This window comes from Marivita sp. S2033 (genome assembly GCF_046592965.1).
Taxonomy (GTDB): domain Bacteria; phylum Pseudomonadota; class Alphaproteobacteria; order Rhodobacterales; family Rhodobacteraceae; genus Marivita.
On record NZ_JBISBV010000003.1, the window covers coordinates 221867 to 335021 of the forward strand.

At 60.8% G+C, this 113155-nt stretch carries 109 protein-coding genes and 4 tRNA genes (2 of these 113 cut by a window edge); 58 read left to right on the forward strand and 55 right to left on the reverse strand.

The annotated features are described in order from the left end of the window. The 9 genes in view from ACGKZZ_RS07830 to gluQRS are tightly spaced (at most 59 nt apart) and all read left to right on the forward strand, a layout consistent with a single transcriptional unit that may run on beyond the window. On the forward strand, positions 1–102 hold the final stretch of the coding sequence (locus ACGKZZ_RS07830) for a DMT family transporter (protein ID WP_411222958.1). It extends 810 nt beyond the left edge of the window; the window shows 102 of its 912 coding nt (coding positions 811–912); its start codon lies off the left edge, out of view; its stop codon occupies positions 100–102. A 59-nt stretch (positions 103–161) separates the two neighbouring features. Then, a complete protein-coding gene (locus ACGKZZ_RS07835) occupies positions 162–1028 on the forward strand; it encodes an ATPase (protein WP_411222959.1) in 867 nt (288 codons plus the stop codon). A 4-nt stretch (positions 1029–1032) separates the two neighbouring features. Beyond that, on the forward strand, positions 1033–1977 hold the full coding sequence (metA, locus tag ACGKZZ_RS07840) for a homoserine O-succinyltransferase (RefSeq protein ID WP_411222960.1): 945 nt from the start codon (positions 1033–1035) through the stop codon (positions 1975–1977). 9 nt (positions 1978–1986) lie between these two features. Further along, positions 1987–2940: an alpha/beta fold hydrolase gene (locus ACGKZZ_RS07845; protein ID WP_411222961.1), complete on the forward strand. Its 954-nt coding sequence runs from the start codon at positions 1987–1989 to the stop codon at positions 2938–2940. Positions 2941–2995: 55 nt separating this feature from the next. Continuing rightward, positions 2996–3865 carry a polyphosphate kinase 2 gene (gene ppk2, locus ACGKZZ_RS07850; RefSeq protein WP_411222963.1) on the forward strand — a complete coding sequence of 290 codons (870 nt, stop codon included), beginning with the start codon at positions 2996–2998 and terminating at the stop codon, positions 3863–3865. After that, entirely contained in the window at positions 3858–4475 is a 618-nt protein-coding gene (locus ACGKZZ_RS07855; RefSeq protein WP_411222964.1) for a TetR/AcrR family transcriptional regulator, read from the forward strand. Before ppk2 ends, ACGKZZ_RS07855 begins: the two co-directional genes overlap by 8 nt. A gap of 37 nt (positions 4476–4512) precedes the next feature. Continuing rightward, entirely contained in the window at positions 4513–5865 is a 1353-nt protein-coding gene (trmFO, locus tag ACGKZZ_RS07860) for a methylenetetrahydrofolate--tRNA-(uracil(54)-C(5))-methyltransferase (FADH(2)-oxidizing) TrmFO (protein ID WP_411222965.1), read from the forward strand. Next, positions 5862–6077 (forward strand): hypothetical protein, encoded by a 216-nt coding sequence (locus ACGKZZ_RS07865; RefSeq protein ID WP_411222967.1) that lies wholly within the window; start codon positions 5862–5864, stop codon positions 6075–6077. Before trmFO ends, ACGKZZ_RS07865 begins: the two co-directional genes overlap by 4 nt. Before the next feature lie 14 nt (positions 6078–6091). Continuing rightward, positions 6092–6937 carry a tRNA glutamyl-Q(34) synthetase GluQRS gene (gene gluQRS, locus ACGKZZ_RS07870; RefSeq protein WP_411223155.1) on the forward strand — a complete coding sequence of 282 codons (846 nt, stop codon included), beginning with the start codon at positions 6092–6094 and terminating at the stop codon, positions 6935–6937. 39 nt (positions 6938–6976) lie between these two features. Here gluQRS and hisI read toward each other — a convergent pair whose 3' ends face one another. Then, the gene (gene hisI, locus ACGKZZ_RS07875) at positions 6977–7339 is read right to left on the reverse strand and encodes a phosphoribosyl-AMP cyclohydrolase (RefSeq protein WP_411222969.1); all 363 of its coding nucleotides are present in this window, start codon (positions 7337–7339) and stop codon (positions 6977–6979) included. A 68-nt stretch (positions 7340–7407) separates the two neighbouring features. Here hisI and ACGKZZ_RS07880 point away from each other — a divergent pair, with 68 nt between their 5' ends. Continuing rightward, on the forward strand, positions 7408–7860 hold the full coding sequence (locus ACGKZZ_RS07880; protein ID WP_411222970.1) for an iron-sulfur cluster assembly scaffold protein: 453 nt from the start codon (positions 7408–7410) through the stop codon (positions 7858–7860). 184 nt (positions 7861–8044) lie between these two features. Here ACGKZZ_RS07880 and ACGKZZ_RS07885 read toward each other — a convergent pair whose 3' ends face one another. The 5 genes from ACGKZZ_RS07885 to ACGKZZ_RS07905 all read right to left on the reverse strand — a co-directional run bounded on the left by ACGKZZ_RS07885 (position 8045) and on the right by ACGKZZ_RS07905 (position 13756). Beyond that, positions 8045–8179 (reverse strand): hypothetical protein, encoded by a 135-nt coding sequence (locus tag ACGKZZ_RS07885; protein WP_411222972.1) that lies wholly within the window; start codon positions 8177–8179, stop codon positions 8045–8047. A gap of 86 nt (positions 8180–8265) precedes the next feature. Further along, a complete protein-coding gene (recG, locus tag ACGKZZ_RS07890; RefSeq protein WP_411222973.1) occupies positions 8266–10359 on the reverse strand; it encodes an ATP-dependent DNA helicase RecG in 2094 nt (697 codons plus the stop codon). After that, the gene (gene ligA / locus ACGKZZ_RS07895; RefSeq protein ID WP_411222974.1) at positions 10356–12479 is read right to left on the reverse strand and encodes an NAD-dependent DNA ligase LigA; all 2124 of its coding nucleotides are present in this window, start codon (positions 12477–12479) and stop codon (positions 10356–10358) included. The genes recG and ligA overlap by 4 nt, the downstream gene beginning before the upstream one ends. 178 nt (positions 12480–12657) lie before the next feature. Further along, positions 12658–13368 carry a response regulator transcription factor CtrA gene (gene ctrA, locus ACGKZZ_RS07900; RefSeq protein WP_411222975.1) on the reverse strand — a complete coding sequence of 237 codons (711 nt, stop codon included), beginning with the start codon at positions 13366–13368 and terminating at the stop codon, positions 12658–12660. Positions 13369–13483: 115 nt separating this feature from the next. Continuing rightward, complete coding sequence (locus ACGKZZ_RS07905; protein ID WP_411222976.1) at positions 13484–13756, reverse strand: DUF1153 domain-containing protein; 273 nt, start codon at positions 13754–13756, stop codon at positions 13484–13486. 139 nt (positions 13757–13895) lie between these two features. Here ACGKZZ_RS07905 and mnmA point away from each other — a divergent pair, with 139 nt between their 5' ends. Further along, entirely contained in the window at positions 13896–15038 is a 1143-nt protein-coding gene (gene mnmA / locus ACGKZZ_RS07910; RefSeq protein WP_411222977.1) for a tRNA 2-thiouridine(34) synthase MnmA, read from the forward strand. A 103-nt stretch (positions 15039–15141) separates the two neighbouring features. After that, a complete protein-coding gene (locus ACGKZZ_RS07915) occupies positions 15142–16926 on the forward strand; it encodes a glycosyltransferase (RefSeq protein ID WP_411222978.1) in 1785 nt (594 codons plus the stop codon). A gap of 10 nt (positions 16927–16936) precedes the next feature. Here ACGKZZ_RS07915 and ACGKZZ_RS07920 read toward each other — a convergent pair whose 3' ends face one another. Genes ACGKZZ_RS07920 through ACGKZZ_RS07930 form a run of 3 tightly spaced genes read right to left on the reverse strand, consistent with a single transcriptional unit; the run spans position 16937 to position 18935 of the window. After that, positions 16937–17602: an alpha/beta hydrolase gene (locus ACGKZZ_RS07920; protein ID WP_411222980.1), complete on the reverse strand. Its 666-nt coding sequence runs from the start codon at positions 17600–17602 to the stop codon at positions 16937–16939. Beyond that, a complete protein-coding gene (locus ACGKZZ_RS07925) occupies positions 17599–18246 on the reverse strand; it encodes a DNA-3-methyladenine glycosylase family protein (RefSeq protein WP_411222981.1) in 648 nt (215 codons plus the stop codon). Before ACGKZZ_RS07925 ends, ACGKZZ_RS07920 begins: the two co-directional genes overlap by 4 nt. Next, entirely contained in the window at positions 18213–18935 is a 723-nt protein-coding gene (locus tag ACGKZZ_RS07930; protein ID WP_411222982.1) for a precorrin-6A/cobalt-precorrin-6A reductase, read from the reverse strand. The genes ACGKZZ_RS07925 and ACGKZZ_RS07930 overlap by 34 nt, the downstream gene beginning before the upstream one ends. An 88-nt stretch (positions 18936–19023) precedes the next feature. Here ACGKZZ_RS07930 and ACGKZZ_RS07935 point away from each other — a divergent pair, with 88 nt between their 5' ends. Then, positions 19024–20262 (forward strand): MFS transporter, encoded by a 1239-nt coding sequence (locus ACGKZZ_RS07935; RefSeq protein WP_411222983.1) that lies wholly within the window; start codon positions 19024–19026, stop codon positions 20260–20262. A gap of 73 nt (positions 20263–20335) precedes the next feature. Further along, a complete protein-coding gene (locus ACGKZZ_RS07940) occupies positions 20336–20614 on the forward strand; it encodes a hypothetical protein (protein ID WP_411222984.1) in 279 nt (92 codons plus the stop codon). 6 nt (positions 20615–20620) lie between these two features. On the opposite strand, the gene ACGKZZ_RS07945 is transcribed toward ACGKZZ_RS07940, so the two are convergent. From ACGKZZ_RS07945 to ACGKZZ_RS07960, 4 genes are all read right to left on the reverse strand, one after another. Further along, positions 20621–21397 (reverse strand): squalene/phytoene synthase family protein, encoded by a 777-nt coding sequence (locus ACGKZZ_RS07945; RefSeq protein WP_411222985.1) that lies wholly within the window; start codon positions 21395–21397, stop codon positions 20621–20623. After that, on the reverse strand, positions 21394–23010 hold the full coding sequence (cimA, locus tag ACGKZZ_RS07950) for a citramalate synthase (RefSeq protein ID WP_411222986.1): 1617 nt from the start codon (positions 23008–23010) through the stop codon (positions 21394–21396). Before cimA ends, ACGKZZ_RS07945 begins: the two co-directional genes overlap by 4 nt. A gap of 130 nt (positions 23011–23140) precedes the next feature. Beyond that, on the reverse strand, positions 23141–24586 hold the full coding sequence (cysS, locus tag ACGKZZ_RS07955) for a cysteine--tRNA ligase (protein WP_411222988.1): 1446 nt from the start codon (positions 24584–24586) through the stop codon (positions 23141–23143). Between the two features lie 156 nt (positions 24587–24742). Then, positions 24743–25645: a cation diffusion facilitator family transporter gene (locus tag ACGKZZ_RS07960; protein WP_411222989.1), complete on the reverse strand. Its 903-nt coding sequence runs from the start codon at positions 25643–25645 to the stop codon at positions 24743–24745. 171 nt (positions 25646–25816) lie between these two features. On the opposite strand from ACGKZZ_RS07960, the gene ACGKZZ_RS07965 reads away from it, so the two are divergent. Beyond that, entirely contained in the window at positions 25817–26998 is a 1182-nt protein-coding gene (locus ACGKZZ_RS07965; protein WP_411222990.1) for a pyridoxal phosphate-dependent aminotransferase, read from the forward strand. A 68-nt stretch (positions 26999–27066) separates the two neighbouring features. On the opposite strand, the gene ndk is transcribed toward ACGKZZ_RS07965, so the two are convergent. Further along, a complete protein-coding gene (gene ndk / locus ACGKZZ_RS07970) occupies positions 27067–27489 on the reverse strand; it encodes a nucleoside-diphosphate kinase (protein ID WP_411222991.1) in 423 nt (140 codons plus the stop codon). A 168-nt stretch (positions 27490–27657) separates the two neighbouring features. On the opposite strand from ndk, the gene ACGKZZ_RS07975 reads away from it, so the two are divergent. The 4 genes from ACGKZZ_RS07975 (at position 27658) to ACGKZZ_RS07990 (ending at position 31738) form a co-directional block, all read left to right on the forward strand. After that, a complete protein-coding gene (locus ACGKZZ_RS07975; protein WP_411222992.1) occupies positions 27658–29511 on the forward strand; it encodes an ABC-F family ATP-binding cassette domain-containing protein in 1854 nt (617 codons plus the stop codon). Between the two features lie 44 nt (positions 29512–29555). After that, positions 29556–30179: a MarC family protein gene (locus ACGKZZ_RS07980; RefSeq protein ID WP_411223156.1), complete on the forward strand. Its 624-nt coding sequence runs from the start codon at positions 29556–29558 to the stop codon at positions 30177–30179. 71 nt (positions 30180–30250) lie between these two features. Continuing rightward, a complete protein-coding gene (locus ACGKZZ_RS07985) occupies positions 30251–30832 on the forward strand; it encodes a TIGR02281 family clan AA aspartic protease (protein ID WP_411222993.1) in 582 nt (193 codons plus the stop codon). Positions 30833–30931: 99 nt separating this feature from the next. Continuing rightward, positions 30932–31738, forward strand: a complete 807-nt coding sequence (locus ACGKZZ_RS07990) for an arginyltransferase (protein WP_411222994.1) — start codon at positions 30932–30934, stop codon at positions 31736–31738. A gap of 14 nt (positions 31739–31752) precedes the next feature. On the opposite strand, the gene ACGKZZ_RS07995 is transcribed toward ACGKZZ_RS07990, so the two are convergent. Continuing rightward, positions 31753–32214: an MgtC/SapB family protein gene (locus ACGKZZ_RS07995; protein ID WP_411222995.1), complete on the reverse strand. Its 462-nt coding sequence runs from the start codon at positions 32212–32214 to the stop codon at positions 31753–31755. 311 nt (positions 32215–32525) lie between these two features. Here ACGKZZ_RS07995 and ACGKZZ_RS08000 point away from each other — a divergent pair, with 311 nt between their 5' ends. From ACGKZZ_RS08000 to ilvN, 3 genes are all read left to right on the forward strand, one after another. Then, positions 32526–33683: a cytochrome P450 gene (locus tag ACGKZZ_RS08000; RefSeq protein ID WP_411222996.1), complete on the forward strand. Its 1158-nt coding sequence runs from the start codon at positions 32526–32528 to the stop codon at positions 33681–33683. Between the two features lie 337 nt (positions 33684–34020). Next, positions 34021–35775 (forward strand): acetolactate synthase 3 large subunit, encoded by a 1755-nt coding sequence (locus ACGKZZ_RS08005; protein WP_411222997.1) that lies wholly within the window; start codon positions 34021–34023, stop codon positions 35773–35775. Between the two features lie 83 nt (positions 35776–35858). Continuing rightward, on the forward strand, positions 35859–36419 hold the full coding sequence (gene ilvN / locus ACGKZZ_RS08010; protein WP_411222998.1) for an acetolactate synthase small subunit: 561 nt from the start codon (positions 35859–35861) through the stop codon (positions 36417–36419). Positions 36420–36464: 45 nt separating this feature from the next. Here the strand turns inward: ilvN and ACGKZZ_RS08015 are convergent, their stop codons facing one another. Beyond that, the gene (locus tag ACGKZZ_RS08015; protein WP_411222999.1) at positions 36465–36830 is read right to left on the reverse strand and encodes a hypothetical protein; all 366 of its coding nucleotides are present in this window, start codon (positions 36828–36830) and stop codon (positions 36465–36467) included. 287 nt (positions 36831–37117) lie between these two features. Here ACGKZZ_RS08015 and ACGKZZ_RS08020 point away from each other — a divergent pair, with 287 nt between their 5' ends. Next, positions 37118–37912 carry a helix-turn-helix domain-containing protein gene (locus ACGKZZ_RS08020; protein ID WP_411223000.1) on the forward strand — a complete coding sequence of 265 codons (795 nt, stop codon included), beginning with the start codon at positions 37118–37120 and terminating at the stop codon, positions 37910–37912. Here the strand turns inward: ACGKZZ_RS08020 and ACGKZZ_RS08025 are convergent. The 5 genes from ACGKZZ_RS08025 to ACGKZZ_RS08045 all read right to left on the reverse strand — a co-directional run bounded on the left by ACGKZZ_RS08025 (position 37905) and on the right by ACGKZZ_RS08045 (position 45247). Beyond that, positions 37905–38708, reverse strand: a complete 804-nt coding sequence (locus tag ACGKZZ_RS08025) for a DUF2189 domain-containing protein (RefSeq protein WP_411223002.1) — start codon at positions 38706–38708, stop codon at positions 37905–37907. The two genes, ACGKZZ_RS08020 and ACGKZZ_RS08025, sit on opposite strands and share 8 nt — an antisense overlap. A gap of 133 nt (positions 38709–38841) precedes the next feature. Beyond that, positions 38842–39966: a peptide chain release factor 2 gene (gene prfB / locus ACGKZZ_RS08030; RefSeq protein ID WP_411223003.1), complete on the reverse strand. Its 1125-nt coding sequence runs from the start codon at positions 39964–39966 to the stop codon at positions 38842–38844. 101 nt (positions 39967–40067) lie between these two features. Then, positions 40068–42620, reverse strand: coding sequence for a penicillin-binding protein 1A (locus ACGKZZ_RS08035; protein ID WP_411223004.1), 2553 nt, complete (start codon positions 42618–42620; stop codon positions 40068–40070). Between the two features lie 121 nt (positions 42621–42741). After that, entirely contained in the window at positions 42742–43959 is a 1218-nt protein-coding gene (locus ACGKZZ_RS08040) for an N-acetylmuramoyl-L-alanine amidase (protein ID WP_411223005.1), read from the reverse strand. A 133-nt stretch (positions 43960–44092) separates the two neighbouring features. After that, positions 44093–45247: a pyridoxal phosphate-dependent aminotransferase gene (locus ACGKZZ_RS08045; RefSeq protein WP_411223157.1), complete on the reverse strand. Its 1155-nt coding sequence runs from the start codon at positions 45245–45247 to the stop codon at positions 44093–44095. 57 nt (positions 45248–45304) lie between these two features. Here ACGKZZ_RS08045 and ACGKZZ_RS08050 point away from each other — a divergent pair, with 57 nt between their 5' ends. Beyond that, positions 45305–46642 (forward strand): M48 family metalloprotease, encoded by a 1338-nt coding sequence (locus ACGKZZ_RS08050; protein WP_411223006.1) that lies wholly within the window; start codon positions 45305–45307, stop codon positions 46640–46642. 21 nt (positions 46643–46663) lie between these two features. Then, on the forward strand, positions 46664–47422 hold the full coding sequence (locus ACGKZZ_RS08055) for a DsbA family protein (RefSeq protein ID WP_411223007.1): 759 nt from the start codon (positions 46664–46666) through the stop codon (positions 47420–47422). Between the two features lie 18 nt (positions 47423–47440). Here the strand turns inward: ACGKZZ_RS08055 and ispG are convergent, their stop codons facing one another. From ispG to hemA, 3 genes are all read right to left on the reverse strand, one after another. Continuing rightward, the gene (gene ispG, locus ACGKZZ_RS08060) at positions 47441–48568 is read right to left on the reverse strand and encodes a flavodoxin-dependent (E)-4-hydroxy-3-methylbut-2-enyl-diphosphate synthase (RefSeq protein WP_411223008.1); all 1128 of its coding nucleotides are present in this window, start codon (positions 48566–48568) and stop codon (positions 47441–47443) included. A 94-nt stretch (positions 48569–48662) separates the two neighbouring features. After that, positions 48663–50270, reverse strand: a complete 1608-nt coding sequence (locus ACGKZZ_RS08065) for a helix-turn-helix domain-containing protein (RefSeq protein WP_411223009.1) — start codon at positions 50268–50270, stop codon at positions 48663–48665. Between the two features lie 127 nt (positions 50271–50397). Then, on the reverse strand, positions 50398–51621 hold the full coding sequence (hemA, locus tag ACGKZZ_RS08070) for a 5-aminolevulinate synthase (RefSeq protein ID WP_411223010.1): 1224 nt from the start codon (positions 51619–51621) through the stop codon (positions 50398–50400). A 287-nt stretch (positions 51622–51908) separates the two neighbouring features. Here hemA and ACGKZZ_RS08075 point away from each other — a divergent pair, with 287 nt between their 5' ends. Together ACGKZZ_RS08075 and ACGKZZ_RS08080 are read left to right on the forward strand one after the other, a co-directional pair. After that, entirely contained in the window at positions 51909–53285 is a 1377-nt protein-coding gene (locus ACGKZZ_RS08075) for a dipeptidase (protein WP_411223011.1), read from the forward strand. 101 nt (positions 53286–53386) lie between these two features. Continuing rightward, on the forward strand, positions 53387–53953 hold the full coding sequence (locus ACGKZZ_RS08080; protein WP_411223012.1) for a hypothetical protein: 567 nt from the start codon (positions 53387–53389) through the stop codon (positions 53951–53953). Between the two features lie 174 nt (positions 53954–54127). On the opposite strand, the gene ACGKZZ_RS08085 is transcribed toward ACGKZZ_RS08080, so the two are convergent. Both ACGKZZ_RS08085 and ACGKZZ_RS08090 read right to left on the reverse strand, forming a co-directional pair. After that, positions 54128–54204: transfer RNA gene (locus tag ACGKZZ_RS08085), tRNA-Asp, on the reverse strand. A gap of 29 nt (positions 54205–54233) precedes the next feature. Then, positions 54234–54310: transfer RNA gene (locus tag ACGKZZ_RS08090), tRNA-Asp, on the reverse strand. Between the two features lie 623 nt (positions 54311–54933). On the opposite strand from ACGKZZ_RS08090, the gene ACGKZZ_RS08095 reads away from it, so the two are divergent. Next, complete coding sequence (locus ACGKZZ_RS08095) at positions 54934–55587, forward strand: LytTR family DNA-binding domain-containing protein (RefSeq protein ID WP_411223013.1); 654 nt, start codon at positions 54934–54936, stop codon at positions 55585–55587. A gap of 21 nt (positions 55588–55608) precedes the next feature. On the opposite strand, the gene ACGKZZ_RS08100 is transcribed toward ACGKZZ_RS08095, so the two are convergent. The 4 genes from ACGKZZ_RS08100 to ACGKZZ_RS08115 form a co-directional block, all read right to left on the reverse strand. Further along, entirely contained in the window at positions 55609–56688 is a 1080-nt protein-coding gene (locus tag ACGKZZ_RS08100; RefSeq protein WP_411223014.1) for a quaternary amine ABC transporter ATP-binding protein, read from the reverse strand. 11 nt (positions 56689–56699) lie between these two features. Further along, positions 56700–57737 (reverse strand): ABC transporter permease, encoded by a 1038-nt coding sequence (locus ACGKZZ_RS08105; RefSeq protein WP_411223016.1) that lies wholly within the window; start codon positions 57735–57737, stop codon positions 56700–56702. 124 nt (positions 57738–57861) lie between these two features. Continuing rightward, positions 57862–58257 (reverse strand): glycine betaine ABC transporter substrate-binding protein, encoded by a 396-nt coding sequence (locus ACGKZZ_RS08110; protein ID WP_411223017.1) that lies wholly within the window; start codon positions 58255–58257, stop codon positions 57862–57864. An 89-nt stretch (positions 58258–58346) separates the two neighbouring features. Continuing rightward, positions 58347–59318: an ABC transporter substrate-binding protein gene (locus tag ACGKZZ_RS08115; RefSeq protein WP_411223018.1), complete on the reverse strand. Its 972-nt coding sequence runs from the start codon at positions 59316–59318 to the stop codon at positions 58347–58349. A gap of 428 nt (positions 59319–59746) precedes the next feature. On the opposite strand from ACGKZZ_RS08115, the gene ACGKZZ_RS08120 reads away from it, so the two are divergent. From ACGKZZ_RS08120 to ACGKZZ_RS08160, 9 genes are all read left to right on the forward strand, one after another. After that, complete coding sequence (locus ACGKZZ_RS08120) at positions 59747–61354, forward strand: DUF4214 domain-containing protein (RefSeq protein WP_411223019.1); 1608 nt, start codon at positions 59747–59749, stop codon at positions 61352–61354. A gap of 250 nt (positions 61355–61604) precedes the next feature. Next, on the forward strand, positions 61605–62159 hold the full coding sequence (locus ACGKZZ_RS08125; protein WP_411223020.1) for a rhomboid family intramembrane serine protease: 555 nt from the start codon (positions 61605–61607) through the stop codon (positions 62157–62159). Positions 62160–62241: 82 nt separating this feature from the next. Next, positions 62242–63282 carry an LLM class flavin-dependent oxidoreductase gene (locus tag ACGKZZ_RS08130; RefSeq protein WP_411223021.1) on the forward strand — a complete coding sequence of 347 codons (1041 nt, stop codon included), beginning with the start codon at positions 62242–62244 and terminating at the stop codon, positions 63280–63282. A 155-nt stretch (positions 63283–63437) separates the two neighbouring features. Then, entirely contained in the window at positions 63438–63614 is a 177-nt protein-coding gene (locus ACGKZZ_RS08135; RefSeq protein ID WP_411223022.1) for a hypothetical protein, read from the forward strand. Next, positions 63611–63775, forward strand: coding sequence for a hemin uptake protein HemP (gene hemP / locus ACGKZZ_RS08140; RefSeq protein ID WP_411223023.1), 165 nt, complete (start codon positions 63611–63613; stop codon positions 63773–63775). The genes ACGKZZ_RS08135 and hemP overlap by 4 nt, the downstream gene beginning before the upstream one ends. A 157-nt stretch (positions 63776–63932) precedes the next feature. After that, the gene (locus ACGKZZ_RS08145) at positions 63933–65195 is read left to right on the forward strand and encodes an imelysin family protein (protein WP_411223024.1); all 1263 of its coding nucleotides are present in this window, start codon (positions 63933–63935) and stop codon (positions 65193–65195) included. Positions 65196–65293: 98 nt separating this feature from the next. Continuing rightward, complete coding sequence (locus tag ACGKZZ_RS08150) at positions 65294–66844, forward strand: di-heme oxidoredictase family protein (protein ID WP_411223025.1); 1551 nt, start codon at positions 65294–65296, stop codon at positions 66842–66844. After that, positions 66841–67848 carry an imelysin family protein gene (locus ACGKZZ_RS08155; RefSeq protein ID WP_411223026.1) on the forward strand — a complete coding sequence of 336 codons (1008 nt, stop codon included), beginning with the start codon at positions 66841–66843 and terminating at the stop codon, positions 67846–67848. The genes ACGKZZ_RS08150 and ACGKZZ_RS08155 overlap by 4 nt, the downstream gene beginning before the upstream one ends. Before the next feature lies 1 nt (position 67849). Further along, positions 67850–68932 carry a DUF1513 domain-containing protein gene (locus tag ACGKZZ_RS08160; protein WP_411223027.1) on the forward strand — a complete coding sequence of 361 codons (1083 nt, stop codon included), beginning with the start codon at positions 67850–67852 and terminating at the stop codon, positions 68930–68932. Positions 68933–69020: 88 nt separating this feature from the next. Here ACGKZZ_RS08160 and ACGKZZ_RS08165 read toward each other — a convergent pair. From ACGKZZ_RS08165 to tgt, 8 genes are all read right to left on the reverse strand, one after another. After that, positions 69021–69096, reverse strand: a tRNA-Val gene (locus ACGKZZ_RS08165). Between the two features lie 118 nt (positions 69097–69214). Then, positions 69215–69289 (reverse strand) — tRNA-Val (locus ACGKZZ_RS08170). Positions 69290–69308: 19 nt separating this feature from the next. Beyond that, positions 69309–69710: an HU family DNA-binding protein gene (locus tag ACGKZZ_RS08175; protein ID WP_411223028.1), complete on the reverse strand. Its 402-nt coding sequence runs from the start codon at positions 69708–69710 to the stop codon at positions 69309–69311. Between the two features lie 135 nt (positions 69711–69845). Beyond that, positions 69846–70649, reverse strand: coding sequence for a MauE/DoxX family redox-associated membrane protein (locus ACGKZZ_RS08180; protein WP_411223029.1), 804 nt, complete (start codon positions 70647–70649; stop codon positions 69846–69848). Continuing rightward, complete coding sequence (locus tag ACGKZZ_RS08185) at positions 70646–71188, reverse strand: DUF305 domain-containing protein (protein WP_411223030.1); 543 nt, start codon at positions 71186–71188, stop codon at positions 70646–70648. Before ACGKZZ_RS08185 ends, ACGKZZ_RS08180 begins: the two co-directional genes overlap by 4 nt. A gap of 127 nt (positions 71189–71315) precedes the next feature. Beyond that, a complete protein-coding gene (lon, locus tag ACGKZZ_RS08190) occupies positions 71316–73724 on the reverse strand; it encodes an endopeptidase La (protein ID WP_411223031.1) in 2409 nt (802 codons plus the stop codon). Between the two features lie 278 nt (positions 73725–74002). Then, positions 74003–75115: a PRC-barrel domain-containing protein gene (locus ACGKZZ_RS08195; protein WP_411223032.1), complete on the reverse strand. Its 1113-nt coding sequence runs from the start codon at positions 75113–75115 to the stop codon at positions 74003–74005. 117 nt (positions 75116–75232) lie between these two features. Next, positions 75233–76348, reverse strand: a complete 1116-nt coding sequence (gene tgt, locus ACGKZZ_RS08200) for a tRNA guanosine(34) transglycosylase Tgt (RefSeq protein ID WP_411223033.1) — start codon at positions 76346–76348, stop codon at positions 75233–75235. A gap of 97 nt (positions 76349–76445) precedes the next feature. Between tgt and ACGKZZ_RS08205 the strand changes: the two genes are divergently transcribed. From ACGKZZ_RS08205 to ACGKZZ_RS08215, 3 genes are read left to right on the forward strand one after another with little or no spacing between them, the layout of a single operon-like run. Beyond that, positions 76446–76808, forward strand: a complete 363-nt coding sequence (locus ACGKZZ_RS08205; protein WP_411223158.1) for an SUF system Fe-S cluster assembly protein — start codon at positions 76446–76448, stop codon at positions 76806–76808. Between the two features lie 3 nt (positions 76809–76811). Further along, positions 76812–77132: a TfoX/Sxy family protein gene (locus ACGKZZ_RS08210; RefSeq protein WP_411223034.1), complete on the forward strand. Its 321-nt coding sequence runs from the start codon at positions 76812–76814 to the stop codon at positions 77130–77132. 55 nt (positions 77133–77187) lie between these two features. Next, positions 77188–77586, forward strand: a complete 399-nt coding sequence (locus tag ACGKZZ_RS08215; protein WP_411223035.1) for a HesB/IscA family protein — start codon at positions 77188–77190, stop codon at positions 77584–77586. An 8-nt stretch (positions 77587–77594) separates the two neighbouring features. Here ACGKZZ_RS08215 and ACGKZZ_RS08220 read toward each other — a convergent pair whose 3' ends face one another. Continuing rightward, entirely contained in the window at positions 77595–78506 is a 912-nt protein-coding gene (locus tag ACGKZZ_RS08220; protein ID WP_411223036.1) for an isopenicillin N synthase family dioxygenase, read from the reverse strand. Positions 78507–78629: 123 nt separating this feature from the next. Here ACGKZZ_RS08220 and tpiA point away from each other — a divergent pair, with 123 nt between their 5' ends. Further along, positions 78630–79370, forward strand: a complete 741-nt coding sequence (gene tpiA, locus ACGKZZ_RS08225; protein WP_411223037.1) for a triose-phosphate isomerase — start codon at positions 78630–78632, stop codon at positions 79368–79370. 80 nt (positions 79371–79450) lie between these two features. On the opposite strand, the gene ACGKZZ_RS08230 is transcribed toward tpiA, so the two are convergent. The 5 genes from ACGKZZ_RS08230 to ACGKZZ_RS08250 form a co-directional block, all read right to left on the reverse strand. Continuing rightward, positions 79451–80827, reverse strand: a complete 1377-nt coding sequence (locus ACGKZZ_RS08230) for a TRAP transporter large permease (RefSeq protein WP_411223039.1) — start codon at positions 80825–80827, stop codon at positions 79451–79453. Between the two features lie 4 nt (positions 80828–80831). After that, a complete protein-coding gene (locus ACGKZZ_RS08235; protein ID WP_411223040.1) occupies positions 80832–81521 on the reverse strand; it encodes a TRAP transporter small permease in 690 nt (229 codons plus the stop codon). A gap of 76 nt (positions 81522–81597) precedes the next feature. Further along, a complete protein-coding gene (locus tag ACGKZZ_RS08240) occupies positions 81598–82602 on the reverse strand; it encodes a DctP family TRAP transporter solute-binding subunit (protein WP_411223041.1) in 1005 nt (334 codons plus the stop codon). A gap of 283 nt (positions 82603–82885) precedes the next feature. Beyond that, a complete protein-coding gene (locus ACGKZZ_RS08245) occupies positions 82886–84109 on the reverse strand; it encodes a sigma-54-dependent transcriptional regulator (RefSeq protein WP_411223042.1) in 1224 nt (407 codons plus the stop codon). Further along, positions 84106–85854 (reverse strand): ATP-binding protein, encoded by a 1749-nt coding sequence (locus ACGKZZ_RS08250; protein WP_411223043.1) that lies wholly within the window; start codon positions 85852–85854, stop codon positions 84106–84108. The genes ACGKZZ_RS08245 and ACGKZZ_RS08250 overlap by 4 nt, the downstream gene beginning before the upstream one ends. Before the next feature lie 59 nt (positions 85855–85913). Here ACGKZZ_RS08250 and ACGKZZ_RS08255 point away from each other — a divergent pair, with 59 nt between their 5' ends. Further along, on the forward strand, positions 85914–87092 hold the full coding sequence (locus tag ACGKZZ_RS08255; RefSeq protein WP_411223044.1) for a cytochrome P450: 1179 nt from the start codon (positions 85914–85916) through the stop codon (positions 87090–87092). Positions 87093–87167: 75 nt separating this feature from the next. Here ACGKZZ_RS08255 and ACGKZZ_RS08260 read toward each other — a convergent pair whose 3' ends face one another. Further along, a complete protein-coding gene (locus tag ACGKZZ_RS08260) occupies positions 87168–87623 on the reverse strand; it encodes an Lrp/AsnC family transcriptional regulator (protein ID WP_411223045.1) in 456 nt (151 codons plus the stop codon). A gap of 202 nt (positions 87624–87825) precedes the next feature. On the opposite strand from ACGKZZ_RS08260, the gene ACGKZZ_RS08265 reads away from it, so the two are divergent. The 5 genes from ACGKZZ_RS08265 to ACGKZZ_RS08285 all read left to right on the forward strand — a co-directional run bounded on the left by ACGKZZ_RS08265 (position 87826) and on the right by ACGKZZ_RS08285 (position 91933). Next, positions 87826–88128: a DUF2849 domain-containing protein gene (locus ACGKZZ_RS08265; RefSeq protein ID WP_411223159.1), complete on the forward strand. Its 303-nt coding sequence runs from the start codon at positions 87826–87828 to the stop codon at positions 88126–88128. Next, positions 88128–89804, forward strand: coding sequence for a nitrite/sulfite reductase (locus tag ACGKZZ_RS08270; RefSeq protein WP_411223046.1), 1677 nt, complete (start codon positions 88128–88130; stop codon positions 89802–89804). Before ACGKZZ_RS08265 ends, ACGKZZ_RS08270 begins: the two co-directional genes overlap by 1 nt. Continuing rightward, the gene (locus ACGKZZ_RS08275; RefSeq protein WP_411223047.1) at positions 89804–90580 is read left to right on the forward strand and encodes a phosphoadenylyl-sulfate reductase; all 777 of its coding nucleotides are present in this window, start codon (positions 89804–89806) and stop codon (positions 90578–90580) included. The genes ACGKZZ_RS08270 and ACGKZZ_RS08275 overlap by 1 nt, the downstream gene beginning before the upstream one ends. Continuing rightward, positions 90577–90975: a DUF934 domain-containing protein gene (locus ACGKZZ_RS08280; RefSeq protein ID WP_411223048.1), complete on the forward strand. Its 399-nt coding sequence runs from the start codon at positions 90577–90579 to the stop codon at positions 90973–90975. The genes ACGKZZ_RS08275 and ACGKZZ_RS08280 overlap by 4 nt, the downstream gene beginning before the upstream one ends. Positions 90976–91072: 97 nt before the next feature. After that, the gene (locus tag ACGKZZ_RS08285; protein ID WP_411223049.1) at positions 91073–91933 is read left to right on the forward strand and encodes a ferredoxin--NADP reductase; all 861 of its coding nucleotides are present in this window, start codon (positions 91073–91075) and stop codon (positions 91931–91933) included. Positions 91934–92023: 90 nt separating this feature from the next. Here the strand turns inward: ACGKZZ_RS08285 and ACGKZZ_RS08290 are convergent, their stop codons facing one another. Next, positions 92024–92758: a hypothetical protein gene (locus ACGKZZ_RS08290; RefSeq protein ID WP_411223050.1), complete on the reverse strand. Its 735-nt coding sequence runs from the start codon at positions 92756–92758 to the stop codon at positions 92024–92026. Between the two features lie 205 nt (positions 92759–92963). Here ACGKZZ_RS08290 and infC point away from each other — a divergent pair, with 205 nt between their 5' ends. Next, positions 92964–93509 carry a translation initiation factor IF-3 gene (infC, locus tag ACGKZZ_RS08295; protein WP_411223161.1) on the forward strand — a complete coding sequence of 182 codons (546 nt, stop codon included), beginning with the start codon at positions 92964–92966 and terminating at the stop codon, positions 93507–93509. Positions 93510–93559: 50 nt separating this feature from the next. On the opposite strand, the gene ACGKZZ_RS08300 is transcribed toward infC, so the two are convergent. The 4 genes from ACGKZZ_RS08300 to dksA all read right to left on the reverse strand — a co-directional run bounded on the left by ACGKZZ_RS08300 (position 93560) and on the right by dksA (position 97255). Beyond that, complete coding sequence (locus ACGKZZ_RS08300) at positions 93560–94561, reverse strand: molybdopterin-binding protein (RefSeq protein WP_411223051.1); 1002 nt, start codon at positions 94559–94561, stop codon at positions 93560–93562. Next, complete coding sequence (locus ACGKZZ_RS08305) at positions 94558–95526, reverse strand: XdhC family protein (RefSeq protein WP_411223052.1); 969 nt, start codon at positions 95524–95526, stop codon at positions 94558–94560. Before ACGKZZ_RS08305 ends, ACGKZZ_RS08300 begins: the two co-directional genes overlap by 4 nt. A 56-nt stretch (positions 95527–95582) precedes the next feature. Further along, positions 95583–96758 (reverse strand): FAD-dependent oxidoreductase, encoded by a 1176-nt coding sequence (locus tag ACGKZZ_RS08310; protein WP_411223053.1) that lies wholly within the window; start codon positions 96756–96758, stop codon positions 95583–95585. Between the two features lie 74 nt (positions 96759–96832). After that, complete coding sequence (gene dksA / locus ACGKZZ_RS08315; RefSeq protein ID WP_411223054.1) at positions 96833–97255, reverse strand: RNA polymerase-binding protein DksA; 423 nt, start codon at positions 97253–97255, stop codon at positions 96833–96835. A gap of 165 nt (positions 97256–97420) precedes the next feature. Between dksA and ACGKZZ_RS08320 the strand changes: the two genes are divergently transcribed. Then, a complete protein-coding gene (locus tag ACGKZZ_RS08320; protein WP_411223055.1) occupies positions 97421–98263 on the forward strand; it encodes an AAA family ATPase in 843 nt (280 codons plus the stop codon). Between the two features lie 92 nt (positions 98264–98355). Here the strand turns inward: ACGKZZ_RS08320 and ACGKZZ_RS08325 are convergent, their stop codons facing one another. Further along, positions 98356–99468: a class I SAM-dependent RNA methyltransferase gene (locus ACGKZZ_RS08325; RefSeq protein ID WP_411223056.1), complete on the reverse strand. Its 1113-nt coding sequence runs from the start codon at positions 99466–99468 to the stop codon at positions 98356–98358. A 403-nt stretch (positions 99469–99871) separates the two neighbouring features. Here ACGKZZ_RS08325 and ACGKZZ_RS08330 point away from each other — a divergent pair, with 403 nt between their 5' ends. From ACGKZZ_RS08330 to ACGKZZ_RS08350, 5 genes are all read left to right on the forward strand, one after another. Further along, positions 99872–101242 carry a DUF2927 domain-containing protein gene (locus tag ACGKZZ_RS08330; RefSeq protein WP_411223162.1) on the forward strand — a complete coding sequence of 457 codons (1371 nt, stop codon included), beginning with the start codon at positions 99872–99874 and terminating at the stop codon, positions 101240–101242. Between the two features lie 41 nt (positions 101243–101283). Beyond that, a complete protein-coding gene (locus tag ACGKZZ_RS08335) occupies positions 101284–101406 on the forward strand; it encodes an apolipoprotein acyltransferase (RefSeq protein WP_411223057.1) in 123 nt (40 codons plus the stop codon). Between the two features lie 41 nt (positions 101407–101447). Further along, positions 101448–102632, forward strand: a complete 1185-nt coding sequence (locus tag ACGKZZ_RS08340; RefSeq protein ID WP_411223058.1) for a vWA domain-containing protein — start codon at positions 101448–101450, stop codon at positions 102630–102632. Between the two features lie 130 nt (positions 102633–102762). Then, positions 102763–103194, forward strand: coding sequence for an OsmC family protein (locus tag ACGKZZ_RS08345; protein WP_411223059.1), 432 nt, complete (start codon positions 102763–102765; stop codon positions 103192–103194). Positions 103195–103266: 72 nt separating this feature from the next. Further along, positions 103267–103965, forward strand: a complete 699-nt coding sequence (locus tag ACGKZZ_RS08350) for a M48 family metalloprotease (protein WP_411223060.1) — start codon at positions 103267–103269, stop codon at positions 103963–103965. 48 nt (positions 103966–104013) lie between these two features. Here the strand turns inward: ACGKZZ_RS08350 and ACGKZZ_RS08355 are convergent, their stop codons facing one another. Both ACGKZZ_RS08355 and ACGKZZ_RS08360 read right to left on the reverse strand, forming a co-directional pair. Then, on the reverse strand, positions 104014–105156 hold the full coding sequence (locus ACGKZZ_RS08355; protein WP_411223061.1) for a hypothetical protein: 1143 nt from the start codon (positions 105154–105156) through the stop codon (positions 104014–104016). A gap of 2 nt (positions 105157–105158) precedes the next feature. Further along, the gene (locus ACGKZZ_RS08360; protein ID WP_411223062.1) at positions 105159–105938 is read right to left on the reverse strand and encodes an SDR family oxidoreductase; all 780 of its coding nucleotides are present in this window, start codon (positions 105936–105938) and stop codon (positions 105159–105161) included. Between the two features lie 141 nt (positions 105939–106079). Here ACGKZZ_RS08360 and ACGKZZ_RS08365 point away from each other — a divergent pair, with 141 nt between their 5' ends. The 4 genes from ACGKZZ_RS08365 (at position 106080) to ACGKZZ_RS08380 (ending at position 111768) form a co-directional block, all read left to right on the forward strand. After that, positions 106080–106544: a hypothetical protein gene (locus ACGKZZ_RS08365; protein ID WP_411223063.1), complete on the forward strand. Its 465-nt coding sequence runs from the start codon at positions 106080–106082 to the stop codon at positions 106542–106544. Positions 106545–106592: 48 nt separating this feature from the next. Further along, a complete protein-coding gene (locus ACGKZZ_RS08370; RefSeq protein WP_411223064.1) occupies positions 106593–108200 on the forward strand; it encodes a peptide chain release factor 3 in 1608 nt (535 codons plus the stop codon). A gap of 73 nt (positions 108201–108273) precedes the next feature. After that, the gene (locus ACGKZZ_RS08375) at positions 108274–110019 is read left to right on the forward strand and encodes a glycosyltransferase family 2 protein (protein WP_411223065.1); all 1746 of its coding nucleotides are present in this window, start codon (positions 108274–108276) and stop codon (positions 110017–110019) included. A gap of 222 nt (positions 110020–110241) precedes the next feature. Then, positions 110242–111768 carry a DEAD/DEAH box helicase gene (locus ACGKZZ_RS08380; RefSeq protein ID WP_411223066.1) on the forward strand — a complete coding sequence of 509 codons (1527 nt, stop codon included), beginning with the start codon at positions 110242–110244 and terminating at the stop codon, positions 111766–111768. A 122-nt stretch (positions 111769–111890) separates the two neighbouring features. Here ACGKZZ_RS08380 and gph read toward each other — a convergent pair whose 3' ends face one another. Next, entirely contained in the window at positions 111891–112547 is a 657-nt protein-coding gene (gene gph / locus ACGKZZ_RS08385) for a phosphoglycolate phosphatase (RefSeq protein ID WP_411223068.1), read from the reverse strand. Next, on the reverse strand, positions 112544–113155 hold the 3' end of the coding sequence (locus ACGKZZ_RS08390; protein WP_411223070.1) for a ribonuclease J. The gene runs 1056 nt beyond the window's last position; only the last 612 of its 1668 coding nucleotides appear in the window; its start codon lies beyond the right edge, outside the window; it ends in the stop codon at positions 112544–112546. The genes gph and ACGKZZ_RS08390 overlap by 4 nt, the downstream gene beginning before the upstream one ends.

Here is a 113155-nt window from a genome sequence, read left to right on the forward strand (position 1 = left end):
GAGACGCTACATCCCGGTGAATACCTTGGCTTTGCCCTGCTGGCCCTTGGGCTCAGCATCATTGACGGGCGTTTGTGGCGGCGCGCGGCGACAACCGTTTGACGCCCCCGCGCCGCGCCGCTACTTCCAGACGGCACGCAATACGGGCACAGGGCAGCGGAATGATCTATACGTCGGCACAGGATTGGCACGATGCGCCACACAAGCGTGTGGTGCTGTTCGCGATGTCGGGTTTGGGCAAGACCCACCTGTCCACGATGCTGCGCGATACCGGACACTGGTTTCACTACTCGATAGATTACCGCATCGGCACCCGCTACATGGGCGAATACATCGCCGACAACGCCAAGCGCGAGGCGATGAAGGTGCCGTTCCTGCGCGATCTTCTGATGTCGGATTCCATTTACATCGGCTCGAACCTGACATTCGACAATCTGGCTCCGGTGGCGGCCTATCTTGGCAAACCGGGAGATCCGGACAAGGGCGGTGTTCCGATCGACGAGTATCGCAAGCGGCAGGATCAATTCCGGCGCGCCGAGATGGCCGCATTGCTTGATACCGGGTATTTCATCGACCGCGCGATGGATCTTTACGGTTATCCCCATTTCGTGTGCGATACCGGCGGCTCGATTTGCGAATGGGTCGATCCCGGCGATCCCGAGGATCCCATCCTCACCGAGTTGTCGAAACATGCACTGCTGGTCTGGATCAGGGGCGACGAGGCCCATACCCAGGAACTCATCCGCAGGTTTGACAAAGCCCCCAAGCCAATGGCCTATCAGCCCGAATTCCTACAGGCGGCTTGGGCGAAATACCTATGCGAAAACAGCGTGCAAGAGCATGATGTTGATCCTGACACCTTTATCCGCTGGACCTATGCTCAGGCCTTGGCCCACCGACAGCCGCGCTATGCGGACATGGCCGCGAAATGGGGCGTCAGCATCGACGCAAGTGCCTTGGCCGATGCGCCCACACCCCAGACATTCGACGCGCTGATAGCCGACGCGCTCGATCAGAAGAACCGGTAGCACCATGCCCATCAAACTGCCCAACAACCTGCCCGCCTATGACGTGCTCAAGCGCGAAGGTGTGATGGTGATCCCCGACGAGCTGGCCAGCCAACAGGACATCCGGCCGTTGCGCATCGCGCTGCTCAACCTGATGCCGAAAAAGATCCAGACCGAGAACCAGTTTGCCCGCCTGATCGGTGCCACGCCCTTGCAGATCGAATTCAGCCTGATCCGCATGTCCGAACACCAGACCCGCAACACCGCCGCCGAACACATGGAGAGCTTTTACCGCCCGTTCAGCGAGGTGGCCGACAGTGACGAAAAGTTCGACGGCCTGATCATCACCGGCGCTCCGATCGAGCATTTGCCTTTCGATAAGGTGACTTACTGGGACGAGCTCGTCCAGGTGATGAACTGGACCCAGACCCACGTTCATTCCACATTCGGCGTGTGCTGGGGCGGCATGGCGATGATCAACCATTTCCACGGCATTCCCAAGATTGACCTGCCGCAAAAGGCGTTTGGCTGCATCCGCCACCAGAACCTGGCCCCGGCGTCGCGCTACCTGCGCGGATTTTCCGACGACATGGTGATCCCGGTCAGCCGCTGGACCGAATTGCGCCGCGACGACATCATCGCGGCGGGCCTTCCCATCCTGATCGACAGCAAGGAAACCGGCCCGTGTCTGGTCGAGGATCCGGCGCACCGCGCGCTTTATGTGTTCAACCATTTCGAATACGACAGCGGCACGCTCAAGGACGAATATGACCGCGACGTTGCCAGCGGCACACCGATCAACGTGCCGGCGAATTACTACCCCGACAACGATCCCAGCCGACCGCCGCAAAACCGGTGGCGCGGCCATGCGCATCTGCTCTATGGAAATTGGGTGTCCGAGATCTACCTCACGACTCCGTTCGACATCGAGATGATCGGCGCGTCCAGCACGGACTTGCGCAACAAATAGGAGGCGGAATTGGGGTTACGACGTTGGGGAATCCTGTTGGGGTGCGCGGCCGTATTGGCCGTGACGACCGCCTGCACCGCAAGCTACCGCGAGGACCGGGCCGAGGAACGCTTTCCCCCCGAGGGCCGGTTTCTGGATGTCAACGGCATCCAGGTGCATTATGTGACCAAGGGGCAAGGCCCGGACATCGTGCTCATTCACGGTGCCAGCGGCAATCTGCGCGATTTCACCTTTTCGCTGGTCGACAAACTGGCCGGCCACTACCGCGTGACCGCCTTCGACCGCCCCGGTCTGGGCTATACCGACCGGATCAATCCCGACGGCACCACGATCATCCAACAGGCCAATCTTCTGGCGGATGCAGCGGATCGGCTTGGTCTGTCAAAGCCCGTGGTTCTGGGCCATTCCTATGGCGGCGCGGTGGCGCTCGCGTGGGCCGTGGAGCGGCGCAACGAACTCTCGGCACTGGTGCTCCTTGCCGCTGCATCGAACCCGTGGGACAGCGATCTGAGCCTGTTTTACAAAGTCACGTCAAGCGACCTCGGCGCGGCGACGGTCGTTCCGGCCATCACGGCTTTGACCCCCAACGCGATCGTGCAAGAGGCCATCGACGGCGTGTTTGCTCCGCAAGAGCCGCCCGCAGGTTACGATGACCACATCGGCGCGCCCCTGACGCTGCGCCGCGAGTCGATGCGGGCCAACGCCATGCAGCGTGCCAATCTGCTGGGTGAAATCACCGACCTTTATACGCAATACGGCAAGATCGACGTTCCGACCGAGATCGTCCACGGCGATGCAGACACCACGGTCGGGCTGTCGATCCACTCGATTCCGCTCTCCAGACAGATCAAGGGCGCAAACCTCACGGTCCTTGAAGGGGTCGGGCACATGCCGCATCATGTTGCCGAACCGCAAGTGATCGACGCCATCGACCGTGCGGCACGACGCGCGGGTTTGCGTTAACCACGGTAACATCCCATATTCATTGGAAACATGCCGCTCGCAGAAAGGGCCGTGAATGGACCTTCCCTTTGATGGCGCAATCAGCGCCTTTTTCGAAAACGACGCCCCAGACGAGATTGTCAACGCGATCAAGCGGGCGGAAAAAGTCGACATCATCAACCCCGATCATCCCTATTCGGAGCGGATGCCGCGCAAGGCGTACCAAAAGGATCTCGACGCGTTGCAGATCGAACTGGTCAAGATGAAGGCGTGGGCGCGCGACACCGGCTTACGCGTCGCCATCGTGTTCGAGGGCCGCGACGCGGCCGGAAAAGGCGGCACAATCAAGCGCTTTCGCGAGAACCTTAATCCTCGGGGTGCAAATGTTGTTGCCCTGCCCAAGCCCTCGGAAACCGAAAAGTCCCAATGGTACTTCCAGCGCTATATCGACCACCTGCCCGCCGCCGGCGAAATCACCTTCTTTGACCGCAGTTGGTACAACCGCGCGGTGGTCGAGCATGTGTTCGGGTTCTGCACGCCAGCTGAGCGTCAGTTGTTTTTCAAACAGGTGCCGGAAGTGGAAAAGATGCTGGTCGATGACGGCATTCGCCTGTTCAAGATCTGGCTCAATGTCGGTCGGGCCGAACAGTTGCGCCGCTTTCTGGCGCGGGAACGCGACCCGCTCAAGCAGTGGAAACTGAGCTGGATCGACGTTGAAGGGCTGAAGCGCTGGGATGCCTATAGCGCGGCGATTGAGGAAACCTTCGAGCGCACGCACACCAGCCACGCGCCCTGGACCGTCATCCGCTCGGATGACAAGCGGCGCGCGCGCATCAATGCCATTCGCAGCGTGTTGACCCAGCTCGACTATAGCCGGAAGGCTCCGAAGGCTGTTGGCACCATTGACGACTCCATTTGCGGCGGACCGGACATCTGGGATGACTAAACGCGGCTATCATCACGGAAATCTGCGACAGGCATTGATCGACGCGGCGCTCGAGCTGATCACCGAAAAGGGGCCCACGGGTTTCACGCTGTCGGAAGCGGCCAAGAAGGCAGGCGTTACCCCGGCGGCCGTTTACCGCCATTTCGAGGGCCGCGAAGACCTGATTGCCGAAGCCGCGCGTCAGGGTTACGAGATCTTTGCCGACGTGATGCAATACGCCTATGACAGCGGCCAACCCTCGGCGCTGGCGGCATTCGAGGCCACGGGCCGTGCCTATCTGGCCTTTGCACGCAAATATCCCGGCCATTACATCGCGATGTTCGAAAGCGGTATCTCGGTCAATCGCACGCCGGAACTGGCGGTTGTGTCCACCCGTGCGCGCGACGTGCTGGAAAAGGCCGCCGCCGATCTGTCCCAGCACATTCCGAAAGACAAACGCCCGCCCGCGTCGATGTTCTCGGCCCATATTTGGGCGATGAGCCACGGCGTCGTGGAGTTGTTCGCCCGCAACTCCCCGGGAACAGCCACGCCATTCCCGCCAGAAGACCTTCTGGAAACCGGCATCGGCGTCTACCTGCGCGGATTGGGTTTGATCGCGCCCGATCAGTAGGGTGACAAAGCCCGCGCGAGCGCCTACATCCCTGCGCATGACACAAGAACTTCATATCGTCGGCGGCGGAATGGCCGGATCCGAAGCAGCCTGGCAGGCGGCCAATCAGGGCATCCGCGTGGTGATCCACGAGATGCGGCCCAAGGTGGAAACCTTTGCGCACAAGACCGGCGATCTGGGCGAGATGGTGTGTTCCAACTCGTTCCGCTCTGACGATGACGAGCAGAACGCCGTCGGGTTGCTGCACTGGGAAATGCGCAGCGCCAACGGTCTGGTGATCGACACCGCCCATCGCCATCGCCTACCCGCGGGCGGTGCCTTGGCGGTGGATCGCGATGCGTTCTCGGTCGAGATCACGCGGCGTTTGCACGCCCATCCCAACATTCGCGTCAGCCACGAGGAAATCACCGACCTGCCCGAGAGCGGCCACTGGATCATCGCCACCGGCCCGCTCACCAGCGCCGCCTTGGGGCAAGCGATTCAGCGCGAAACCGGCACCGACCGGCTGGCTTTCTTCGACGCCATCGCGCCTATCGTCTATGCCGAGTCCATCGACATGAGCAAAGCGTGGCTGCAATCGCGTTATGACAAGGGCGAGACCGAGGAAGAGCGCCGCGCCTATATCAACTGCCCGATGGACAAGGCGCAATATGACGCCTTCATCGACGCGTTGCTGGCGGCCGAAAAAACCGAATTCCACGACGGTGAAACGGCGAGATATTTCGACGGCTGCCTGCCCATCGAAGTCATGTCCGAACGCGGCCGGGAGACATTGCGCCACGGACCGATGAAGCCGGTGGGCCTGACCAATCCGCACGCGCCCGACGTTAAACCGTGGGCGGTGGTGCAACTGCGCCGCGACAACGCTTTGGGCACGCTCTACAACATCGTCGGCTTTCAAACCAAGATGAAGTACGGCGCGCAAACCTCTGTTTTCAGGATGATCCCCGGTTTGGAAAATGCCAGTTTCGCGCGCCTCGGCGGCATCCACCGCAACACGTTCCTCAATTCACCCACCTTGCTTGACGATCAGATGCGCCTGCGCTCGCGCCCTAATATCCGTTTTGCGGGACAGGTCACCGGGGTCGAAGGCTATGTCGAATCCGCAGCGATGGGTCTTCTGGCGGGCCGCATGGCGGCAGCAGAGTTGACCGGTCAACCGATCCCGACAGTGCCACAAGACAGCGCGCATGGGGCGTTGATCCATCACATCACCGGCGGCGCTGACGCGAAAACGTTTCAGCCGATGAACGTCAATTTCGGGCTGTTTCGCCCCGTTGATGGCCTCAAAGGCGGGCGTCGCGGGCGCCGGGATCGCTACAAGGCCTACACCGATCGTGCCAAAGACGCATGGAACGCTTGGCTCGCTGCGCAAGTTGAACCCGCATGAACTACGTTCTCGCCCTCATCCTGCCGCCTTTGTCGATCTTGCTGACGGGCCGTCCTTTCACGGCGATATTCGTCTTCCTGATCTGGATTCCGGCGATTTTGTTCACTGGCGGATTGACCCATCCCATGTTCGTCCTATTGGCTTGGATTCTGATCTATCAATCCAACGAAGACCGCCGGATGCGCAAATACGGCCGTGCCGATGACGACTGACGAGGGTGCCTGATTTGGCCTTCGTCACCCGCTTTGCCCCAAGCCCGACGGGACAGCTTCACCTTGGTCACGCCTATTCTGCACTGTTGGCATTTGACATGGCGCGCGCGGCGGATGGCCGATTTCTCCTGCGGATCGAAGACACCGACACCGCCCGCAGTCACGAAGTGTTCGAAACGCAAATCTATGACGATCTGGCTTGGCTGGGCCTGACATGGGAAACGCCGGTGCTGCGCCAATCGCAAAACACCGCCGCCTACGACGCTGCTATCGACACGCTGGCCGCGAAGGATCTGCTCTATCCTTGCTCTTGCACGCGCGCCGACATCCGGCGTGCGGCCTCCGCCCCGCAAGAAGGCGCGCCTTTACTTGGGCCGGACGGGCTGATCTATCCGGGAACCTGCCGACATCGCCCGTGGAGCGCGCGCACCGATAACGACGCCGTGCGCCTCGACATGGGAAAAGCGCTCGATTTGATCCCGGAGCTGCCGCAATACACAGAGACCGGCGTTCACCCCGCAATCGAGTTAACGCGCGCGCATTTCGAGGACGGGATCGGAGATATCGTCCTTGCCCGCCGCGACACCAGCACCGCCGCCTATCACCTCAGCGTCGTGGTCGATGACGCCGCGCAAGGTATCACCCATGTGATCCGCGGCGAAGACCTCGCCACGGCGACGCCGATTCACGTGCTGCTTCAAACCCTCCTGGGCCTTCCGACGCCGATCTATCACCATCATAAACTGATCCGTGACGAGGCTGGCAAGCGTCTCGCCAAACGCGACGATGCCCGCGCCATCGCAGCCTATCGCGCCGAAGGCGCGACGCCTCGGGACATCAGACAATTGGTCGGCCTGTAACGCGGCTCACATTTTCTTCTCTTCGGAAATACTCAAATCCTACCCCGCCAGCGGTGCCATGATCTCAACTTCCGCGCCGTCCCGGACTTCGGTGTAAAAGCAGGACTGTCGGTTGGTGTGACAGGCAGGGCCGATTTGTCGCACGATCACCAGCAGACAATCGCGATCACAATCTATGCGAAACGACACCAATTCCTGCGTGTGTCCCGAACTTTCGCCTTTCACCCAAAACGCCTGCCGTGACCGCGACCAGTAGGTCACGCGCCCTGTTTCCAGTGTTTTGACAATGGATTGCGCGTTCATCCACGCCATCATCAGAACGTCGCCGGAACTCTCGTCCTGCGCAATTGCCGGAATCAAGCCGCGATCATCATAGAGCAAACTCGTGACATCAAATGTCATATGGAAAAACCTTTTTGCATCCGCCGTCCGGATCCCTATTTATGAGGTGCACTGCGAAAGGGAAAGCCATGCCCGGCGACACCGACCTGATCAAACTTTACTCGGCGCGGATTCTTGAATTGGCGGCGGATATCCCGCTTCACCAGCGACTTGACGCGCCGGGCTACAGCGTGAAAAAGCGCTCGCCGCTCTGTGGCTCGACGGTGACGGTCGATGTCGCGATGAAGGATGGCAAGGTCAGTGCGTTCGGACAAGACGTCAAAGCCTGCGCTTTAGGTCAGGCGTCGGCTTCGGTCGTGGGTGGCGCGATTGTCGGCTGCACGCCGGACCAGATCATGCAAGCACGCGATGAACTACGCGCGATGCTCAAGGATGACGGCCCGGTTCCTGCGGCGCCGTTTGACGGGTTGGAAGTCTTGCGCCCGGCCGTCGCCTACAAGAACCGCCACGCGTCAATCCTGCTGACGCTCGACGCGGCGTCCGAAGCGGTCACCCATCTCGCACAGACGCAGACCGCCTGAATTCGACACTATTATCAAAAAAAACCGCCGCACTTCAGAACCTGAAGGCGGCGGCAAAGTGACGTGTTCGTTTCAGGGCCGTCAACGCTCGGAAGGCAGGCACCTTCGTTGGGACAGTTGCATCAGTTGGGACAGGATGCAGAGCGTTCGGGCAAAAAACACGCAGGCAGAAAAGGTAACAAAGTCAGACAAGCACCGGCAGATGAAGCGCCGCGACCAGCAACACGACCAATGACATGGCACCAAGCGCGTCTTGAAGAAGCGCCGTATCGGTGCGTTCCTTGGCTGTTGAAAGCGAGGTTTTGATCCGCTGCATCATCGTGTCGTCCTCCTTGTTGCCACTTTGTTCTCACATCCTTAACGTTCTGTAAAGAACTTTATGAGAACATTTGAGAACAAAACTGGTTAACCGACGGATATCAGCTGAATCGCCTGTTCCTGCCGCATGAGGTAAAGCAGCACGCGCGCGGCGTCTCCGCGAGCGGATTTCAATGTCGGATCGTCGTTCAGCAACTTGCGCGCATCGTCCTGCGCGATCTGCATAAGCCCGGCCTGTCGCTCCAGATCGGCGATGCGAAACCGTGGCAAACCGGATTGCGCCGTGCCCAGCACATCGCCCGCGCCGCGCATTTCAAGGTCAACTTCGGAGATGCGAAATCCGTCATCGGTTTCGCGCAACGTGGTCAGACGTTTCAATCCGCTTTCGTTCAGCGGCGGTTGGTAGAGCAACAGACAGGTCGACGCCTCCGATCCCCGCCCGACGCGTCCTCGCAACTGGTGCAACTGCGCCAATCCGAACGTCTCGGCGCGCTCGATCACCATGATCGACGCGTTCGGCACGTTCACCCCCACCTCGATCACCGTTGTGGCGACCAGAACGCCGGTGTCGCCAGCCACGAACCGCGCCATCGCCGCGTCTTTTTCGGCATGGGGCATCTGTCCGTGCACCAGCCCGACCACCCCCTCTCCCAACGCCGCGCGCAGCCGCTTGAACCGGTCTTCTGCCGCCGTGAGATCGAGCACTTCGCTTTCCTCGACCAAGGGGCAGACCCAATAGGCCTGCCGCCCCTCGGCGACCGCCTGGCGCAACCGGTCGATCACGCTATCCATCTGTTCGTTCGACAGAAGCGCGGTTTTGACAGGCGTGCGTCCGGGGGGTTTCTCGTCAAGCACCGACACATCCATGTCGCCATATTGCGCCAGGGCAAGAGAGCGTGGAATCGGCGTTGCCGTCATGACCAGCACATCAACCGCCTGGCCTTTACGCCCCAGTTCCAGCCGCTGACGCACGCCAAAGCGGTGTTGCTCGTCGATGATTGCCAGACGCAGGTCGTGAAAGGCGACGTCTTTCTGAAACACCGCATGCGTGCCGACGAGAATGTGAATGTCTCCGCGCGCCAACGCGTCCAGCTTGGCCCTGCGCTCGCTCCCCTTGTCTCGCCCGGTGAGGAGTTCCAGAACGACGCCCGCGTCCTCGGCCAGAGGCTGCAATCCCTCAAGATGCTGGCGCGCCAGAATTTCGGTCGGAGCCATCATCACGCCCTGCCCTCCAGCCTCGACCACGCAGAGCAGCGCCATGAAAGCGACAAGCGTCTTTCCCGATCCCACATCGCCCTGAAGCAGTCGGTTCATGCGCAGCGGCGCGGCAAGATCGTCTGTTATTTCGTCGATGGTCCGCATTTGGGCGTTGGTGGGTTTATAGGGCAGCGCCGCCAGAACCTTGCGCCGCAAGCGACCATCGCCCGATGTGGCAAAGCCCCGCTTTGCACGCTTTTTCGTGCGCGCCATCGCCAGTGTCAGTTGATGCGCGAACAGTTCGTCATAGGCCAATCGCCGCCGGGCCGGACTGTCGAGCGACATTTCACCCGTTCCTTTCGGTGCGTGCGCGTGCATCATCGCGTCATGCCAAGTCGGCCAGTTTTCCCGCGTAACCAACGCCGGATCGGCCCACTCGGCCAGTTCGGGCGCACGCGACAGCGCGTCCTGTACAGCCTTGGTGATCGCCTTTTGCGTCAAACCGGCGGTCAGCGGATAGACCGGCTCGAACGCGGGCAATGTGTCGGCGTCTTCGGGAAGCAGGACATGGTCGGGATGAACCATCTGCGCCATGCCATCGAAAAACTCGACCCGACCGGACACGACCCGGCGGCTCCCGAACGGAAGCAGCCGGGCGACATAATCACCCCGCGCGTGGAAGAACACGATCTGGAACGCGGTTTTCGCATCCTCGACCGTGACCCGATATGCCCCCGTCTTGCTGCGCGCGGGGCGGTGCTGTCCGATCTCGACCTCGACTGTCAGGGTTGCGGGCAAGTCGGCGCCCTGAACCGAGTCGCGCGGACGGCGATCGATGACAGATTGCGGCAAGGTGTACAGCAGATCGCGCGGTGCCTCGATTGCCATGTGATTGAGGGTGAGCGCAGTTTTCGGACCAACCCCGTGCAAGCCATCGAGCGCCGCGAACAGCGGGAACAGGATTTCCGGTCGGCCGCTGCTCATGCGCCCTCGATCAGATCGAACCAGCCGTCCTCATCGATGATCTCGATCCCCAGATCGCGGGCCTTGGTTTCCTTGGACCCGGCACCGGGCCCGGCGACCAGAAGATCGGTTCTCGAAGACACCGATCCCGAAACTTTCGCACCCAACCGCTCGGCACGCGCCTTGGCCTCGGCGCGGGTCATGCGCTCAAGCGAGCCTGTGAACACGACGGTTTTGCCCGCCACCGGGCTGCCATCGGTTTGCGGGCGTTCGGCGTCTTGCACGTCCAGATGCGAAACCAGCCGATCAATCGATGCCCGTTCCGCCTCTTGCGCAAAGCTTGATACCAGCGACGTGGCCACCACCGACCCAATACCGTCGATCCCGATCAAGCTGTCCCATGCGTCACTTTCAGGATCGTGGGCGGCATCCACTGCCGTCACAAAGGCGTCCCACGTGCCATAGGAGCGGGCCAGAAGCTTGGCGACAACCTCTCCGACATGGCGAATGCCCAGTGAAAAGATCAGTCGCTCGAGTGGGATACCCCGCTTTTCGTCGATCGCATCAAACAGGTTTTGCGCCGATTTCTCGCCCCATCCTTCGCGGTTCCTGAGCTGCTTCACGCCGCTGCCGTAGCGGTCTTTCAACGTGAAGATGTCGGCGGGTTCGGTGATCCAGCCATCGCTGTAAAACTGTTCCACCTGCTTTGCACCCAGCCCTTCGATGTCGAATGCCGCGCGCGAGACGAAATGCTTGAGCTTTTCCACCGCCTGCGCCGGACAGATCAGACCGCCGCTGCATCGGCGCACCGCGTCTCCGGCTTCGCGTATGGCCTCGGACCCGCATTCCGGGCATTCATGCGGAAACGCGTAAGGCGTGGCCGATGCGGGGCGTTTGGACAGATCGACATCGGCGATTTTCGGGATCACATCTCCAGCACGGTAGACCTGCACCCAGTCGCCGACGCGAATGTCCTTGCCGTCTCGGATCGGTGCGCCGTTGGCGTCCCGACCCGCGATATAATCCTCGTTGTGCAGGGTTGCATTCGACACGACGACACCGCCCACCGTCACCGGAGTCAGTCGCGCCACAGGGCTGAGGGCGCCGGTGCGACCGACCTGAATGTCGATCGCCTCAAGCCAGGTCCACGCCAGTTCGGCAGGAAACTTGTGCGCAATCGCCCAGCGGGGCGTGGTCGAGCGGAACCCGAGGCGGGCCTGATAGGCGAGATCGTCAACCTTGTAGACCACCCCGTCGATATCATAGCCGAGCGTCGCGCGCTGTTCTTCGATCTTGCGATAATGGAACAGCATGTCTTCCGGCGTGTCGCACCGTTGCGTCAGTGGATTGGTCTGGAGTCCAAGCGCCGTCAAACGGTCAATCGCGCCGCTCTGGGTTTCGGCCAAGGGAGCGCTGAGCGCGCCCCAGGAATAGGCGAAGAACTTGAGCGGGCGGTCCTTTGTGATGTTGGGGTCCAGTTGGCGCAGCGATCCGGCGGCGGCGTTGCGCGGATTTGCGAAGGGTTTGCCACCGCGCGCGCCTTGTCTGGCGTTCAGATCCGCGAAATCGGCGTGGTTCATGTAAACCTCGCCGCGCACCTCGATCACGTCTGGCGCATTCTTGAGCTCGATCGGCAGATCCGTGATCGTGCGCGCATTGGCGGTGACATTTTCACCCACCGCGCCGTCGCCCCGCGTTGCGGCCTGAACGAGCGTTCCGTTTTCGTAGCGCAGCGACAGCGACAATCCGTCGATCTTGGGTTCGGCCGTATAGGCCAGCGGATCGTCGTCCGAGAGCCCCAGATAGCGCCGGACGCTTTGATCGAAACTGAGGATGTCTTGGTCATCGAACGCATTGTTCAGCGACATCATTCTTATTTCGTGGCGAACCTTTGCGAACCCTTCCGCTGGCGTCGCACCGACGCGCTCGCTTGGGCTGTCGTCCCGTTTGAGGCCAGGGAAGCGCGATTCGATTTCGGCATTGCGTCGTTTCAGGCGGTCGTATTCGGCATCCGTCAGGTCAGGCGCATCGTCTCGATGATAGGCGGTATTGGCGGCATCCAGAATCAGCGCCAGTCGCTCCAGTTCCTTGCGCGCATCGTCTTCCGACAAGGCTTCAACTGCCATCTCCTGCTGCGCCATGTGCGTCCCTTCGCCAATCCTTGAACTTGAGTGATAGGCGCGAGGTTGCGGTTGGTCCAGATTCGAAACGTGTCCGACCGGCATGAAATTCCGTGATCAGGGACTGGATTCGCCCGCTGTGCTGGCGGGCGAATTCCGCATCGCGTCTCCAGAGCCGGTGTGTGACAACAATGGCGGCTCAGGCGCTGACGGCGAAGGCTTCGACATCCGAGATGTCGGGGTCGCGCAACACATAGCCCCGGCCCCAAACGGTTTCGATATGACTTCCGTTGCCCGTCGCCTCGGCCAGTTTCTTGCGCAGCTTGCAAATGAACACGTCGATGATCTTCAACTCAGGCTCGTCCATGCCGCCGTAAAGATGGTTCAGGAACATCTCCTTGGTCAACGTGGTGCCCTTGCGCAGGCTCAGAAGTTCAAGCATCTGATATTCCTTGCCGGTCAGATGCACCGTCGTCCCCTCAACCTGAACGGTCTTGGCATCGAGGTTCACCTCGACCTTTCCGGTTCGGATCACCGATTGGGAATGTCCTTTGGAGCGCCGGATGATCGCATGAATCCTCGCGATCAGTTCCTCGCGGTGGAACGGTTTGGTGAGATAGTCATCGGCGCCAAACCCGAAGCCCTTGATCTTGTCTTCGCTGGCATCATTGCCCGACAGGATCAGGATCGGCGTTTCGATCCGCGCCAGGCGCAATTGCCGCAGCACATCAAGCCCGTTCATGTCAGGAAGGTTCAGATCAAGAAGGATCAAATCGTAATCATAAAGCTTGGCCAGGTCGATGCCTTCCTCCCCCAGATCGGTGGAATAGACGTTGAGGTTGGCGTTACCCAACATCAGTTCGATACTCTTAGAAGTTGTTGGGTCGTCTTCGACCAAAAGCACACGCATCAGGTTTCTCCGCTAGTCGGCGTCCGGCAAAACCGACACTGACGAATAAAGGTTAACGTGACGTTAGCATGACTCCCTCTGGTTGCACAATCTTGGGTTGTATTCGATATCGGGTTTACCGATACCGTTGCACACATGTCGCTTTCAGGCCGTCACGCCCGTGTCGTCCGGCAGCGTCAATCCAGCCATCGAGCTCTTCTTCGCTCAGATCATAGCGATCGAGCGCTTCGGTCTTTGAGATCAATTCGTGCACGACTGCATCGACAATCACGGCCTTGCGCGATGCCACCCAGCGATAGGTGTTGGGCGGCGGCAGATCCGCACGTGTCAGAATCTTGCCGTTCGCCAACGTCACCGTTCGCGGCCCACTTGTCTTTTTCAGGTACATCCCAAGCCCTTTCGCCAAACCAATCATGCGGTGCCTGCGACATTTGCGGGCTGCGCCTTAATGCGACGTGAAGCGAAGGGTTGAGAGTATGTTGGATTTACCTATATTTCGCGCAATCACCCGAATTGCGGAGACTCACATGGCCCTTGATGCGCCAACGCTCAATTCGCTTGGCTTTGCCAAGGCACCGTCGGACACCCGCGTCGTCGTGGCGATGTCGGGTGGCGTGGACAGTTCCGTTGTGGCCGCGCAGCTTGCAGAAGAAGGCTATGATGTTGTTGGCGTGACGCTCCAGCTTTACGATCACGGCGCGGCGCTGGCCAAGAAAGGTGCGTGCTGCGCCGGGCTCGATATCCACGATGCGCGCCGTGTGGCCGAAGATATGGGCTTTCCGCATTACGTTCTCGATTATGAGAACATTTTTAAGGATGCGGTGATCGACGAGTTCGCCGACAGCTATCTGGGCGGCGCGACTCCGGTGCCCTGCATCCGCTGCAACGAGCGGGTGAAGTTCAAGGATCTGCTGGAAACGGCGCGCGATCTCGAGGCCGATTGCATGGCGACCGGTCATTACATCCAGCGCAAGATGGGTGCGCATGGCCCCGAGCTGCACAGCGCAGAGGATGCCAACCGCGATCAGAGCTACTTCCTGTTCTCGACCACCCCCGAGCAGCTCGACTATCTGCGCTTTCCGCTTGGCCATCTGCCGTCCAAGGATGCAACCCGCGCTTTGGCAGCGCGCTATGGGCTGCAAGTGGCGGACAAGCCGGACAGCCAGGACATCTGCTTTGTGCCGAACGGCAACTACGCGGCCGTGATCGAGAAACTGCGACCCGGTGCTGCCGAGCCGGGCGAGATCGTGCACGCCGACGGGCGCGTTCTGGGGCAGCACAATGGCGTCATTCACTACACGATCGGTCAACGGCGCGGTCTCGGGATCGGCGGGCTGAGCGATCCGCTTTATGTCGTCAAGCTCGATGTGGACGCAAAGCAGGTGATCGTCGGTCCGAAAGACATGCTGTCGACCCGCGTCATTCCGGTGCGCGAGATCAATTGGCTGGGTGACGAAGCGTTCACCTCGCAGCCCGAATGGCACGTCTCGGTCAAGGTTCGCTCCACCCGTCCGCCGCGCGACGCGATCATCCGCCCCATTTCGGCCACCGAAGCCGAGGTCGAGCTGCTGACACCGGAGGAAGGCGTGTCACCCGGCCAGGCCTGTGTGTTTTATCAAACGGAAGGCAGCCGCATCCTTGGCGGTGGCTGGATCTGGCGCGGACAGTAGACGCCATCGGTGGTGAACCGCCGATATCGCGTCGCCGATTGAGTCTCACTGCGCCACGGTCCACATTGATGCAAATGTGACCGGCCAAGGATTCCGCGCTGCCATGCAAGACCGTATCCCGACACGGATCGTCTGCATCGTGCCCCGCCTGGGTGCGAGCGTTGGCGGCGGAAAAATGAACGCCATTTTCCGCCGCATGAACCTGCTGAGCGAGCGCGAGAACACACAGGTCATCCTTTTGAACCTGCATCACGGCGTGAAGCAGAAAATCGCCTTTTCCGACCTTGCAGCGCGGGGCGTGTTCGATCCGCGGGTCACGCATCTGTCCTTGCACGAATTTTGCGCCCCGTCTGGTACCGCCGATCCACCGGCGCTTCCGGATTGGGACGACCGCAAGACGACTCACAGGGCCAAGACGCGCGTGTCGTATTATTCGCAAGGCGCGCTGGTCATGCGAGACACGGTGGATTCGACATCGGCGGGAGATCTGACGATCCGGCACATCCTGACCGATCCGGACCGCGATGTGCGGCTGAAGTATCTCGACTCCGTTCTGGTTGAGGCACTCGCCCGGTTCGGTGACGGGATCGTGGAAAAAACGCTCTACGCGCAAGGGCGGCCGGTCTGCACCACCCGGCAAGAGCACAAGGCGTTTCTCTACGCCGACTGCGCGCTGACAGGCCAGCGCTACCGCGATGAGAAAAACCATCAGAAAGCGCTGGTGGCAAATCTGTTTCCCGATAACTGCATCGTGTTCGTCGACGGGATCACCAGTGCTTATCTCTCGCGTCATATCCCGGCTCAGAAGGTGCTGTTTCTCCACGCCGATCACCGCGCGCCGGATGGCAGCGTCGTGCCGCGTTCGCGATCCCTGATCGAAACGTTTGACGGCGATGCCATCATCACCGCGACCCATGTGCACAAGGCCCGCCTTGAGGCTGACACACGCCACACCGCACCGATCCGTGTCATTCCGCACTACGCGGATTCCGCCGCGCCGAGCGACGGCCCGCGTGCCCATATCTGCACCGTGTCGCGGCTGGAATTGCAGGGCAAACCGATCCACCACTGCATTGAAGCCTTCGCCCGGATCATGCACCTGATACCTGGATGCGATTATCTGATCTACGGCTCGGGGCTTGGCCAGGCACGCCTGGAACAACTGGTTGCACATCTGAACTGCGCGGACCGCGTTTTTCTGATGGGTCACACATCGAACGCGGCGGCGGTCTTCAACGCATCGCTCTTGTCGCTTGCTCCTACGATGACCGAGGGGTTCGGCTTGGCCTTGCTTGAATCTCTGGCGCACGGGTGTCCGGTGATCAGTTACGATGTGGATTACGGCCCACGCGAATTGGTGCAGCCCGGTCACAACGGCGAATTGGTGCGTCCGGGCGATATCGACGCCATCGCGCAGGCCATTCTGAAGGTACACGCGCAGCGCGACCGTTATGCGGCAGGATGCGCCGAGACTGCGCAGCGCTATTCGTTTGACGTCTACAGCCGGAATTATCACCACCTGATCGACGATCTGACGGGGCAGGGTTTTGCCTTTGACATCGCCGCACCCGATTTGCGCGCCGAAGTTGCGGCCGCGCTTGAGACTGCGCCCCAAGCGCACAAGCCGCGCCTTCTGGATCTTTATATCGACCTAAGCGCACAACGCCGCGATCTTGACGGCATGTATCGCGGGTTCCAGCAAAAAGCGACGTTGCTCCCGCAGATGCAGCGCCCGTTGCTGCGCTGTATCTGGCTCAGCCGACGGTTGGGGCGCGTCGAGGAATGCAGAGAGCATCTTGACCGGTTCGCACAACGATTTCCTGTCAACCACACCCAGTTCGTCACCCGCCATCCCGAGTTTCTGGAGTTTACCGAAGCGGGGGTCTAAGGGGTCGCGCTTACAGGCTGCATTTGTCGCGCATGAACGCCAACGCGACCGACAGGCCATCGGGTGCGATGCCGTGTCCGGTGCCCTTCATGATATGGGCAAACACATCCTGCCATCCCGCATTTTGCAGCGCATCCGCCGCCTCTGGCAGCGATTGTGGCGGGACCACATCGTCCTGATCGCCATGCACCAGCAGGATCGGCATCCGGCTCACCACTTCGTCGGCCAGAAGTTCAGGCGCCAGCAAGCGCCCCGAAAAGGCGACGATGCCCGCCACCGGGTCTTCGCGGCGCGGGGCGACGTGCAGCGCCATCATCGTGCCCTGGCTAAAGCCGAACAACACGACCTGTTCCGGCAACAGATCCTCGTCCACCATGAGCGCATCCAGAAACGCGTTCAGATCATCGACCGCGCGCGCCATTCCGGCCATCGCTTCCTCTTCCGAGGAATTGTCGATCCACGGGATCGGAAACCACTGGAAGCCGAACGGCGCACCGGCGCAGGCTTCGGGCGCATCGGGAGCCACAAACAGCGTGTCGGGCAGATGCTCGGCCAGCGGGTCAGCCAGCCCCAGAAGATCCGCGCCATTGGCGCCATAGCCATGCAGGAACACCACCGCCGAGCGGGTCTCTCCCGACAATGCGTCCTTGCGTCCGGCGCTCAAAACCCGTGTCATGCGATCCCCTCTCGATCTTTTGCAACGTGGTAGTAGGCCCAGAGCGCGCGGGCCGCAACCGATCTCCACGGACTCCACGCCTCAGCCATCTGGCGCAGCGCTTTCTCCTTTGGGCGTTCGGGCAGATCGAACAACAAGCGCGCGCTTTCCTGCAACGCCAGATCGCCGGGCGCGAACACGTCTGCCCGGCCGAGCGAAAACATCGCGTAGATTTCGGCCGTCCAGACGCCGATGCCGGTCACCGCCGTCAATGTCGTGACCACCGCGTCATCCGGCGCAGCGCGCAAGGCGTCATAGTCGATGCCGGCCTCTGCCAAAGCGCAGGCATAGCGGGCCTTCTGACGGCTCAGACCCAACGCCTTCAACCCGTCTTGATCCAAGGCCAACACAGCATCCGGCGTCACGGCAGCCGCCTTTTCCAGCCGCGCCCAGATCGCACGCGCCGACGCGACGCTGACCTGCTGGCTGACAATCGCGCTCAAAAGCTGTGCAAACCCGTCCGGCCGCCGCCGTAGCGGCAGGTTGCCAGTGTGCGACAGAGCGTCCGCAAAGCGCGGTTCGGTTCGCGCCAGCCACGCCGCCCCTTCCGCCACGCACGCCTCGGTTTCGATCAGGCGTCCCACCACGTCCGTGCCTCCAACCATGTTATCGCTTCATCGACATCGCAGACCACCGGCCCGAGATCTACCCTCGGACGCGCCACCATCACGACCGGCAGCGCCAAGGCTCGCGCAGCGGCGACCTTGGGCCATCCGCCCGGCCCTCCTGCATTGCGCGTCAGCACCGTGTCGATCCGGAACCTGCGCATCAGTGCGATCTCCGATGCAATGGTGAAGGGCGCTGTGCCAGTCAGATAGCGCCCATGACGCAAGGGGAACGTCGTGTGACGCTCGCTCAGTTGCCGCACGAAGACGTGGGCCTGTCTGAGCGCGCGCATCTCCGTCAACGCGGCGCGCCCCAGCGTCACCAACACCCGCGCCCCATGCGGAACACGCGCAGCCGCCGAGTCAACGTTTCTGGCGGGAATCCACAGGTCGCGCCGCCCGGCCCGCCATTCGGGACGGCGGATCGTGACGCTGGGCAAATTTATCGAGCGGGCCAGAACCGCGCCCTTGCTGAGTGTTTCGGCATCGCAAGGGTGCGGTGCGATAACCAGCGCCGAGGCTCCGTGTATCCAGTTCTGCAACTCGGTCTCCGTTGACGCGACCTGCCCGGTCACCCGGTCGCGCGCCGGCCTCCAGACGCGGGCGCGCGATCCCAACCGCTGCGCCAGCGCGCGCGCTTCGGCAGAGCCGCCGATGATCGCAACCTGTCCCGTTTCAAGATCCCGCATGTCCGACCTGTACAAAGTCGCGAGGCAAACCGCCACAGATATGCGGCCACTCTTGCAGTGAGGCGTATTAGATCCTACCGCTGACCGCATGAGCGATATTGACCATGCCCCCCCGGATCACGCCAGCCAGGACGCGCGTGCCAAGCGCAACGTGTTCGTGCTGGTCTGCGCGCAAGCCATTCTGGGTGCGCAGATGCCGATGCTGTTCACGGTGGGCGGTTTGGCGGGGCAATCGCTTGCCTCCAACATCTGTTTCGCCACGTTACCGATATCGCTGATCGTGCTCGGCTCGATGCTCACTGCGTCGCCTCTTGCCACGTTCATGCAAAGATATGGCCGCCGCGCCGGGTTTACGTTAGGCGCAATCGGTGGCGCGTTGGGCGGCGCAATCGGCGCGTACGGGCTTTATGTCGCGTCCTTTCCGATCTTCCTGCTGGGCAGCTTTCTGACCGGTATGTACATGTCCGCGCAGGGCTTTTACCGCTTTGCCGCTGCCGACACGGCCACCGATGCCTTTCGCCCCAAGGCAATCTCCTATGTCATGGCAGGCGGGCTGGCATCGGCGATCATTGGCCCGCAATTGGTCAAGGCGACGGCGGATGCCTATGTCGTGCCGTTCTTTGGCACCTACATTGCGGTGATCGTGCTCAATATCGTGGGCTCAACGATGTTCTGGTTTCTGGACATTCCCAAGCCCCCGGTGCCTGCCGAGGACAGCCCGAAGGGTCGCACGCGGCTTGAGCTTTTGAAAACACCGCGCATCGCCGTGGCAATCATTTGCGGCATGGTGACCTATGCGCTGATGAACCTCGTGATGACATCCACGCCGCTCGCCGTCGTCGGCTGCGGCTTTACGCCGGGGATCGCTGCCGACATCGTGTCGGCGCACGTTCTGGCGATGTTTGCGCCGTCGTTTTTCACCGGCCACCTGATCGTGCGTTTCGGGGTGGAAAAGATCCTTGCCACCGGCTTGCTTATTCTGGCAGCGTCCGGCGCGGTTGCGTTGCAAGGCGTTGAACTTGAAAACTTCTATATCTCTCTGATCCTGCTTGGCGTTGGCTGGAACTTCGGCTTCATCGGAGCCACGACCATGCTCACCGCTTCGCATGAACCGCACGAACGCGGCCGGGTTCAGGGTATGAACGATGTGCTGGTGTTCGGTGGTGTGACGGTGGCGTCCCTTGCCTCGGGCGGATTGCTGAACTGTTCGGGCGGAACGGCGGTCGAGGGGTGGAACATGGTTGCAATGGCGATGACCCCGTTCCTGGTGCTGGCGGGCGGCGCGTTGCTCTGGTTGACGCTCAGGCCGCGTGAAGAAACGTCTTAATCCGTAAAATTTGCGGCATTCTGCTGGGCAGGCGTAAATGTCTCTTCAGAGTTTCAGGGCATTTCAACAGGCAATGTCCACTGGAATGGTGCCTGCGGTGTCGCGACCTCTCTCTATCTCTCTCCTGCTTACGTTGCCGATCCTGACGGCCTGCCAACATTACGACAAGGCGGCGCATTTCGCCGCTGGCGCGGCGGTGTCGCAAATCGTCGCCACGCAAACCGATAGCAAAGCCACGGGCTGCGCGGCGGCGGTCGGGGTTGGTATTCTCAAGGAGCTGGTCGACGACGTTGTTGATCCGGCCGACATCGTGGCAACCGGCCTTGGGTGTAGCGTGTCTTTGGCGTTCTAGCGACGTTTACCAGCGACCGGTCGCCGCCTGCCACATCAGCCGCGCCTTCTTTGCCGCTTCTGAAGTGCCGAGCGTGCCATCGCCGACGCGTGACGGATTGGCGGCGACCTGTTTCAATATCGGCCCGGCCTGCCAGGCCGCAAGAGCGACAGGCCGCGCCGCAGGCGGAACCGCGTTGCGCAACGCCCGCGCTTTGCGCAAGCGGTCAAGTCCATCCTTTGCCAGATCGCGCACGGCATCGGCGCGCCCGTCGACCAAGGGTATGCGGTCCTGCCGCTCCAGATCCGGGACGGCCTGCAAAAACCGGGCAAGCCCGCTGGCATAGCCGAGGTGTTTCAACGCGTCCGGCGTTTGCCCGGATAGGGATTGCGCCGCGGCCATCAACAGGGATTCAGCCGTGTCTTCGATATATTGCGAAAAAGCGGCGCTATCCTCGAACGGATGCCGATAGGCGTCCCACACGCGGGCCGAGACGGCCCGTTGCAAGTGCCGCGCCGCCTCGGCGTCAAGCACATGCGCCAAAGAGGTCACGACCTCGTGTCGCCGCACGAGTCCACCCGACGCGATCTCTTCCAACGCATCGCTCCACCATTGCAGCCGCATTTCAGCAATCATCGGTTCCTTGGTCACCCAGGGCGCACGCGACACTTCGATGTTGAAGGCGTAAATCGGAAACAGCACCTTGCGCGCCGCAACCGGTGCGGCCATCGTCGCCGCGAAGCGATCCGGATCACCGCGTTCGACCAGTTGCGCGCAGGCTGTCAGATCGGCATCGAACGTCACCGCGCACCGTCCCGTACCAGTTTCCAGCGAACCGCGTCGAGCAGCGCCTCGAAGGACGCGTCGATGATGTTGGCGCTCACCCCGACCGTGGACCAGCGCCGCCCCTGCCCGTCTTCGCTGTCAATGATCACCCGCGTCACGGCCTCGGTGCCGCCTTGCGTGATGCGCACCTTGAAGTCGACGAGGCGCATGTCGTCGATCATCTCCTGATAGGGTCCCAGATCCTTGGACAACGCTTTGGAAAGCGCGTTCACCGGGCCGCGGTCATTGCCAAGATCATCCATCGACTCGCTCACCGACAGCTTCTTTTCGCCGTCGATCTTGACCACGACAACCGCTTCGGAATGGGAAATCATCTTGTTGTACTTGTTCTTGCGCCGTTCGACCGTGACCCGGTAACGTTTGACTTCGAAGAAATCCGGCAATTGCCCCAATTCGTCGCGGGCCAGAAGCTCGAAACTGGCCTGCGCGGTGTCGTAGGAATAGCCCTCGTTCTCGCGCGCCTTGATCCGGTCGAGAATGCGCGCAAGGGCCGGATCCTTGTCCGACACCTCGATGCCCGCTTCCGCCAGTCGGCGGCGCAGGTTCGATTGTCCCGCCTGATTGGACATCGGGATGATGCGGCGATTGCCGACTGTGCCCGGTTCGACATGCTCGTATGTCGTCGGATCCTTGAGGATCGCGCTGGCGTGCAGCCCCGCCTTGTGGGCAAACGCGGATGATCCGACATAAGCGGCTTGTTTCAACGGCACACGGTTCAGGATTTCATCCAGCATCCGGCTGATGCGGGTCATGCCCTCCAACGCCTCCAGCGACACGCCGATCTCGTATTCGCTGGCGTAGGGTTCCTTGAGCAGCAGGGTCGGGATCAGCGAGGTCAGGTTGGCATTGCCACAGCGTTCGCCCAACCCGTTCAGCGTGCCCTGAATCTGGCGCGCGCCGGCATCGACCGCCGCCAGAGTCGCCGCGACAGCCATTTCTGTATCGTTGTGCGTATGGATACCGAGGTGCTCGCCCGGGATGCCCGCGGCGATGATGTCCGAAGTGATCCGCGCCACTTCGCGCGGCAGGGTGCCGCCGTTGGTGTCGCAGAGGACAATCCAGCGCGCGCCTGCATCGTAAGCGGCCTTCACGCAAGTCAGCGCATAGTCGGGATTGGCCTTGTAGCCATCAAAGAAATGCTCGGCATCAAACAGCGCCTCGCGCCCTTGCGCCACGATATGAGCGACAGAGGCGCGGATGTTCTCGACGTTTTCGTCCAGCGTGATACCGAGGGCCGCCGTGACATGGAAATCATGTGTCTTGCCGACCAGACAGACGGATTTGGTGCCCGCGTTCATCACCGCTGCCAGCACGTCGTCATTCTCCGCCGAACGGCCTGCGCGTTTGGTCATGCCAAAGGCGGTGATGGTTGCGCGGGTTTGGCCGACCTCGTCGAAAAAGGCGGAATCGGTGGGGTTCGCGCCGGGCCAGCCACCTTCGATATAGTCGATCCCCAGCGCATCCAGAGCTTCGGCGATCCGCAGCTTCTCGGGGGTCGAGAACTGCACGCCTTGCGTCTGTTGTCCGTCGCGCAGGGTAGTGTCGTAGAGGGTGAGGCGGGTTTTGGTCATTGCGAGCCTTTAAGAACGAAGGGCAGCCCCCGGCCGCGGGTGGGGGTGAAGCCCCCGCCCTTGGGGGCGGTCGGGGGCTGCCCGGCGTGCCGCCGGGCGAAACGCAAAGCAAGCCTACTCCCGTTACAATTCACGACTTTGCCCAAGGAAAAAGACCGTCAAAATAGGCCTTGAGTTGCCTTTCAAACTTCGACTTCTCGAAACCTTTTCCACGTTTAAGATCAATGTCAGTTTTGGACATGCGCACCTCGACATTCGCCTCAATTAGCATTTTCTTGAACGCATCTACCTTGGAAAAGTCTCTATTTTCCATGGCATTGTTCCTTAAGCTGATGAGATAATCAGAGATCTCCGAAAAATCATATGACTGCTTGGCCCAATCACCCATTTTTGGCGCTAACAGACCCAGCAAATTCGCAGATGCCATAAATTCTTCGAATTTACCATTCACATCGAACTTGGGGACGTCAGCATCGCTTTCAAAAGCTAGTAAAAGATTTGCTAATTCGTGTAACTTGCTCAATGCGCCTGCTGTATTTAGATCATTGGACAGTAAATCAACAACTTCGTGGCTTGGAACGGAGGGAACAACGCCTTTCGTCAAGTCTCTCCACTTAAGTAGCGTAGCCTCGGCCTGTTCCGCCTTCTCTGTCGTCCAATCCATCGGCTTGCGGTAATGCGTCGAGAGGAACACGAAGCGGATCACCTCGCCCGGAACACCCTGGTCCAGCAGATCCCGCACCGTAAAGAAGTTCCCCAAACTCTTGGACATCTTGCGCCCCTCGACCTGCAACATCTCGTTGTGCAACCAGTAGCGGGCAAAGCCGTGGCCCGCGCATTTGCTCTGCGCGATCTCGTTCTCGTGGTGCGGGAACATCAGATCGTTACCGCCGCCGTGAATGTCAAAGGTATCGCCCAGCAAATCCTGAGCCATGGCCGAGCATTCGATGTGCCAGCCGGGTCGGCCCCTGCCCCACGGGCTCTCCCATCCGGGCAGATCGTCTGACGACGGCTTCCACATGACGAAATCCATCGGGTTGCGCTTGTAGGGCGCAACCTCGACCCGTGCGCCCGCGATCATGTCATCGACCGACCGCCCGGACAGTTTGCCATAGCCTTCGGGCCAACGGTCTACGGCGAACAGAACATGGCCCTCTGCCTCGTAGGCATGACCGCGCGTGATCAAGTCTTCGATGAAGGCGATCATCTGGTCGATATAGGCGGTGGCGCGCGGCATGTGCGTCGGCTCAAGCGCGCCGATGGCGGCCATGTCGTCCAGATACCAGCCGATCGTCTCGTCGGTGATCTCGCTGATCGAGCGTCCCGATGCAGCGGCGCGGGCGTTGATCTTGTCGTCCACGTCGGTGAAGTTGCGCACATAGGTGACGTGATCCGCACCGTAAACGTGGCGCAACAGGCGGAACAGGACATCGAACACGATCACCGGGCGCGCGTTGCCGAGATGGGCGCGGTCATAGACGGTCGGTCCGCAGACATACATCCGCACGTTTTCAGGATCGAGGGGGGTGAACTCCTCTTTCCGGCGGGTGGCGGTATTGGTCAGCCTGATGGTCATGGGCCTGTCCTCGCAGCGATGGTCGCGGCGGGGGTAACAACTTCACGTCGTCAAGGGAATAGAAGACCGGCCCGCCAGCAAGATTAGCGGATAATGCAGCAAATGAGAGATGCAACACGGATCATGCAGAAATCCTAGCGCCGCGCCCGCACATCGTCAAGAATGTCCGATCACCTGCGCATCGTGGCACGCGTGGCGCGCACATTCCAACTCCAGGGTCGAGTGGTGAATTCCGGCCTTTGCCAAGGCCTGTTTCAGCGCATCCTTGATCTGGTCTGCATCTCCCCAGCGGCCCTCGGCCAGCACCACATGCGCCTCCAGAGCGGCGTCGTGTTCCTGCATCTGCCACAGATGGGCATGGTGGATGTCCTGCACCCCCTCCACCGCCCGCATGTCCGCAAGGATGGATTGGGTATCAAACCCACCGGGCGTTCCAAGCATCAGGATGCGGATCACGCCGCCGATTTCGGCGAACGACATCCACAGGATGTATCCTGCGATCCCGAACGTCACCAGCGGGTCGATGATCTGCCAGTCAAAGAGCAGGATCAACGTACCCGCCACGATCACCGCGACCGATCCCAGCGCATCGGCCAGATTGTGCAGGAACGCCGCGCGGATATTGACGCTGTCCTTGGACATCGCGAAGGTCAGGGCCGCGGTCACAAGATCCACAACCAGCGCGATTCCGGCGATGATGACGACCAGCCAGCCATCCACAACCTCGGGATTGAACAAGCGCAGGACGGCCTCGTAGATCAGGTAGATGCCAAGCAAGATCAGAGTGGTGTAGTTGATCAATGCGGCAATCACCTCGGCGCGCCCGTATCCGAACGTCATCTCGGGTGTGGCGCCCTTTCGAGCGATCTTGCGGGCGGCAAAGGCGATGATCAGCGCCACGGCGTCCGACAGGTTGTGCAATGCGTCGGCAATGAGCGCCAGCGATCCTGAAAGCAGCCCGCCGATGATTTGCGCCACAGTCAGCCCCAGATTGACAGCCACCGCCCAGATCAATCGTCCGTCGCCGGCCTTGGGGTCGATATGGTGATCATGTGGCATGACGCGCTCCGCGAAATTGATGGACGTGGGTGTCGATCAACTCCTTAACGACAAGAAGGTTCATGCGAAACCCGGACCCGCAAGAGACACGGTTGCGGTTACGACGGCTTGGCGCTGGACTTTTGCAGTGACACTCTGGCAAGGACAGGGCAAAATTCTGCGGAGGGTCGAGTGCCTGAATTGTCAAAGCGCATCACCACGCTGAACGGTGACGGGTCCGACGGATGGGGCGTGTTCTATCGCGCACGCGACATGATTGCGGCAGGCGAAGACGTGACCGAATTGACCATCGGCGAGCACGACATCCGCACCGATCCCGCCATTCTGCGCGCGATGTCCGAAAGCGCCTCTGGCGGTCATACGGGCTATGCCGTCGTGCCCGGCGTGCAGGAGTTGCGCGACGCGGTGGCGGCGCGGGTCACCACGCAAACCGGCGTGCCGACCAGCCGCGGCAACGTGATGATCACACCCGGCGGGCAATCGGCGCTGTTTTCGGCCCATATGGCCGTCTGCCAGCCCGGCGATGTGGCGCTTTACGTCGATCCATATTACGCCACCTACCCCGGCGTCGTGCGCTCTGCCGGGGCACTCCCGCGCGCCGTGCAAACGCGCTCGTCCCAAGGCTTCCTGCCACAGCGCGATGAATTGGAGGCGGCTTGCGGCAACGCCGTGTCCCTCTTGGTGAACACACCGAACAACCCCACGGGAGCGGTCTATCCACGCGAGACGCTTGAGACGATTGCGGATGTCGTGCAACGGCACGACATGTGGCTGATCTCGGACGAGGTCTATGACACGCAGGTGTGGGAAGGGACGCATCTGTCACCCCGCGCCCTGCCCGGCATGGCCGAGCGCACGCTTGTCGTCGGGTCGATGTCGAAAAGCCACGCCATGACGGGCAGTCGCGTGGGCTGGATCGTGGGGCCACAGGCCGCGATTGCGTGTCTGATCGATCTTGCGACCAACACCACCTACGGCGTTCCGGGTTATATTCAGGACGCGGCCCTGTTTGCTCTTCGCTCTGGAGACAGGCTCGAGACCGAGGTTGCCGCTCCGTTCCGCCGCCGCCGCGAGATCGCGGCAAAGGTTTTGGCCGGGCACGACTCGCTCCGGGCCATTCCCGCGCAGGGCGCGATGTACCTGATGCTGGATATCCGCAGAACCGGCATGTCAGGAGAGGCGTTCGCCAATGCCCTTCTGGACACGCACAAGATCGCGGTGATGCCGGGCGAGAGCTTTGGCGCCTCGGCGGCGGGCCATGTGAGGATCGCGATGACCGTAGACGACGCACGGTTCGGCACAGCGCTGAAGACGGTGTGCGCCTTCGCGGATGACATGGCGAAAGCGGCCTAGAGAGATGAAAAAGGCCGGGCGTTCGGCCCGGCCTTGTCAAATTCCTTGGGGCGCAAACGCCCTCGCGATCAGCCGACCAGTTCGAGACCGGAGAAGAAGAACGCGATTTCTTCGGCAGCGGTCTCCGGCGCGTCGGAACCGTGAACGGAGTTTTCACCGACGGATTCGGCGAATTCGGCGCGGATCGTTCCGGGTGCTGCGTCGGAGGGGTTGGTGGCGCCCATGACTTCGCGGTTCTTGGCGATTGCGCCCTCGCCTTCGAGAACTTGAACGACAACCGGTTCGGAGGCCATGAACTCGCACAGCTCGTCATAGAACGGGCGCTCGGAGTGAACGGCGTAGAACTGGCCGGCCTGCGCCTTGGTCAGATGAATGCGCTTTTGCGCGATGATGCGCAGACCGGCCTCTTCGAACTTGGCGTTGATCTTGCCGGTCAGGTTGCGGCGGGTTGCGTCGGGTTTGATGATCGAAAAGGTACGTTCGAGGGCCATTTGGGTCGCTCCGTAAGGTTTGGTTTGTGATTGGAGCGCCGGTTAGCATGCGGCTTTCGTCATGAAAAGCCGTGATTGGGGGCCAGCCCCCAAACCCCCGAGGAATTTTGCGCCCAAAGACGCCAAGAGCGCTGGTCTGTCGTCGCGTTCGTTGCTAAGGCGCGTGCCATGTTGAAGATTGAAGATATCACCTATGCGGTCGAAGGTCGGCCCCTGTTCGAGGGCGCGAGCTCGGTCATTCCGGATGGGCACAAGGTCGGTCTGGTGGGGCCCAACGGAGCGGGCAAGACGACGCTCTTTCGGTTGATCCGCGGCGAACTGGCGCTGGAGGGCGGCAGCATTTCGGTGCCGCGTGGCGCGCGGATCGGCGGGGTGTCACAGGAGGTGCCAGGATCGGACGTGTCGCTTCTGGATACGGTGCTGGAAGCCGACACCGAACGTGCAGCGCTGATGGCCGAGGCCGAGACGGCGACCGATGGCGCGCGGATTGCAGAAGTGCAGACGCGGCTGGCCGATATCGACGCCTGGTCGGCCGAGGCGCGCGCGGCCTCGATCCTGAAGGGGTTGGGCTTTGACGACGATGAGCAGCAAATGCCCTGTAGCGCGTTTTCCGGCGGGTGGCGCATGCGCGTGGCCTTGGCCGGGGTGCTGTTTGCGCAGCCCGATTTGCTGCTGCTGGACGAGCCGACCAACTATCTCGACCTTGAGGGCGCGTTGTGGCTTGAGAGTTATCTGGCGAAATACCCTTTTACGGTGATCGTCATCAGCCACGACCGTGGATTGCTTAACCGCGCGGTCGGCGCGATCCTGCATCTTGAGGACCGTCAGCTGACATTCTACCAGGGCCCTTACGACCAGTTCGCGCGTCAACGCGCCGAACGGCGTGCGCAGGCCAGCGCGGTGGCAAAGAAGCAGGCGGCGCGCGTGGCGCATCTGCAATCGTTCGTCGATCGGTTCCGCGCCAAGGCCAGCAAGGCCAAGCAGGCGCAATCGCGACTGAAGATGATCGAGCGCATGGACATGGTCAGCGCCCCGGAAGAAATTGCAAAGCGGGTGTTCACATTCCCTCAGCCCGACGAGCTGTCGCCGCCGATCATCCGGGTCGAAAACGGCGTCACCGGCTATGGCGAGACCGAAGTTCTGCGCAAGCTCGATCTTCGGATCGACCAGGACGACCGCATCGCCCTTCTGGGCAAGAACGGTCAGGGCAAGTCGACGCTGGCGAAGCTTTTGTCGGACCGATTGCCACTGATGGCAGGTCGGATCACACGCTCCTCAAAGCTGCGCATCGGGTTCTTTGCCCAGCATCAGGTGGACGAGTTGCACGTGGATGAGACGCCGCTGGATCACCTTCGGCGCGTGCGCCCCGGTGAAATGCCGTCACGGCACCGGGCGCGGCTGGCGGGCTTTGGTTTGATGGCCGCGCAGGCCGAAACGGTCGTCGGACGCTTGTCCGGCGGGCAGAAGGCGCGCTTGTCTCTCTTGCTGGCCACGATTGACGCGCCGCATCTGCTGATCCTGGACGAGCCGACGAACCACCTCGATATCGAAAGCCGCGAGGCGCTGGTCGAAGCGCTGACCGCCTATTCCGGTGCCGTCATTCTGGTCAGCCACGACATGCATCTGTTGTCGATGGTTGCGGACCGGTTGTGGCTGGTCAAGGACGGCCACGTCACCACCTATGAGGACGATCTGGACGCCTACCGCACCATGCTGCTGACGCCGGACAAGCCTGCGAAAGTGGAAAAACCCAAACCGGCGCGCGCGCCGCGGCCGGATCGCGATGCGATGCTGGCTTTGCGATCCGAGCTGCGCAAATGCGAGGCGCGGGTGGAAAAGATCGAGGCGATGCGCGAGCAACTGGCCAAGAAACTGGCCGATCCCGCGCTTTACGAAACCTCGCGCAAGGGCGAGTTGGAAACCTGGAACCGCAAATACGCCGAAGTGATGCAGGGGCTTGGGCGAGCGGAAAGCTTGTGGGAGGCCGCTGCGGCCAAGCTGGACGAGGCAGAAAGCGCGTGACCCGAGCTCTTGCCAAAGCTGCGCGTGGATTCTAGGGCCGGATGATGGATTTCGCGTTCATCATATCGGCCTTCGTCACGCTGTTCGTGGTGATCGACCCCATCGGCCTGACGCCCGTGTTCATCGCGCTGACGCCCGGAATGACGGTACAGCACCGCCGTGTGATCGCGGTGCGGGCCAGCGTGATTGCGGCAGCCTTGTTGTTCCTGTTTGCGTTCTTGGGTGAGCAGGTTCTGGGCTTTATCGGCATCTCGATGCCCGCATTCCGGATTTCGGGTGGCATCCTGTTGTTCCTGACTGCGCTTGACATGCTGTTTGAGCGGCGTACCAAGCGGCGTGACGACAAGGCGGATATCGACGACCTTCCGGACCCTTCGGTGTTCCCGATCGCCATTCCGCTGATCGCCGGCCCAGGCGCGATTGCTTCGGTCATCTTGCTGACAGGTGAAGCCGACGGCACAGCGGGGATGATTACGGTGCTGGGCGTGATGGTCGCCGTGCTGCTGTTGGTCTTTGCCTTTTTCCTGAGCGCCAACCTGATTGAACGGGCGCTCGGCAAGACCGGGATCGTGGTTGTGACTCGGCTGCTCGGAATGTTGCTGGCGGCCTTGTCGGTCCAGTTCGTGCTGGACGGCATTCGCGGCTTCGGCATGGGGTTGGGTGGATAATCTGCCCTGCCCTACAAAATCGCTGTCGCGCGGCCTACATTCAGTAGTCTGAGGACAAGGTGGGATGCGTGATGTCGAGCATGGAATATGGCAATCTGGCTTATCTGGTGCTGCTTGGCGCGGTCGTCGTGTTCTGGTTTCTTGTCAGTCACCGACAAAGCCTGAACAAGACGCTGCAACACGGCGCGCTTTGGGGCCTTATCTTTCTCGGGGTGATCGCTGCCATTGGGCTTTGGGACGATATTCGCCAGACCATTCAGCCCCAGCAGCTTGTGGTTAGTGACGCGGGTCGGATCGAGGTTCCGCGCGCGCCGGACGGGCATTATTACCTGACGCTCGACATCAACAACGCGCCGATCCGGTTTGTCGTGGATACGGGCGCCACCAGCATTGTGCTCACGCAATCCGACGCAAGCCGGATTGGCCTGACGGATGACGACATGATCTATTTCTCGGAAGCCATGACGGCCAACGGCCCGGTGCGCACCGCGCCGGTGAGGCTCGATGAGGTCGCCCTGGGGCCGTTCCGCGACACAAACGTGCGCGCGTTCGTCAATGAGGGAGACATGAAGGGCTCGCTGCTGGGGATGGACTATCTCAGCCGGTTTGCCCGTCTGGAAATCGCCGGGGGGCGTTTGATTCTTCATCGGTAGAACGAAATACGCAATGCCGTCAGCCCGCCGTTTCTGGGGGGTTGGCGACCGCGAAAGCTTGGGCTAGGTTTTGGCTCATATCGAAGTTTTGGAACTGTCATGCGCCACTCGCTGCCACTTGCTCCGCAGTTTTACGTCACCGCGCCCCAGCCGTGCCCCTATCTGGAGGGCCGGATGGAGCGCAAGCTGTTCACTGCGCTGCAGGGGGAACATGCCAACACGTTGAATGACAGCCTCTCCAGACAGGGGTTCCGCCGTTCGCAGAACGTGCTTTACCGGCCGTCCTGTTCGGATTGCGCGGCGTGTCTGTCGGCGCGCATTTCGGTCGAGGCGTTTCGCCCGTCCCGCAGCCAGCGACGCACCATCAAGCGCAACGCGCATCTGCGACGTCGCGCAACCAGCGCCTGGGCGACTGAAGACCAGTATGATCTTTTCCGTCGTTATCTGGATGCGCGCCACGCCGATGGCGGGATGGCCGATATGGACGTCTTTGATTTCGCCGCCATGGTCGAGGAAACGCCGATCCGGTCGCGGGTGATCGAATACACGCATGGAAACGAGCTGGATGCGGTCTGCCTGACGGATGTGCTGGGCGACGGGTTGAGCATGGTTTATTCTTTCTACACGCCCGATGTCCCGGCACAGAGCCTTGGCACCTACATGATCCTCGATCATATCGAAATCGCGCGCGAAGCCGGTCTGCCCTATGTCTATCTGGGATATTGGGTGCCGGGCAGCCCGAAGATGGGCTACAAGGCGTCGTTCTCTGGATTGGAGGTCTTTCGCCGCGGCGCGTGGGAGACGTTCAAATCGCCAGATGCCTATTCGGCAGACACCCATCCCCTGATGACGGATCCGATCGCCGAGCAGGTGTCCAACATATCGCTACCCGATTTGCGGGGATAACCGGCAGCGCGATCTCAAGACTTGTTGTCCCATTTCTCGGTGAACGGGGCGCTGACGATCATCACCAGCAGGACGATTGCGGTCACGGTCAGCGCGATGCCGATCTCGCCCGCGCCGCAGATCAGACCAATCGCACCGGCGCTCCAGATGCTGGCGGCAGTGCCCGCCCCCTTGACGAAATCGCCTTCGCGAAACATCGCCCCCGCGCCCAGAAAGCCGATGCCGGTGATGACGCCCTCCATCACACGGGTGGGGTCGATCTGTGTGTCTTCGTCACCGAATTCGGCACTGAGTTCGGTCGTCGTGATCAGGATTCCGCACGCCACCACCGAGATGATGACATAGGGGCGGAAATCGATCGGTTTGTTGCGGAAATAGCGTTCCAATCCGATTGCAAGCGGCAATAGCGTTGCGGTCAGGAACTGGATGATCACATTGAACAGGGGCACGGTGGTAAAGACGAAAAGCTCGATCATGGGGTATCTTTCGCGACGATGGATCTGATGGGTGAACGCCGTGAACGCGCAAAGGGTTCGACATGGCGTGACGAAATCCCGTTTCACACACCGTCGATGGTGCGGCGCTGTCCGGAATACGCCCGCATGGGACAATTTGCATCGCAGCCCGCCGCGTCCGCAGGGCGTTATGCGATGGAATCGCAGCCTGCCTCTGTGCTAATGCGTGCTTTGAAATCAGCGGCATATGTCGCAGAGTGCGCCTGATTACGAGTGCTATAGTTTTGCCCTGACAGAGATTGCACGGACCGCTGAAATTGGAGTTCCGAACAATGAGCGACTCACCGAAAGCCGACTGGGATCCGCGTTCGCAAGAGGTCCAGTCCGATCAGCGCGCCGCCTATGACACGATGCGGGAGACCTGCCCGGTGGCGTGGAGCGAGTACATGCACTGGTCGCTGTTCCGCCACGCCGACGTAACCCGCGCGATCAAGGATCACACGACGTTCAGTAATGTTGTCTCCAACCGCCTGACTGTTCCCAACGGTATGGATCCGCCAGAGCATACCGCTTGGCGACCGATTGTCGAAAAGTACTTTTCGCAAGACCGTGTGGATGCGTTCGAGCCGACCTGTCGCGCGATTGCCTCTGACTTGATTGCGAACGCGACCGGAAAAGTCGAGTTGATGGCCGCGCTGGCGCATCCTTTTGCGGTTCGCGTGCAATGCGCCTTTCTCGGCTGGCCGGAAGAGCTTTCGGAACCGCTGCGGCAGTGGGTTGCGCGCAACCACGAAGCGACATTGGCGCGCGATCACGCCGCGATGACACGGATCGCGGGCGAGTTCCAAACCCTGATCCGCGAGACAATCGCCGCGCGCATTGACGCGGGTGCGACAGCTGACACCGATGTGGCCGTTGCGCTGACTCAAGAGACTGTCAACGGACGCCTGATCAACGAGGACGAGATCACCAGCATTCTGCGCAACTGGACGGTCGGTGAGATCGGCAGCATTGCCGCTTCGGTCGGAATTCTTGCCGAATACCTCGCCAGTCACCCGGAACTTCAAGACCGACTGCGGGCCAATCCGTCTTTGGCCGGGCCTGCGTCTGACGAAATCCTGCGCCTGCATGGCCCTCTGGTCACGAACCGGCGCATCACGACCTGTCCCGTCGAAATCGGTGGACGCATGCTGGAACGTGGCGCGCGCGTGACGGTGAACTGGGTTGCGGCCAATCGCGACCCGCGGGTGTTTGACGCCCCCGACACGTTCCGTCTCGATCGCGACCCAGACGCCAACCTGCTTTATGGCGCGGGCATCCATGTCTGCCCCGGCGCTCCGCTTGCGCGTATGGAACTGCGGGTCATCCTTGAGGAGCTGCTGGGCGCCACGTCACGCATCGCTTGCGATCCCGACCAGCCCGTGACGCAGGCCGCCTACCCTGCCAGCGGGTTCGCGCAACTGCATCTGATCATGTCGGCGCGCGACTGACAGTGGCGCATGCGCCTTGATTTTTGAAACAATCCAACCTGGAAACAGCCGCTCGATTACACAAAATTACGTTCGTGCGGCAGGATGGCGCAACTAATGCCAAGAAAAAGTGCGATTCCGGTTCTTTTTTCGGACCATTCGATGTTGACCCTCCCCCGGCCTCGCCATAGTGTCCGCCCACGCGAGAAGGAGCCGACATGGCACGAGTCCTAGTCATTGTAGATGAAAAGCGCATGGGCCGGTAACGGAACCTGAACAGGACCCCATGCGCCCCCGACTGACAAGCGGGGGTTTTTTTTCGCGTAACGAACAGAAGTGTCTGTAACGGAGCAAAGCGATGACACGTCAGATGACCGGAGCGAAAATGGTGGTTCAGGCCCTGAAGGATCAGGGTGTCGACACAGTATTCGGATATCCCGGTGGCGCTGTGCTACCGATTTACGACGAGATTTTTCAGCAAAACGGCATTCGCCATTTTCTGGTACGCCACGAACAGGGCGCAGTGCACGCCGCCGAAGGCTATGCGCGCGCCACCGGCAAACCCGGTGTGGTTCTGGTCACGTCCGGTCCCGGTGCAACGAACGCTGTGACCGGTCTGACCGATGCGCTGATGGATTCGATCCCGATCGTTGTTCTGACCGGACAGGTGCCGACCTTCATGATCGGCTCGGACGCGTTTCAGGAAGCCGACACTGTCGGCATCACCCGCCCCTGCACCAAGCATAACTGGCTGGTCAAGGACACCGACAAGCTGTCGGGCGTTCTGCATGAGGCGTTTCATGTCGCCACCACGGGTCGTCCCGGCCCGGTGCTGGTGGACATTCCCAAGGACGTCCAGTTCGCCACCGGCAGCTACACCGAAAAGGCCAAAGCCAAGGTCAGCCATTACCAGCCGCAGGTCAAAGGCGACATGGAGACCATCACGCAATTGGTCGAGGCCATCGAGGTTGCGGAGCGTCCGGTGTTCTATACCGGCGGTGGCGTCATCAATTCCGGCCCCGGTGCCAGCCAATTGCTGCGCGAACTGGTGGAAGCAACCGGCTTTCCGATCACGTCGACCCTGATGGGGTTGGGATGTTATCCCGCGTCCGGCAAGAACTGGCTCGGGATGCTGGGGATGCACGGGCTTTATGAGGCAAACCTTGCGATGCATGATTGCGATCTGATGATCAATGTCGGTGCACGGTTCGACGACCGGATCACCGGACGGCTCGACGCGTTCAGCCCAAGATCGCGCAAAGCGCATATCGACATCGACCCAAGCTCGGTCAACAAGGTGATCCGCGTGGACATGCCGATCATCGGCGATGTGGGCCATGTTCTGGAAGACGTGCTCAAGGTCTGGAAATCGCGGGGCCGCAAGGTCAACCGCGAAGGCTTGCAGAAATGGTGGAGCCGTATCAACGAATGGCGCAAGGTCGATTGCCTGAAGTTCAAGCCTTCGGCAAAAACCATTCGCCCGCAGCACGCATTGGCGCGGCTTGAGGCGCTGACCAAGGGGCGTGATCGCTATATCACCACCGAAGTTGGCCAGCACCAGATGTGGGCCGCGCAATACCTGGGATTCGAAGACCCCAACCGCTGGATGACGTCCGGTGGTCTCGGCACCATGGGTTACGGCACCCCGGCGTCCATCGGCGTTCAGGTGGCGCATCCTGACGCGTTGGTGATCAACGTCGCGGGCGAAGCGTCGTGGTTGATGAACATGCAGGAAATGGGCACGGCGGTGCAGTACCGCCTGCCGGTCAAGCAATTCATCATGAACAATGAACGGCTGGGCATGGTGCGTCAGTGGCAGGAATTGCTGCATGGCGAACGCTATTCGCACAGCTGGTCGGAAGCCCTGCCCGATTTCGTCAAGCTGGCCGAGGCGTTCGGCGCCAAGGGCATCCAGTGCGGCGATCCGGCGGATCTCGACGATGCGATCATGGAAATGCTCGACTATGACGGGCCAGTGATTTTTGATTGTCTGGTGGAAAAGCACGAGAATTGTTTCCCGATGATTCCGTCCGGTGAGCCGCATAACAAGATGCTGCTTGGCGAGGCCAATACCCAGAACGCGATCGGCTCTAAAGGGGCTGTGATGGTTTAAGGCATCGGACCGGCTTGCGCCGGTCCGGCCAAGTGGGGCACCGCCCCGTACCGCAGAATATTTCCAAAGAGAAGAAGACCGCCATGTCCGCGCTAAAGATCAAAAAAGGCTCAAACAAGCATTCCGCGTATAATCTGCGTCCGACGTTTTCAGATGTTCAGGAAACCCACACGCTTGCCATCATCGTGGACAACGAGGCTGGTGTTCTGGCGCGGGTCATCGGGCTGTTTTCCGGGCGCGGCTACAACATCGACAGCCTGACCGTGGCAGAGATCGACCACGAGGGCCACCTGTCACGCATTACCATCGTCACCACCGGCACGCCGCAAGTCATCGAACAGATCAAGGCGCAGTTGGGGCGCATCGTTCCGGTGCATGAAGTGCACGATCTGACGGTCGAAGGCGGTTCGGTGGAGCGGGAACTGGCGCTGCTCAAGGTCGAGGGTGAGGGCGACAAGCGCGTCGAAGCGCTGCGGCTGGCGGATATCTTCCGCGCCCAGGTGGTTGACAGCACTTTGGAGAGTTTTGTGTTCCAGATCACCGGTACGCCGGAAAAAGTGGACGCGTTCGCGGATCTGATGCGCCCTTTGGGCCTGGCCGAGATTGCGCGGACCGGCGTCGCAGCACTTTCGCGCGGCGTCTGACGAACAGGGCCAGAGCGCCGCGCTGGATCGGCCGGGGAGTGCGGCCTATCCTGTGACGGCCATTGGCCCGCTCGCAGGCTCGAAATACTGAGCGAGATCAATGACTTTGCGCGACAGCTTGCCGCCCGAACGGGGCGCGTCGTTGGCGCGATTGCGCTGTCCGGCGCGGAGCGTCTCGGGCAATGTCGGCGAATGCGACTGCATCAAGAGCTGCGGATTGCTGGCTTTGCGCACATTTTGCTGAACCGTCAGATCAAATTGAATGAGATCTCCGGCATCAAGAGGTGGTGCATCGTGAATGCTGGTATCGGCCGGCGTATAGAATGCGAGTTCACCCTGATCCTCGCACCAGATCACGGCTTTCTGCGCGTCCGTGTCGGACCACAGCACAACACCAAACATATTCTGCATTGTCATAATTTCGGTTCCCCATCTTAGAGGTTCAATGTGTTAATTTTTCGTGTGTCAGGACATGGGGAAAATGGTGTCTCGTCGTCGCTTTTTGTGTCGTAACCCGATTGACCCTGACGCGATAAAGCGTCACCATTGTCACAAATTAGTGTCAGAACGTGACCATCGTCGCCAAGAAGCATCCCGTACACTGTTCGGTGCTGGATTTTTCGGCGGCAGGCTTTACTTGATTTGACGGAATAGCGCTGCCCTGCCCTGAGCGCAGGTAAGAAGGATGACCGAATACCGTGCCTGCTCCCAGCCCATCTGAATTGCGCAACACCCTTGGTGCCAACCTGCGCGAATTGGCAAAATCGACCGAGTCGATTTCAGCGCTGTGCCGCGATCTTGGAATCAACCGGACGCAATTCAACCGGTATCTTTCCGGCGAGAGTTTCCCGCGGCCGGACGTGCTTTTCAGAATCTGCCAGTATTTCAATGTCGATGCCCGGATCATCCTCGAGCCGCTCGAAGACATCGCGTTTCGCACCCAGTCGCTGCTGAACCATCCGGAAATCAGCGACTTTCTTGCTCCGGGTGTGACCCAGATGACTGAGTTATTGTTTCCGAGCGGGTTTTACCAGTTTTCACGGCGCAGTTTTTCGGACAACACGGCGTTTCTGCGCGGTTTGGTTTACGTATACCGCAAAGACGGTGCAACGTTCCTGCGGGGCTTTGAGGCGCGCGAAGCGGTGGAGCATCAGGGGCTGCGATCCGATCCCCATACACGCGAATTCAGAGGTCTCGTGCGCGCTGCCGAGGGCGGGGTCGCCATCGTCATCAGCCGTCAGCAAGCATTGAGCACATCCTTCAATTTCCTCGCGCAGGTTCCCTCGTTCGAAAACAACTTTTTCGTCGGTTATGCGGCCCGCACGGCGCAGGAAAGCCCCACAGGCACCCGCGTCGCGCGCATGGTCTGCGAATATCTCGCCCACGACGGACGCAAGGCCCGCGCGGCCGCACGCACGGCGGGGTTATGCAAGGTCGAAGATCTGGCACCGTTCCATCGCACCCAGCTGCGTGTGGACGAGCCTTTCAACTAGGCGCGCTCTCCGGTCGGTTCGACAGGCTGTCCTGATTGACAATGTCATACAGGTGCCAGGTCGCGTGACCGAGCAACGGCAAGGCGATGAACAGGCCCAGGAAGCCCGGAAGCAGGGCCAGGAATGTAAATACGGCAACAAACAGACCCCAGCCCAGCATGATGACGGGGTGCGCCATCACATATTGGAAAGACGTGATCATCGCCGTTACGAAATCGACTTCGCGGTCGAGCAAAAGCGGCAGCGCGATCACCGTGATGTTGAACAGAAGGATCGCGAAAAGAGCGCCTACAACGGTCCCGACTGCCAGCATGGCCAGACCGTTGGACGAAAGATAGACATCAAGCGAACTGGAAATGTTGGTCATCGTGCTGAGCCCGAGGAACAGCGCGAAAATCATGTGGGCGATAAAGAACCAGAACAGGAACACCATGATGATGATCGCGCAGATCGACGGGAGTTGACGGCGCGACTGATGCAGGATGACGCCCAGAATTTCCGACGCCACAAGCGGGTCTCCCCGCTCCAGTCGGCGGCTGACTTCGTAAAACCCGACAGCGGCGAACGGGCCGATCAGCGGAAAGCCGATGGCCGCCAGCACCAGCCAGAAGGTCGTGCCGGTGCTCAGGGTGATCCATGTGATCAGCCATCCGGCAAGCACATAAAACCCCGCGAAAACAAACGCAAACCCCGGAGCGCGGACCATGTCGCGCCAGCCGCGAGCCAAGGCCGTGCGCAAGGTATCGAGCGAGATCGCGTCCAGTTTCGGAACGCCGAGTTCGGGTGTGTCGTTCATGCGCATCTCCAAAAGGTCGTCTGGCCTTTCGCAATGAAAGCGGCTGGAGATCGGTTTGGCAACAGCTAGCTTGGCACCGCGCTGATGCTGCGCCGTGCTCGGGCGATGCCGGTCGCAAGGATCGCGGTATCCGTCAGTCGCCTTGCGCTTCGGCGCGCGATTTGCCGGACACGTTCTGCGCCAAAGTGGCCGCCATGAACGGATCGAGATCGCCGTCAAGCACGCCCTTGGTGTCGGATGTTTCGTAATTGGTGCGCAGATCCTTGACCATCTGATAGGGTTGCAGGACGTAGGAGCGGATCTGGTTGCCCCATCCTGCATCACCCTTGGCCTCATGGGCGGCGTTGATATCGGCGTTGCGGCGATCGAGTTCGAGTTGATAGAGGCGGGATTTCAGCGCTTTCATCGCGATGTCGCGGTTCTGGTGCTGCGATTTTTCCGAGCTCGTGACAACAATGCCGGTCGGCGCGTGGGTGATGCGCACGGCAGAATCGGTGGTGTTGACGTGCTGCCCGCCCGCGCCCGACGAGCGATAGGTGTCGATACGGATGTCCGACGGGTTCACCTCGATCTCGATATTGTCATCGACCACCGGGTAAACCCAGACCGAACAGAAAGAGGTGTGCCGCTTGGCTGCGCTATCGAAGGGCGAGATCCGCACGAGACGGTGCACACCGGATTCCGATTTCAGCCAGCCATAGGCGTTCGGGCCGCTGATCTTGTAGGCCGCGGATTTGATGCCAGCCTCCTCGCCGGGTGTTTCCGATTGCAACTCGACCTCGTAGCCATGCCGCTCGGCCCAGCGGACATACATCCGGGCGAGCATATTTGCCCAGTCGCAGCTTTCCGTACCACCGGCGCCGGAATTGATCTCGAGATACGTGTCGTTGCCATCGGCCTCGCCATCGAGAAGGGCTTCGAGCTCTTTCTTCGCGGCTTTGTCGGCCAGCGACTTGAGAGCGTTTTCGGCATCGGTAATGACTTCCTGATCGCCTTCCATCTCGCCCAGTTGGATCATTTCGACGTTGTCGGACAAATCCTGTTTGATCGAAGTATAGGTCTCGATGGCGTCGACAAGCATCTGGCGTTCGCGCATCAGCTTTTGTGCGGCTTCGGGATCGTTCCACAGATTGGGGTCTTCGACGCGCGCATTGAATTCCTCAAGCCTGTGCTGCGCGGTTTCCCAATCCAGTCGCTGCGCGAGCAGGTTCACGGATTTTTCAATCTGTTCAACGATGTTCTGGATTTCAGCGCGCATTGGCGGTCCTGTTTTGTCGGGCCTCGGATGTCAGGTGTGATAGACCAGCGCCGCCGTCCCGACAAGGCGGGGCAGCGGCGGAGCGTGTGGTTTCTCTGCGCTCAGTAGAGACCGCCGGAACTGAGCGTGCCGAAACTGGCCTTGGGACCGACTGTCGCGGTTCCGCCGCTGGAGGTGGTCACCTGTTTGGACACCGTGCCGTCGCCGCTGTAAAGTTCGAAATTGGAGCCCATCGCAAAGCCGCCGTCGAACTGAATGCCGAAGATCGGCTCTTCGCCTTCGCGGAAACACTCGCGCACGACGTTGTCACCGCTGGCGCTGTCTGACAGCCGCGCACCGGTGTTGCGGTCGATATTGATGAACTGGCAGCTGTCGGGAATACGGAAATCACTGCCGCCGTATTTCGCCACGGCCTTCTGCATGAACGCGTTGAACACCGGTCCACACATCCCGCCACCAGACGCGCCACGACCCAAACTGCGCGGTTGGTCAAAACCGATGTAACAGCCCGCCACGATGTTGGAGGTGAAGCCGACAAACCAGACATCCTTGGAATCGTTTGTCGTTCCAGTCTTGCCCGCTGTCGGCACCGGCAGGTTGACCGCGCCGCGCGCCGTGCCGCGTTCCACCACGCCCTGCAACATAGAGGTCAACTGATACGCTGTGACCTCGTTCATCACCCGTTCACGATTGCTGCGCACCGTCGGCCCCTGCCCCGGTTGCAGGCTGGTCTCGGTGCAATCCACACAGACGCGCTGATCGTGTTTATAAACCGTGTTGCCATAGCGGTCCTGAACCCGGTCAACCAGCGTGGGCTCGACCCGTTCGCCGCCATTCGCAAACATCGCGTAAGCGGCAACCATCTTGTAAAGCGTCGTTTCATCCGCGCCCAGAGCGTTGGCCAAAACCCGGCCCATGTTGTCGTAAACGCCGAATTTCTCGGCATACCGCGCGACCGTGTCCATTCCCACCTCCTGCGCAAGGCGAATGGTCATCAGGTTGCGCGACCGTTCGATGCCGGTGCGCAGGGGCGTCGGCCCGTAGAACTGGTTCGAGGCGTTCTTGGGCCGCCAGACACCCTGCGGCGTGTTGATCTCGATCGGGGCGTCCACGACAATCGTCGCGGGCGAATACCCGCTGTCCAGCGCAGAGGCATAGACAAACGGCTTGAAGCTCGACCCTGGCTGGCGCTGCGCCTGCGTGGCGCGGTTGAAGACCGAGGCCTGATAGCTAAACCCGCCCTGCATCGCGATCACACGGCCGTTGTTGACGTCCATCGCCATGAAGGCACCCTGCACCTGCGGCACCTGGCGCAGCGTCCAGCGAATGAAGCTGCCGTCGCTGTCAGACGTCATGCGGCGGACATGCACAACATCCCCGACAGCCACCAGATCGCCGGCCACCTGTGCCTTGCGGCCCAGAGATCCATCGCTGTTGCGCTTGCGCGCCCATTGCACATCCTTGGCCGGAATCCAGTGACCGTCCTCGTCGTCCGGCACGCCTTCGATCCCGATGCGGGCATCATTCTCACCCACCTCAAGCACCACGGCCGGATACCAGGGGTTTTCCAGACGAATATCGCGCGCCAGTGTGACATTGCTCAGCGCGTCGCGCCATGCCGACCCGTCTGTCAGCTGATCGGCGGGCAAGGTCTTGCCGGTGCCACGCCAGATACCTTGCGAGCGGTCGTATTGCTCCAGCGCGCGTTGCAGCGCGTCCTCCGCCTCGAGTTGCAGTTCCGGGTCGAGCGTGGCGCGCACGCTGAAGCCGCCGGAAAAGAATTCCGCTTCGCCGAAGTCGACGCTCAACTGGCGACGGATCTCGTCGGTGAAATAGTTGCGCGGCGGCAGCGCGTCGCGGAACGGTTCGTAATCGCCGTTCTGGACGGATTTCAGCGGCAGCGCGACCTCGCTCTCGTAGACCTCTTTCGAGATCACGCCGTTTTCCATCATCTCCTTCAACACGAAATTGCGGCGCGACAGCAGCCGATCCTTTTGGCGCACAGGGTGATAATCCGAAGGCGCCTTGGGCAGGGAAGCCAGCGTCGCCGCTTCGTGCGGCGCAAGTTCGGTCAGCGGTTTGTTGAAATAGGTTTGGGCGGCAGCGGTGACGCCATAGGAGTTCTGACCGAGAAAGATCTCGTTCATGTAGAGTTCGAGGATCTTCTCCTTGCTCAGCGTGTCCTCAATGCGCGAGGCCAGGATGATTTCCTTGATCTTGCGCTCGACCCGACGATCGCCGGACAGCAGGAAGTTCTTCATCACCTGCTGGGTGATGGTCGACGCGCCACGCACGTCCTGCCCGCGTGAGGCCACCGCATCAATGGCGGCGGCGGCAATGCCGCGCAGGTCGTAGCCCTGATGGGAATAGAAATTCTTGTCTTCGGCAGAGATAAACGCCTGCTTCACCAGATCGGGGATTTCGCGCGCCGGAGTGAACAGGCGACGTTCCTGCGCGAATTCGTCGATGATACGCCCCTCGCCGGAATAGATCCGCGAGATCGTTGGCGGCGTGTACTGCGCAAGGCTGTCATGGCTGGGCAGATCGCGCCCGTACATCCAGAACACGGCCCCCACGGCAAGCGCGACCATCATCGCACCCATGGTGATGAGCGTGAAGATCGCTCCGAAGAATGACAGGATGAATCGGGTCACGCGTATGGGTGCCTTTGGTTCGGGTTTCCGTATCCCCTACAAAACTGGGGGCTGATGGTCAAAACACAATGCCGTCGTCGCCAATGTTCGGCGGCTTGTGACGCAAGGTTAAGGCGCGCGATCACTTGCGCCTGAGCGGTGCCAGCGCCGTATCCTCGTCGCGCCACGCGATCAGGCCGTCGCGGATACCGGCCGCCATTCCCTGCCGCCAGATCGGATCGGACAGGTTCTTCAATTCTGCGTCCGTAGACAGAAACCCCACCTCGAGCAGAACCGAAGGGATGTCCGCCGCCTTGAGGACCGAAAAGCCTGCGTGGCGCAGCGGACGCTTATGCACCCGCCCGACCGCGTTTTCGATGCCCGCCAGCATGTGCTTGGCCAGCGCCTTGCTGCGCGGCGCGTTTTGCAGCCGTGCAAGGCTCATCAACACGTTGGCAATGCGATCGTCCGAGCGGCTGAGGTCCACTCCAGCCAAGAGATCGTCGCGATTATGGCGTTCCGCAAGCGCCGCAGAGGCCGCATCCGACGCGTCGTCCGACAGGGTGTAGATCGCGGCTCCGCGCGCATTCCCTTCGGCGAGCGCATCCGCGTGAAGCGACAGGAACACGTCGGCTCCTGCGTCACGCGCGCGCGCGACGCGGGCTTCCAGCGAAACGAAGTAATCGCCATCGCGGGTCAACGCCACGTCAAACCCGCCGGCCCGCCGCAAAACGTCTTGCAGTTCGCGACCGAATGTCAGCATGAGATCGGCTTCGCGTATGGTGCCCTGCTCGGCGCCCGGATCAATGCCGCCGTGACCGGGATCAATGACCACCACCAGCCGATTGGGATCGCGCGGCGCGATGGGTTGAACGTCGGCAGGGCGCGGCAGATCCCAGCGCCGGTCGCGCGGCGCGCCTGCGGTCGCATCAAAACGCGCCTGATCGGTCTCCTTCAGCATCACACGGATCGTCGCCGCCCCAGTCTCCGCATCCGTGACCAGCGCGGCAGTGTCGATGATCAATGGTTGCCCCAGATCCGCAACCAGCCGCGACCACCCAGGCCGGTAGCCGCCCACCCGGATCGCATCCACATGCGGCGTGTCGATCAATTTCGTCGGCGCGATGTCGCCCCACAGCACCTCACGGAAATCCATCACGAGCCGATTGGGTTCGGTCAAGGTAAACACCCGCCACGGAACGCCCTGACTGAGATCGAGGCGCAATTCGGCCCCGCTGCCGCGCTCCTGAAACGCGCCATCCTGAAACCGCGCAACAGCGCCCAGATCCTGCGCCAACGCGGGCGCTGCAAGGCAGGTGCACAAAAAGGCCGCCCATATTCGTGTCAAAACACCGCTCATCGCCTGATTCCCCGGTCTCTCAACGGACCGTTTTGCGCACGATACACCATAATCCGACGGTCGGGAAACCACGCCGTCCTCACGCGTCTTCGCTTATGAAATGCAAATCCACCGCCTTGGCAAAAGCCAAGCGTCACACACTATGTCCGCGCGTCTGCATGAAGCGGCGCAAGCGCTCCAGCCCCTCGACGATGTCGGCGGTCGAACGCGCATAGGAAACCCTGATCGTTCCACCACCACGCTCGGGGTCGAAATCAAGTCCCGGCGTCACGGCAACGCCTGCCTCGTCAAGAATGTCGCGCGCAAAGGCGCGGCTGTCATCGGTCAGGTGCGAGATGTCGGCATAGACATAAAACGCGCCATCCGGTGGCGCGATCCGGTCAAACCCGGCCTGCGGCAGACCTTCGATCATCAGCCGCCGGTTTTCGCGGTAGACGGCCATATTCGCCTCAAGCTCCTCGTCCGCATCCATTGCCGCGAGTGCCGTCACCTGCGCGGCGTGCGGCGCGCAAATGAACATGTTTTGCGCCAGACGCTCGACCTGACGCATGTTGGCCTCCGGCATCACCAGCCAGCCGCAACGCCAGCCGGTCATGCTGAAATACTTGGAGAAGGAATTGATTACGCAGACATCGTCGCTGATCTGCAGCGCGCTGACGGCCTTTCGCTCGTATTCGACGCCGTGATAGATTTCGTCCGACAGGAACGCGGCTCCCTTCGCCTGCGCCGCCTCGATCAAAGCGGCCAAAGCGGGCTTGTCGAGCATCGTGCCTGTCGGGTTTGCGGGCGATGCGACCATCATGCCATTATAATCGATCCCGCTAAGATCAGACGGCTCCAACTGAAATCGCGCCTCGGGTCGGGTCTGAATTTCGACCGGGACGAGATCGAGCGAGCGCATGATCTGGCGATAGGATGGATAACCCGGCGCGCCGAGCGCAATGCGGTTCCCGGCATCGAACAGCGCAGTGAAGGCCAGGATGAACCCGCCCGATGAACCCGGCGTGACAATCACGCGCGCCGGATCGAGATCGACATCGTACCAATTGCCATAAAGCTGCGCGATGCGCGTGCGCAGGGCGGGCAGGCCCATCGCAACCGTATAGCCCAACGCATCCCCCTGCATCGCGCGCGACAGCGCATCGCGGGCCGCCGCCGGCGCGGGTGTGCCCGGCTGGCCGACCTCCATGTGGATGATGTGCCGGCCTGCGTCCTCGGCCTGCCGTGCGGCTTCCATCACGTCCATCACGATAAAGGGATCGACCGCCCCGCGGCTTGAGTTTCGCATCATTCTCTTCCTAAACTGCTCGCGACATCTCCTATGGGCGAAGGCAGGGCCACGTCAATGTATAGAGCAACGCGGCGCCTCGTTCGGATGGCCGGTCTGGCCTTGTGCCTCGCGACGCTGATCGCCGCGGCACCGGCACGCGCGGTTCAGCTCTTGCGCGATGCCGATATCGAATACGCGCTCACCCAACTCGGAGCGCCGGTTCTGCGCGCCGCCGGGCTCAGCCCGTCGCACGTGCAGATCCTTCTGATCAACGACAACTCTCTCAACGCCTTTATCGTCGACACGCAGCACATCTTCATCCACTCAGGTCTGATGTCCAAACTCGAAACCGCGGCGCAGATACAGGCTGTGATCGCGCATGAGGCCGCTCATATCGCCAATGGCCACATCTCGCGCCGGTTGGGAAACATGCATTCGGCGCGCACCGCGTCCGGGCTGGGCCTCGTGCTGGCGGCTGCGGCTGCCGCAGCGGGTGGCGGACGGGCCGCCGCGGGTCTGGCCATCGGAACCCAATCCTCGGTGATGCGCAGCCTGCTGTCGCATTCCCGCGCCGAGGAAGCCTCGGCCGATATCAGCTCGATCCGCTACCTCATGCGGGCGGGAATCGACCCGCAAGGTGCAATTGAGGTGCAGGATCTGTTTCGCGGACAGGAGGCATTGTCCGAAAGCAGGCAAGACCCGTATATGCGCTCACACCCCCTGACGCGCGACCGGTTGCGGGCGCTCAAGGGGCTGGTTTCCGGTTCGAAGGCGCAAGGCGCGACCGATCCGGCGGCGGCCTACTGGTTCGCGCGGGCCAAAGGCAAGCTGACGGCATTCACTCGCGCGCCGACATGGACGCTGCGGCGCGCCGACCAAAGCGGCAGCGCGGATATCGCGCAGATGCGCAAGGCCGTGGCATATCACCGCCAAAGCGATCTGGGCCGTGCACTCGGCCAGATCGACGGCGCGATCTCTCAACGCCCGAAGGATCCATTTCTGCGTGATCTCAAGGGCCAAATCCTGCTGGAATCGCGGCGTGCTGGCGATGCCGTGGCCGTCTATTCCGCCGCCGCCCGCCTTGCGCCGAACCATCCTCTCATACTGGGTGGATTGGGGCGCGCGCATCTGGCGGCGGGCAATCCCGGCGAAGCGCTGCGCGTTCTAGAAAGCGCGCGCGGGCGAGATTACGGCGATGCGCGCATCCTGCGCGACCTGTCCGTTGCTTACGCCACAACCGGCAATAACGCGATGGCATCGCTGGTCACGGCGGAGCGCTATGCCCTGCAAGGCCGCCTGAACGATGCCGCCATCCAAGCCAAACGCGCCGAGGGTGCCTTGGCGCGGGGATCGGGGCCATGGAAACGCGCGCAAGATGTGTTAAGTGCCGCTCAACGCGCCACCCGGCGCTGAATGACTTCAACGGAGACGCTCATGTTCAAATCCCGCCTCGCCCCTGTCACCCTTGCGCTTTTGCTCGCAACGGGTGCTCAGGCCGCCGATCTCAACCTCGATCAGATGTCCGAATCCGACCGAGCCGCCTTTGGCGAGGAGGTGCGCAAGTATCTTCTGGAAAATCCCGAAGTCATCATGGAAGCGGTGCGCGTTCTGGAAGAACGCCAACAAGCCGAGCAGGCCCAAGGGGATGTCGAACTGGTTGCCGACAATGCCGACGCGATCTTTCAGGACGGCTATTCCTGGGTCGGTGGCAACCCGGATGGCGATATCACCGTCGTCGAATTTCTTGATTATCGCTGCGGATACTGCCGTCGTGCGCATCCGGAGGTTCTGGAGCTGATCGAGAGCGACGGCAACATCCGCTACGTGGTCAAGGAATTTCCGATCCTGGGCGAAAATTCGGTGCTGTCCTCCCGCTTTGCACTTGCTGTGCGCGACATTGCCGGGGACGAGGCTTACGAGTCGGCGAACGAAGCTCTGATGGCACTCAACGCCGAAATGGAACCGCCCGTCATGCGCAAGCTGGCGGAGACGCTCGGACTTGATGCGGACGCGGTTCTGGCCGCGATGGACAGCGATGCGATCACCGAGCAGTTGGCGATGACCCGCGCGCTGGCGCAAAATCTGAATATCAGCGGCACGCCGACCTTCGTGATGGGAGACGAATTGGTGCGGGGTTACGTTCCGCTTGATGCGATGCAGCAAATCATCGCCGCCGAGCGTCAGGAGGGGTAAGGCACCCCGCGCCGCGCCCTACTCCGCCGCGTCCTTGGACGCGGCGGTTTCCAGTTCTTCGGCCCGACGTTCCACTGCCTCGACGATATGGTCGACCATCTGATCGTTGCTCATCTTGTGGCTCTGCTTGCCCGCAAGATAGACCATCCCCGCGCCATTGCCGCCGCCGGTAAAGCCGACATCGGTCATCAACGCCTCGCCCGGCCCGTTCACGACGCAGCCGATGATCGACAGGCTCATCGGCGTCTTGATGTGCTCAAGCCGTTTTTCCAGCGTCTCGACCGTCTTGATCACATCGAACCCCTGCCGCGCGCAGGACGGGCACGAGATGATGTTGACACCGCGATGGCGCAGGCCGAGCGATTTCAGGATCTCGAACCCCATCTTGACCTCTTCGACCGGATCGGCCGACAGCGACACACGGATCGTGTCGCCAATGCCCATCCACAGCAGGTTGCCCATGCCGATGGCCGACTTGACGGTGCCAGCGATCAACCCGCCCGCCTCGGTGATGCCAAGATGGATGGGCGCGTCGGTGGCCTCTGCCAGTTGTTGATAGGCAGCGGCGGCCATGAACACGTCCGACGCCTTGCAGCTGATCTTGAATTCGTGAAAATCGTTGTCTTGCAGGATCTTGATATGATCGAGCCCGGATTCCACCATCGCATCGGGACACGGCTCTCCGTATTTCTCTAGCAGATGCCGTTCCAGCGATCCGGCGTTCACTCCGATGCGGATCGAACAGTTGTGGTCCCGTGCCGCCTTGATGACCTCGCGCACGCGCTCCTGCGAACCGATATTGCCCGGATTGATCCGCAAACAGGCGGCCCCGGCCTCGGCCGCCTCGATCCCGCGTTTGTAGTGGAAATGGATGTCGGCAACGATCGGCACCGGGCTTTCGCGCACAATTTCCTTCAGCGCGCGGGAACTGTCCTCGTCGGGCACCGAAATCCGGACAATGTCCGCACCGGCGTCCGCGGCGGCCTGAACCTGCGCGATTGTCGCCTTGACGTCGGGCGTCAGGGTGTTGGTCATCGTCTGGACGCTGATCGGGGCGTCGCCACCGACAGGCACGTTGCCCACCATGATCTGACGCGATTTTCGACGGTAAATGTTGCGCCACGGACGGACGGGATTGAGGCTCATAAACGGGTTCCTTTGGCGGTGTCGTGCAACCGCCTTGCCGGGGTCATACCCGTTACCTAGGCCCGTGGGCCGGATGCTTCAAGTGTGAAGGGCGTCAGTCGCGGACCACGTCAGCCGCTTGCGGCACAGCCAGTTCGGCCACGACGCGCGCCAGATCGCTGTCCGCCTCCATCGAGGCGACGGAATAGGTTTGCGACAGTTGATCGACCGACAGCGCAAGATTGGATGTGACAGACCCGCGCGATCCAGCAGGCCCGTAGGTCTGGCCGTTCATCGCGAAATAGACCGCGCCCGACTCTCCGACACGCAACGTCGGCGGCTCCTGCGTGACCGGCACATCGTAGGTATCGCCCGCGTTCATGATCGTCTCAAAGATCACGCTGCCATCTGCGGCGCGCACGCGAATCCACGCAGGGCGCACCGCAACAAGGGTGACACCCGGCGCACTGTCTTCGAGGATCTTGGGCTGCCCGATGCTGGGTTGGACCGTATCGGTGCCAAGTTCCGCCAGAACACGGTTCAGATCACTGTCGCCCTGAAGGTTGGCCGGCTCGAGCGCGGCAGTCAAAGTGGGGCCATCGAGCGGCAAATCGGATGTGACCGTACCGGCCGCCCCGACAGGGCCGATGGTCTGGCCATTGACCGCAAGATAAAGCGCGCCGCTTTCGCCGACGTTCAATAGTGCATCGCTTTGCGACGCGGGAACGGTCCAGGTATCCCCCGCCGCCATCACCTTTTCGAACAGGATGGAGCGGTCGTCACCGCGCACACGCACCCACGCCGGGCGTGCCGCGATCAGAGTGACACCGTCTTTCGGCAACGCTCCGGAGGACAGGATGCTGGCCGCGGCCAGGCTTGTCGCCGGCTCCAGATCGACACTGGGCAAGGCCTGTTGTGCGGCTTGCGCAAAGGCCCCGACGCTGTTGGGGTCAAGCGTTGAGATCGGCGCATCGCGGGCGACCAGAACCGGCACGTCCAATGCTTGCGGGCGGTAAAGCCGGTCAAAAGCATCAACGCTGACCGGGGGCGTGAACACGCCCGCAGCCGCATTGGCCATGTCTTCGGACGGCGCTGTTTCGACCGGCACGCCAGCGGCTTCGAGCGGATCCAGATCGGACAGCACAACAGGCGTCTGATCGACCGGAGCAAGCTGAACGCGCTGCACTTCTTGCAAAACGGAATAGCCGCCGTACCCCAGACCGCCTAGCAACAGCGCAAGAACAAGGGTGGAGCCTATGGCGCCCGGTTCGATGCGCGACATGAATGAATCGCCGCCCGGTGCAAATGGCAACGCGGGTTGGGAAAACGGGTCGCGTGGCAGCGCCGCCTTGGCAGCGCGCGCGGCCTCGGCGGCTTTGCGGGAGGACGCGGCGTCAGACATGCCGTGCGCGGTTTCAAACCCGCTCTCGGCGCAGAAAACAGAATAGGTGTCGTCCGGGTCCATGCCCAGATAGCGCGCATAGGACCGGACATAACCGGCGATGAAGCCGGGTGTATCGAAGGCTGTCGGATCACAGTTTTCGATGGCCGCGATATAGCTAGCCTTGATGCGCAGCTCTCGTTGGACGTCCAGAAGCGACTTGCCCAAGGTGGCGCGTTCGCCCCGCATGACGTCCCCCAGACGGAGTTCGAAATCGTCGAATCCGCGCGGTGTCGTTTCAATGATGTCTTGCGATGATTTTGGGGTTTTCCGCCCAATCATACTCGCTGCCCCTTGCGTTCTTACCATGTAAGCGCTGCCCGCGCGGCGCTTACTCGGTGAGTCGAGTCGCGCTTCTTATTGCGACAACGCTATCACAGGACAAGGCGTATTGCACCGATTCCAATCGTTATGCACTCAGTTCGGCGCGATTTAGCGCACAGTGTGACCAGAGCTCATCCATCGCCTGAACCAGCGTGTCGATCTCTTTCGGCCCGTGCACCGGTGACGGCGTAAAGCGCAGACGCTCCGTTCCGCGCGGCACGGTCGGGAAATTGATCGGCTGAACATAGATGCCAAACTGCTCCAGCATCATGTCGGACAGTTTCTTGGTGTGCTTGGGGTCGCCGACGATCACTGGAATGATGTGGCTGCCGTGGTCGATGATCGGCAAGCCCAATCCCTTGAGCCGCATCTTGAGGATTCGCGCCTGAAGTTGGTGCTGATCGCGCAAGGACTGGTCTTCTTTTAGATGTGCCACGGACGCCGCCGCACCGGCAGCCACCGCAGGCGGCAGTGATGTGGTGAAGATGAAGCCAGGCGCGTAGGACCGGATCGCATCGCACATCTTGGCCGAGGCCGCGATATAGCCGCCCATCACGCCATACGCTTTGGCCAGCGTGCCGTTGATGATGTCGACACGGTGCATCAGACCGTCACGCTCGGCCACCCCTGCCCCGCGCGGACCGTACATGCCCACCGCGTGCACCTCGTCCATGTAGGTCAGGGCGTTGAATTCGTCGGCAAGATCGCAGATCGCCTCGATCGGACCGAAATCGCCATCCATGGAGTAGATCGATTCGAAGGCGATCAGTTTCGGCGCTTCGGGATCGTCAGCGGCGAGCAGTTCGCGCAGGTGATCCAGATCGTTATGTTTGAAAATCCGCTTGGCCCCGCCATTGCGGCGCACACCCTCGATCATCGAGGCGTGATTGAGCGAATCCGAATAGATGATGAGACCGGGAAACAGCTTGGGCAGCGTCGAAAGCGTGGCGTCGTTGGCGATGTAGGCCGACGTGAACAGCAGCGCCGCTTCCTTCTGGTGCAGATCGGCGAGTTCCGCCTCAAGACGCTTGTGATACACGGTCGTGCCGGAGATGTTGCGCGTTCCCCCGGAACCGGCGCCGGTCGCGTCGATGGCCTCATGCATGGCGGCCAGAACCTTGGGGTGTTGGCCCATGCCAAGATAGTCGTTGCCGCACCAAACGGTGATATTGCGTTCCGACCCGTCGGGCTTGCGCCAGACAGCGTGCGGGAATTGACCATTCTGACGCTCGATATCAATGAAGGTTCTGTAACGCCCTTCCTGATGCAGACGATCGAGGGCTTCATCGAGTTTGACGGTATAGGTCACCGGCGTCTCCTTGTGGTCTGCGATCTGTCAGGGCAAGCACGGCCCCTTGTCGCATTCGCGTTTTAGAATGGATACAGATTGCGTGCGTCTATATCAATCTTTGTAGGAATGACCAACGGTCGCAGCCTTGATTTAAGTCAACAAACGACCCGTCTTGCTGCCAAAGGTCGCCAAAAAGCGCATCTGCACCATATGAATCGCCCGATTCCGTGATGCGAACGCGGTCTGGACAGCCCCCATCACGGTGTTAGGCTCCGCCGAAATTCGCCCTTTCAGGAGATCTGATCATGTCTGTCGACCCCGTTCTCGCCCGTATCGATTCCGACCTGCCCGCAAGCCTCGACCGTTTGATGGAGCTGTTGCGCATTCCGTCCATTTCCACCGATCCCGCCTACAAGGAAGACTGTGACCGCGCCGCGGACTGGCTGGTTGCTGATCTGAAATCCATCGGAGTCGATGCCTCCAAACGGGAAACGCCCGGTCATCCGATGGTGGTGGGCCATGTCGACGGCCCCGGCCCGCATCTTTTGTTTTACGGCCATTACGATGTGCAACCGGTCGATCCGCTGGAACTGTGGGACCGCGATCCGTTCGATCCGCAGATCGAAGACACGCCCAAAGGCGACGTCATCCGGGGCCGCGGCACATCCGACGACAAGGGCCAGTTGATGACCTTTGTCGAGGCATGCCGCGCCTGGAAGGCGGAACACGGCACCCTGCCCTGCAAGATCACGTTCTTCTTTGAGGGCGAGGAGGAATCCGGCTCGCCGTCGTTGGTGCCGTTTCTGAAAGAGAACGCCGACGAGTTGAAAGCCGATATCGCCCTGATTTGCGACACCGGACTTTACGACAGCCGTGTGCCGGCGATCACCACCATGCTGCGCGGCATGTTGAAGCAAGAGATCACCATCACCGGCCCCAGCCGCGATCTCCATTCCGGCATGTATGGCGGCGCGGCGATGAACCCGATCCGGGTGCTGGCGAAAATCATTGCCGCGCTGCATGACGACAATGGCCGCGTCACCGTTCCGGGATTCTACGACGGCGTGCATGAAATCTCCGATGAATTGCGGGACCAATGGGAGGCTCTGGAGTTCGATCACAAGGCGTTTCTGAAAGACGTCGGCCTGTCGGAACTTGCAGGCGAGGCCGGGCGCAGCGCGCTCGAGATGATCTGGGCGCGTCCCACCTGCGAGGTGAACGGCATCGGTGGCGGCTATCAGGGCGCGGGCTTCAAGACTGTGCTGCCGTCCAAGGCTCATGCAAAGATCAGTTTCCGGTTGGTGGGCGATCAGGATCCGGAAGCGATCGACAAGAGCTTCCGCGACATGGTTCACGCGTTGCTGCCGCGCGATTGCGAGGTCAGTTTCAACAGCGACGGTGCGGCCCCCGCCTCTGTCATGTCGATTGACAACCCCGCCTTCGAGACGGCGCGCAACGCGCTGAGCGATGAGTGGCCGGACGAGGCGGCCTTTATCGGCAGCGGCGGCTCGATCCCGGTTGCGGGCTATTTCCAGTCGGTCCTGGACACCGAATCCATGCTGATCGGGTTTGGCAAGGATGATGATCAACTCCACAGCCCGAACGAGAAATATGATGTCGAGAGCTTTCATAAAGGCACGCGCAGTTGGGCGCGAATCCTCGACGCGCTTAGCAAGGGGTGAAAGGTGACGTAGGGGAACAAGGGCGACCATCACAGGATTACCCCGTGCCGGTCGCACCCTGTCCCAATTCTCGTCACAATTGCTGGCGAATGCTGATCCTCATGAAACGCAAGTTCACGAAGCAAAACCGCAACGACTTTCTGAGCCGCATCGAGCGTCTGGATCCCGCGTTTGCAGCCACCCCCGCCAAGGCCCGCAGCGAAAGCAAGCCCTGGGAGGTCGACAAGACGGGCTTGTGCAAATCCCAGAGCCCGATCCTGATGTCGATCCTCGGGTTTGTACTTGCCACCGGCGCGGCCTATGCGCTCAGGGAACCCGAGGCCATCGAGGCGCTGTTGGCGGGTGCGGGATGGCCAGCGCAATTCCTGTCTTACGCCACCTACACCGTGTTGTTCACGGTGCTGGGAGTTGTGCTCTACTTCGTGAAAAACCTCTTTCGTATCGTAAATCCGCGCGCTCCGGGTCGCTGGAACGCCGGCGGACTGGTCTTCGGCGCGGTTGCTGCGATCGGCTTGTCCAGCGTGCCGGACACGGTGTACCAGGCAGGTTTCGAATTCGCCGGATTTGAAAGCGCCGACGACATGTTCGATTTCGCCCACTCGCACACAAGCAAGCTTGCAAGCATCGACTGGGCCAGCGTTGTCATGGTTTCCTCGACCGCGAAATAAGCGTCACTTCGGACAGAGTTCCAATTTATGCGAATGGTATGGAAGTGGCAGCAAACGCGCCGCTTCCTATGCCGTTGAAGCCTGCATCTCGATCAAAGCCGCTGAAACAGCGCTCTTTTTCACAGCTCTGTCTCGAGAGATCCGCAAATGTGACCAATGAAAAGAGAGGAAAAGTGGCGCGGTTGACGGGGCTCGAACCCGCGACCCCCGGCGTGACAGGCCGGTACTCTAACCAACTGAGCTACAACCGCGCACTTTACGCTGATCCGTTTGGCAGTGGTGGCGCGGTTGACGGGGCTCGAACCCGCGACCCCCGGCGTGACAGGCCGGTACTCTAACCAACTGAGCTACAACCGCTCACTGCCGCCCGCATCTGGGCGTGTCGCGGGTTCTATGAGCAGGACACTGCCCCGTCAAGCAGTTTCGCGAGGTTTTCTTGTGCAAATGTTTTCCACCACCGAACACTCCGAAATCTGCCCAGTCAACCTTGGTCCGATGCCGGTTTTTTCGCCATCGCTAGCGACAGCGTGCCGGTGATCCGCCGCCTTGGCGGTGTGGTCGGGTTGAGTGCGGGCTCGTATTGCTTGGCCAAGTCATTTTCCTTTCGACAATCAAATAGGTTCGATCCCGTTATGCGCGTGGTTTTATGAACATTGCGTTACCCGACGTGGGCGGGCTCGCAAATATTTGTGCCAATTTTTCAGGAACTTCTGCTTGATCGGCGGCGTTTTTCGCGGCACCGTCCGACTCTGGGTGATGCATTAACATCGCTAATGAATTTGATTTTGTAACAGTATGAATTGTCCTGTGTGAAAGAGCTTTTTTGTCGAAACATCAGGTTCTGGGATTTGACGTTTGCGCGTTTGTCCTTTGACCTGGAGACCTACATCACCGTGCATCGGCATCCGCGCACATTGTTGTTTGTCGCGCTATGTTTGCTCACGTTTTATGCGTCGGATCTCTCTGACACTCGGGCTTTCATGCCTGCCTGGTTTGCCGTGCTGATGTGGCCAATGGCGGCCGGAGCTTACCTTGGTCTTTACTTCGCCCTGCTTCTTTTGGTGTCTGCCATCAGCGGGTTCCTCCCAAGGCTCAGGGTGCCGCTGCCGGTTCTGGGCGCCGCGGCGTTACTGCCGACGGTCTATTTGTGCGAAGCGGCGGTCGTGGCTGTCAGCAACGGCGCGTACGATGAGGATATCGTTCCGAAACTGCTGTTTTTCTTCTTGACTGTGCAGGCCACGGAAACAGTGTTCTTTAAATTCATCATGCCAAGTGTACGGGCAGAGTTGAGCGACAACGCCCAGGGCAGATTCCTGATCATAGATGGCGAAAGGATTGATCTGGCCCAGATCTTGCACATCGAGGCGCGTGAACATCACGTCCAGCTGACCTTTGCCGACACCAGCAAACGCCTGCGCGCCCGGTTGCGCGATATCGTGGCGCAAACGCAGGATGAGGACGGATTTCAGCCACATCGCTCGTGGTGGGTGGCGCGCGACCCCACGATCACAACCCTGCAAAAAGACGGAAGGATGGTCCTGCGATTGCGCGACGACACCGAAGTTCCCGTCGCGCGCACCCGTGTTGCAGATGTGCAAAGCTGGCTGGAGACCCATCTTGACCGGTCGGGGTAACCGACCGGTGTGGCCAAAACGTCATCCGCTGCGGCGGGCGCTGTCCGGGTCTGCGGACTGCTCTGACGGAACGAGCGCACGAACCAACCGGCGCATGTTCAGAACTCCCACAGGTGCTCCGTCCTTCATCACGCGGTAGCTGAGGCCGGTATCGCCTTCCGACAGCGCGATGACGGATTCCAACGTGCTGTCATGGTCGATCTCGCCCGCCATTTCACCCCGTGCCTCGGCGTTGCGTTCCATGACAGAGCGAACTCGCAAGACGCGGGCGCGGTTGATGTCGCTGACGAAATCTTCGATATAAGGGTCCGCCGGATTGAGCAGGATGTGCTGCGGCTCTCCTTGCTGGACGACGAAACCGTCCTTGAGGATCACCAGATGATCCGCCAGTTTCAGCGCTTCATCAAGATCGTGGGTGATGAACACAACCGTCTTTTGCAGCTCGTTCTGCAATTCGATCAACAGGTTCTGCATGTCGGTTCGGATCAACGGGTCAAGCGCTGAAAACGCCTCGTCCATCAGCATGATATCGGAATTGCTGGTCAGGGCGCGGGCAATGCCGACGCGCTGCTGCATCCCGCCCGACAGCTGGTGCGGATATTGATCGCCCTGCCCGTAGAGGCCCACACGATCAAGCCACTTGCGCGCCTCGTCGGCATATTTGCGTTCGCTCTGCCCCTCGATCGAGGCCGACAAACCGGCGTTTTGCAACACCGTGCGGTGCGGCAACAGCGCGAATTTCTGGAACACCATCGACATCTTGTGCTTGCGCAGGTCGCGCAATTGTTTCTCGTTGTACTCCAGAATGTTGTCACCATCGACCCAGACCTCGCCCGAGGTCGGCTCGATCAATCGGTTGAGGTGGCGGATCAGGGTCGATTTGCCCGAGCCGGACAGGCCCATGATTACGGTCGTCTTGCCAGAGGGGATGTCGACATTGATGTCGTTCAGGCCCAGCACGTGATTGTAGGACTCAAGCAGTTCGGTCTTGCCCATCCCGTCCTTGACCTGTTGCAACGCGGGGAGCGGGTCGTCGCCGAAAATCTTGTAGAGATTGCGGATCGAGATTTTTATGTTGGTCTCGTTCATGTCGGTGTCCATGTCTGTGCCCCTTATCGCGCTTGGCTTGCGTTGATGCGGGCCAGCGCCGCCTTGGTCACGCGATCCAGAATGATCGCAAGCAGCACGATTCCCAGCCCTGAGAGCAGGCCAACGCCAAGCTCAAGCGACCGGATGCCGCGCAGGACCAGCACGCCCAGACCGGGGGCCGACACCAGAGACGCGATCACGACCATCGCGAGGCTCATCATGATGGTCTGGTTGACGCCCGCCATGATGTTGGGGAGCGCCAGCGGTATCTGCACATTGAAAAGCTTTTGTCGATTGGTCATGCCAAAGGCGTCTGCGGCCTCGATCACGTCGGGGTCCACCAGACGGATGCCCAGATCGGTCAGACGCACCACCGGCACGATGGCATAGAGGATGATCGCGATGCCGTAGAGCTTGGGCTCGGTCACCGAAAACAGGAAAATCAGCGGAATCAGGTAGACGAAGGGCGGCAGTGTCTGAAGCATGTCGAGCACCGGGATCATCGCCCGTTGCACACGATCGTTGCGCGACATCGCGATGCCTATGGGCACGCCGAACAAGACGCAGATTATGGCGCACACAAATATGATCGCGAGGGTCTGCATGGTGTAGTCGTAGTAATCGACAAACGCCAGAAAGCTGAAACAGATCGCGACAAGCGCGACAAGCTTCAGCGAGCGGCCCACGAGATAGGCGACCAGCATCAGAAGCGGGATCATGATGAACCACGGCACGGCCTGCATCACGTAAAGCGCGTTGTTGAGCGCCCAGCTGAGCGGCTGGGTCAACGGATCGACGACGATTTTCAAAGTGTCCTTGATCGCAAGGAAGCCCTCTTCCAATCCGGTGGTCAATTCTCGCGATTGCGGAATTTTCGCACATGCTTCGTGCAGCGCGTCAAGCGATGGGAATGGCGTCTCCCAAGCGGAAACGGTGGCCTCCTCACCCTTCGTTTGCGCGAGAAGTTGTGCCATTGATGTCATGCCGCCGGCGTCATCGCCGCCACCGCCGCACCAATCGCGCAGTCCCAGACCATCGAAAACGAAATCGTAAGTTGCCATCCGTCCCTCGTGTCAGCCGTATTGCGGCTATTATTATTGACGTTTGTCTCAAGCGGCCGGAGCGAAACGCGATCCAGCCAAAGACCGGACCAACCCCGGCCCGGCCCTCATGTTGTGATCGATCTTATTCCAGAAGCGTCGACAGCCGCGCGCGGGCCTCGTCGCTCAACCAATCCGCCCATTCGGACTTGTTGTTCACAAGCCAATGAACGGCTGTTTCTTCGGTCGTCGCGTTGGTTTCGCCCTTCCATGCCAGAAGCGTGCTCATCTCGTCGGTGCCAAAGCTGATTTTGCTCATCAATTCGGCAATCTCGGGATTTTCCTCAACAAATTTGGTGGTCGCGACGGTATAGACAAGGCTGGGCGGATAGCCCTGCTCCATCAGGAACGATGCAATCTCGGTTGTGATGATGGCCGAGGAGAATGTCATCTCGGTGATGCTCACCTCACCGCAATCGGCAGCAGCGAACGTCGGAGCCGCCACGAAAACGGCGGCGGCAGACAGAATTCGTTTCAACATGATCACGTTTCCTTTTGTTGGACACTGGAAGCAGAACCGAGGGACGGCACCGTTGTGCCGTCCCTTTTATCATATCGCGGCGCGCAAGCTTACTTGAGCAGCGCCGACAGCTTTTCCTTGGCCGCGTCGCTCAGCCAGCCGCTCCACTCGTCCGGATTGTTTTGCAGGAAATACACCGCCGCTTCCTCGTTGGATGCGTTGTTTTCCTCTTTCCAGGCCAGAAGCTGGCTCATCGTGTCCGTCTTGAATGTCACCTTCGACATCAAGTCAGCGATTTCCGGATTGTTGTCCTTGAAATCGTTGGTCACGACCGTGAGAACCGGCGCGGATGGAAAGGCCGACGGCTTGGGATCGGGCGTATCGGCATTCTGGTTTGCCAGATGCGCTTGCTCGTCGTACTCGCCCAGATCAATGCTGGTCATGTCGAATTTGCCAAGCGGCGTTGTCGGACCCCAGTAGTAGCCGAACCACGGCTCCTGGTTTTGATAGGCCGACGCCATGGAGGTCGCCAGCGTCTCGCCGGATCCGTGGTTGAACACCTCGATTCCCGCGTTTTCAAGATCGAATGCACGGATCAGGTTGTCGCTGGTGATGCGGCAACCCCAGCCATCGGGGCAGTTGTTGAACATGCCACCGACCAGGTCTGGGTTTTCCATCACGCCTTCGATGGTGGCCAGTTCGGGGTGCTCTTCGACCAGATATGTCGGCAACCACCATCCTTCGACACCACCGGGATCGAGCACCTGACCCAATTCCACGATCCGCCCGTCCTGCTTCAGCTTTTCATAGACGTCACCTGTGGAGTTCGTCCAAAGCTCCGTCACGATGTCCGGCTCGTTGTTTTCGGACAGGGACGTGACGGCAGGTGTCGTGTCGGACGGGACAACCGTCACGTCGCAGCCATAGCCCTGCTCCATCAGGAATTGCGATACCGCCGTGACGATTGCCGCGGAATCCCAGTTCATCTGCGTGATCGTGACATCGCCGCACTGGTCCTGCGCCAGGACCGCTGTCGGGGCCGCGAGTGCAGCGAAGGCTGCTCCGTATAGATAGGTTTTCATGTGCCGTTACTCCTTAGATTATCGACTCTCAGCGGCAAGACTGCCGCCGGACACTGATCATCGCCACACCTTTTGAGAGAAGTCCGACAGCGAGGCAACGTGGTGCCGCAAGGTTCTTTTGAAGGGGACGCTTTTGATCGCTCTCGCCGGGCAACATAGCCAGACTGCCCGGAAGTTCAAACACTTTCCCGTTTGCGACATAGGACGTGTCGCAAATGGGAAAGTGACGTGAGGGGTATTCAGAAATGTCACGACGCATCTGCAATCGGCCATCTCTTGCCGAGGCGAGACGGCAAAACACTTGCGAGGAACATCAAAACTGTTAGGGCACCGACAAATCCGACTTACGGATTCCCCGTGAACTGCCCCCAGAGGGGGTGCCACCCCTCTAACTGCGTGAAAAAATGATGACATCTGACCAGAGCACAATGATTGAAATCGAAAACAACAAGCCCAAAGGCCCGGTCACGATCCTGGGCCAAGCGTATTTCGAAGAGACCCTGATCGCCCGCCCGAACGGGGTCGGAGATGCGGATGGGATCGACTATGACACTGAGACGTTCCAGTGGCTGCGTGACGGCGAGGAAATCGCGGGTGCGACGTCGCGCACGTACAATGTGACAGACGCGGATATCGGCGCTCAATTGAGTGTGCGGTACACCTACATGGATTTCGGCGGCACGCTGGAAGTCCTGACCAGCGACCCGGAAACGGCTGTGCCGCCGGCTGGAACGCCGATTCCCGAGGACACCGGTCCTTACAATCCGTTGATCGTGCTTGGCGATGCGCTTGTCGGTGAACGCCTGACAGCCCGGCCGAACGCTGTGTTCGATAAGAACGGCATAGATGACAGCACGATTACCTATCAATGGCTGCGCAACGGCGAAGTTATTCCCGGCGCGACCGAACAAAGCTATGACGTCACGGAAGCCGATGTCAGTGCAAAGATCTGCGTTGTTTTCGCCTATGACGATTTGCTCGGAACACCCAAATCCCTGACCAGCAACGAAAAACCCGAAGTCGCGATCCCTGACGATTTCCAGTTTGTCCTCGATGATGCGGACGAAGGAGTCGAGGAGGACGTAGACGAAGTGACCGAGGGCGCGGACGAAGCGGTCGAGGAGGATGTCGACGAAGCGACTGAGATTGTGGAACTCGTTGGCACGTCGGACGACGATCTTTTGATCGCCACCGCTGGTCTGGAGTGGATCAAGGGACATGACGGCACCGATACGGCGTTCTTTTCAGGTGACCAGTCGCACTATTCCCTCGTTCTAGGCAAAGATGGCGTTTCGGTTTCCGATCATCGGACCGACGGCTTTGGCGCAATCGCGCTCGACAGCATCGAACTGATCGATTTCGACGTCAGCCTGGGTGCAGTCGATGGGCCGATCAATCTCGACAGCTTCCGCAGCCATACCGATCTTAACGCCGAAGATCTTTTCTCCATTGTCGAGATGTATATCGCGTATTTCAACCGCGCACCCGACGCGCTCGGCCTGAACTTCTGGGGTACGGCCTTTGCCAATGGAACGTCACTCGAAGAGATGGCGGCTCTCTTTGCCGATCAGGACGAAACCCGCGAACCTTACACCGACGACACCGACAACACCGACTTCGTGACCGCGATCTACAAAAACGTCCTTGGTCGTGACGTCGATCAAGCGGGTCTGGAATTTTGGGTCAGCGCCCTTGATCAGGACGCTCTTGCCAGAAACCAGTTTGTCCTCAAGGTTCTTCAGGGCGCCAAATCGGAACTGAAGGTCGAAGAAGGGTCGGACTTTGTCGATCTGCAATTGGCAGATCGTGCCTATCTGGAAAACAAGGTCGACATCGGCGCCTATTTCAGCGTGCACAAGGGAATGTCCGATCTCGAGAACGCACTGGCCGTCATGGACCTTTACAACGGCTCGCAAGAGAGCGTGGATGACGCGGTGGCCGTGATCGACGGATATTATTCAGACGCACTGGACCCGACCGGCGGCGAATTCCTGTTGCAACTGGTCGGCGTGCTCGACGATCCCTTCGCCGCCTGACGGTGCGTCGGTCTCGCAACCGAACCGAGTTACCCCACTTGATGCACCCGGCAGGTTGCATGCCGGGTTTAATAATTTTTCCGCCTGTTGCTCGCAAGGCGGACCTGAAAAATCCCTTGTCAACTTAGCGGCTGCCCTTGGAAAATCTTCTGGCTGAGGTGATCCAAAAGGGCCAATGCGCTAAGTCGCACTTATATGTGCTGTCGAGACGGGCAGATGTAGGGTCTCCAAGGATCGGGACGGAAGAATAATGGCGGTACTGAGACGGCTTTGGTGGCTGATTGCCCTGGTGGGTCTTGTCTGGGGTCTCCAGATCATCAACCTGATCACCGGCTATGCGCTCAATCGGTGGTTTGGTCTGCTTCCCCGCACGCTCAGCGGACTGGACGGAATTCTGTTCATGCCGCTGCTTCATGGATCGCTCGCACATGTCGCTGCGAACACGGCGCCGCTGGCAATTCTTGGCGCTCTCGTGGCCGCGACGGCACATCGGGTGGCCCTGTTATCATCTGCGATCATCGTCGGGCTTGGCGGTCTCGGGGTTTGGCTCTTTGGCAATACCGCCATTCATATCGGAGCCTCCGGCCTCATCTTTGGCTGGTTCGGCTTTCTGATTGCACGCGGATTCATGGAACGTCGGCCGGTCCCGCTGCTGATCGCTCTCGGGGTTGCTGTCGTGTACGGAGCGATGCTGTGGGGCGTCCTTCCGGGCCAGCCCGGTGTGAGTTGGGAAGCGCATCTCTTCGGCGCTCTGGCAGGTGTCGTTGCTGCCCGTGTCACGCAAAGCCGCAGGTCAGGATTATAACGCGCCGGATACTCTTGGCGCTGTGCACTGACCTTGGATTACGAGGCCCGGATACATACCTTGGTGTGAACGGAGGCTTTTCATGCAGCTCTTTTCGCTCCTCGATCTATCACCAGTGCCCGAAGGCAAAACCACGGCGGATGCCCTGGCCAATACGGTTGCTCTCGCCCGTGCGGCAGAGGCGGCCGGGTATCACCGCTACTGGTTGGCCGAGCATCACAACATGGTCGGGATTGCCAGCGCGGCGACGGCTGTTCTGATCGGTCACGTCGCGAATGCGACAAACACCATGCGCATCGGTGCCGGTGGAATCATGCTGCCCAACCATGCGCCTTTGGTGGTGGCCGAGCAATTTGGAACCCTCGCGACACTCTACGACAACCGCATCGACCTCGGACTGGGCCGTGCGCCCGGCACCGATGTGGCAACCGCCCGCGCGTTGCGCCGCCACATGGCGCCAGAGGACAGCTTTCCGCAGGACGTGCAGGAACTGATCGGCTATTTCGGGGACGTGCCCGAGGGCACGGCGGTTCGCGCCATTCCCGGTGCCGGAACCCATGTACCAGTCTGGATTCTCGGATCGAGCCTTTACGGCGCTCAACTTGCTGCGCATCTTGGCCTGCCATATGCCTTTGCGTCGCATTTCGCACCGGCCATGCTTCAAGAAGCGCTGGACATCTACAGAGCGACGTTCAAACCGTCCCCTGCCCTGTCCGAACCCTATGCCATGATCACGGTCGGAGTCTGCGCGGCCGACACCGATACGCAGGCGCGGTATCTGCGATCATCGCAGATCCTCGCCTTTGCCCGCCTGTTTTCCGGTCAGCCGGGCAAATTGCCGTTGCCTGTCGATGACATCGCCGCACATGTGCCGGCGCAGATTTTAGCGCAAGTCCAGAACGCGCTGTCATGTTCCGCAACCGGATCTCCTGCGACGGTAAAGTCCCAGCTTGAGACGATCATCGAAAAGCATCGGCCCGACGAGTTGTTGGTGACTGGCATGATCCATGACCACGACGCGCGGATTCGGTCCTTCGAGATCGTTGCTGACATCCTGACCGGCATGATCGAAGACGAAAAGACGCCCGGTCGCCGGTCCCATAGCGCAGGAATATCAGCCTAGGGGCGATAGCTGAAATCCGAAAATTTTGGCCACATTATCTCTGACTGATTTTGTCAGGTTGACATAGGCGACTAGTTCACTCAGGAATAAACAACGTCAAGCCACCCGAATCCGTTCTGGGAAGCCCGACACGTTAGCCTTGTGAGGACTTGTCGATGCAGCCGACCAATGATGCAAAATCCCCGAGCGGTGATCTGACCGATCTCGACCGCATGTTTCCTGAAATCCCGTCAGACAGTTTCGAAGTGATGCTTGCTGCCTCTCAGGCAGAGGATTCTTGCCCGGCCTGGATCGCTGAACGGTTCTTTGAAGAGGAACGGGGTCGGGCATGAGCTTTCATTCAGCACCCCCCGGACAGGCCCAAACACCGACACTCCCAAGCTACGCCGCCCGCGATTTGACTCAAGGGGGTGCTCAGGCGCACATCGTGTTGGACGGACAAATCTATACCCTACGGATCACGCGGGCGGGCAAGTTGATCCTGACCAAATGAGCCAACTCATTCGCAGCCGAGGTGGTGCGGTCAGATGTGGCCCCGCTGATCACGTCCCTTGCCGCCGATGTCGGCGTCGCATTGAAGCGCGTGCTCTTGGCCGCGCGCAAGGATCTTTCACTCCAAAGACGAACACTCCACTAGAGGAACATGTGACATGACAATAAAACCCGCAGCAATGACCGCCATCGCGCTTGCTCTGGCAACGCCGGCGGTCGCGGTGACCTCAAACGAGGTGCTGGACACCTACGCCGACATTGCGGCCGCGAATTACGCGGACAGCCTGATCACCGCAGAGCGGTTGCAAGACGCGGTCACTGCGCTGGTCACGGATCCATCGGCCGAACATTTGAATGCGGCCCGTGCCGCATGGTTGGCCGCGCGCGTGCCCTATCAGCAAACCGAGGTGTTCCGCTTCGGCAATGCCATTGTCGATGATTGGGAAGGCAAGGTGAACGCCTGGCCGTTGGACGAAGGCCTGATCGACTATGTCGATGCGTCTTATGGCGGGCCGTCGGACGAGAACGAATTTGCAGCCCTAAATGTGATCGCAAACCCGACCTTCACGCTCTCGGGCGAAGAGATCGACGCCACGACCATCACGCCCGCCCTTCTGGAAGACACGTTGCAGGAAGCGGACGGCGTGGAAGCCAATGTCGCGACGGGATATCACGCCATCGAGTTCCTGCTCTGGGGGCAAGACCTGAACGGCCATGACGCAGGCGCGGGTGATCGTCCCTGGACGGATTATGCTGAGGGCGACAATTGCACGAACGGCAATTGCGACCGTCGTGGCGCCTACCTGACGGCGGCCACGGATCTGCTGGTCTCGGATCTGGAATACATGACTGCGGCCTGGGCCGAGGGTGGAGACGCCCGCGCGGAAGTGATGGCTGACACTGACGCAGGCATCTCTGCCATTCTGACGGGCATGGGCTCGCTCTCCTACGGAGAGACAGCCGGTGAGCGGATGCGGCTTGGCGTGATGTTGAACGATCCCGAAGAGGAACATTCCTGCTTTGCCGACAACACGCACAACGATCATTACTACAACGGGATCGGTATCCGGAACGTCTATCTGGGGAACTACACGCGCGTCGACGGAAGCCTTGTGACCGGCCCGTCATTGTCGGATCTCGTCGCGCAAACCGACCCTGCACTGGACACCGAGATGCACTCCAAGCTGAACGACGCCGTGATGGCGCTCGGCCGCATCAAGATCGCAGCCGAGGCAGGCTTTGCCTATGACCAGATGCTGGAGCGTGGGAACAAAGCCGGAGAAGCCCTGATCATGGGCGGCGTCGACGGCCTGATCGACCAGACCCGCTCCATCGAACGGGTGATCACGGCACTGGGTGTGGACGGCATCGCGATCGAAGGCTCCGACAGCCTCGACGACCCTGAAGCCGTGTTCCAATAGGTGAGAGAGCCTTGTCAGCTTGATGATTGGCGAGTCCCGGTGGACCTTGTCGCCGAACTTGGTGAAGAAATATGCGCAGCCTGACCCCTGGAAAATGGATGAAGCCGAGTAAACTGGTCGGCGTGACGCTGCTGGCTGGGTCAGTGGCGTTTGCAGAGACGCCCATCCAGACCGCTTATGCCGGTCTGGATGACCCTCATCTCAATGTCATTCCACGCACTGAGGCCGAGACGGCACGCATTGCGGCAGTGACGACACTCACGACCGATTTCAGCAAGGCGCAGCCGTTCGAGGAGCGGCCGGCTGGCGCAGGGACCGTTCGGGTGCTGCCGGATGCAAACGCCTTTTCCCTGCCATCCGGCAACATCACCTTCGAGGATGAACTGGAGTTCAAGCTGGGAAACGGCCTGTTCCGAAAGCTGTGGGTGTCATCGCCCTCCTCCACTCTGGCTTCCGACGGTTTGGGACCGCTGTTCAATGCGCGCTCCTGCCAGAGATGTCACATCAAGGATGGGCGCGGTCATCCCCCGGAAAGCGCAGGTGACAATGCGATTTCAATGTTTCTGCGGGTGTCGATCATGGACCCGGATGGCGTCCCGGATGAGACGGCCCTTGCCGAGATCGAGGATTACATCGCCACCCTGCCGGAACCGACCTATGGAACGCAATTGCAGGACTTCGCGGTTCAGGGCCATGTCGCGGAATACAGCCTTGGCATAACCTATGACGAAAAGATCGTGACCCTGGCAGACGGTACGGACATCTCGCTCCGCCATCCGACCTATGAGGCGACCAACCTCGGCTACGGGCCATTGCATCCGGATGCGATGCTCAGCCCTCGGGTCGCGCCCCAGATGATCGGGCTGGGCCTGCTCGAAGCCATCCCGGCGGCTGATATCCTCGCGAACGCCGATCCGGATGATCTGGATGGTGATGGTATTTCCGGTCGTCCCAACATCGTCTGGTCGGTCGAGCACGACCGGCCCATGCTCGGGCGCTTTGGCCTCAAGGCGGGTAATCCCACGATCATGGAGCAATCAGCGAGCGCGTTTGTCGGCGACATCGGAATATCCAACCCCCTGTTCACCGCAGCAAGCGGGGAGTGCACCGATCTTCAGGCCGACTGCCTTGCCGCAATCCACGGCGACGGGGACGATCGGACATACGAGATCGACGGTGACGGGCTGGATCTGGTCAATTTCTACAGTCGCAACCTTGGCGTCCCGGCCCGGCGCGACGTTGATGATCCGCAGGTTTTGCGCGGCAAAGACGTGTTCTATGGCATTGGCTGCACATCCTGTCACACGCCCAGTTTCGTCACCCATCGCCTTGCCGATCAGCCTGAGCAGAGCTTCCAACTGATCTGGCCCTACACCGACATGTTGTTGCACGACATGGGTCCGGGTCTGGCCGACAATCGCCCCGAAGCCCGCGCCACGGGTCAGGAGTGGCGCACGCCGCCGCTCTGGGGCATCGGCCTGACCGGACAGGTCAGCGGCCACACGTATTTCCTGCATGACGGTCGTGCACGGTCGCTTCTCGAAGCCGTTTTGTGGCATGGTGGCGAGGCTGAAGCCCAGCGGGATGCAGTGGTCGACCTGCCGACCGTGGATCGCGATGCCCTGCTGAGGTATCTGGAGAGCCTATGAAACAACACCTGATTGCCGCCGCCATCGCATTTGCGCCTGTTGCAGCCTTGTGCGACCCGTCGGTTGCAAAGATCGTGGACGATCACATTCTCCCACGCTTTGACTCCCTCACGGTGTCGGCGGAGGCATTGTCAAAAGCCGCGAAGAACGATTGTGCCCCGACCGCTGCCCCCCTTCGGGATGCCTATCGCACCGCCTTTGATGCCTGGGTGTCGGCCAGTCATCTGCGCTTCGGACCCACCGAAGTCGATGACCGCGCCTTTGCTCTTGCCTTCTGGCCAGACAGCCGGGGCGCGACACCCAGAGCATTGGCGAATTTGCTCGCGGATGAAGACCCGATCGCCCTCGCGCCAGAGACCTACACGGATGTGTCCATCGCGGCGCGGGGGTTTTACGCCTTGGAATATCTGCTCTTCGATGACGATCTGATGCAGGCGGGCAATGACGATTACCACTGCACGCTCGTTCAGACCATCAGCGCCGACATCGCCAACACCGCGTCCGCAATTTACGAGGATTGGCAGACCCGCTACGTCGATGTGATCCTGTCACCGGGGCCAGACGCGCCCTACCGCAGCGATGAAGAAGTACTGCAAGAGATGCTCAGAACGCTCTCCGCAGGGCTTCAATTCACCCATGACAGCCGCCTAGGCCGGCCACTTGGCACGTTCGACCGCCCTCGCCCCACACAGGCCGAGGCACGGCGGTCAGGCCGGTCGGCGCACCACGTCATGCTGAGCCTCATGGCGCTGCAAGACCTCGCGCTCCATCTCACCGCAGACGACGCGCGACTGGCACACAAGCTCGGTGAACAGTTCGAAGATGCAAAGACCCGGCTTCAGGCGTTGGAAGATCCGGTGTTTGACGGCGTGACAGACCCGCAATCCCGCCTGAAGATCGAAATCATCCAGCAAGCGGTTGGAACAATCCGAGACACGGTTCAGACGGAGCTTGGGCCCACCCTCGGCGTTGCGGCGGGCTTCAATTCACTGGATGGGGACTGATATGACAGCGGGGCGTCGCCAGTTCATAGCGGGCCTCTTGGCCACGGGGCTGGTCCCAAAACCAACATGGGCCGAGGTGGGATCACCGTCCTATCTGTCCGCAGCAGCGCGCCCTGATGGTTCTTATGTGCTGTGCGGCATCGACGACGACCTCAACGTGACGTTCCAACTGCCCTTGCCCGCGCGCGGCCACGCGGCAGCCGCCCACCCCACACGGCCCGAAGCCGTTGCATTTGCGCGACGCCCCGGAACCTTCGCCGTGGTCATCGACTGCACGACGGGCGCGCAACGGGCGACTTTGACAGCTCCAGCGGGCTGGCATTTCTATGGGCACGGAACGTTCTCGCAGGATGGAACCCTGCTTTACACAACCGAAAATCACTATGACGAGGGCCGTGGTCTGATCGGTGTCTGGGATGTCGCGGCAGGCTATACACGTGTGGCTGAATGGAGCAGCGGCGGTGTCGGTCCGCATGACATCAAACGCCTCCCCGGCTCCGATACTCTGGTGATCGCCAACGGCGGCATCGACACACACCCGGATTCGGGCCGCACAAAACTCAACATTCCCACCATGCAGCCCAACCTGACCTATGTCGCAGATGGTGCCATCACCGAAAGTGTCGAGCTGCCATCGCACATGCACAAGAACTCGATCCGGCACCTGGCCGTGGCCGCTGACGGACGGGTTGCGTTCGGAATGCAATGGCAAGGGGATGGACCGGTTGAAACCTTGGCCGGGCATCACCGCGTCGGCCAAGAGGTCGTGCTCTTGACCGCCAGTTCAGACCGGATGCGAGACATGCAGGGCTATGTCGGAAGCATCGCTGTTTCGAATGATAGCAGGACAATCGCGATAACGTCCCCTCGGGGCGGCATCGTGCAGTTTTACGATCCAGAATCCACACGGATAACGGGTTCCTGCTCCCTCCCCGACGTGTGCGGCATTGCTGCAAACGGCACTGGCTTCACGCTGACATCCGGCGCGGGGGAGTTGGCTCATCTTAAATCCGCCGACGTCTTGTCTTCGATGTCCACGACAATGCGTTGGGACAATCATTTGATCGTTATCACCGAAGGTTGAGGGAAGGCTCGGTTTGAGGCTGTTTTACCGTGCGACCGTCCGGAAGCCGGTCTGCGACCGCGCTGTCTACAAACATGCACCGGAGTGATGGTGGGTGATGAGAGGCTCGAACTCCCGACATCTTCGGTGTAAACGAAGCGCTCTACCAACTGAGCTAATCACCCTTGCCGCGCGGTTTAGCCAAGCGTTGCGCGTCGTGCAAGAGCTTTTTCCGACGCGTTTCCTTCCGCCCGAAAAATGCAAAACGCGCGGTCCGTCTACCGGCCCGCGCGTTCGCTGTCATGGTGGGTGATAAGGGATTTGAACCCCTGACATCTTCGATGTGAACGAAGCGCTCTACCACTGAGCTAATCACCCGTTGGCGCGCGTCTTAACCTCACTCCGCCGCTTGTGCAAGAGGATCCGGAGACTGATCCTGGACCTGTTCATTGCGGCGCAGACGCGTGGTGATGACATGCGCCTTGCTTGTCTTTTTCATCCGCGTGATCTTCATCTTTCCCATCGGGGCAAGGTTCAACTCGCGCCCCTCGGCGATGGTTTCACCAAGCACCGCCAGCATCGCCTCGACAACCGGTTTCGCATCGCGCTTCTTGATTCCGCTGCGCGCCACGACGGTGTCGATCAATTCCTTTTTCCTCAATTCAGGGGCTGTGATGACAGGTGTTTCGTTCACCACAACTTCCGGCGTGGCGGCTTGGTCAGCTTCCGCCTTTTCTGATTTGTCGCCTTTTGGCGGCGTGGATGGGGCGCGGGATGGTGTCTTGCGGCTCGTCGCCATGTTGAATTCCTTTTGACTGCTCGGGTCTTGCGGCGAATTGAACGTCACAGTAGCAAGGTTTCACACATAATCCAGTGTCGTATGCAATCGCGACCGCGAAATGTGGTTCATCCGACGCAGGGGGTTTCAGATGTATTAGGCTGCAAACCACAGGCCGAGCATCCAGATGCCCATAGCCAGCATCACCAAATTTTCGGTCAGCGACAGGAATCCCAAGGGAACATTCGATCCGCCGCCGACGCAGGCGCAGGTCAATTCGCGCTTGTCGATATAGACCGCCTTGATCACACTCACGGCGCCGATCGTGCCGATAAAGATCGCGACGGGAGCAACCAGCCAGATGAGCCAGCTCTGCGTTCCGATCAAGGCCATCATTCCCACGCCTGCGTATAACTCACCGAACGGGTAGGCATAGCCATAGGGCACATATCGCCGCGCCAGAAGATCGTAGCCGAGAAAGCCGCTGACAAAGCTTTCCACATCCTGCAATTTTTGGATCGCCAACGCCACCATCGACGTCGCAAAGAACCATTTCAGCCATGTCAGGACCGGAAACCCGTCATAGAGATTGATCACGATTGCCAGAGCCATGAGCGCCGTGGACGCAAAGATCGCGATCACCGGCGCGTAGGTTGTGTCGTCTTCGCCCTTCACGGTGTAGCCGAAATATTCTTTCAAATCGGTGTAACCGCCAATTCGCTCGCCTTCGATGAATGTCTGCGGAGTCGTGTCGACGTCATGCTTGGCCATGAACGCGTCGGTTTCCTCGCGCGTGGTCAAGAGGTTGTCGGTGATCTCGAACCCCTTCCGCTTGAGCAGAGACAGGGATTTCAAGCCGAACGGACACAGATGCCCCGGCATCGCCATCCGGTAGAGGACCGCGCGACCGGCGCTGCTTTTGCTGCGCGCCTCTTGCGGTGTGTCGACTCTATCGCTCATGATCCACCTTCCTTTTGCCGCTCGGTACCGGCGGGTGCATCGCCATTCGCTTCAATATCAGCGATGTAGCGTTTCATCTCGGCGATCTCTTCCCGCTGCACATCCGCGATGGCCTGTGCCAACGCCGCGACGCGCGGGTCCGACAGTTCGGCGCGTTCGCTTGTCAGGATGGCGATGGAATGGTGCGGGATCATGGCCTTCATCCATGCGATGTCTTCTACGGTTTCCTGCGACCGGACCAGCCAGACGCCAAGCGCGAATGCCAGGGCGGCGCCGATGAAAATGGCTGTGTTCATCGCCTTGTTGGCATACATGCCCAACATGAACGCGAGCATGACGATCGCCATGCTTGCGCCCATGTAAAGCGCCATCCAGGCGCGCGTTTGCGAAAAGAAGATGTGATCCATCGCGTAGGTGTTGAGATACATCAAGCCGTACATCACCACTGTGGATGTGGCGATCATTGCAAAAAACCGCCCGTAGCCCATGCCGCCGGAACGGTCGGTGTCTGTCTGATGAACGGAATTGCGATGTGCCATGACGGGCCTCCTAGAGAGTGGCTTTAGACACGAAACCGCTAACCGACTATGGAAGTTCCAAAAAAGCAAAAGCCCCCGTGCACGTTGCACGAGGGCTTAAGTTTTCAGTTGTTGCGAACCGATTGCGCTAGTGAGCAACCGTTCCGGCACCCTGCCCGTCCTTGGCCATTGCAGCGGCCGCGGCCGCTTCCTCGGCAGCCTCGTCCCACTCAATGGGCTCGGGGGTGCCGACCAGAGCCAGCTTGAGCACTTCGGACACATGAGCGACAGGAATAATCTCCAACCCGTCCTTCACGTTATCCGGCAACTCGACCAGATCCTTCTCGTTCTCGGCGGGGATCAGAACCGTCTTGATCCCACCGCGAAGGGCCGCCAGCAGCTTTTCCTTCAAACCGCCGATCGGCATCGCATTGCCGCGAAGGCTGACTTCACCGGTCATCGCGATATCGCGGCGCACGGGGATGCCCGTCAGCACAGACACGATCGACGTCACCATTGCCAGACCGGCAGACGGACCGTCCTTGGGCGTTGCGCCGTCGGGAACGTGGACGTGAATATCCATCTTGTCGAACTTCGGCGGCTTCACCCCGATCTGCGGCGAGATCGAGCGCACATAGCTGGCTGCCGCGTCGATGGATTCCTTCATCACATCGCCCAGTTTCCCGGTGGTCTTCATTCGGCCCTTGCCCGGCAGCTTGAGCGCCTCGATGTGCAACAGATCGCCGCCGACGCTGGTGTAGGCCAGCCCGGTCACGACACCGACCTGATTTTCATCCTCGGCCAACCCGTAGCGATATTTGCGAACACCAAGATAATCATCGAGGTTTTCCGGCGTGATCACGACCTTCTCTTCCTGCTTCTTGACGATCTTGGTCACCGCCTTGCGCGCCAGTTTCGAGATCTCACGCTCAAGGTTCCGCACACCGGCTTCGCGGGTGTAATAGCGCACCATGTCGGTCAGCGCCTCGTCGGTCAGCTCGAACTCGCCCTTTTTCAGGCCGTGGTTCTTGACCTGCTTGGACAGCAAGTGACGTTTTGCAATCTCGACCTTCTCGTCCTCGGTGTAGCCGGCCAGCGGAATGATCTCCATCCGGTCCAGAAGCGGGCCCGGCATGTTGTAGGAGTTCGCCGTGGTCAGGAACATCACGTTGGACAAGTCGTATTCCACCTCGAGATAGTGGTCGACAAACGTGCTGTTCTGTTCCGGATCGAGCACCTCGAGCATCGCCGACGCCGGGTCGCCCCGGAAATCCTGACCCATCTTGTCGATCTCGTCGAGCAGGATCAGCGGGTTCGTCGTCTTGGCCTTTTTCAGCGCCTGGATGATCTTGCCCGGCATGGAGCCGATATAGGTCCGGCGGTGGCCTCGGATCTCGCTCTCGTCGCGCACGCCGCCAAGGCTGATGCGAATGAACTCGCGCCCGGTTGCCTTGGCCACTGATTTGCCAAGCGAGGTTTTACCCACGCCCGGAGGGCCGACGAGGCACATGATCGGGCCTTTCAGCTTTTTGCTGCGCTGCTGCACGGCCAGGTATTCGACGATGCGTTCCTTGACCTTTTCAAGGCTGTAATGATCCTCGTCCAGAATACGCTCTGCGCGTCCCAGATCCTTTTTGACGCGCGATTTCACACCCCACGGGATCGACAGCATCCAGTCCAGGTAGTTGCGCACGACAGTGGCTTCGGCGCTCATCGGGCTCATGTTCTTGAGCTTTTTCAGTTCCGCATCCGCCTTTTCGCGCGCTTCCTTGGACAGCTTGGTCTCGTTGATCCGCGCTTCCAGCTCTGCCACTTCGTTCTGGCCGTCTTCGCCATCGCCCAGTTCTTTCTGAATGGCCTTCATCTGCTCATTCAAATAGTACTCGCGCTGGGTGCGCTCCATCTGGGATTTGACGCGGGTCTTGATCTTTTTCTCGACCTGCAGAACGCTCATCTCGCCCTGCATCAAGCCATAGACCTTCTCCAGACGCTCGCTGATGGCCAGCGTCTCGAGCAGTTGCTGCTTTTGCTCGACTTCGATGCCAAGATGACCGGCGACCAGATCGGCCAGCTTGGCCGGTTCGTCGGCTTCGGACACGGCGCCTAGCGCCTCGTCGGGGATGTTCTTCTTGACCTTGGCATAGCGCTCGAATTCCTCGGCCACGGTGCGCACCAGCGCCTCGATGGCGGCCGGGTCGCCGGGCATTTCGGTCAGATATTCGGCGGATGCCTCGAAGAAATTGTCGTTTTCAAGATATTCGGTGATGCGCACACGGCTCTGGCCCTCGACCAGCACCTTCACGGTACCGTCGGGCAGTTTCAGCAGTTGCAGCACATTGGCCAGCACACCGGCTTTGTAGATACCGTCGGTTTGCGGCTCGTCCTCGGCCGGGTCGATCTGGCTGGCAAGCAGGATCTGCTTGTCATCGGCCATCACTTCTTCCAGCGCTTGAACGGATTTTTCGCGCCCGACGAACAGCGGCACGATCATATGCGGGAACACCACAATATCGCGCAGCGGCAGCACCGGGTAGGAGGCGTTCAGGGGCTCTTGCATGCTCGTTTTCCTTATCGTTGGCAAGATGGCACTGGCCCCGCTTTGCGGCAGCTCCGGCCATCTCCGGTCTTTGGAGAGTTAACTTGGGGCGCGGCCGGCCAAGTTTCAACCTCTTTGCTGTGGGTATCACAATATCTGGATACCCCGCGCCTGCAAGCCGCAACGGTTTGCAATTTTAGAGAAACGGCCGTGATTCCTGCCGCTAAGGGCGAACGGAAACAGGCCGCCCCAAATGGAGCGGCCCGCAATAGAACCTTAGAACGTTGACGTGCCGTCGCTTACTGGTTGCGCGGCAATGCGTCACCAAGGCGCTGACCGGGTTCGATCAGAACGACCTCGTCTTCCAGGTACTCCGGCATATTTTCCAGTTCGTTCTGGGTCTGGTTGGGCACCATCAGGCCACCCTCGATGGCTTGCAGACGATCAAGCGGCAAAGCGACGCTGTGCTCACCCAATCCAAGGAAACCGCCGACACCGACGATCGCAACGATAGTCTCACCGCGCATTCCAACCTGATCGACTTCGCCGACAGCTTCACCGGACTCGCCATATACAGTCAGACCGACAAGGTCGTTTGCTGACATGTTGGCCATCGGGTTACGCTCGAAGCCTTCGACATATGCGGCACGTTCCTCATCGGATTCCATGTTGCCAGCGGCGTCTGTCTTGTAGTCCAGAATTTCAACCTGCGCTTCGGACTGCTGCACGCTCACGTCGGCACCTTCGGAATCCTCGATACGTACTTCGGGGTCTTCCTGGCTCACTTCGACGTTGGCATCGCCGCTCTGCTCGACGTTGACGACCGGCTCGGAGGTTTCGACATTGATATTGGCGCTGTCGGTTTCTTCCACCTGAACATTGGCGTCCGATTGCTCGATGTTCACCTGCGGCTCGGATTCCTGAATGGTGATCTTCGGCTCGGGACGGATGAAGTTCACGACCGGCTCGGGCGTTTGCACCTGTACGTTGGGATCGGCCTGATCGACCTCGACATTCGGGCGCGGCACACGGATGGTGATGATCGGCTCGGGGATGCGCACAGTCACGATCGGCTGGGCCTGCTCGACCGTGATGATCGGTGCCTGTTGCTGCACCCGCACATTCGGTTCCGGGACTTCGACGGTGATTTCAGGCTGCGGCTGTTCGACCGTCACTTCGGGTGCGTCCTGATCGACGTTCACGTTGGGCTCATCAATCGTCACGGTGACCTTGGGCTTGCCCTGTTCGACCATCACGCGGCCGTCTGTTGCAGAGACCTGCGCGGACGTGGTTGCTGCGGCGTCGGTATCGGTATCGCTATCCACCTCGGTGGCGGTCTGTGCCGCGACGGCGGTGCTCAGAGCGAGTGCGGAAACGGCACCCAGAATTGTTGCTCTTGCTTTATAAGACATTAGAACTCTCCTTGTTGTCAAACGTGGCTGGCGCAGTGCGCCGCCTCATCTGAGAAAGAGTTTTAACCTCTCACAAGTTCCTGAAAAAAAGTGTGGAACATCGCCTACAACAGCGCGTTATACCGTCCTCGAACGCCGCGCATGAAACGCCGCTTCGAACGCTGCGAATTCCCCAGCCGCAATCGCGTCGCGCATCCCCTGCATCAACTCTTGATAGTAGTGCAGATTGTGCCAGGTCAACAGCATCCCCGAGATCATTTCCTGCGCCCGAAACACATGATGCAAGTAGGCCCGGCTGTAATTGCGACATGCCGGACAGGTGCAGTTTTCGTCCAGCGGCCTCGGGTCGTCCTTGTGGCGGGCGTTCTTGATGTTGATCTGACCGTAGCGTGTCCACGCCTGACCGGTACGCCCCGAGCGCGAGGGCAGCACGCAATCCATCATGTCGATGCCGCGCTTGACCGCGCCGACGATGTCGTCGGGCTTGCCAACCCCCATCAGATAGCGCGGCTTGTCGGCAGGCAGCTGCCCCGGCGCGAAATCAAGACACCCGAACATTGCCTCCTGCCCTTCTCCCACCGCAAGACCGCCAACGGCGTAGCCGTCAAAGCCGATAGATTGCAGCGCTTCGGCGCTCTCGGCGCGCAAATCCTCCTCCAGCCCCCCTTGCTGGATCCCGAACAGCATATGGCCCGGCCTGTCACCGAACGCATCGCGCGACCGTGCCGCCCATCGCATCGAGAGGCGCATCGATTCCGCGATCCGCTCTCTGTCTGCCGGCAGTGCGGGGCACTCGTCGAAACACATCACGATGTCCGATCCCAGAAGCCGCTGTATTTCCATCGACCGCTCTGGCGTCAGCTCGTGTTTCGAGCCGTCTATGTGGCTGCGAAATGTCACGCCCTCTTCGGTCAATTTGCGCAATTCCGAAAGGCTCATCACCTGAAAGCCGCCGGAATCCGTCAGGATCGGCTTCGACCAGTTCATAAACTCGTGAAGCCCGCCCAGCCGCGCAATCCGTTCCGCCGTCGGGCGCAGCATCAGGTGATAGGTGTTGCCCAGCAGGATATCCGCCCCCGTCGCCGCCACGGACTCCGGCATCATCGCCTTGACCGTCGCCGCCGTGCCCACCGGCATGAAGGCGGGCGTGCGGATTACCCCGCGCGGAGTTTCAATCTGACCGGTGCGGGCAGCGCCATCGGTCGCGTGCAGGGAGAAGGATGTGCCACTCATGGGAACCACATGCCGCAGCCTTTGTGATTTGCCAACCCTTTACCCGCCGCCGGCCTTTCCCTATATCTTTAGTCAGGAACTGATGGAAAGAACCGACATGTCCAACGCCAGCCCTCAGATCGAAGGCACACCCCTGATCGCCCCCTCAACCACCGACCATCCGCTTTACGACCAGGTCGTCGAAGCGTGCCGGTCGGTTTACGATCCCGAGATACCGGTCAACATCTACGACCTCGGCCTGATCTACACCATTGACATCAATGACGAAAACGAAGTCGGCATCATCATGACGCTGACTGCGCCGGGCTGCCCGGTGGCCGGTGAGATGCCGGGCTGGGTTGCCGAAGCAATCGAGCCCTTGGCCGGGGTCAAACAGGTTGACGTCGAACTCACCTGGGAGCCGCCCTGGGGCATGGACATGATGTCGGACGAGGCGCGTCTGGAACTGGGCTTCATGTAACCGATGGTCGTCAGCGACGATCAGATTGCCTTTGTCCGAGACCTGTTCGCGGATATTCCAGAGCTTTCGACCCGCAAGATGTTCGGTGGTCTGGGAATTTACTCGGGCGGTACGATCTTCGCGATGATCGGCCCCGGAGATGCGATCATGATCAAGGCGCGCGGTGCGTTGGCTGACGATCTTGCCGCTGAAGGTGGCGAACAGTTTCGCACCTACGAGGGCAAGACCGTCAACATGCCCTACTGGACCCTGCCGGACAGCGCACTCGACGATCCAGAAGATGCACAGATGTGGGCGCGGCGATCCTTGGCAGAAGCCGGTTGAGCACTTAGGTTAAAGCCGGAACCGACGCGACACCTAAACCCGAAGGACAAAACCGATGTTTGGCATTCCCGGCAAGCAGGCCGTGACACTCACCCCCAAAGCCGCCGCACAGGTGCGCAAGCTGATGGCGTCCAAAGGCCATGCCGGCTTGCGGATCGGCGTCAAGAAGGGCGGCTGTGCCGGGATGGAATACACCATGGACTATGTCGATGATGCCGATCCCAATGACGAGGTGGTCGAGCAGGACGGCGCCACCGTGATGATCGCACCGATGGCGCAGATGTTCCTCTTTGGCACCGAAATCGATTATCACACGTCACTTCTGGAATCCGGCTTTCACTTCAACAACCCCAACGTCGCCGACGCCTGTGGGTGTGGCGAATCGATCAAGTTCAAGGATGTGGACGAGCTGTCCGCCGAACACGCGAACGGCGCACCAAAGCTCAATTCCTGACGCCGTTACTAGCCGTTGGCCTGCAAATGCAGATAGGTTTCCGCGTAGCGCTTTGACAGATGATCGCCCGCACGCATCACCGCGTCCGATCCCGCCGGGGCCACGTTGGTTTCGACATTCGGGTTGAAGAAAAGCGGCACCGAAATGCGCTCCTCCGCACCGCCACGGACGCGGTGAACCGTTGCCACCACACGACCCGAAGTCCACATTTCAAGCATTTCACCGAAGTTGATGATGAACTCTCCGGGCACCGCCTGGACCGGCAACCAATCATCACGCCCGCGCGGCTGCACTTCCAGCCCCGGTTGGCCGTCCGTTGCCAGCAAGGTCAGACATCCATAGTCCGTATGCGCGGCAGTGCCGAAATCCTTGTCTCCCGCCCAATCGGGGCGCGGCGGATAGTAGTTTCCGCGCAGCAGCGCCATTGGACAGTCGAACGCGCCGGAAAAGTAATCCGCGTCCGCCCCGATCGACATCGCGATTCCGCGCAGGATACCGCGCGCGACGTCCAGCGCATCCGAGTAATAGGCGCGGATCACCGCCTCAAATCCAACCGGGCGGTCCGGCCAGTGGTTCGGCGCGTAAACGGATAGCCGCGAACGCGGATCATCCGCCGGCAGGGTAAAGCCGCAATCAAAGACCTCCTTGTAATCGGGGTTCGCCCCCGGATCGACCTGCTCGGATTGGGGCGCACCCCAGCCGCGGTTGGACCCGGTCCGCGCCATGTCGACCTGCGCCTTGATTTCGAGCGGTAAATCGAAAAAGGCGCGATAGGCGGCCAGAACGAACCGGACACGCGCCGAGGACAAGGCGGTATTGGAAATCGTGGCAAACCCCACCTCCTCGGCGGCGACACGCATCTGCGCCAGGGTGTCCGCATCCCCGGCCGCCAGGGCGGTTGCATCCAGTTTCGGGATCATCTGCGTCCTCCTGTCATTCATCATGCGTTTTGCCAGCCACCTCAACCGCGCGCAACAGGCCTTGACGCCACCCCACGGCCCGCGATGATGCGTTCGATCAATGACAAAAACAGGATGACAGCCATGCGCCGTAAACTTGCCGCCGGAAACTGGAAGATGAACGGCCTCCCAAGCGATCTATCCGAGGTCAGCGAATTGCAGACTGCCGCACAAGGCGATGCGGAAGTGCTGATCTGCCCGCCCGCGACACTGCTCACCAGTGCGAGCGCGCAGGCCGGAAAAATCGCCCTTGGCGGACAGGATTGCCACGGCGAAAGTTCGGGAGCACATACCGGGGACATCTCCGCCGACATGCTGAAATCAGCGGGCGCCACCTATGTCATCCTCGGTCACTCGGAACGGCGCGCCGATCACGGCGAAACCGACGCCCGGATCGCGGACAAGACCCGCGCCGCCTGGACCGCCGGACTGACAGCGATCGTCTGTGTCGGAGAGACGCTGGACGACCGCGAAAGCGGAGCGACGCTGGATATCGTGGGTACACAACTGGCGGGGTCCTTGCCCGATGGCGCTTCAGCGCAGAATACCGTTCTCGCCTACGAACCGGTTTGGGCGATTGGCACCGGCAAGGTTCCCACCACCGCGCAGATCGGCGAGGTTCACGACTTCATCCGCCAGTCCCTGATCACACGATTTGGCAATGATACCGGCAGCATGATCCGTATCCTCTATGGCGGTAGTGTCAAAGCGTCGAATGCCAAAGAGATTTTCGCAGTCAAGGACGTTGACGGCGCGCTGGTTGGCGGCGCGAGCCTGAAAGCCGCCGACTTTGCGCCTATCGTCGCCGCCCTCAACGCCGCCTGAAACGTCCCGGTTCCCGCTCTCGCCAGAGCACTGCAAAAAAAAGCGACGCCGCGAATGGAGGCATCGCTTTCGCAGTCCGGTCATCTCGTGATCAGCTCCGGCCCCATGAAGGTCGTCGGCAAGTAGGTCGACAGCCACGGGATGTAGGTCACCATGATCAGGAAGATGAACATCACGCCGAGAAACGGCAACGCGGCCCGGACGACGCGCATCATCGGCATCCCGGCAACCCCCGAGGTCACGAACAGGTTCAGACCGACCGGCGGCGTGATCATCCCGATTTCCATGTTGACCACCATGATGATCCCGAGGTGGATCGGGTCGATGCCGAGCTGAATCGCAATCGGAAACACCAGCGGCGCGACGATCACGATGAGCCCCGAAGGCTCCATGAACTGCCCGCCGATCAGCAGAATGACGTTCACGATAATCAAAAATACGATCGGCCCGAATCCGGCATCGAGCATGGCTCCGGCGATTTGCTGGGGGATCTGCTCGTCCGTCAGAACATGCTTGAGGATCAGTGCGTTGGCGATGATGAACATCAGCGTCACCGTCAGCTTGCCCGCCTCAAACAGGGTATCCTTGGTATCGCGGTGGAAGAACGCCGTGACCAGCGCAATCGGTTTTTGCAGCAAGCTCAGGTTCGGCGCTCCGTCCTTGCCCGAAAGCGGCCCCATGTCGCGATAGACAAAGCTCGCGATGAAGAAGGCATAGACCGCCGCGACCGCCGCCGCCTCGGTCGGGGTGAAGATGCCGCCATAGATGCCGCCAAGGATGATCACGATCAGGAACAGGCCCCAACCGGCCTCGCGCCCCGATTCCCAAACCTCGCCCCAGCCTTTCCATTCGCCCTTGGGCAAGTGTTTGATCTTGGCGATGATGTAGATCGTCACCATCAGCATCGTTCCGGCCAGAAGGCCCGGAATGACCCCGGCCAGGAACATCCGTCCGACCGACACATCGGTCGCCGATGCATAGACCACCATCACGATTGAGGGCGGGATCAGGATGCCGAGCGTGCCGGCGTTGGCAATCACGCCAGCGGCGAAATCCTTCGTGTAGCCCACCTGCCGCATACCGGCGATGACGATGGACCCGATGGCCACAACGGTCGCCGGCGAGGAACCCGAAAGCGCCGCGAAGAGCATACAGGCAAACACACCCGCAATCGCCAGACCGCCCGGAAAATGGCCGACGATGGCAATCGAGAACCGGATGATCCGCCGGGCGACGCCCCCTGTGGACATGAAGGATGAGGCCAGAATGAAGAACGGAATGGCCAGCAACGTGTAATGCCCCGCCATCGCCTGAAAGAATGTCTGCGCAATCGAGGCCAGCGATGTGTCGCTCAGCACCAGCAGGAACAGGATGGACGAAAAGCCAAGGCTTACGGCAATCGGCACGCCGATCAGCATCAGTCCGATGACCATCGCAAATAGAATGGCAACTTCCACAGGCTCAGTCCCCTTTGTTCATGGCTGCGACGTCATCAATGGCGTCTTCGGCTTCGTGGCTGACGATGAGGGACTCGGCGTCTCCGACCCAAATCCGCCAGAACGCCTGACAGAACCGGAACAGCAAGAGCGCCATGCCGAAGGGGAGGATGAAATAGGGGATGAAGCGGGGAAGTTTTTCGTAATGTTCGCCGTCATTCATGATCGGCTCGATCCAGCGCAGCCATTCGGGGAACGGGATATCGACAACCTCGTACCAGCCCCGGTAGGACGTCCGGCCCATTTCCTCTAGTCCGGTCGGAAACCAGCGCCCGGTGGTCTGCGGCAGGTTGGCGAAGTTGGCCCAGTAATCCCAAGCGCCTTTCATCAGCATCGCCGCATAAATCAGACAGATCACAGCCGCGAACACGCTCAGCGCGCGGCGCGCGGTCGGAGAGACGACGTTCAGAATGGCATCAACACCCAGATGTGCGGTGACCTTGACGGCGTAACTGACGCCGAACAGGACAAGCCAGGCAAACAGGAAAGAGGTCATTTCCAGACCCCAGATAAGACCGGTGTTGAAACCGTATCTCAACACCACGTTGATGAACGTGATCGTGACCATGAGGCCGAGGATGATCGCGATACCGCTTTCCTCGATCTCGTTGACCATCCGCCCCAGCGCGGTGCGCGGTTCGTAATGCGCAGACATCTCTACCCCTCTCCAAAATCCCCGGAGATCCAAAAAACCCGGCCCTTTCTGGGGCCGGGCTTGTGATCATGTCAGTTCAGAACTGCGCGTTGATCTCTTGGGCCGCGTCGATGTTCTCCTGGCCCACGTCCTCGATGAATTGTTCCCAGACGGGTTTGAAGACGGCGACCCACTCGTCGCGCTGACCGCCTTCAAGCTGGCGCACCGTGCCGCCGGCGTCGATGATCGCCTGCTTGGCTTCTTCGTTCACCTTGGTGGACTCGGCGTTACGCGCCTCGGTGACTTCGTTGATGATGGTGGACAACTGGTCACGCACATCAGCATCCAGGCTGTCCCACCAATCGGTGTTGGTCACGACAAGGTAGTCGATGACGCCGTGGTTGGTTTCGGTGATGCCATCCTGCACTTCGAAGAACTTCTGACCGTAGATGTTGGACCAGGTGTTTTCCTGACCGTCAACAACGCCGGTCTGCAATGCGCCGTAGACTTCCGAGAATGCCATCGGCTGCGGGCTGGCGCCCATTGCGGCCATTTGCGCCTTGAGAACGTCGGAGTTCTGAACGCGGAATTTCAGACCCTTGGCGTCCGACGGGCTCATCAGCGGCTTGTTGGCCGACATCTGCTTCATGCCGTTGTGCCAGAACGCAAGGCCAAGCAGGCCGCGACGGGTCATCGCTTCCTTCATCGCCTGACCGGTTTCCGAGTTCTGGAACGCATCGACCGCGTCGATGTTCTTGAACACGAAGGGAAGGTCGAAGATGCGGTATTGCTTGGTGAACTGTTCGAACTTGGACAGCGACGGAGCGGCCATCTGAACGTCACCCTGGAGCATCGCTTCCAGCACCTGATCGTCATTGTAAAGCGTGGAGTTCGGGAACACCTCCATGCACGCCTTGCCGTCCATCTCCTCGTTCACGCGCTCCTGCAACAACGACGCGGCAATCCCCTTGGGGTGCTTGTCGGTATTGGTGACGTGGCTGAACTTGATCACGATTTCGCCGTCATCGCAGGCAGCGGATGCGGCTGTTGCGCCGCTCATGACAGTTGCGACCGCGGCTGCGGACATCAGAATTTTTTTCATGGTTTCCTCCCGGGGAGATTGGTCAGATTGACACGCCAGTCACCCCTCCCCAAAGGCGCTGTATGCTGAACAAGAAACCGTGAACGCTCGGACCAGGCAAGGGGCTGATTGCGAAGCGGGCGCGTTTCGGAAATTATCATATGCAATCAACGGACTACAGATTTTCGTCTCACTTGATGGTTGTGTTCCCGTAACGGGTTGTGCGGATTTCCGCACAAATGTTAGCGCCGAGAGTGCGAAACTTCGCACGGCATCTAACCTCCGTCCGAATGATTCCCGTCGCCTAGCGAAAGTGCTCGGGACGGATGCCGTATTTGGCCAGCTTGTCGTAGAACGTCTTTCTGGGAAGCTGCAACGCCTCTACGGCGACCGACGCCTGTCCGTTTGCACGGATCAAGGCATCCGTCAGAAAGGTCCGCTCGACTTGAGCCATGCGTTCGACCAAACCGCCCTGACCGCCTTCATCGCCGCGCGGCGCCAGCCCCAAGGCAAAGCGCATTGCCTCGCTGACCAATGCGCGTGTGTTGCCGGGCCAAGGTCGCGCCATCAGTTCATCAAGCATGTGCTGAGTGACTTCGGGGGCGGTCACGCCGGCCTGCTCGGCCGATTGCGCCACATACTGTCGGAACAGTACCGGAATGTCGCCCGGACGCTCTGCTACGGATGGAATGCGCACCTGCATCACATCAAGCCGGTAAAACAGATCGGTATTGAATCGCCCGCCATCCGCCACCGCGCGCAAGGTTTCGGTCGATCCGGCAATCAGGGTTGCGTTCCCCTGTTCCACCAGATCCACCAGCGCCAACTGGCTGTCCACGGGCAGGTTGGCGATATCATCAAGAAACACAGTGCCACCGGCGCACCCGCTCCACAACTCGACCAGCCCGTCGCGCGTCATCTCGGCGGAAGCACGTTTGACGAACGGCCCCTTGGCGCGCGAGGAACACAGGTGAATGACCTCGGCCACCTTCGAGATTCCGCTGCCCGGCTCTCCGGTGACCAGAACATCCGTACCTGAGCGTGCCGCAGCGCGCACGTTCTGGCGCAATGTTTCGGCCTGAGGCGAGGTGCCGAACAACAATCGCGCCGCCGGATCGCCGGTTTCCAGCTGCGCCTTGAGGCGGCGGTTTTCCAGCACCAGATTGCGTGTGTTCACGGCCCTGGCGATGACGTCCGTCAGATCCTTGGGCGCACAGGGCTTTTCCAGAAAGTCGAACGCCCCGCGCCCCATCGCGTCGATGGCCATCGGGATGTCGCCCTCGCCGGTCAGCAAGATCACCGGCAATTCATCGTCCTGTTCGCGCGCGTAGTGCAGCAGATGGAACCCGTCCCGCCCCGGCATCCGGATATCGGACACGATGACACCTTCAAATTGCGCTGTGATATGGTCCTTGGCCTCGATAAACGATCCCGCGGTAAGTGCGGGATAATCGGCCAGTTCCAGCGTCTGCGCCAACGCCTCGCGCACCGCCGGATCGTCATCAACCAACAAAACCCGTGGGTTCATGCCACGTCCTCCTCAGCCCAGCGTTCCAGAACGACCGTAAACACCGCGCCACCCTCGGGCGCGTTCGCGCCCTTGATTGTGCCGCCAAAGCTCTGGACCAACCCATAGCTGATCGACAAACCCAGACCCAATCCTTCGGACGATCCGACCGATTTCGTCGAATAAAACGGATCGAATATGCGCGCGGCATCGCTCAATCCCGGTCCGGTGTCGCGCACATGCACCGCCAATGCCGCTCCGGCCTCGACCTCGATCGTCAGCTTGCGCACCTCCTGCCCCTCCATCGCGTCAGAGGCGTTCGAGATCAGGTTGACAAACACCTGCGTGAGCCGCACGTCGCCGCCGCGCACCCAGACCGGCACCGGCAACGGCGCGAACGCAAGATCCACCCCGGCGGCGTTCAGCTTGGCCTCGGTCAACTCGATCGCGTTCTGGATCACCGCGCCCAGATCGACCCGCGTCACGGGTTCGCTTTCCTGGCGTGCAAAGGCGCGCAGGTTCTTGATGATCCGCCCCATCCGGCGCGCCATATCCGAGATCCGCAACAGGTTCTTCGCCACGCGGTCGGTATCGTCCCGCTCCAGAAAGGCCGAACCGTTTTCGGCAAAGGACCGGATCGCCATCAATGGCTGGTTCAACTCGTGACTGATCCCGGCCGACATTTCCCCAAGGGCCGACAGCTTGCCCGCCTGCACCAGATCCGCTTGCGCGCGCTTCAACGCCGCTTCGGCCTCCTGTCGCTCCTGTATCTCGCGGCGCAAATCGGTGTTGGCCGCCTCCAGAGCCTGCGTGCGCGCCGCGACACGATCCTCCAGCACGAGGTTGGCCGCCGCCAAGGTGCGCCGTCGCTCTGTCGCCAACCATAACAGCGCGCCGAAGAACAGGCACACCGCCGCCGCAACCGCCGCCTGCAACTGGGCCAGCCGCAAGGCAGGCGTGACATTGATCATCGCGTAGCCCATCATGTCGATCACCGGCAGATCGGCGCTCAACAGCAGGGCGCGCGCCGGCACATAGGGCGACCATGACTGCGCGAATATCGAATATCCCGCCACCGAGCGCACCGCTGCGCTTTCGCGCCGGCCGTCCGGCAGTGCCAGCACGCGCTCGTTCAGCAATTGTGCCGACAACAGTTCGGACCGGTTGGTCACGAAGATCTGCCCGTTGCGCAGGGTGAAAAACACCGTCGGCTGCGAGCCGCGCCAGTCTTCCTCCAGATCGTCAATATCGACCACCGCCACCAACACGCCGCGCACTCGGCCATCCGGCCCAAAAGCAGGCGCTGCAAAGCTATAGGTTCGTTGCGCAAAGCCCGCCGTCGAACCTTGTGCCGCCCCCAAAGCGCCGTTGACAGCACGCTTGAAATACGCGCCTTGCGTCAGCCCGTCCGGCGCAACACCGCTTGAGGAGGCCAGCACGCGTCCGGTGGGGTCGGCATAGAACGCGGTCAACGTGCTGGTCTTGTCGGCCGCTTCCAGCAACACTTGCGACGCCGCCGCCTGCGAGCCGCCCCGATGCAATTGCGCCAACACCGGGTGATCGGCCATCAACACCGCGAACTCGCGATAGCGCTGCAACTGCGCAAGCAACCGGTCCGATGCCAATGCCAGATCCGCCTGTCCGCGCGCCTCAAGCGGTTCGAGCGCCTGCACATAGGCCTGCCGCCAAACCGCTGCCGACAGCCCGGCCACCAGCGCAAGAAACGCCAGTATCAGGGCAATGCGGGTCCAGCGGAGTGACAACATGCGCCGATTAAAACCGCGATCCCTTGTCATTGCCAGCACCTCGCGCCAGTTTGCGCGCCATGCGACACTTCAGCCAATCTCCGACCGACGCGGCCTTCGTTCAAGACCCCTACCTGTTTTATCACCGGATGCGAGACTCCGGTGATCTGGCATGGTGGGACGATTATGCAATGCCCTGCGCCGTGTCCTATGACGCCGTACAGACCCTGTTGCGCGACCGCCGGTTCGGGCGCGAAGTGCCGAGCGAAATGGCACCTGCCATTCCCGAGCACCTCGCGCCGTTCTACGCGGTCGAGGCGCATTCGATGCTCGAACTCGAACCGCCGCGCCACACCCGTCTGCGCGGCCTTGTGCTGCGCGCGTTTACGTCACGCCGCATCAGGGAACTGGCCCCCGAGATCGCCGCGCTGACGCATGATGTGATCGACACCCTGCCCAAGAACACGCCTGTTGACCTGTTGACCACCTTTTGCCAGCCAATTCCGGTCACGGTGATCGCACGCTTGCTCGGGGTGCCCGATGACATGACGCCGCAACTGCTGCGTTGGTCGAATGCCATGGTCGCGATGTACCAAGCCAGTCGCACCCGCGACACCGAAGAGGCCGCCGCCAGCGCTGCGAAGGAGTTTTCCGAGTTTCTGAGACGCTATGTCGACACCCGCCGCACCGACCCGCGCGACGATCTTATCACCCACCTGATCGCGGCCGAGGAAGACGGTGAACGGTTATCGACCGACGAGTTGATCACCACCTGCATTCTGCTCTTGAACGCCGGTCACGAAGCGACTGTGCACGCGCTCGGGAACGGTGTGAAAGCGCTTTTGCAAACCGGTCACTCCATCAGCCCCGAAACCGCCGAGACAACCTGCGAGGAAATCCTGCGTTTCGACCCGCCGCTGCACATGTTTACCCGCTACGCCTACGACGATTTGTCAATCTTCGGCCATTCCTTCAAACGAGGCGATCAAGTGGCGCTCTTGCTTGCTGCGGCGAACCGCGATCCGACCGAATGGCCCGCCCCCGACAGCTTCCAGCCGGGTCGCACACCGCGTCAGACGACCAGTTTCGGCGGTGGACTTCATTTCTGCGTCGGCGCGCCGCTTGCCCGGTTGGAGATGCAGACCGCGCTTCCGATCCTGTTTGCAAGACACCCGGCCCTGCGACTGGCCAAGCCGCCCGTCTATTCCAACAGCTATCACTTCCACGGTTTACAAAGCCTGCCCGTCATCCTCGACTGACAGCAAAAGCAGGCGCGTTCCCCCACTGCTTCTCTCCAGAAATACTCAATCAACGGCGGCGACACCCGCCCAAGCCTACAACGGCAGCGCCGTGGTCGACTTGATCTCCTCCATCGACAACAGCGCTGTCACGTTGTGCACCCGAACCTCGGCGATCAGCGCCTGATAAAACGCATCATAGGCGCGCGCGTTTTTCACCCGGACCTTCAGAATATAGTCGATATCCCCCGCAAGCCGGTGCGCCTCCTGTACCTCGGGACGGTCTTGCAGCGCCTTGAGGAACCGGCGTTGCCACTCTGCCTCATGTTCACTGGTGCGGATCAACACGAAGAAACACGCCTCGAACCCCAGCGTTTCGGCGTCCAGTTGCACCGTCTGCGCGCCGACGATTCCGGCGTCCCGCATCTTGCGAATCCGGTTCCAGACGGGGGTCTTTGACGATTGCACCTTGCGCGCGATTTCGTCCAGCGACTGCGACGCATCGCGCTGCAACTCGATAAGGATTTTCCGGTCGGTCTCGTCGATCTTCACCGCTGTTCCGCCTTTTTATTGAATTCGGGATCATTCATCCCGACACCCCGTCCAAATAGAACAGTTTTCCTTATTTACGCAAGGGACTAGCGGTGCTGCAGAACAAAATTCTATAAAGTGAGGAAGAAACACCGTTGAAAGGATGATCCATGACCTCTCGCGCGACACCACCCGCACGGCCCTTTGGCAGGGACATGATCTGATGGCCCAATCCTTCACTCCCAAAGTGGTCACCGCAAACGCACTTCTTGAGGGCGATGTGGTCTATCTCACCGATCAGGATCAATGGTCGCGCGATCATGCCGAGGCCGAGGTGCTGACCGATGAAGCTCATGCGCAACTGCGACTGATCGAGGGCAGCAGCCACGTCCACGAGGTGGTCGGCGTGTATCTGGCGGACGTCAAAATCACCAAGAGCGGCCCCGCCCCGGTCCACTTCCGCGAGACATTTCGCACGCGCGGTCCGTCCAACTATCCGCATGGCAAACAGACAGGGGCGCTCTGATGTATCGCTATACCGATTTCGACGCCGCTTTCGTGGCGACCCGCAACCGCCAGTTCCGCGCCCAGATCGAGCGCCGCGTTGCCGGTCACCTGACCGAGGATGAATTCAAGCCGCTGCGCCTGATGAACGGGCTTTATCTGCAACTGCACGCCTATATGCTGCGGGTCGCGGTGCCCTATGGCACACTGTCCAGCGCTCAGATGCGGCAACTGGCCTATATCGCGGAGCGGTGGGACAAGGGCTATGGCCACTTCACCACCCGCCAGAATATCCAGTTCAACTGGCCGAAACTGCCTGACGTGCCGGATATGCTCGACGCGCTGGCCGAGGTGCAGATGCATTCGATCCAGACAAGCGGCAACACCATCCGCAACGTCACTGCCGATCACTTCGCCGGTGCGGCGGCAGACGAGATCGCCGATCCCCGCCCGGTGGCCGAGCTGATCCGCCAATGGTCGACCGATCACCCGGAATTCCAGTTCCTGCCGCGCAAGTTCAAGGTCGCTGTCACCGGAAGCCCGAACGACCGCGCCGTGACGCTGGCGCATGATGTCGGGTTGCAGATGGTCCAAGACGCAGCCGGAGAGATCGGCTTCAAGGTGATCGTCGGCGGTGGGCTTGGACGCACCCCAATGATTGGCAAGATTGTCCGCGACTTCCTGCCTCAGGCCGATCTGCTGCCCTATCTCGAAGCGGTGGTCGGTGTCTGGAACCTGATCGGGCGGCGCGACAACAAGTTTAAGTCTCGCATCAAGATCACCGTCCATGAGCATGGAATCGAAGACATTCGTGCGCGCGTCGAAGATCGGTTTGCACAATTGAAACCTTCCTTTGTCGGGGTCGATCAAGAGCATCTGGCCGGCATCGCCGCCGATTTCACGCCACCGGAGTTTCGCAATCAGGACGTCACCGAATACGACCGTGCGTACGACGCAAACCCGGTGTTCCGCGCCTGGGCCGACAGCAACCTGAGCGACCATCGCGCGCCCGGCTACGCCATCGCCCAAATCAGCCTCAAGGCGCATGGCGCGACGCCCGGCGATGCCACCGCGCACCAGATGCGTGTCATGGCCGATCTCGCGGAAACCTATGGCCATGACGAGTTGCGCGTCAGCCACGAGCAGAACATCGTTCTGCCGCATGTCCACAGATCCGACTTGCCTGCCATTCACGCCCGGCTCAAGGCGGCCGGTCTGGCCACGGCCAATATCGGCAAGGTGTCGGACATCATCGCGTGCCCCGGCATGGATTATTGCGCGCTGGCAACCGCGCGTTCGATCCCGGTGGCGCAGGAAATCGCGGTGCGCTTTGACGAATTGAAGCTGGAGAACGAGATCGGCGATCTCAAGATCAAGATTTCGGGCTGCATCAACGCCTGCGGCCATCACCACGTCGCCCATATCGGCATCCTTGGCCTCGATCGCGCGGGGGTCGAGAATTATCAGATCACCCTTGGCGGCGATCACACCGAAACCGCCGCGCTTGGGCAACGCACCGGACCGGGATTTTCCGCGGACGAGATCGTGCCTGCGGTGGAGAGGATCGTGGACACCTATCTGGCCGAACGCACAGGCATCGAAGAGCCGTTTCTCGCCACCTTCCGCCGGGTCGGGATGGCACCGTTCAAGGCTGCGCTCTATGGCGAAGCCGAACCCAGACGCGCACGGGCCGCGTGATGCTGGCGCTGTCCTCCAGCCACGACGGCGCGCCGCTCACGCTGGCCGAACGGGAAGAGGCGCGTGCGCAGGTGGCCGCTTTGAACACGCGGTTTCGGCACTTCGGCACCTCCTACTTTCTGGAAGCGGTGCTGACGCGCGGCGTGTTCGACCGTATCGCGATGGTGTCAAGCTTTGGCGCGGAGTCAGCCGTGCTGTTGCACCTGATTGCACAGATCGACCGGGCCTTGCCGGTGCTGTTCATCGACACGCGGATGTTGTTTCCTGAAACTCTTGCTTACCAATTGGAGCTGGCCGAGCATCTTGGATTGAGCAATGTGCAGACCATCCGCGCAGACGACATGGCTCTGGCCACCCAAGACCCCTATGGCGCGCTGCACCTTCGCGATCCCGACACGTGCTGCGATCTGCGCAAGACGCGCGTTTTGAACGCCGCGTTGCAGAACTTCGACGCCTGGATCACGGGGCGCAAGCGGCATCAATCGACCACACGGTCGGGGCTGCATTATTTCGATCTCGATGAAGGCACCGGACGCATCAAGATCAATCCACTGATTGACTGGAAACCGGCCCGGATTGCCGCCCATTTCGACACCCACGCCCTGCCCCGCCACCCGCTCGTGGCGCAAGGGTATCCCAGCATCGGATGCAAACCCTGCACCAGCCGCGCTGGCGCAAACGAGGATCCGCGCGCCGGTCGCTGGCGCGGCAACGACAAGACGGAATGTGGCCTGCACGGCCTCACACCGCCGATTCAGCAAGGAACCAGACCATGACCGTTATCGTCACCGACACCGGCTTCACCACGTTCGACGATCCCGCCCAGTGGATCCCGAGCGATCACCGGCTTGATCTCGGGCCCGACACCGACCCTGCCGGCCTGCCCGATCTGTTGCAGGGCATGGAACTGGTGCGCGTCGCGTTCCCGGCCTTTGCCGACGGGCGCGGCTTTACGCTGGCGCGCCTGATCCGCCAATGCGGCTTTCGCGGTCGCCTGCGCGCCTATGGTCATGTCATTGCCGATCAATACACGATGGCGCGTCGCTCGGGCTTTGACGACGTGGAAATCGACGACGATCTGGCCGCCCGCCAGCCGCAGGATCAATGGCTCGCCCGCGCCGACTGGAAAGCGCATGATTACCAGTCGCGCCTGCGCGGACTCGCCGCCTGACGCAACCGCGCACCACCTCGATGCAGGTGCGGGTTTCGTCTGATGCAAATCAAAGATACGTTGAAGGGATCGGTTTATAGCAACCGAGAATGAAAATATGACAGAGTTGACCCCCGTGACCCAAGCCACCGCCGCCAAAGTTCCCGCCGCCAAGACACTTGCCGTGCCTGACGCGCAGACCGTGACCTATGTCAAGCATTGGACGGACAAGCTGTTTTCCTTCCGCGTGACGCGCCCCGCCTCACTGCGGTTCCGCTCAGGGGAATTCGTGATGATCGGCCTGATGCAGACCGATCCCAAGACGGGGCGCGAAAAGCCGCTTTTGCGCGCCTATTCCATCGCGTCGCCCTCTTGGGACGAGGAGCTTGAGTTCTACTCGATCAAGGTTCAGGACGGCCCGCTGACCAGCCGGTTGCAGCATATCCAGCCGGGCGACGAGATCATCCTGCGCCCCAAACCTGTCGGCACCTTGGTCCATGACGCCTTGTTGCCCGGCAAACGGCTGTGGCTCTTTGCCACCGGAACCGGCATCGCGCCGTTTGCATCGCTCCTGCGCGAGCCGCAGACCTACGAGGATTACGACGAGGTCATCCTGACCCACACCTGCCGCGAAGTCGGGGAACTGGCCTACGGCAAGGAACTGATCGACACGATCCGCACCGACGAACTGCTGTCGGAACTGATGGGCGAGGGGTTCCACGAAAAGCTGCGCTATTATCCCACCACAACCCGCGAGGAGAGCGACAAGATGGGTCGTATCACCGACCTCATGCGCTCGGGCGATTGCTTTGCGGATCTCGGAGTGCCGGAACTGTCACCGGAAACCGATCGCGCAATGGTCTGTGGCAACCTCGCCTTCAACCTTGAAATCAAGGAACTTCTTGAAAGCTATGGGCTGGAGGAAGGTGCGAATTCCGATCCCAGACAATATGTGGTGGAAAAAGCGTTTCTCGACTGACCCTGTCGCACTGACCGTGATGACAAGGACATGAAAAAGCCGCGCAAGGTTGATCTGCGCGGCTTTTGCTTTCTGAGCGAACCTGACGTCTTACAGGTCCAATTCGTCCCGCATAGCGGTCAGAAACTCTTCGAGTTGTTCGGGGCTATTGCGCACTTGTTCAAGTGCCGCCTTGCTCGTGGTTTTGGTCACTTCCGACATATCGGAGTTCTCGATATAGGCGACAAGTTCGTCGTAATCGAACCCTTCGACCGTCAACAATTCGCGAATGTCGGTGCCGGCATCGGATGCCGCATCCGCTGTCGTCTCTGCCGCATCTTCGGTTGCCTCAACCGCGGCTTCACCTGCATCCGAAGCAGCGTCAGCAGCGGAATCTGCAGCCGTGGCCGCCGTATCCGCAACGTCGTCCGCCGCCTCTTCGGTCGCGTCTGCCGCGTCGTCCAGGGCATCTGCCGTTGCAGCAGCGGCATCGTCAGTCGCCTCTGCGGCGTCCTGCATCGCGTCTTCGGTCGCTATCTCGGCGTCTTCGGCCATGTCGGCCGCACCTTCGACTGCGGCATCAGCGGTCTCGCCAGCTTCGTCGGGCACCTCTTCGGTCGCTTCGGCGGTATCGTCGACGGCCTCGGAGGCGTCGATCTCGATGTCGGCTTCGGCACCCGGCTCGTCAACGACAGTAGAGACGTCGCCGACGACTTCATCGCTGATCACTTCGTTCGTCTGGCTCACGACCTCGGGCGCATCGCCATCAAGATCATCGCTTTGCGTGACCATCCAGATGCCAAGAGCGACGGCCACGACGACCGCTAGAATCAATAGGTTTTTCATCGGATCAAAGACCCCCTTATGTGAATTCGACGACCGCTGCGCTTCCATTCCGCGTCGCCATATCGACCCCGTGCGGTCTGTTCGCGCAGCATCCTGGGGATAACGCGCCAATCCCGGCTGGGTTCCCCCTAAAATCGGGTTGAAAGGCGGCGGGTTGGGGTCTACTTTGCATCCTTGATTTGAATTGCATCGAAGGAGCAATACCATAGCCCGCAGACCACACAACGCGCCACCCACGCGCGATACCGGACCCCGCGTCAACGACCGCATCCGGTCTTCTGAAATTCGCCTGATCGGCGCAGATGGCGAAAACGTCGGTGTCGTATCGCCGGAACGCGGGATGCAATTGGCCGCCGAAGCCGGTCTCGACCTTGTCGAGATTTCACCGAACGCCAGCCCGCCTGTCGTCAAGATCATGGATTTCGGCAAGTTCAAGTACGAACAGCAAAAGCGCGAATCCGAAGCCCGCAAGAAACAGAAGATCATCGACGTCAAGGAAGTCAAATTCCGCCCCGGCACGGATACGCATGACTACGAAGTCAAGATGCGCAACGTCTACAAGTTTCTGGATGGTGGCGATAAGGTGAAGGTCACTTTGCGCTTCCGCGGGCGCGAAATGGCGCACCAGAACCTGGGTCGCGAGCTTCTGGAACGCATTGCCGAGGACACCAAGGAACACGGCAAGGTCGAGAACATGCCAAAGATGGAAGGTCGTCAGATGGTTATGATGATCGGGCCGCTTCCGAAGTAAATTCGGACATCAAGTTCAAGCTCACCAAAGCGACCTTCGGGTCGCTTTTTTCATGCCTTTTCTCGCGGCACGGGCCGCGACGGTGGCTCTTTCAAAAGGCCGCCGACTCCCATGCCCATGATGTCGGCAGGTGTCACCGCGACATCGCACAAAAGCCGCTCCAAAACCCAATCCGCACCATTCATCGCCGGAGATTTCGCGCATCCCGGCAGGCCGAGCACCGGAACACCACCAAGCTGACCGAGGAACAAAAGGTTACCCGGATCGACCGGCATCCCGTAATGCGCAACCTCCCCACCCGCTGCGCGCAGCGCTTCGGGAGCCACGTCATAGAGATCCGAAGTGGCCGAACCGGTGAGGATGCACAGGATATCGGCCTGATCCTGAGCGGCGCGCAGCGCTGCCTGCAAATCGCCAACCCGGTGCGGTACAACTGTCTTGACGCCCAGCGACACGCCCATCCGCTCGAACCGAGTCGCCATCGCGCGATGACCCTTTGCCCCGTCCTGCGCGTCGTTGACACGCGTCTGGATCAACATCGCGCGTTTGCGGCGTACCGGATACAGCGATAAAGCGCCCTCTCCCGCCGCGCACGCCCTGTCCAATGCGTCGCGCGGTGCGCCGTAGGCGATGATCTTGACCGTGGCGATCATGCCGCGCGCGGCCATGCGCTGCCACTCTCGCACCGTCGCGACCGTCACCATGGGATGCACCGCATTCACCGCATTGATCTTTGAGGCATCAATCCCTGCCACACCGTTCTCCGCGGCATAGATATTGACCCGCCCCGTGCTGGCCGGAGCGACGCGCAGGTGTACTGCGTCCGGGTCCGGCACGAGGGCGCGCGCCAGCCGGGTGGCGGCGTCATCTTCGTGTACGTCATCTGCATCAAGCCGGGCCACCGTGACCTCGGCGATGTCATCGGCCCGCAACAGATCCAACGCGTCCCGGTCAAGCACAAGCCCCTTGCGCAAGCGCCCCGTCGAGAGCGCGATCGAATGGGCCAGGATCGCGCCTTTTGCCTTGTCGAGCGGAACCGGGCCAAACTTCACGACCCGCACCTCAGCACGCGTGTCATCTCGGCCAGGATCGACACGGCGATTTCGGCCGGACTGGCGGCCCCGATATCAAGTCCGATGGGGCCGTGGATTCGCCCGATTTCGGCGTCAGTGAAACCCGCGTCCCTCAACCGGGCCACGCGTTTGGCGTGGGTTCGCGTGGAGCCCAGAGCACCGATGTAAAAACACGTCGAGCGCAAAGCCTGTTCCAGCGCCGGATCGTCCAGCTTGGGATCATGGGTCAGCAGAACAAGCGCCGTGCGCGTATCCAGGCCAAGCTTGCTCACCGCCTCGTCGGGCCAGTCATGCAGGATCGTCTCGCCCGGAAAGCGTGTTTCGGTCCCGAAGGCATCGCGCGGGTCGATCAGCACCGGATCATACCCGGCAATCCGCGCCATCGGCAGCAGACCTTGCGCGATATGCACAGCGCCCACCACGATCAGGCGCAGGGGCGGGTTGTGAATGGCGACAAATGTGGTGCTTTCCGGTTCAAAGCCCGAGCGGTCCATGCGAAACGCCGCGTCGTGACCATCCTGCGACAGCGACCGCTGTCCACTTTCCAGATCAACCACATACGCCACCGGACGCCGTGCCGCGCGCAGTTCGACCAGTCGCTCCAGAAGGTCGAGCGGGAACACCGCTCCGACCGGTTCGACAAGCACCCGAATGGTGCCGCCACAGGCGAGACCGACGGCAAAGGCATCATCGTCGCTTACGCCGAATTCCAGAACGCGGGACGCGCCTTCTTCCAAAGCCTCAAGCGCCTCGACGATCACGGCGCCTTCGACGCAACCGCCCGAAACCGACCCCTCGATCTCACCGTCGCCCGAAATGGCCAATTGCGATCCCACCCTGCGCGGCGCACTGCCCCACGTCTCTATGACGGTCGCAAGCACGGCACCGGTGCCCTTGCGATGCCACGCCAGTGCCGTTTCCGGACAGCTCTCGATGGGTGTCATCCCGAACGTCTCCTCAAAACAATTATCCCACGCCTGCCCCGCAGCGGCGTTTGGGATCAGCGCGGACGTGTCACGTCGTGACCGTAGAGCCAATCGAACCGTCCAAGCAACTGCCCCGGTGCCGCACGGCTCAGCACGCGAAGCGCGCTGTGGGCGGCAAAGCGAAGCGGTCCGGGCGACAAGTGATAATTGCGCGCATTGCGGCTGGCCGCGTCGATCACACGCGTCGCCCGTGCCTTGCGCCGATGTTGGTAGGTTGCCAGACCGTTGGGGATATCCGTGGCGCTGGTCAGGGAATCGGCCAGAACCCACGCGTCCTCAAGCGCCATGTTCGCGCCCTGCGCCAGAAACGGCAACGTCGGATGCGCCGCATCGCCCAGGATGGCACAGTTCTCCCCGTGCCAACGCGCCGCGACCGGATGGCGAAAGAGTCCCCACACTCCCGGAGCCTCGGCTTGCGCCAGTATGCGGTGCACGTCGGCGCCGAAATCCGCGAAGGCTTTGCGCAGATTGTCGGGATCATCCGCCTGCGACCAGCTTTCCGCTGCCCACGCCTTGCGCTCTTGGACGGCGACAACGTTGAGGATCGTGCCGTCGCGCAGCGGATAGGTCACAATATGTCGCCCCGGCCCCATGTGAACCCGCGCATGATCAGGGTGATGGGTGGTGTTGGGCACGATGCAGCGCCACGCAACCTGTCCGGTAAAGAAGGGCTTTTGGGCATGGTTCAACACCGGGCGCACCGCCGAATGGATGCCGTCGGCACCGATCACCAGATCGGCGTCGCGGTGATCGCCATTCGCCAGCGTGATCTTCGGGCGCGCGCCGGGTTGTACCGTATCGACCTTTTGCAGCAGCCGGATCACCACACCCTGCACGCGCGCGGCGGACGCCAGCAACTCGACCATATCGGCGCGGTGCACGAAGATGTAACGCTGATCCGGCGGAAGGCGCGTCAGATCGAGACGCGCAACTTCGCTGCCGGTTTTCCCGTTGCGCAACGACACCGCGCGGCCCTGTACCGAACAGGTCTCCAGAACCTCGGTCAGGCCCAACGCTTCGATCACCCTGAGGCCGTTGGGCGAGATCTGAATCCCCGCGCCCACTTCGGTGATGGCCTCGGCCTGCTCCAGCACGACGACCGATGCGCCACGCTGCTGCAAGGCCAACGCACAGGCCAGGCCACCGATACCACCGCCTATGACGGTGATGTCCAAACCACCCAGTTCCACGTCCTGCCCCTCATACGAAAACGCGCCAGAGCATATGCCCCGGCGCGCCAGTTCAATTCATGACCCGACCGGCATCAATCGTCGCGATGTACCTTCTCGCGGCGCTCATGACGCTCCTGCGCCTCAAGGCTCAACGTCGTCGTCGGACGCGCCACGAGCCGTTTGAGCGAAATCGGGTCGCCCGTTGCCTGACAATAGCCAAATTCGCCTTCTTCGATCCGCCGCAATGCTGCGTCGATCTTGGACACGAGCTTGCGCTGGCGATCCCGAATGCGCAGTTCAAGCGACCGGTCGGTTTCCTCGGACGCGCGATCGGCGACATCGGGAATGTTACGTGTTCCGTCCTGCAAACCCGCGATGGTGGTTTTGCTGTCACTCAACAACTCGTTGCGCTGCTCAAGCAGTTCGCGACGGAACCACTCGACCTGACGCTCGTTCATGAATGGCTCGTCTTCGGCGGGCATGTAATCGTCAGGCAGAAAAGTTTCTGCTTTCATCCTCGTCCCCTTGCCTACACCAGTATCTGACATGGAAAATCCTCTAGACATCTGGCACCCCTATGCGCAGCACTTAACTTAAGCCCCAGGGGTTGTCACTAGCCAATAGCCGCAAAAATCGGTGAAAATATGGCGCGGGACCGACAAGACAGAAAGCAGGAAAAGATGAGATTCGAAGGCACCAAATCCTACGTCGCAACTGACGATCTGACCATCGCGGTGAATGCCGCCGTGACGCTGGAACGCCCGCTTCTGGTGAAGGGCGAACCGGGCACCGGAAAGACCGAGCTGGCGCGTCAGGTGGCCGATGGTCTGGGGCTGCGGATGATCGAGTGGAACATCAAATCCACCACCAAGGCACAGCAGGGTCTTTACGAGTACGACGCCGTCAGCCGCTTGCGTGACAGCCAGTTGGGTGATGAACGTGTGAACGATGTGCGAAACTACATCCGCAAGGGCAAGCTCTGGCAGGCCTTCGAGGCGGATGAGAAGGTCGTGCTGCTGATCGACGAGGTGGACAAGGCCGATATCGAATTCCCCAACGACCTGTTGCAGGAACTCGATCGAATGGAATTTCACGTCTACGAAACCGGCGACACGATCACCGCGCGGCATCGCCCCATCGTGATCATCACCTCGAACAACGAAAAGGAACTGCCCGACGCGTTTCTGCGCCGCTGTTTCTTTCACTACATCCGCTTCCCCGATCCAGATACCCTGCGCAAGATCGTCGAAGTGCACCATCCGGGCATCAAGGACGCGCTGCTGACCACGGCCCTGACCCAGTTTTACGACGTGCGTGAACAGACCGGGTTGAAAAAGAAACCGTCAACGTCAGAGGTGCTGGATTGGCTCAAACTCCTGCTGGCCGAAGACATGACCTCCGAGGATCTCAAGCGCGATGGCGCGAGTGCGCTGCCAAAGCTGCACGGCGCGCTGCTGAAGAACGAGCAGGATGTGCATCTGTTTGAACGTCTGGCATTCATGGCGCGGCGCGAACGACGGTAGGTTTGGCGGGCGGCGCAAAAGATTGGGGGCGTTGCCCCCGCCCGCCAAGGCGGGCTCCCCCAAGGTATTTTTGGCCAAAAGAAACCCGAAGGTCAGAGATTTGCCTGGAACAGTTGGATTTTCAGCCCGCCATGCGGGATCGGAGCGCTGACCTGGCGGAAATGCAGCCCTGTGGCCCGTGCGAGCCCTTTATCAGACGTCACGATCCCGACGCGCCATCCCTTGAACCGGTCTTTCAGCACCGTTCCAAACGTGCCGTAGAGCGCGAAGAGCAGGTTTCGGTTGCCGATCCGCGCACCATAAGGCGGGTTGACGATGACCAACCCGGGCGGACCTTCGGGCGGAGTGATGTCGGCGATCGGGCGATGTGCAAATCGGGTGACGCCGGACACACCGGCGCGTTCCGCATTGGCCGTTGCGTTCGCGATTGCACCGGCGTCCCTGTCGGAGCCATGAAAGCGCAGTTCGGACGGCTCTGGCGTCGACATCGCGGCTTTCATCGCCGCCCAGGCATCGGCATCGAACGAGGCCAGATTTTCGAAACCGAACGAGCGCGCACGCCCCGGCGCAAGGCCCAAAGCCATCTCGGCCGCTTCGATCACGAACGTGCCTGACCCGCACATCGGATCGAGGACCGGTTCGGTTCCGTTAAAACCGCAGGATCGCAGGAACAGCGCCGCCAACGTCTCGCGCATCGGTGCCTTGCCAACCGCTTGCTTGTGACCACGTTTGTGCAATGCCTCGCCGGATGTATCGAGACTGATGTCGCAGAGATCGTCCTCGATGCGAACCCGCACAACCAAAGCCGCCTTTTCCGCCGGCTTTTGCCCCAATGCGGCGGCGATGGCGTTTTCCACCCGCTCTTTCGCCGCGCCCGCATGGTAGATACGCGATTTGCGACAGCTCGCCTCGACCCGGTACGGCACGTCGCGGCGCAGTAACGCTGCCCACTCGACCTTGCGTGCGCGCTTGTCGAGCTGCGCCGGATGCATCGCGCGAAACCGCGCCACCCGTGCGAGAACCCGCCCCGCGCCGCGCAACACCAGATTGGCGCGCCACACATCGGGCCAGCCGCCCGCGAGCGTCACGCCACCGGGGACGACCTGGGGATCGATAAATCCGGCCGCGCGCGCCTCGTCGCGCAGCACACTCTCCAGCCCCGGCGTCCCGGACAGGAATATCTCGATAGGATCAATATCTGTCATCACTGTGCTCTATCCCGATTTGCCGATGAGCGCGAGCCTTGGCCGATGACGTGGCAGACACTCATCCCGTGTCAAAGCCGGGACATACCCGCTTGTTGCTTCTTTGCACTGATTACGCCGTTGAAATCATGCGAAATTCCGCGCCCAACCTCAACGGATATAAAAAGTGATTCGGGCTGAATGTTCCGCTCTGGCCAAAACCCATGCTTTCGCCCTAAGCTTGCCCCAGAGCGGACAAAAAAACAGCGGATCGAAAAGTATCCGCAATGAGCAGGCAGGCTTTCGATATGTCCCACAGTCCTTTGGCCGCGTGCATTTTGCACGCGAACGCGTCATCCTTGCGAAGTGCAACGCACGGCGATGCCCCGGCGTGCCCGATCTCGTGTTTGGGGTCGCGCCGATGATGCGCCGTATTCTGTTGCCCCTGACCCTGCTGCTCAATGCCTGTATGCCGGTGACGCAATCCGAAACCACGACCCGCGCCGCATTCGTCGACTCGAGCCTGCCGTCGATGAAGGTCTTTTCGATCCCCCGCCCCGTCGCCGTGCACACATCCAATGCCGATCTCGCACGCGATTTCATGGACCTGTCCATGAGCCTGGAATCGGGCCGCACGCTTGATGTGTTCACGCGGTTCGAAGGGCCCATCACGGTACGCCTGATCGGCAACGCGCAACCTTCCGTGCCGCGCGACCTTGATCGCTTGCTGCACCGGTTGCGCCGTGAAGCCGGCATCGACATCACGCCCACGGCGTCTGCGGACGCAAACATCACCATCAACGCGGTCAGCCGCGCCGAGATCCAGCGCGTTCTGCCCCAGGCGGCGTGTTTCGTGGTGCCCAATGTGTCCACTTTGCCAGAATACCGCCGCGCCCGGCGATCAAGCAGGGTGAACTGGAGCACGCTGACCAGCCGTACGCGGCTGGCGATCTTCCTGCCCAACGATTCCAGCCCGCAAGAGGCGCGCGACTGCCTGCACGAAGAACTCGCACAGGCGCTTGGCCCGCTCAACGACCTCTATCGCCTGCCAAATTCGGTGTTCAATGACGATAATGTCCACACCGTGTTGACCGGATATGACATGCTGGTGCTGCGCGCCCATTACGATCCTGCCCTGCGCAACGGCATGACGCGACAACAGGTGATGGCGCGCCTCCCCGCCATTCTCGACCGCCTCAATCCGCAGGGCCGTGGCGTGCCAGCCAGACGCGCGGCGCGCACCCCGCGCCCGTGGATCGATGCCATCCAGACCGCTCTCGGACCGGGCGCATCCGCCGGAGCGCGACGCGCCGCCGCCACCGAAGCGCTGGGCATTGCCTCTGCGATGGGGTGGCAGGATCACCGTCGCGGCTTCGCCCATTATGCCATGGGGCGCATCCTGCAAAGCACCAGGCCGGACGTCGCCCGCGAACAGTTCCTGCTGGCCGATATGTATTTCGCCCGCACTCCCGAGACCGAGCTGCACCGGGCCTATGTGGCGTCGCAACTCGCCGCGTTTGCCTTGACCGAAGATCGCCCCGATGTTGCGCTGAACCTCACCGGTCACTCCGTCGATCTGGCGGCCCGGTACGAGAACGCTGCGCTGCTGGCGACCTTGCTCATGCTGCGCGCCGAAGCGTTCGATCTTTCGGGGCGCGCCTCGGCGGGGGCCGATGTGCGTCTGGACAGTCTGGGATGGGCGCGCTACGGGTTCGGTTCGGACTGGTCGGTGCGCGCCAAACTGCGCGAGATCAGTTCGCTCAATCCGCTCAACAGGGGCAGAGGCAGGTTATGATCGTCATTGCAGGGGTCGTTCTGGGAGCCATTTTCGGTGCCATGAGCGCGAAAAAACGCAACGGCAGCCGCGGTGATCTGTGGCAATACGGCGCGGTCTTTGCGATTATCGGCGGGCTGGCCGGGCTGATCCTGACGATTGTCATTGAAAAGCTGGTCTTCTGACGGCGCTGGTCAGGCGCTGCTCCAGTTGCTAGATCTGCCGCATGTTCGTTCCGTTTTTTGACACTCTCCGCCGCACTGGCGTGCCCGTTTCGCTACGCGAATACCTCAGCTTTCTTGAGGCGATGCGCGCGGGTCTCGCCACCTATGACCCCGAAGCATTTTACTATCTCGCACGCAGCGCGATGGTCAAAGACGAGCGCCACATCGACCGTTTTGACCGCGCCTTTGCCGAGGCATTCAAGGGTCTTGAACATCTGAGCTCCGATGCCGTTCTCGACGCGCTTGATCTGCCTGAAGACTGGCTGCGCAAGATGGCGGAAAAGCACCTGAGCGATGCCGAAAAGGCCGAGATCGAAGCGCTGGGCGGGTTTGACAAGCTGATGGAGACCCTGAAGGAACGCCTCAAGGAGCAGCAGGGCCGCCATCAGGGGGGCAACAAGTGGATTGGAACCGCCGGCACGTCCCCCTTCGGCGCCTATGGTTACAACCCCGAAGGCGTGCGCATCGGGCAAGACCAAAGCCGCCATCAGCGCGCGGTCAAGGTCTGGGACAAGCGCGAGTTCCGCAACCTGGACGACAGCGTCGAGCTGGGCACCCGCAACATCAAGGTTGCGCTCAAACGTCTGCGTCGCTGGGCGCGGGACGGGGCGATGGACGAACTGGACCTTGACGGCACCATTCGTGCCACCGCCGAACATGGGTATCTTGACGTGCAAACCCGCCCCGAGCGGCGCAATGCGGTCAAGGTCATTCTGTTTCTGGATGTCGGCGGTTCGATGGACCCTCATGTCAAGGTCGTGGAGGAACTGTTCTCTGCCGCGCGCGCCGAATTCAAGCATCTTGAGCATTACTACTTCCACAACTGCCTTTACGAAGGCGTCTGGAAAGACAACCGTCGCCGCTGGGATGCGGTGACTCCGACGAGAGACGTGCTCAACACATACGGCCCTGATTACAAATGTATTTTCGTCGGTGACGCGAGCATGTCGCCCTACGAGATCGCCTTTGCGGGCGGTGCCAATGAGCATTGGAATACCGAAGCCGGACAAGTTTGGCTCGAGCGTGCACGGACGCAATGGCCCTCTCATCTCTGGATCAACCCGACGCCGCAGCAGCACTGGCCACATACCCAGTCCATCGGCATGATCCGCGAGATATTCGAGGACGCGATGGTGCCGATGACGCTTGAGGGCATCACGCGCGGCATCACGGCGCTGGCAAAATAGTGGTCCACCCCTAGCAGCCTCTCCATCGCTCTTTCTTCGCAATTCTCCAATTCTTGCCGGTGTGAAGGAACCGCGCAGCGCCGCGGCTGGTTCTTCGATCAAGACCTCCCTAACGAAAGGACATGATCAAATGATTAAGAAAACTGCATCCGCACATTGGTCCGGCGGCCTGAAAGATGGCAAAGGCCAGATCTCAACGGAATCCGGCGTGCTTGACGAACAGCCTTACGGCTTCAACACGCGGTTCGAAAACAAGCCCGGCACCAACCCCGAAGAACTGATCGGCGCGGCGCATGCGGGATGTTTCTCGATGGCTTTGTCAATGATCCTCGGGGATTATGACGCCACCGCGGACTCGATCGACACGAAAGCAACCGTGTCCCTGGAGGAACAAGCCGGCGGCTTTACCATCACCAAGGTTCACCTTGATCTGGAAGCTAAAATTCCAGGCCTGAGCGAAGATGATTTTCACAAGGCCGCTCAGACCGCCAAGGAAAACTGCCCCGTGTCCAAGGTGCTGGCCGGAGCGGACATCACGCTTGACGCCAAGCTGACCAGCTAACGACGCTTAAAAAGCGCGGCGTCCATGCGCGCCGCGCTTGCCCAAGGCACGTCGCCGCACCATATCTAATACATGTTGAAATTCACCCCGATCCTGCTCGCGATCCTCTATGCGCTTGCGATGTATCATTTCTCCGTCTGGCGCACCAAACGCGAGCTTGATGCCCGCTCCACCGAGCTTGCCGATCCCAAGCTCAAGGCTCTGACAGATCGCCTGGCCGCGGCGCTCGATCTGGATCGTATCCGCGTGAATATCTACGAGATTGACCCGGTAAACGGCCTTGCTGCACCAGACGGGCGCATTTTCATCACCCGTGGATTTTACCGCAAATACCAGAACAACGAAGTGACCGGCGAAGAATTGGCCAGCGTCATCGCGCATGAGCTGGGCCACGTCGCATTGGGCCACTCCCGTCGCCGCATGATCGACTTTTCGGGTCAAAATGCGCTGCGCACCGCGCTTGCGATGGTGCTGTCGCGCTTTATTCCCGGGGTGGGTGTCTGGATCGCCAACGGATTGGCCACCCTTCTCGCGGCCCGCCTGTCACGGGGCGATGAATACGAGGCCGACGCCTATGCTGCTGCCTTGTTGCACAAGGCCGGTATCGGAATCTCGGCGCAAAAATCGCTGTTCCTCAAACTCGACAAACTGACGCAAGCCCGCTCCGGTGCGGTGCCGGCGTGGCTCATGTCGCACCCGAAAACCGCCGAACGGATCGCTGCGCTTGACGCGCTGGAACACCGCTGGACCAACGCACCGTCCCGAGACTAGCCGATATTGTCACGCATTATCCGATGGATATGTTAAAATCTTCACCCATCACATCAATTGAAAAACGCCAGTGGCGCGATCTTGCCCGTTGACCTGAACCACAACACGGTGCGGACCCGGATGCAGCGTAAAGGTCGATGCGCCCGCCTTCAGCCGGTGTGATTTTGAAACCGTCATCACCTCGCCTGCTTTGGCCTTTAAGGTCTTGAGTTTGAAAACCTTTTCACGCTCGCGCCCGGTTTGACTCTGAAAGGTGATGCGGTAATCCACCATAATCGGCATGTCCTGCGCGGCGCATAGCGTCACCTCAATCTTGATCGCATCGCCGATCTCAACCGGGTTGGGCGCAAGGGTCAATTCCACATCCATCGCGGCATCCTGGACATACCCCAAATGCGCCAATGCCCGAGGCTCACCCCGTTTGACAGCCGTCCGCAGCGCGTGACGCGTGATCCAGTCCAACTCGCACGCCGTTTGCAGCCCTTTTTTCGCCCAGTCTGACAGATGATCGACCACCACATCCGGTGCACGGCGCGTCAGATCGTTCATGTGGTTCGCAACCGATCGCGTGACATACCGCGTCGGATCGCCGTGCAAGGCATCTAGAAACCGCAAGGGTACCAAGGGATCCAGCGTAATGTTCGCGGCCCAGGGCAAGCGCGGGCGCGTGCCCTCGCTCACAAGGCGGCGGACGTGGTAATTCTCATGCGTCACCCACCGGTCCAGCCGCGCAAGCGTCTGATCTGGCCAGCGGTTCAGGAACGGGCGGAGGTAATATTCCATCGAGAACCGCTGCGTGGCCATTTCAAGCAGGTCCAACGCCCGGTCGCGATGCGCCTCCATCCCGTGCCGCACCGCCAGAATACCGGGAACCGCATGGATGAACCGTCCGAAATCGTTATCCGAGCGCATCGGATCAAGCGGCGGAGGCATCGCGCTTTCGAGCGCTTCGGCCATCTCTGGAAACCGCTTCGGCAACTGCTCTTCGATGCAGGTGGCCAGCCAGTCCAGCCGTTGCATCAGCCCGAGCGGGGCCAGCCCCGCAAGCGCCGTTTCCTGAAACCGGTCCGCATCAAATTCCGGCAGCACCGAATATTCTTGCGCCATATCGCCAATCGTACCTGCGTTGAACAGCCGGTCCCGAAGCGAAAACCCTTGCGCCTGCCCCTTACCATCCGGTCCGCGCGCCACGGCTAGATCGTCATATTGGTGCCGCCACCGTCGACAAGAATGTTTTGCCCGACAATGAACCCGGCATGTTGCGAGCACAAGAACGCACAGGTCTGACCGAATTCCTGCCGCGTGCCATAGCGCCGCGCCGGAATGGTCTCCTGGCGGTTCTTGCGCGCCTGATCGACCGAGATCCCTTGTGCTTTGGACACGCCACCGTCCAACTGGTCGGCGCGATCGGTCGCGTGGATGCCCGGCAGGAGGTTGTTGACGATCACGCCGCTCGACGCGACTTGCCGCGCGGTTCCCGCCACATAGCCGGTCAGCCCGGTGCGCGCCGCGTTCGACAGCCCCAGCGCCGGGATCGGTGCCTTGACCGATTGCGAGGTGATGTTGACCACCCGGCCCCAACCCCGCTCCATCATGCCCGGCATCAGAGCTGTCATCAAAGCGATCGGCGTCAGCATGTTGGCATCGAGCGCCTTGATGAAATCGCTCCGGTCCCAATCGGACCACAGGCCCGGCGGCGGCCCGCCCGCATTGGTGACAAGAATGTCCACCGCGCCTGCCGCTTCCAGGACCTTGGCGCGGCCCTCTACGCTGACGATATCCGCCGCGACCGTCACCACCTCGACACCGTAGGTCTCGCGGATCTCTGCGGCCGTCGCCTCGAGCGCGTCCGAGCCGCGGGCATTCATCACGAGCGACACGCCGGCCTGCGCCAATGCCTCGGCACATCCGCGCCCCAGACCCTTGCTCGATGCGCTGACCAAAGCCCGCTTTCCGTTGATTCCAAGATCCATCTCAACTCTCCCAATTTGACTTAATTCGTACGCGAAAAGACACGCGGTCTTCATAGACCTGACATAATTAGCGGCGATCTTAAAGGTTAGCCGCAAGTATCAGGGAACCGGCGAGAATTAATAATCGAGTAGTGATAAGTTATGGCCTGCCAAAGTGATTCAGCGACGACGTACAAGGCCTGTCCGGCGCAGGGCCTGCGCGCCGAGTTCGGCGTTTGTCGCGGCGATCCCATCCGTCGTCTGACCGATCTGGTCCCTGGCGATATCTATCAGGTGAAACCCGACGCACTCTGGTCCTCGGTTACCGCGCAAGGCGGCACGACCGACAGGTTTACACGCTCCGTCGCGGCCAATCTTCCGGCTGACACGCTGAACACGCTTGCGCAGCTCATCTTCATGACGACAACCGGCCGTCGCGCCGACATCTACGCAACTGTCTGCAATGGCGAACTTTACTTCATCGGTGAAACCGAAATGCAAAGCGGCGTGGAATATGTCCTGATCGACATGTCCATGTGCGACCTGGCGTTCGAGCCGGTCATCGTCCCGACGCCGGTTGCCGCCGGGGAGCCGAGCAACGTCATCGCCCTGCGCGCGGTCGGCTGATCACGGCCCTTATGGACAAGGCGCCAAGCGCCGCCTATACGCGCGCTCATGCTCGATACAGCCACAAATCGCCCTGAATTGCCTGCCGAAATTGCCCGGCGGCGCACCTTTGCCATCATCTCGCATCCAGATGCCGGCAAGACCACGCTGACAGAGAAATTTCTGCTTTACGGCGGCGCGATTCAGATGGCCGGACAGGTCCGCGCCAAGGGCGAAGCGCGGCGAACGCGATCTGACTACATGAAGATGGAACAGGACCGCGGCATCTCGGTTTCGGCCAGCGCAATGTCGTTCGACTTCAAGGGCTTCCGCTTCAACCTCGTCGACACGCCGGGGCACTCTGATTTCTCTGAAGACACCTACCGCACTTTGACGGCGGTGGATGCGGCCGTCATGGTGATCGACGGTGCGAAAGGTGTGGAAAGCCAGACGCAAAAGCTGTTCGAAGTCTGCCGCCTGCGCGACCTGCCGATCCTGACCTTCTGCAACAAGATGGACCGCGAAAGCCGCGATACGTTCGACATTATCGACGAAATTCAGGAAAACCTTGCCATCGACGTCACCCCGGCAAGCTGGCCCATCGGCGTGGGCCGGGATTTTCTGGGATGCTATGATCTCTTGCGCGACCGCCTTGAACTCATGGATCGCGCCGACCGCAACAAGGTGGCCGAAAGCATCGCCATCGAAGGCCTGGACGATCCCAAGCTGGCCGAACATATCCCCGCGCATCTGTTGGAGCAGCTGCGCGAAGAAGTTGAAATGGCGCGTGAGCTGCTTCCCAAACTGGATCCGCAAGCAGTTCTCGAAGGGCACATGACCCCGATCTGGTTCGGCTCTGCGATCAACAGCTTCGGCGTTCAGGAACTGATGAACGGCATCGGGACATACGGCCCCGAACCACAACCGCAATCCGCAACACCCCGCCAGATCATGCCCGAGGAAACAAAGGTTTCCGGCTTTGTCTTCAAGGTTCAGGCGAATATGGATCCCAAGCACCGCGACCGCGTGGCGTTTTTGCGCATGGCGTCCGGTCACTTCAAACGCGGCATGAAACTCACGCATGTGCGCTCCAAGAAACCGATGACCATCACCAATCCGGTCCTGTTTCTCGCCGCCGACCGGGAACTGGCCGACGAGGCCTGGGCCGGAGACATCATCGGCATTCCCAACCACGGACAATTGCGCATCGGCGACACGCTGACCGAGGGCGAAGCTCTCAAGGTGACGGGCATTCCGTCATTTGCGCCGGAACTGCTTCAATCGGTGCGGGCCGGTGATCCGCTGAAATCAAAGCACCTGGAAAAAGCGCTGATGCAATTTGCCGAAGAAGGCGCGGCAAAGGTGTTCAAGCCGATGATCGGCTCGGGCTTTATCGTCGGAGTTGTCGGCGCGTTGCAATTCGAAGTCCTCGGCAGCCGGATCGAGTTGGAATACGGCCTTCCGGTGCGGTTCGAGGCGTCGCAATTCACCTCTGCGCGCTGGGTACACGGACCAAAGGACGCTGTGGAAAAGCTGGTCAATGCCAACAAGCAGCACATGGCCGAGGACAATGATGGCGATGTCGTCTACCTGACCCGCTTGCAATGGGACATCGACCGCATCACCCGCGACTATCCCGACGTGACCCTGTCTGCGACCAAGGAAATGATGGTATAAGCCGCCCTTCCATGCGCCTTGTCCGCTTCTTTTTAACGTTGATCCCAGCGCGCCCTCGCGGCACTCTGCGCGCATGAGCAGTGAAGACGCGCCGCAAAACCCGGCCTATCCAAACGGGCTGGCCGGGATACTTGATCAGATGAACGCCCGCCGCGCGCCGTTGCAATTCGCGACCGGCGAATCCTTGCCTCCGCTTGATTGTGATCTGAACGCTTTGGCCAGAACAGTTGTTGCCGCGCCAATCGATCACGGCAACACCCGCTCTGATCATGCCCGCAAGGAATGGGAACTTTCCAACGAACTCAAGGGGCAGAACGCGCTTCTTCATCTGAACGCCCTGCTGATCGCGCATCTGCGAAAACGAAGCCAACCGCCCCACACCGCTGCCCTGTTCCAGCGCCTTTGGCGTGAACATGCGCCGTTACTGATCTCCGAAATGGATCTGCGCTGGAAAGTCTCAAGCCTCACAACCTTCGGCGATCACGGCACAACTGCCGCGCAACGCAGCGCCGGGCTGGCGCTTTCGACCCTTTTCAACACGATGAAGCTCTATGAAAGCGAACGGCTGTATTCGGGCCGCGACGCCGACCGCCCCTTCACGCTCGACGGGCGCGCACCCGGCCCCTTGCCGCTTGAGATGGACGCATTTTCGCTCACTGACGGTGGGCTTGACGCCAACATGCTCGCCAGACTCTGGACAGAGGCAGACGCAGACCCGGTGATCCGCCCGCTCGCGCATGACATGCTGCAACAATTGATCGACGATCCACGCACGGTGTTTCGCCGCCTGCATCGTCTGCGCGCCCGAAAACTGCGCCGCACCGACTCCGCCCCGGCAGCGTCTCCGGGTGTCGTCGTTCCGGTTGCCAGCGCCCCCGCGCGCAGCCCCAGCTGGGGTCTTGTGTGCACCACAAACGCGCGCCTGCCGGACGTTGCGCGATTCGTCGCCCATCACCTCAAACTGGGCGCCGCGCATATCCATCTGTTCCTCGACGCACCGGCGCCCGACATTTCAGCCTTGCTGCGCGACACCCCCTCGGTTCAGATCACACAATGCGACGCAGCATATTGGCGCGATCTCGGCAAAGAACGCCCCGAAGCGCATCAATTGCGCCAGGCCTTCAACGCCACGCGCGCCTTGCGCGACGCCGCCGGACGGGTCGACTGGCTTGGCCATATCGATATCGATGAATTCATCCTCACCGACACGCCCCTTGCCACGGTCTTGCAGGGCGTTCCCGAGGCGATGGCAGGCGCACGGATCTACCCGGCCGAGGCGCTGGCCGCGCCGCATCCGGGAATGTTGCCCAAGCATTTCAAGCTGCGCACCACCGCCCAAGGGGTTGCCCCCCACGCCACGCATGACATCTACCCCACATTCGGCAGCTATGTGCGTGGCGGCTTTCTCAGCCATCTGGCAGGCAAGGTGTTCGCGCGAACCGGACTGGAGGATGTGCGCCTAGCCATCCACCGGTTGCGCGCCCACGGCCAGGATGTGCGCAACACCACGACTCTCGGGTCCGTCTATCTGGGCCATCTGCACGCCCCGGATTGGGACAGTTTCATCGCCAAGCTGGAGTTCCGTCAAAGCAGGGGCTCTTATCGCATCCGCGACGACGAGGCGCCGAAATCGGTCGGGCGGTTGCTGCATTATCTCCGGCAGGAAGAGGGCGACGAAGGCCTGCGCATGTTCTTTGATGAACTGTGCCTCGACACTGCGGACCTGCGCCAACGGCTTGCGCGTCACAACCTGTTGCTGACACCTGCCTTTGATGCGGACGCAGCGGTCCAGCGCCGGTTCGGAGCCCTCGGGGCGTAATGCCATGTACCCGTTTGCAATGGACATCTGGCATTGTTGCGCATTCACCACCGATATTGCCTGAAAAAGGCACATGCGCGCAGGTATGTCACATGACATTGACGCCCCTCTGCAACACCGCTAATAAAGCCCGAGATCTCGACTGTGGCACAACACAGGGCCAAACGGGCCGGATCACCTTCAGACGCACGGGCGCTGGCAGTCCGTGAACAACGGAATCACATGACAAAATTTTCTGAGTTAAATCTCAACCCGAAAGTCGTCAAAGCTATTGAAGAGGCCGGCTACGATACGCCGACCCCGATTCAGGCCGGCGCAATCCCCCCCGCTCTCGAAGGCCGCGACGTTCTCGGCATCGCCCAGACCGGAACAGGCAAAACGGCAGGCTTCGTGCTGCCGATGATCACGCTTCTGGCCCGCGGCCGTGCCCGCGCCCGCATGCCGCGCAGCCTTGTGCTGTGTCCGACGCGGGAACTGGCGGCGCAGGTGGCGGAAAACTTCGACACCTATGCAAAGCACGTCAAGCTGACCAAGGCCTTGCTGATCGGCGGGGTCAGTTTCAAGGAACAGGATGCGGCCATCGATAAGGGTGTCGATGTTCTCATCGCGACGCCGGGCCGCCTGCTCGATCATTTCGAGCGCGGCAAATTGCTGCTCACCGGCGTTCAGGTCATGGTCGTCGACGAAGCTGACCGGATGCTCGACATGGGGTTCATTCCCGACATCGAACGCATCTTCTCGCTCACGCCCTTTACCCGCCAGACGCTGTTCTTTTCGGCCACCATGGCGCCCGAGATCGAGCGGATCACCAACACCTTCCTGTCCAATCCCGCGCGCGTCGAGGTTGCCCGCCAAGCCTCCGCGTCCGAGACGATCGAACAAGGCGTGGTGATGTTCAAGGCGTCGCGCCGTGACCGTGAAGGCACCGAAAAACGCGCCCTTCTGCGCGCGCTGATCGACGGCGAAGGCGACAAATGCACCAACGCAATCGTCTTTTGCAACCGCAAGACAGATGTGGATGTGGTGGCAAAATCGCTCAAGAAACACGGCTATGACGCCGCACCGATCCACGGCGATCTGGATCAGTCGCAACGTACCAAGACCCTTGATGGTTTCCGCGAAGGCGACCTGCGCTTCCTCATCGCCTCTGATGTGGCCGCGCGCGGACTTGACGTACCGGCTGTCAGCCACGTCTTCAATTTCGACGTGCCAAGCCATGCCGAAGATTACGTCCACCGCATCGGTCGCACCGGCCGGGCCGGGCGCGATGGCAAGGCCATGATGATCTGCGCACCCAAGGACGAAAAGAACTTCGACGCGATCGAACGTCTGCTGCAAAAGGATATTCCGCGCATCGCAAACCCGTTGGGAGACGCGACGCCTCGGTCAGACACCGAAGCGCCTGCCGATCAGGAGACGTCAGGCAAGGAGTCCAAATCGAGCCGTTCGCGCAGCGGTCGCAGCCGCTCCAAACAGGCCGAGCCGAAATCTGTCGCGCAGGACACCAAGGCGCCGTCCGAGCACAAGAGCGATCAGCAGGCCCATAAAAAGCCAAGCCCGCCGCCGCAAAAACCACAAAGCAAGCCTGCGGACAAGCCCAAGCCCCAAGAGACACAGTCCGGAAAAACGGACAATTCCAGTTCCGCGTCGCGCGGTCGTCGCAATGACCGCGACAACAAGGTCGTGGGCATGGGCGATCATATGCCCACGTTCATCGCCAAGAGTTTCGACGAACGCCGGACCGGTTGAACCAAGCGCCCGGACTTCTTTGCGCGTCAAATACCTTGGGGGGCGTCGCGAACGCGACGGGGGCCAAAGCCCCCTTACCTGCCCCACTGTTGCGCATCGAAAATCGTGTTGGCATCACGTCATCAAATGGCGCGCATCACGTCCTTGCACAGTCCGTAAAGGTCGGAGAACCGCCGGAACGCGCGGTCATGCGGGATGTGCTCGACCGGCTTTGACCTGATCCCTTCGGTGTAGAGCACAAACGGAACATGTGCAGCCAGTGCGGTCGCCGCATCCACGTCGCTATCACCGACATAGACGCCATGCGTGGCCCCCAACCTCTCGAACGCCAACCGCAAGGGCGCCGGATCGGGTTTGCGCAAGGAAAGCGTATCGCCGGCAATCACCACGTCAAAATGCCGTCGCAGATCAACCGCGTCCAGAACAGCGTCCAGCGGACCACCCGGCTTGTTGGTGCAAATACCCAGCACAAGCCCGTCGGCCCGCAACTGCGCAAGCGTTTCCAGAACGCCGGGAAAGACACGGGTCAAGCCGGTGCAGAGCTTGTAATGGGCGATGAACTGCGCCAACAGCGCGTCATAGCTCAACGGGTCCAACGCAGTGGCGCTGATCAACCGATCAAGAAACACCCGCTCGCCCATACCCACAAATCCGCCGATCTGGCGTTCCGGCAACGGAGCCAACCCATGATCGGCAAGCAGCGCATTGGCCGCCGCCGCGATGTCCGGCAGGCTGTCGATCAGCGTGCCGTCCAGATCGAACACGATCGCCCGCGTCATGCCAGACGGCTGATGATCACCGACACTTCGGGCTTCTTGCCGATCTCGTTCAGCGTTGTCTGCCGTGCCACCCGACGCAAGCCTTCCTCCAGCTTGTCGTCATTGGTCACCACCTTCGCACCCGCGCGACCGATAAATTGCGACAGATCCTCTTCCAGCGCATCCACCAGCGGCGCGTTGCTGCGCCCCATTTCGGGCAACCCCATCGTGTCGCACCACGGCTCGCCCAGCATGTCGTCGTCCTCATCCAGAATGACCGTCACAATCACATGCCCGTTCATCGCCATGCGAATCCGGTCGCGCACCACGCCGTCCATCGCGCCGATCTTGACCGTTCCATCAAGATACGTCCGCCCGGTCTCGATATATTCGGCGACGCTCGGCGTGTTACCGGACAGGTCGATCATCATCCCGTTGACCGCCAGCATCCCCTTGCGGCCGTGGGTTTCGGCCAGTTTCACATGCTCGCGCAGATGCCGGTGTTCGCCGTGCATCGGGATCACGACCTGCGGCGCAACAAGTGCGTGCATGGTTTCGATGTCGGGGCGGTTGGCATGGCCCGAAACGTGGTAAAGCCCGGAGCTGTCATCGACCACATCCACGCCCTG

Coding starts and splice junctions, on each gene's coding strand:
- ACGKZZ_RS08095 (WP_411223013.1), top strand. CDS start 54,934: ATGCCTGCCTGGTTTGCCGTGCTGATGTGGCCAATGGCGGCCGGAGCT.
- ACGKZZ_RS08115 (WP_411223018.1), bottom strand. CDS start 59,318: ATGAAAACCTATCTATACGGAGCAGCCTTCGCTGCACTCGCGGCCCCG.
- ACGKZZ_RS08370 (WP_411223064.1), top strand. CDS start 106,593: ATGCTCGATACAGCCACAAATCGCCCTGAATTGCCTGCCGAAATTGCC.
- prfB (WP_411223003.1), bottom strand. CDS start 39,966: ATGCGCGCTGAAATCCAGAACATCGTTGAACAGATTGAAAAATCCGTG.
- hemP (WP_411223023.1), top strand. CDS start 63,611: ATGAGCTTTCATTCAGCACCCCCCGGACAGGCCCAAACACCGACACTC.
- ctrA (WP_411222975.1), bottom strand. CDS start 13,368: ATGCGTGTGCTTTTGGTCGAAGACGACCCAACAACTTCTAAGAGTATC.
- ACGKZZ_RS07940 (WP_411222984.1), top strand. CDS start 20,336: ATGTCCACTGGAATGGTGCCTGCGGTGTCGCGACCTCTCTCTATCTCT.
- ACGKZZ_RS07960 (WP_411222989.1), bottom strand. CDS start 25,645: ATGCCACATGATCACCATATCGACCCCAAGGCCGGCGACGGACGATTG.
- cimA (WP_411222986.1), bottom strand. CDS start 23,010: ATGACCAAAACCCGCCTCACCCTCTACGACACTACCCTGCGCGACGGA.
- ispG (WP_411223008.1), bottom strand. CDS start 48,568: ATGAGCCTCAATCCCGTCCGTCCGTGGCGCAACATTTACCGTCGAAAA.
- ACGKZZ_RS08380 (WP_411223066.1), top strand. CDS start 110,242: ATGACAAAATTTTCTGAGTTAAATCTCAACCCGAAAGTCGTCAAAGCT.
- ACGKZZ_RS08205 (WP_411223158.1), top strand. CDS start 76,446: ATGTCCAACGCCAGCCCTCAGATCGAAGGCACACCCCTGATCGCCCCC.
- ilvN (WP_411222998.1), top strand. CDS start 35,859: ATGTCCGCGCTAAAGATCAAAAAAGGCTCAAACAAGCATTCCGCGTAT.
- gph (WP_411223068.1), bottom strand. CDS start 112,547: ATGACGCGGGCGATCGTGTTCGATCTGGACGGCACGCTGATCGACAGC.
- ACGKZZ_RS08015 (WP_411222999.1), bottom strand. CDS start 36,830: ATGCAGAATATGTTTGGTGTTGTGCTGTGGTCCGACACGGACGCGCAG.
- ACGKZZ_RS07935 (WP_411222983.1), top strand. CDS start 19,024: ATGAGCGATATTGACCATGCCCCCCCGGATCACGCCAGCCAGGACGCG.
- ACGKZZ_RS08345 (WP_411223059.1), top strand. CDS start 102,763: ATGATTAAGAAAACTGCATCCGCACATTGGTCCGGCGGCCTGAAAGAT.
- ACGKZZ_RS07920 (WP_411222980.1), bottom strand. CDS start 17,602: ATGACACGGGTTTTGAGCGCCGGACGCAAGGACGCATTGTCGGGAGAG.
- ACGKZZ_RS07885 (WP_411222972.1), bottom strand. CDS start 8,179: ATGATGCAGCGGATCAAAACCTCGCTTTCAACAGCCAAGGAACGCACC.
- mnmA (WP_411222977.1), top strand. CDS start 13,896: ATGGCCCTTGATGCGCCAACGCTCAATTCGCTTGGCTTTGCCAAGGCA.
- ACGKZZ_RS08195 (WP_411223032.1), bottom strand. CDS start 75,115: ATGTCTTATAAAGCAAGAGCAACAATTCTGGGTGCCGTTTCCGCACTC.
- ACGKZZ_RS08130 (WP_411223021.1), top strand. CDS start 62,242: ATGCAGCTCTTTTCGCTCCTCGATCTATCACCAGTGCCCGAAGGCAAA.
- ACGKZZ_RS08175 (WP_411223028.1), bottom strand. CDS start 69,710: ATGGCGACGAGCCGCAAGACACCATCCCGCGCCCCATCCACGCCGCCA.
- ACGKZZ_RS08055 (WP_411223007.1), top strand. CDS start 46,664: ATGTTCAAATCCCGCCTCGCCCCTGTCACCCTTGCGCTTTTGCTCGCA.
- ndk (WP_411222991.1), bottom strand. CDS start 27,489: ATGGCCCTCGAACGTACCTTTTCGATCATCAAACCCGACGCAACCCGC.
- tpiA (WP_411223037.1), top strand. CDS start 78,630: ATGCGCCGTAAACTTGCCGCCGGAAACTGGAAGATGAACGGCCTCCCA.
- tgt (WP_411223033.1), bottom strand. CDS start 76,348: ATGAGTGGCACATCCTTCTCCCTGCACGCGACCGATGGCGCTGCCCGC.
- ACGKZZ_RS08325 (WP_411223056.1), bottom strand. CDS start 99,468: ATGACAGATATTGATCCTATCGAGATATTCCTGTCCGGGACGCCGGGG.
- ACGKZZ_RS08110 (WP_411223017.1), bottom strand. CDS start 58,257: ATGTTGAAACGAATTCTGTCTGCCGCCGCCGTTTTCGTGGCGGCTCCG.
- ACGKZZ_RS08305 (WP_411223052.1), bottom strand. CDS start 95,526: ATGACACCCATCGAGAGCTGTCCGGAAACGGCACTGGCGTGGCATCGC.
- ACGKZZ_RS08255 (WP_411223044.1), top strand. CDS start 85,914: ATGCGACACTTCAGCCAATCTCCGACCGACGCGGCCTTCGTTCAAGAC.
- ACGKZZ_RS08150 (WP_411223025.1), top strand. CDS start 65,294: ATGAAGCCGAGTAAACTGGTCGGCGTGACGCTGCTGGCTGGGTCAGTG.
- ACGKZZ_RS07855 (WP_411222964.1), top strand. CDS start 3,858: ATGACTAAACGCGGCTATCATCACGGAAATCTGCGACAGGCATTGATC.
- ACGKZZ_RS08360 (WP_411223062.1), bottom strand. CDS start 105,938: ATGGATCTTGGAATCAACGGAAAGCGGGCTTTGGTCAGCGCATCGAGC.
- ACGKZZ_RS07930 (WP_411222982.1), bottom strand. CDS start 18,935: ATGCGGGATCTTGAAACGGGACAGGTTGCGATCATCGGCGGCTCTGCC.
- ACGKZZ_RS08235 (WP_411223040.1), bottom strand. CDS start 81,521: ATGTCTGCGCATTACGAACCGCGCACCGCGCTGGGGCGGATGGTCAAC.
- ACGKZZ_RS08160 (WP_411223027.1), top strand. CDS start 67,850: ATGACAGCGGGGCGTCGCCAGTTCATAGCGGGCCTCTTGGCCACGGGG.
- ACGKZZ_RS08375 (WP_411223065.1), top strand. CDS start 108,274: ATGAGCAGTGAAGACGCGCCGCAAAACCCGGCCTATCCAAACGGGCTG.
- ACGKZZ_RS08075 (WP_411223011.1), top strand. CDS start 51,909: ATGTCTGTCGACCCCGTTCTCGCCCGTATCGATTCCGACCTGCCCGCA.
- ACGKZZ_RS08000 (WP_411222996.1), top strand. CDS start 32,526: ATGAGCGACTCACCGAAAGCCGACTGGGATCCGCGTTCGCAAGAGGTC.
- ACGKZZ_RS08040 (WP_411223005.1), bottom strand. CDS start 43,959: ATGAGCGGTGTTTTGACACGAATATGGGCGGCCTTTTTGTGCACCTGC.
- ACGKZZ_RS08145 (WP_411223024.1), top strand. CDS start 63,933: ATGACAATAAAACCCGCAGCAATGACCGCCATCGCGCTTGCTCTGGCA.
- ACGKZZ_RS08285 (WP_411223049.1), top strand. CDS start 91,073: ATGACAGAGTTGACCCCCGTGACCCAAGCCACCGCCGCCAAAGTTCCC.
- ACGKZZ_RS08275 (WP_411223047.1), top strand. CDS start 89,804: ATGCTGGCGCTGTCCTCCAGCCACGACGGCGCGCCGCTCACGCTGGCC.
- ligA (WP_411222974.1), bottom strand. CDS start 12,479: ATGGCGCAGCAGGAGATGGCAGTTGAAGCCTTGTCGGAAGACGATGCG.
- dksA (WP_411223054.1), bottom strand. CDS start 97,255: ATGAAAGCAGAAACTTTTCTGCCTGACGATTACATGCCCGCCGAAGAC.
- ACGKZZ_RS07995 (WP_411222995.1), bottom strand. CDS start 32,214: ATGATCGAGCTTTTCGTCTTTACCACCGTGCCCCTGTTCAATGTGATC.
- ACGKZZ_RS07985 (WP_411222993.1), top strand. CDS start 30,251: ATGTCGAGCATGGAATATGGCAATCTGGCTTATCTGGTGCTGCTTGGC.
- ACGKZZ_RS08125 (WP_411223020.1), top strand. CDS start 61,605: ATGGCGGTACTGAGACGGCTTTGGTGGCTGATTGCCCTGGTGGGTCTT.
- ACGKZZ_RS07915 (WP_411222978.1), top strand. CDS start 15,142: ATGCAAGACCGTATCCCGACACGGATCGTCTGCATCGTGCCCCGCCTG.
- ACGKZZ_RS08340 (WP_411223058.1), top strand. CDS start 101,448: ATGTTCGTTCCGTTTTTTGACACTCTCCGCCGCACTGGCGTGCCCGTT.
- ACGKZZ_RS08270 (WP_411223046.1), top strand. CDS start 88,128: ATGTATCGCTATACCGATTTCGACGCCGCTTTCGTGGCGACCCGCAAC.
- ACGKZZ_RS08280 (WP_411223048.1), top strand. CDS start 90,577: ATGACCGTTATCGTCACCGACACCGGCTTCACCACGTTCGACGATCCC.
- ACGKZZ_RS08185 (WP_411223030.1), bottom strand. CDS start 71,188: ATGGCACATCGCAATTCCGTTCATCAGACAGACACCGACCGTTCCGGC.
- ACGKZZ_RS08065 (WP_411223009.1), bottom strand. CDS start 50,270: ATGATTGGGCGGAAAACCCCAAAATCATCGCAAGACATCATTGAAACG.
- cysS (WP_411222988.1), bottom strand. CDS start 24,586: ATGACCATCAGGCTGACCAATACCGCCACCCGCCGGAAAGAGGAGTTC.
- ACGKZZ_RS08005 (WP_411222997.1), top strand. CDS start 34,021: ATGACACGTCAGATGACCGGAGCGAAAATGGTGGTTCAGGCCCTGAAG.
- ACGKZZ_RS08320 (WP_411223055.1), top strand. CDS start 97,421: ATGAGATTCGAAGGCACCAAATCCTACGTCGCAACTGACGATCTGACC.
- ACGKZZ_RS08265 (WP_411223159.1), top strand. CDS start 87,826: ATGGCCCAATCCTTCACTCCCAAAGTGGTCACCGCAAACGCACTTCTT.
- ACGKZZ_RS07835 (WP_411222959.1), top strand. CDS start 162: ATGATCTATACGTCGGCACAGGATTGGCACGATGCGCCACACAAGCGT.
- lon (WP_411223031.1), bottom strand. CDS start 73,724: ATGCAAGAGCCCCTGAACGCCTCCTACCCGGTGCTGCCGCTGCGCGAT.
- ACGKZZ_RS07905 (WP_411222976.1), bottom strand. CDS start 13,756: ATGTACCTGAAAAAGACAAGTGGGCCGCGAACGGTGACGTTGGCGAAC.
- ACGKZZ_RS08240 (WP_411223041.1), bottom strand. CDS start 82,602: ATGAAAAAAATTCTGATGTCCGCAGCCGCGGTCGCAACTGTCATGAGC.
- ACGKZZ_RS08080 (WP_411223012.1), top strand. CDS start 53,387: ATGAAACGCAAGTTCACGAAGCAAAACCGCAACGACTTTCTGAGCCGC.
- ACGKZZ_RS08135 (WP_411223022.1), top strand. CDS start 63,438: ATGCAGCCGACCAATGATGCAAAATCCCCGAGCGGTGATCTGACCGAT.
- ACGKZZ_RS08100 (WP_411223014.1), bottom strand. CDS start 56,688: ATGGACACCGACATGAACGAGACCAACATAAAAATCTCGATCCGCAAT.
- ACGKZZ_RS08120 (WP_411223019.1), top strand. CDS start 59,747: ATGATTGAAATCGAAAACAACAAGCCCAAAGGCCCGGTCACGATCCTG.
- ppk2 (WP_411222963.1), top strand. CDS start 2,996: ATGGACCTTCCCTTTGATGGCGCAATCAGCGCCTTTTTCGAAAACGAC.
- ACGKZZ_RS08250 (WP_411223043.1), bottom strand. CDS start 85,854: ATGTTGTCACTCCGCTGGACCCGCATTGCCCTGATACTGGCGTTTCTT.
- ACGKZZ_RS08025 (WP_411223002.1), bottom strand. CDS start 38,708: ATGAACGACACACCCGAACTCGGCGTTCCGAAACTGGACGCGATCTCG.
- trmFO (WP_411222965.1), top strand. CDS start 4,513: ATGACACAAGAACTTCATATCGTCGGCGGCGGAATGGCCGGATCCGAA.
- ACGKZZ_RS08045 (WP_411223157.1), bottom strand. CDS start 45,247: ATGCGAAACTCAAGCCGCGGGGCGGTCGATCCCTTTATCGTGATGGAC.
- ACGKZZ_RS08330 (WP_411223162.1), top strand. CDS start 99,872: ATGCGCCGTATTCTGTTGCCCCTGACCCTGCTGCTCAATGCCTGTATG.
- ACGKZZ_RS08050 (WP_411223006.1), top strand. CDS start 45,305: ATGTATAGAGCAACGCGGCGCCTCGTTCGGATGGCCGGTCTGGCCTTG.
- recG (WP_411222973.1), bottom strand. CDS start 10,359: ATGAGCAGCGGCCGACCGGAAATCCTGTTCCCGCTGTTCGCGGCGCTC.
- ACGKZZ_RS07865 (WP_411222967.1), top strand. CDS start 5,862: ATGAACTACGTTCTCGCCCTCATCCTGCCGCCTTTGTCGATCTTGCTG.
- ACGKZZ_RS07925 (WP_411222981.1), bottom strand. CDS start 18,246: ATGGTTGGAGGCACGGACGTGGTGGGACGCCTGATCGAAACCGAGGCG.
- ACGKZZ_RS07990 (WP_411222994.1), top strand. CDS start 30,932: ATGCGCCACTCGCTGCCACTTGCTCCGCAGTTTTACGTCACCGCGCCC.
- ACGKZZ_RS08220 (WP_411223036.1), bottom strand. CDS start 78,506: ATGATCCCGAAACTGGATGCAACCGCCCTGGCGGCCGGGGATGCGGAC.
- ACGKZZ_RS08180 (WP_411223029.1), bottom strand. CDS start 70,649: ATGAGCGATAGAGTCGACACACCGCAAGAGGCGCGCAGCAAAAGCAGC.
- ACGKZZ_RS08210 (WP_411223034.1), top strand. CDS start 76,812: ATGGTCGTCAGCGACGATCAGATTGCCTTTGTCCGAGACCTGTTCGCG.
- ACGKZZ_RS07980 (WP_411223156.1), top strand. CDS start 29,556: ATGGATTTCGCGTTCATCATATCGGCCTTCGTCACGCTGTTCGTGGTG.
- ACGKZZ_RS08105 (WP_411223016.1), bottom strand. CDS start 57,737: ATGGCAACTTACGATTTCGTTTTCGATGGTCTGGGACTGCGCGATTGG.
- ACGKZZ_RS08335 (WP_411223057.1), top strand. CDS start 101,284: ATGAGCGCGAAAAAACGCAACGGCAGCCGCGGTGATCTGTGGCAATAC.
- ACGKZZ_RS08365 (WP_411223063.1), top strand. CDS start 106,080: ATGGCCTGCCAAAGTGATTCAGCGACGACGTACAAGGCCTGTCCGGCG.
- hisI (WP_411222969.1), bottom strand. CDS start 7,339: ATGACATTTGATGTCACGAGTTTGCTCTATGATGATCGCGGCTTGATT.
- ACGKZZ_RS07880 (WP_411222970.1), top strand. CDS start 7,408: ATGCCCGGCGACACCGACCTGATCAAACTTTACTCGGCGCGGATTCTT.
- ACGKZZ_RS08215 (WP_411223035.1), top strand. CDS start 77,188: ATGTTTGGCATTCCCGGCAAGCAGGCCGTGACACTCACCCCCAAAGCC.
- ACGKZZ_RS08245 (WP_411223042.1), bottom strand. CDS start 84,109: ATGAACCCACGGGTTTTGTTGGTTGATGACGATCCGGCGGTGCGCGAG.
- ACGKZZ_RS07975 (WP_411222992.1), top strand. CDS start 27,658: ATGTTGAAGATTGAAGATATCACCTATGCGGTCGAAGGTCGGCCCCTG.
- ACGKZZ_RS08350 (WP_411223060.1), top strand. CDS start 103,267: ATGTTGAAATTCACCCCGATCCTGCTCGCGATCCTCTATGCGCTTGCG.
- metA (WP_411222960.1), top strand. CDS start 1,033: ATGCCCATCAAACTGCCCAACAACCTGCCCGCCTATGACGTGCTCAAG.
- ACGKZZ_RS08290 (WP_411223050.1), bottom strand. CDS start 92,758: ATGAAAAACCTATTGATTCTAGCGGTCGTCGTGGCCGTCGCTCTTGGC.
- ACGKZZ_RS08155 (WP_411223026.1), top strand. CDS start 66,841: ATGAAACAACACCTGATTGCCGCCGCCATCGCATTTGCGCCTGTTGCA.